This is a genomic window from Vibrio sp. T3Y01 (genome assembly GCF_013114525.1).
Taxonomy (GTDB): Bacteria; Pseudomonadota; Gammaproteobacteria; order Enterobacterales; family Vibrionaceae; genus Vibrio; species Vibrio chagasii_B.
This window is the reverse complement of sequence record NZ_VTXJ01000004.1, coordinates 1-115,343: the sequence shown is the minus strand read 5'-3', so window position 1 is coordinate 115,343 and position 115,343 is coordinate 1. Positions and strand designations below refer to the sequence as shown.

114 protein-coding genes, 1 tRNA gene and 1 other RNA gene (1 of these 116 running past the window's edge) are annotated in these 115,343 nt (G+C 44.4%); 53 read left to right on the top strand and 63 right to left on the bottom strand.

Annotation, left to right across the window (positions count from 1 at the left end; genetic code table 11):
* Both F0232_RS06070 and F0232_RS06065 read right to left on the bottom strand, forming a co-directional pair.
* Nucleotides 1-1,401, bottom strand: partial view of an MATE family efflux transporter gene (locus tag F0232_RS06070; protein ID WP_008221673.1) — the 5' portion only. It extends 63 nt beyond the left edge of the window; 1,401 of the gene's 1,464 nt are visible here — the first part of the coding sequence; its start codon is at nt 1,399-1,401; its stop codon lies beyond the left edge, outside the window.
* 144 nt (nt 1,402-1,545) lie between these two features.
* Complete coding sequence (locus tag F0232_RS06065; RefSeq protein WP_008221675.1) at nt 1,546-1,962, bottom strand: CBS domain-containing protein; 417 nt, start codon at nt 1,960-1,962, stop codon at nt 1,546-1,548.
* 304 nt (nt 1,963-2,266) lie between these two features.
* Here F0232_RS06065 and F0232_RS06060 point away from each other — a divergent pair, with 304 nt between their 5' ends.
* Together F0232_RS06060 and F0232_RS06055 are read left to right on the top strand one after the other, a co-directional pair.
* Complete coding sequence (locus tag F0232_RS06060; protein WP_061031800.1) at nt 2,267-2,500, top strand: hypothetical protein; 234 nt, start codon at nt 2,267-2,269, stop codon at nt 2,498-2,500.
* 128 nt (nt 2,501-2,628) lie between these two features.
* Nucleotides 2,629-2,901 carry a hypothetical protein gene (locus tag F0232_RS06055; RefSeq protein WP_061031801.1) on the top strand — a complete coding sequence of 91 codons (273 nt, stop codon included), beginning with the start codon at nt 2,629-2,631 and terminating at the stop codon, nt 2,899-2,901.
* Between the two features lie 90 nt (nt 2,902-2,991).
* On the opposite strand, the gene F0232_RS06050 is transcribed toward F0232_RS06055, so the two are convergent.
* Nucleotides 2,992-3,948 (bottom strand): glycosyl transferase family protein, encoded by a 957-nt coding sequence (locus F0232_RS06050; protein WP_061031802.1) that lies wholly within the window; start codon nt 3,946-3,948, stop codon nt 2,992-2,994.
* Nucleotides 3,949-4,144: 196 nt separating this feature from the next.
* Here F0232_RS06050 and F0232_RS06045 point away from each other — a divergent pair, with 196 nt between their 5' ends.
* The 6 genes from F0232_RS06045 (at nt 4,145) to F0232_RS25015 (ending at nt 7,974) form a co-directional block, all read left to right on the top strand.
* Nucleotides 4,145-4,756: a TetR/AcrR family transcriptional regulator gene (locus F0232_RS06045; RefSeq protein ID WP_061031803.1), complete on the top strand. Its 612-nt coding sequence runs from the start codon at nt 4,145-4,147 to the stop codon at nt 4,754-4,756.
* A 148-nt stretch (nt 4,757-4,904) separates the two neighbouring features.
* Nucleotides 4,905-5,237 carry a hypothetical protein gene (locus F0232_RS06040; RefSeq protein WP_061031914.1) on the top strand — a complete coding sequence of 111 codons (333 nt, stop codon included), beginning with the start codon at nt 4,905-4,907 and terminating at the stop codon, nt 5,235-5,237.
* Between the two features lie 86 nt (nt 5,238-5,323).
* Nucleotides 5,324-5,923 carry a thiol:disulfide interchange protein DsbA/DsbL gene (locus tag F0232_RS06035; protein ID WP_061031804.1) on the top strand — a complete coding sequence of 200 codons (600 nt, stop codon included), beginning with the start codon at nt 5,324-5,326 and terminating at the stop codon, nt 5,921-5,923.
* 210 nt (nt 5,924-6,133) lie between these two features.
* A complete protein-coding gene (locus tag F0232_RS06030; protein ID WP_061031805.1) occupies nt 6,134-6,628 on the top strand; it encodes a peptidylprolyl isomerase in 495 nt (164 codons plus the stop codon).
* A 204-nt stretch (nt 6,629-6,832) separates the two neighbouring features.
* Nucleotides 6,833-7,444: a hypothetical protein gene (locus F0232_RS25020; protein ID WP_244268243.1), complete on the top strand. Its 612-nt coding sequence runs from the start codon at nt 6,833-6,835 to the stop codon at nt 7,442-7,444.
* On the top strand, nt 7,387-7,974 hold the full coding sequence (locus F0232_RS25015) for a BamA/TamA family outer membrane protein (protein ID WP_244268244.1): 588 nt from the start codon (nt 7,387-7,389) through the stop codon (nt 7,972-7,974). The genes F0232_RS25020 and F0232_RS25015 overlap by 58 nt, the downstream gene beginning before the upstream one ends.
* 107 nt (nt 7,975-8,081) lie before the next feature.
* On the opposite strand, the gene F0232_RS06020 is transcribed toward F0232_RS25015, so the two are convergent.
* Entirely contained in the window at nt 8,082-8,504 is a 423-nt protein-coding gene (locus F0232_RS06020) for a cytochrome c (protein WP_061031806.1), read from the bottom strand.
* A gap of 149 nt (nt 8,505-8,653) precedes the next feature.
* Between F0232_RS06020 and F0232_RS06015 the strand changes: the two genes are divergently transcribed.
* Complete coding sequence (locus F0232_RS06015) at nt 8,654-9,295, top strand: cytochrome b/b6 domain-containing protein (RefSeq protein WP_061031807.1); 642 nt, start codon at nt 8,654-8,656, stop codon at nt 9,293-9,295.
* A gap of 18 nt (nt 9,296-9,313) precedes the next feature.
* Nucleotides 9,314-9,742, top strand: coding sequence for a MarR family winged helix-turn-helix transcriptional regulator (locus F0232_RS06010; RefSeq protein WP_004741927.1), 429 nt, complete (start codon nt 9,314-9,316; stop codon nt 9,740-9,742).
* 71 nt (nt 9,743-9,813) lie between these two features.
* On the opposite strand, the gene F0232_RS06005 is transcribed toward F0232_RS06010, so the two are convergent.
* The 4 genes from F0232_RS06005 to F0232_RS05990 all read right to left on the bottom strand — a co-directional run bounded on the left by F0232_RS06005 (nt 9,814) and on the right by F0232_RS05990 (nt 13,394).
* Entirely contained in the window at nt 9,814-10,677 is an 864-nt protein-coding gene (locus F0232_RS06005) for a DMT family transporter (RefSeq protein WP_061031808.1), read from the bottom strand.
* A 110-nt stretch (nt 10,678-10,787) separates the two neighbouring features.
* Nucleotides 10,788-11,885, bottom strand: a complete 1,098-nt coding sequence (locus F0232_RS06000; RefSeq protein WP_171750724.1) for an alkene reductase — start codon at nt 11,883-11,885, stop codon at nt 10,788-10,790.
* Nucleotides 11,886-11,899: 14 nt separating this feature from the next.
* Complete coding sequence (gene gloA, locus F0232_RS05995) at nt 11,900-12,277, bottom strand: lactoylglutathione lyase (protein WP_017084654.1); 378 nt, start codon at nt 12,275-12,277, stop codon at nt 11,900-11,902.
* 181 nt (nt 12,278-12,458) lie between these two features.
* Entirely contained in the window at nt 12,459-13,394 is a 936-nt protein-coding gene (locus tag F0232_RS05990) for a LysR family transcriptional regulator (RefSeq protein ID WP_105059248.1), read from the bottom strand.
* 780 nt (nt 13,395-14,174) lie between these two features.
* Here F0232_RS05990 and F0232_RS05985 point away from each other — a divergent pair.
* The 5 genes from F0232_RS05985 (at nt 14,175) to lepB (ending at nt 18,509) form a co-directional block, all read left to right on the top strand.
* Nucleotides 14,175-14,708, top strand: a complete 534-nt coding sequence (locus tag F0232_RS05985; protein WP_105059247.1) for a magnesium transporter — start codon at nt 14,175-14,177, stop codon at nt 14,706-14,708.
* Nucleotides 14,708-15,697, top strand: coding sequence for an efflux RND transporter periplasmic adaptor subunit (locus F0232_RS05980; RefSeq protein ID WP_105059246.1), 990 nt, complete (start codon nt 14,708-14,710; stop codon nt 15,695-15,697). The genes F0232_RS05985 and F0232_RS05980 overlap by 1 nt, the downstream gene beginning before the upstream one ends.
* Before the next feature lie 466 nt (nt 15,698-16,163).
* Nucleotides 16,164-17,237 carry a YafY family protein gene (locus F0232_RS05975; RefSeq protein ID WP_105059245.1) on the top strand — a complete coding sequence of 358 codons (1,074 nt, stop codon included), beginning with the start codon at nt 16,164-16,166 and terminating at the stop codon, nt 17,235-17,237.
* A 395-nt stretch (nt 17,238-17,632) separates the two neighbouring features.
* The gene (locus tag F0232_RS05970; protein ID WP_102278326.1) at nt 17,633-17,875 is read left to right on the top strand and encodes a hypothetical protein; all 243 of its coding nucleotides are present in this window, start codon (nt 17,633-17,635) and stop codon (nt 17,873-17,875) included.
* Nucleotides 17,862-18,509, top strand: a complete 648-nt coding sequence (gene lepB / locus F0232_RS05965) for a signal peptidase I (RefSeq protein ID WP_105059244.1) — start codon at nt 17,862-17,864, stop codon at nt 18,507-18,509. The genes F0232_RS05970 and lepB overlap by 14 nt, the downstream gene beginning before the upstream one ends.
* A 125-nt stretch (nt 18,510-18,634) precedes the next feature.
* On the opposite strand, the gene cyoE is transcribed toward lepB, so the two are convergent.
* From cyoE to F0232_RS05930, 7 genes are all read right to left on the bottom strand, one after another.
* Entirely contained in the window at nt 18,635-19,504 is an 870-nt protein-coding gene (gene cyoE, locus F0232_RS05960) for a heme o synthase (RefSeq protein ID WP_105059243.1), read from the bottom strand.
* A gap of 8 nt (nt 19,505-19,512) precedes the next feature.
* Nucleotides 19,513-19,824, bottom strand: a complete 312-nt coding sequence (cyoD, locus tag F0232_RS05955) for a cytochrome o ubiquinol oxidase subunit IV (protein ID WP_004740018.1) — start codon at nt 19,822-19,824, stop codon at nt 19,513-19,515.
* On the bottom strand, nt 19,824-20,441 hold the full coding sequence (gene cyoC, locus F0232_RS05950; protein WP_105059242.1) for a cytochrome o ubiquinol oxidase subunit III: 618 nt from the start codon (nt 20,439-20,441) through the stop codon (nt 19,824-19,826). Before cyoC ends, cyoD begins: the two co-directional genes overlap by 1 nt.
* Nucleotides 20,431-22,488, bottom strand: coding sequence for a cytochrome o ubiquinol oxidase subunit I (gene cyoB / locus F0232_RS05945; protein WP_061031818.1), 2,058 nt, complete (start codon nt 22,486-22,488; stop codon nt 20,431-20,433). The genes cyoC and cyoB overlap by 11 nt, the downstream gene beginning before the upstream one ends.
* A 5-nt stretch (nt 22,489-22,493) precedes the next feature.
* A complete protein-coding gene (gene cyoA, locus F0232_RS05940; protein ID WP_008221709.1) occupies nt 22,494-23,390 on the bottom strand; it encodes a ubiquinol oxidase subunit II in 897 nt (298 codons plus the stop codon).
* Between the two features lie 693 nt (nt 23,391-24,083).
* On the bottom strand, nt 24,084-27,182 hold the full coding sequence (locus F0232_RS05935) for an efflux RND transporter permease subunit (RefSeq protein ID WP_105059241.1): 3,099 nt from the start codon (nt 27,180-27,182) through the stop codon (nt 24,084-24,086).
* An 8-nt stretch (nt 27,183-27,190) separates the two neighbouring features.
* A complete protein-coding gene (locus F0232_RS05930) occupies nt 27,191-28,312 on the bottom strand; it encodes an efflux RND transporter periplasmic adaptor subunit (protein WP_105059240.1) in 1,122 nt (373 codons plus the stop codon).
* Nucleotides 28,313-28,548: 236 nt separating this feature from the next.
* Here F0232_RS05930 and F0232_RS05925 point away from each other — a divergent pair, with 236 nt between their 5' ends.
* The gene (locus tag F0232_RS05925; RefSeq protein WP_061031821.1) at nt 28,549-29,163 is read left to right on the top strand and encodes a TetR/AcrR family transcriptional regulator; all 615 of its coding nucleotides are present in this window, start codon (nt 28,549-28,551) and stop codon (nt 29,161-29,163) included.
* A gap of 42 nt (nt 29,164-29,205) precedes the next feature.
* Here the strand turns inward: F0232_RS05925 and F0232_RS05920 are convergent, their stop codons facing one another.
* Nucleotides 29,206-30,117, bottom strand: a complete 912-nt coding sequence (locus F0232_RS05920) for a LysR family transcriptional regulator (RefSeq protein WP_105059239.1) — start codon at nt 30,115-30,117, stop codon at nt 29,206-29,208.
* Between the two features lie 161 nt (nt 30,118-30,278).
* Between F0232_RS05920 and F0232_RS05915 the strand changes: the two genes are divergently transcribed.
* Together F0232_RS05915 and F0232_RS05910 are read left to right on the top strand one after the other, a co-directional pair.
* On the top strand, nt 30,279-30,584 hold the full coding sequence (locus tag F0232_RS05915; RefSeq protein WP_105059238.1) for a monooxygenase: 306 nt from the start codon (nt 30,279-30,281) through the stop codon (nt 30,582-30,584).
* 48 nt (nt 30,585-30,632) lie between these two features.
* Nucleotides 30,633-31,007 carry a hypothetical protein gene (locus F0232_RS05910; RefSeq protein WP_105059237.1) on the top strand — a complete coding sequence of 125 codons (375 nt, stop codon included), beginning with the start codon at nt 30,633-30,635 and terminating at the stop codon, nt 31,005-31,007.
* Nucleotides 31,008-31,136: 129 nt separating this feature from the next.
* Here F0232_RS05910 and F0232_RS05905 read toward each other — a convergent pair whose 3' ends face one another.
* The 3 genes from F0232_RS05905 to F0232_RS05895 all read right to left on the bottom strand — a co-directional run bounded on the left by F0232_RS05905 (nt 31,137) and on the right by F0232_RS05895 (nt 33,417).
* A complete protein-coding gene (locus F0232_RS05905; RefSeq protein WP_105059236.1) occupies nt 31,137-31,679 on the bottom strand; it encodes a cytochrome b in 543 nt (180 codons plus the stop codon).
* Nucleotides 31,680-31,788: 109 nt separating this feature from the next.
* Entirely contained in the window at nt 31,789-32,307 is a 519-nt protein-coding gene (locus F0232_RS05900; protein WP_032498609.1) for a lipocalin family protein, read from the bottom strand.
* A 147-nt stretch (nt 32,308-32,454) separates the two neighbouring features.
* On the bottom strand, nt 32,455-33,417 hold the full coding sequence (locus F0232_RS05895; RefSeq protein WP_061031826.1) for an AraC family transcriptional regulator: 963 nt from the start codon (nt 33,415-33,417) through the stop codon (nt 32,455-32,457).
* Between the two features lie 354 nt (nt 33,418-33,771).
* Between F0232_RS05895 and F0232_RS05890 the strand changes: the two genes are divergently transcribed.
* Nucleotides 33,772-35,490: an amidohydrolase gene (locus F0232_RS05890; RefSeq protein WP_105059235.1), complete on the top strand. Its 1,719-nt coding sequence runs from the start codon at nt 33,772-33,774 to the stop codon at nt 35,488-35,490.
* A gap of 153 nt (nt 35,491-35,643) precedes the next feature.
* Here F0232_RS05890 and F0232_RS05885 read toward each other — a convergent pair whose 3' ends face one another.
* Nucleotides 35,644-36,300 carry a hypothetical protein gene (locus F0232_RS05885; RefSeq protein ID WP_061031828.1) on the bottom strand — a complete coding sequence of 219 codons (657 nt, stop codon included), beginning with the start codon at nt 36,298-36,300 and terminating at the stop codon, nt 35,644-35,646.
* 472 nt (nt 36,301-36,772) lie between these two features.
* Here F0232_RS05885 and F0232_RS05880 point away from each other — a divergent pair, with 472 nt between their 5' ends.
* Nucleotides 36,773-37,138: a YgiW/YdeI family stress tolerance OB fold protein gene (locus tag F0232_RS05880; RefSeq protein ID WP_061031829.1), complete on the top strand. Its 366-nt coding sequence runs from the start codon at nt 36,773-36,775 to the stop codon at nt 37,136-37,138.
* A gap of 112 nt (nt 37,139-37,250) precedes the next feature.
* On the opposite strand, the gene F0232_RS05875 is transcribed toward F0232_RS05880, so the two are convergent.
* Nucleotides 37,251-38,741: a serine protease gene (locus tag F0232_RS05875; RefSeq protein ID WP_105059234.1), complete on the bottom strand. Its 1,491-nt coding sequence runs from the start codon at nt 38,739-38,741 to the stop codon at nt 37,251-37,253.
* Between the two features lie 438 nt (nt 38,742-39,179).
* On the bottom strand, nt 39,180-39,659 hold the full coding sequence (locus tag F0232_RS05870) for a hypothetical protein (RefSeq protein ID WP_061031915.1): 480 nt from the start codon (nt 39,657-39,659) through the stop codon (nt 39,180-39,182).
* A gap of 301 nt (nt 39,660-39,960) precedes the next feature.
* On the opposite strand from F0232_RS05870, the gene F0232_RS05865 reads away from it, so the two are divergent.
* From F0232_RS05865 to F0232_RS05840, 6 genes are all read left to right on the top strand, one after another.
* Entirely contained in the window at nt 39,961-41,223 is a 1,263-nt protein-coding gene (locus tag F0232_RS05865; RefSeq protein WP_105059233.1) for an amidohydrolase family protein, read from the top strand.
* Nucleotides 41,224-41,382: 159 nt separating this feature from the next.
* Nucleotides 41,383-42,627: an alpha/beta fold hydrolase gene (locus F0232_RS05860; RefSeq protein ID WP_105059232.1), complete on the top strand. Its 1,245-nt coding sequence runs from the start codon at nt 41,383-41,385 to the stop codon at nt 42,625-42,627.
* Nucleotides 42,628-42,813: 186 nt separating this feature from the next.
* Nucleotides 42,814-44,385, top strand: a complete 1,572-nt coding sequence (locus F0232_RS05855) for an amidase (RefSeq protein WP_105059231.1) — start codon at nt 42,814-42,816, stop codon at nt 44,383-44,385.
* Nucleotides 44,386-44,444: 59 nt separating this feature from the next.
* Nucleotides 44,445-45,443, top strand: a complete 999-nt coding sequence (locus F0232_RS05850; RefSeq protein ID WP_105059230.1) for a DUF2860 family protein — start codon at nt 44,445-44,447, stop codon at nt 45,441-45,443.
* A gap of 104 nt (nt 45,444-45,547) precedes the next feature.
* A complete protein-coding gene (locus F0232_RS05845) occupies nt 45,548-46,567 on the top strand; it encodes an AraC family transcriptional regulator (protein WP_105059229.1) in 1,020 nt (339 codons plus the stop codon).
* A 137-nt stretch (nt 46,568-46,704) separates the two neighbouring features.
* A complete protein-coding gene (locus F0232_RS05840) occupies nt 46,705-47,598 on the top strand; it encodes a DMT family transporter (protein ID WP_050652322.1) in 894 nt (297 codons plus the stop codon).
* Nucleotides 47,599-47,705: 107 nt separating this feature from the next.
* On the opposite strand, the gene F0232_RS05835 is transcribed toward F0232_RS05840, so the two are convergent.
* Nucleotides 47,706-48,590 carry an SMP-30/gluconolactonase/LRE family protein gene (locus F0232_RS05835; RefSeq protein WP_105059228.1) on the bottom strand — a complete coding sequence of 295 codons (885 nt, stop codon included), beginning with the start codon at nt 48,588-48,590 and terminating at the stop codon, nt 47,706-47,708.
* Nucleotides 48,591-48,689: 99 nt separating this feature from the next.
* On the opposite strand from F0232_RS05835, the gene F0232_RS05830 reads away from it, so the two are divergent.
* On the top strand, nt 48,690-49,586 hold the full coding sequence (locus F0232_RS05830) for a LysR family transcriptional regulator (protein ID WP_171750733.1): 897 nt from the start codon (nt 48,690-48,692) through the stop codon (nt 49,584-49,586).
* Between the two features lie 224 nt (nt 49,587-49,810).
* Nucleotides 49,811-51,601 carry an ATP-dependent endonuclease gene (locus F0232_RS05825; protein ID WP_082242994.1) on the top strand — a complete coding sequence of 597 codons (1,791 nt, stop codon included), beginning with the start codon at nt 49,811-49,813 and terminating at the stop codon, nt 51,599-51,601.
* A 120-nt stretch (nt 51,602-51,721) separates the two neighbouring features.
* On the opposite strand, the gene F0232_RS05820 is transcribed toward F0232_RS05825, so the two are convergent.
* The 6 genes from F0232_RS05820 to F0232_RS05795 form a co-directional block, all read right to left on the bottom strand.
* Nucleotides 51,722-52,735, bottom strand: a complete 1,014-nt coding sequence (locus F0232_RS05820) for a manganese-dependent inorganic pyrophosphatase (protein ID WP_105059227.1) — start codon at nt 52,733-52,735, stop codon at nt 51,722-51,724.
* A 435-nt stretch (nt 52,736-53,170) separates the two neighbouring features.
* Nucleotides 53,171-53,623 carry a septal ring lytic transglycosylase RlpA family protein gene (locus tag F0232_RS05815; RefSeq protein ID WP_105059378.1) on the bottom strand — a complete coding sequence of 151 codons (453 nt, stop codon included), beginning with the start codon at nt 53,621-53,623 and terminating at the stop codon, nt 53,171-53,173.
* Nucleotides 53,624-53,932: 309 nt separating this feature from the next.
* Complete coding sequence (locus tag F0232_RS05810; protein ID WP_105059226.1) at nt 53,933-54,424, bottom strand: VOC family protein; 492 nt, start codon at nt 54,422-54,424, stop codon at nt 53,933-53,935.
* A gap of 239 nt (nt 54,425-54,663) precedes the next feature.
* A complete protein-coding gene (locus F0232_RS05805) occupies nt 54,664-56,568 on the bottom strand; it encodes a bifunctional UDP-sugar hydrolase/5'-nucleotidase (protein ID WP_105059377.1) in 1,905 nt (634 codons plus the stop codon).
* Nucleotides 56,569-56,810: 242 nt separating this feature from the next.
* Complete coding sequence (locus tag F0232_RS05800) at nt 56,811-58,187, bottom strand: uracil-xanthine permease family protein (RefSeq protein ID WP_105059225.1); 1,377 nt, start codon at nt 58,185-58,187, stop codon at nt 56,811-56,813.
* A gap of 307 nt (nt 58,188-58,494) precedes the next feature.
* A complete protein-coding gene (locus F0232_RS05795) occupies nt 58,495-58,986 on the bottom strand; it encodes a VOC family protein (RefSeq protein ID WP_059021055.1) in 492 nt (163 codons plus the stop codon).
* Between the two features lie 460 nt (nt 58,987-59,446).
* Between F0232_RS05795 and ahpC the strand changes: the two genes are divergently transcribed.
* Nucleotides 59,447-60,004 (top strand): alkyl hydroperoxide reductase subunit C, encoded by a 558-nt coding sequence (ahpC, locus tag F0232_RS05790; RefSeq protein ID WP_008220943.1) that lies wholly within the window; start codon nt 59,447-59,449, stop codon nt 60,002-60,004.
* A 212-nt stretch (nt 60,005-60,216) separates the two neighbouring features.
* A complete protein-coding gene (gene ahpF / locus F0232_RS05785) occupies nt 60,217-61,809 on the top strand; it encodes an alkyl hydroperoxide reductase subunit F (RefSeq protein WP_105059224.1) in 1,593 nt (530 codons plus the stop codon).
* A gap of 154 nt (nt 61,810-61,963) precedes the next feature.
* On the opposite strand, the gene F0232_RS05780 is transcribed toward ahpF, so the two are convergent.
* The gene (locus F0232_RS05780; protein WP_017629766.1) at nt 61,964-62,563 is read right to left on the bottom strand and encodes a LysE family translocator; all 600 of its coding nucleotides are present in this window, start codon (nt 62,561-62,563) and stop codon (nt 61,964-61,966) included.
* A gap of 122 nt (nt 62,564-62,685) precedes the next feature.
* Here F0232_RS05780 and F0232_RS05775 point away from each other — a divergent pair, with 122 nt between their 5' ends.
* Nucleotides 62,686-63,171, top strand: a complete 486-nt coding sequence (locus tag F0232_RS05775; RefSeq protein WP_019825927.1) for an Lrp/AsnC family transcriptional regulator — start codon at nt 62,686-62,688, stop codon at nt 63,169-63,171.
* Nucleotides 63,172-63,284: 113 nt separating this feature from the next.
* Here the strand turns inward: F0232_RS05775 and F0232_RS05770 are convergent, their stop codons facing one another.
* Nucleotides 63,285-64,655 (bottom strand): L-serine ammonia-lyase, encoded by a 1,371-nt coding sequence (locus F0232_RS05770; RefSeq protein ID WP_105059223.1) that lies wholly within the window; start codon nt 64,653-64,655, stop codon nt 63,285-63,287.
* A 26-nt stretch (nt 64,656-64,681) separates the two neighbouring features.
* A complete protein-coding gene (locus tag F0232_RS05765) occupies nt 64,682-66,223 on the bottom strand; it encodes a sodium/solute symporter (protein ID WP_105059222.1) in 1,542 nt (513 codons plus the stop codon).
* 347 nt (nt 66,224-66,570) lie between these two features.
* Here F0232_RS05765 and F0232_RS05760 point away from each other — a divergent pair, with 347 nt between their 5' ends.
* The 4 genes from F0232_RS05760 (at nt 66,571) to F0232_RS05745 (ending at nt 71,566) form a co-directional block, all read left to right on the top strand.
* Entirely contained in the window at nt 66,571-67,866 is a 1,296-nt protein-coding gene (locus tag F0232_RS05760) for an MFS transporter (protein WP_105059221.1), read from the top strand.
* 125 nt (nt 67,867-67,991) lie between these two features.
* Nucleotides 67,992-69,008 (top strand): nuclear transport factor 2 family protein, encoded by a 1,017-nt coding sequence (locus tag F0232_RS05755; protein ID WP_061031847.1) that lies wholly within the window; start codon nt 67,992-67,994, stop codon nt 69,006-69,008.
* A 248-nt stretch (nt 69,009-69,256) separates the two neighbouring features.
* Nucleotides 69,257-70,342, top strand: coding sequence for a porin (locus tag F0232_RS05750; protein WP_105059220.1), 1,086 nt, complete (start codon nt 69,257-69,259; stop codon nt 70,340-70,342).
* 198 nt (nt 70,343-70,540) lie between these two features.
* Complete coding sequence (locus F0232_RS05745; protein ID WP_048609306.1) at nt 70,541-71,566, top strand: LacI family DNA-binding transcriptional regulator; 1,026 nt, start codon at nt 70,541-70,543, stop codon at nt 71,564-71,566.
* Between the two features lie 68 nt (nt 71,567-71,634).
* Here F0232_RS05745 and F0232_RS05740 read toward each other — a convergent pair whose 3' ends face one another.
* Entirely contained in the window at nt 71,635-73,137 is a 1,503-nt protein-coding gene (locus tag F0232_RS05740) for an arylsulfatase (RefSeq protein ID WP_105059219.1), read from the bottom strand.
* Nucleotides 73,138-73,146: 9 nt separating this feature from the next.
* Nucleotides 73,147-73,536 (bottom strand): DUF4345 domain-containing protein, encoded by a 390-nt coding sequence (locus F0232_RS05735; RefSeq protein ID WP_017631181.1) that lies wholly within the window; start codon nt 73,534-73,536, stop codon nt 73,147-73,149.
* Nucleotides 73,537-73,675: 139 nt separating this feature from the next.
* Between F0232_RS05735 and F0232_RS05730 the strand changes: the two genes are divergently transcribed.
* Nucleotides 73,676-74,446, top strand: coding sequence for a hypothetical protein (locus F0232_RS05730; protein WP_061031851.1), 771 nt, complete (start codon nt 73,676-73,678; stop codon nt 74,444-74,446).
* 95 nt (nt 74,447-74,541) lie between these two features.
* Here the strand turns inward: F0232_RS05730 and F0232_RS05725 are convergent, their stop codons facing one another.
* From F0232_RS05725 to F0232_RS05715, 3 genes are all read right to left on the bottom strand, one after another.
* Complete coding sequence (locus tag F0232_RS05725; protein ID WP_105059218.1) at nt 74,542-74,961, bottom strand: globin; 420 nt, start codon at nt 74,959-74,961, stop codon at nt 74,542-74,544.
* A gap of 119 nt (nt 74,962-75,080) precedes the next feature.
* Entirely contained in the window at nt 75,081-75,461 is a 381-nt protein-coding gene (locus F0232_RS05720; RefSeq protein ID WP_105059217.1) for a VOC family protein, read from the bottom strand.
* Nucleotides 75,462-75,537: 76 nt separating this feature from the next.
* On the bottom strand, nt 75,538-76,422 hold the full coding sequence (locus tag F0232_RS05715) for a LysR substrate-binding domain-containing protein (protein ID WP_105059216.1): 885 nt from the start codon (nt 76,420-76,422) through the stop codon (nt 75,538-75,540).
* A gap of 104 nt (nt 76,423-76,526) precedes the next feature.
* Between F0232_RS05715 and F0232_RS05710 the strand changes: the two genes are divergently transcribed.
* Together F0232_RS05710 and F0232_RS05705 are read left to right on the top strand one after the other, a co-directional pair.
* Complete coding sequence (locus F0232_RS05710) at nt 76,527-77,855, top strand: 6-phospho-beta-glucosidase (protein ID WP_105059215.1); 1,329 nt, start codon at nt 76,527-76,529, stop codon at nt 77,853-77,855.
* A gap of 130 nt (nt 77,856-77,985) precedes the next feature.
* A complete protein-coding gene (locus F0232_RS05705; RefSeq protein WP_105059214.1) occupies nt 77,986-78,750 on the top strand; it encodes a carbohydrate deacetylase in 765 nt (254 codons plus the stop codon).
* Nucleotides 78,751-78,767: 17 nt separating this feature from the next.
* Here F0232_RS05705 and soxR read toward each other — a convergent pair whose 3' ends face one another.
* Both soxR and F0232_RS05695 read right to left on the bottom strand, forming a co-directional pair.
* The gene (gene soxR / locus F0232_RS05700; RefSeq protein ID WP_105059213.1) at nt 78,768-79,208 is read right to left on the bottom strand and encodes a redox-sensitive transcriptional activator SoxR; all 441 of its coding nucleotides are present in this window, start codon (nt 79,206-79,208) and stop codon (nt 78,768-78,770) included.
* Between the two features lie 152 nt (nt 79,209-79,360).
* Nucleotides 79,361-80,320: a LysR family transcriptional regulator gene (locus tag F0232_RS05695; RefSeq protein ID WP_105059212.1), complete on the bottom strand. Its 960-nt coding sequence runs from the start codon at nt 80,318-80,320 to the stop codon at nt 79,361-79,363.
* Nucleotides 80,321-80,450: 130 nt separating this feature from the next.
* Between F0232_RS05695 and F0232_RS05690 the strand changes: the two genes are divergently transcribed.
* The gene (locus F0232_RS05690) at nt 80,451-81,263 is read left to right on the top strand and encodes an enoyl-CoA hydratase/isomerase family protein (RefSeq protein WP_105059211.1); all 813 of its coding nucleotides are present in this window, start codon (nt 80,451-80,453) and stop codon (nt 81,261-81,263) included.
* 110 nt (nt 81,264-81,373) lie between these two features.
* Here F0232_RS05690 and F0232_RS05685 read toward each other — a convergent pair whose 3' ends face one another.
* The 4 genes from F0232_RS05685 to F0232_RS05670 all read right to left on the bottom strand — a co-directional run bounded on the left by F0232_RS05685 (nt 81,374) and on the right by F0232_RS05670 (nt 85,327).
* Nucleotides 81,374-81,895 carry an NADPH-dependent FMN reductase gene (locus F0232_RS05685; protein WP_105059210.1) on the bottom strand — a complete coding sequence of 174 codons (522 nt, stop codon included), beginning with the start codon at nt 81,893-81,895 and terminating at the stop codon, nt 81,374-81,376.
* A gap of 19 nt (nt 81,896-81,914) precedes the next feature.
* Nucleotides 81,915-82,706 (bottom strand): arylamine N-acetyltransferase, encoded by a 792-nt coding sequence (locus F0232_RS05680; protein WP_105059209.1) that lies wholly within the window; start codon nt 82,704-82,706, stop codon nt 81,915-81,917.
* Between the two features lie 274 nt (nt 82,707-82,980).
* Entirely contained in the window at nt 82,981-84,543 is a 1,563-nt protein-coding gene (locus F0232_RS05675; protein WP_105059208.1) for a glutamate synthase-related protein, read from the bottom strand.
* Nucleotides 84,544-84,769: 226 nt separating this feature from the next.
* Complete coding sequence (locus F0232_RS05670) at nt 84,770-85,327, bottom strand: DUF1439 domain-containing protein (protein ID WP_105059207.1); 558 nt, start codon at nt 85,325-85,327, stop codon at nt 84,770-84,772.
* Nucleotides 85,328-85,489: 162 nt separating this feature from the next.
* Between F0232_RS05670 and F0232_RS05665 the strand changes: the two genes are divergently transcribed.
* From F0232_RS05665 to F0232_RS05650, 4 genes are all read left to right on the top strand, one after another.
* On the top strand, nt 85,490-85,876 hold the full coding sequence (locus F0232_RS05665; protein ID WP_105059206.1) for a thiol-disulfide oxidoreductase DCC family protein: 387 nt from the start codon (nt 85,490-85,492) through the stop codon (nt 85,874-85,876).
* A 221-nt stretch (nt 85,877-86,097) separates the two neighbouring features.
* Nucleotides 86,098-87,441 (top strand): AarF/ABC1/UbiB kinase family protein, encoded by a 1,344-nt coding sequence (locus tag F0232_RS05660; protein WP_105059205.1) that lies wholly within the window; start codon nt 86,098-86,100, stop codon nt 87,439-87,441.
* An 84-nt stretch (nt 87,442-87,525) separates the two neighbouring features.
* Entirely contained in the window at nt 87,526-88,071 is a 546-nt protein-coding gene (locus F0232_RS05655) for a glutathione peroxidase (RefSeq protein WP_017065245.1), read from the top strand.
* Entirely contained in the window at nt 88,068-88,535 is a 468-nt protein-coding gene (locus tag F0232_RS05650) for a DUF3429 domain-containing protein (RefSeq protein ID WP_105059204.1), read from the top strand. Before F0232_RS05655 ends, F0232_RS05650 begins: the two co-directional genes overlap by 4 nt.
* Before the next feature lie 56 nt (nt 88,536-88,591).
* Here F0232_RS05650 and F0232_RS05645 read toward each other — a convergent pair whose 3' ends face one another.
* The 7 genes from F0232_RS05645 to F0232_RS05615 all read right to left on the bottom strand — a co-directional run bounded on the left by F0232_RS05645 (nt 88,592) and on the right by F0232_RS05615 (nt 94,387).
* Nucleotides 88,592-89,026 (bottom strand): N-acetyltransferase, encoded by a 435-nt coding sequence (locus F0232_RS05645; protein ID WP_061031867.1) that lies wholly within the window; start codon nt 89,024-89,026, stop codon nt 88,592-88,594.
* 33 nt (nt 89,027-89,059) lie between these two features.
* Nucleotides 89,060-89,836, bottom strand: a complete 777-nt coding sequence (locus F0232_RS05640) for a phosphotransferase family protein (protein WP_105059203.1) — start codon at nt 89,834-89,836, stop codon at nt 89,060-89,062.
* 36 nt (nt 89,837-89,872) lie between these two features.
* Nucleotides 89,873-90,853, bottom strand: a complete 981-nt coding sequence (locus F0232_RS05635; RefSeq protein ID WP_105059202.1) for a phosphotransferase enzyme family protein — start codon at nt 90,851-90,853, stop codon at nt 89,873-89,875.
* 21 nt (nt 90,854-90,874) lie between these two features.
* Entirely contained in the window at nt 90,875-91,489 is a 615-nt protein-coding gene (locus F0232_RS05630) for a LysE family translocator (RefSeq protein WP_105059201.1), read from the bottom strand.
* Nucleotides 91,490-91,615: 126 nt separating this feature from the next.
* Nucleotides 91,616-91,933, bottom strand: a complete 318-nt coding sequence (locus F0232_RS05625) for a hypothetical protein (RefSeq protein ID WP_105059200.1) — start codon at nt 91,931-91,933, stop codon at nt 91,616-91,618.
* Between the two features lie 74 nt (nt 91,934-92,007).
* Nucleotides 92,008-93,444, bottom strand: coding sequence for a lipopolysaccharide biosynthesis protein (locus F0232_RS05620; RefSeq protein WP_105059199.1), 1,437 nt, complete (start codon nt 93,442-93,444; stop codon nt 92,008-92,010).
* Nucleotides 93,445-93,460: 16 nt separating this feature from the next.
* Entirely contained in the window at nt 93,461-94,387 is a 927-nt protein-coding gene (locus F0232_RS05615) for a glycosyltransferase (protein ID WP_061031873.1), read from the bottom strand.
* Between the two features lie 287 nt (nt 94,388-94,674).
* Between F0232_RS05615 and F0232_RS05610 the strand changes: the two genes are divergently transcribed.
* Nucleotides 94,675-95,820: a glycosyltransferase family 4 protein gene (locus F0232_RS05610; protein ID WP_105059198.1), complete on the top strand. Its 1,146-nt coding sequence runs from the start codon at nt 94,675-94,677 to the stop codon at nt 95,818-95,820.
* Between the two features lie 102 nt (nt 95,821-95,922).
* On the opposite strand, the gene F0232_RS05605 is transcribed toward F0232_RS05610, so the two are convergent.
* The 5 genes from F0232_RS05605 to F0232_RS05585 all read right to left on the bottom strand — a co-directional run bounded on the left by F0232_RS05605 (nt 95,923) and on the right by F0232_RS05585 (nt 99,136).
* Nucleotides 95,923-96,705 carry a viroplasmin family protein gene (locus tag F0232_RS05605; protein WP_105059197.1) on the bottom strand — a complete coding sequence of 261 codons (783 nt, stop codon included), beginning with the start codon at nt 96,703-96,705 and terminating at the stop codon, nt 95,923-95,925.
* Nucleotides 96,706-96,785: 80 nt separating this feature from the next.
* Entirely contained in the window at nt 96,786-97,091 is a 306-nt protein-coding gene (locus tag F0232_RS05600; protein WP_061031876.1) for an NIPSNAP family protein, read from the bottom strand.
* Nucleotides 97,092-97,137: 46 nt separating this feature from the next.
* Entirely contained in the window at nt 97,138-97,467 is a 330-nt protein-coding gene (locus tag F0232_RS05595) for an AzlD domain-containing protein (RefSeq protein WP_061031877.1), read from the bottom strand.
* Nucleotides 97,468-97,469: 2 nt separating this feature from the next.
* A complete protein-coding gene (locus F0232_RS05590; protein WP_061031878.1) occupies nt 97,470-98,198 on the bottom strand; it encodes an AzlC family ABC transporter permease in 729 nt (242 codons plus the stop codon).
* Between the two features lie 104 nt (nt 98,199-98,302).
* On the bottom strand, nt 98,303-99,136 hold the full coding sequence (locus F0232_RS05585) for an AraC family transcriptional regulator (protein ID WP_004739967.1): 834 nt from the start codon (nt 99,134-99,136) through the stop codon (nt 98,303-98,305).
* Nucleotides 99,137-99,383: 247 nt separating this feature from the next.
* On the opposite strand from F0232_RS05585, the gene F0232_RS05580 reads away from it, so the two are divergent.
* The 4 genes from F0232_RS05580 (at nt 99,384) to F0232_RS05565 (ending at nt 103,592) form a co-directional block, all read left to right on the top strand.
* Nucleotides 99,384-99,722, top strand: coding sequence for a hypothetical protein (locus F0232_RS05580; protein ID WP_017065233.1), 339 nt, complete (start codon nt 99,384-99,386; stop codon nt 99,720-99,722).
* A gap of 328 nt (nt 99,723-100,050) precedes the next feature.
* Complete coding sequence (locus F0232_RS05575) at nt 100,051-101,445, top strand: glutamate decarboxylase (RefSeq protein ID WP_061031879.1); 1,395 nt, start codon at nt 100,051-100,053, stop codon at nt 101,443-101,445.
* Between the two features lie 74 nt (nt 101,446-101,519).
* Entirely contained in the window at nt 101,520-103,247 is a 1,728-nt protein-coding gene (locus F0232_RS05570) for an aspartate:alanine exchanger family transporter (protein ID WP_061031917.1), read from the top strand.
* Between the two features lie 93 nt (nt 103,248-103,340).
* Nucleotides 103,341-103,592: a GlsB/YeaQ/YmgE family stress response membrane protein gene (locus F0232_RS05565; RefSeq protein WP_017105442.1), complete on the top strand. Its 252-nt coding sequence runs from the start codon at nt 103,341-103,343 to the stop codon at nt 103,590-103,592.
* An 88-nt stretch (nt 103,593-103,680) separates the two neighbouring features.
* Here the strand turns inward: F0232_RS05565 and ffs are convergent.
* Together ffs and F0232_RS05555 are read right to left on the bottom strand one after the other, a co-directional pair.
* Nucleotides 103,681-103,777, bottom strand: an RNA gene (gene ffs / locus F0232_RS05560) — signal recognition particle sRNA small type.
* Nucleotides 103,778-103,988: 211 nt separating this feature from the next.
* Nucleotides 103,989-104,732, bottom strand: coding sequence for a hypothetical protein (locus F0232_RS05555; RefSeq protein ID WP_105059196.1), 744 nt, complete (start codon nt 104,730-104,732; stop codon nt 103,989-103,991).
* 51 nt (nt 104,733-104,783) lie between these two features.
* Between F0232_RS05555 and F0232_RS05550 the strand changes: the two genes are divergently transcribed.
* The gene (locus F0232_RS05550; RefSeq protein ID WP_061031881.1) at nt 104,784-105,086 is read left to right on the top strand and encodes an MGMT family protein; all 303 of its coding nucleotides are present in this window, start codon (nt 104,784-104,786) and stop codon (nt 105,084-105,086) included.
* 75 nt (nt 105,087-105,161) lie between these two features.
* Here the strand turns inward: F0232_RS05550 and F0232_RS05545 are convergent, their stop codons facing one another.
* Nucleotides 105,162-105,602 (bottom strand): YbaY family lipoprotein, encoded by a 441-nt coding sequence (locus F0232_RS05545; RefSeq protein ID WP_061031882.1) that lies wholly within the window; start codon nt 105,600-105,602, stop codon nt 105,162-105,164.
* A gap of 168 nt (nt 105,603-105,770) precedes the next feature.
* On the opposite strand from F0232_RS05545, the gene tesB reads away from it, so the two are divergent.
* The gene (gene tesB / locus F0232_RS05540; RefSeq protein WP_061031918.1) at nt 105,771-106,631 is read left to right on the top strand and encodes an acyl-CoA thioesterase II; all 861 of its coding nucleotides are present in this window, start codon (nt 105,771-105,773) and stop codon (nt 106,629-106,631) included.
* A 120-nt stretch (nt 106,632-106,751) separates the two neighbouring features.
* Here tesB and F0232_RS05535 read toward each other — a convergent pair whose 3' ends face one another.
* Nucleotides 106,752-107,417 carry a hypothetical protein gene (locus F0232_RS05535; RefSeq protein ID WP_061031883.1) on the bottom strand — a complete coding sequence of 222 codons (666 nt, stop codon included), beginning with the start codon at nt 107,415-107,417 and terminating at the stop codon, nt 106,752-106,754.
* Nucleotides 107,418-107,479: 62 nt separating this feature from the next.
* Nucleotides 107,480-107,935 carry an Lrp/AsnC family transcriptional regulator gene (locus F0232_RS05530; RefSeq protein WP_004739953.1) on the bottom strand — a complete coding sequence of 152 codons (456 nt, stop codon included), beginning with the start codon at nt 107,933-107,935 and terminating at the stop codon, nt 107,480-107,482.
* A gap of 147 nt (nt 107,936-108,082) precedes the next feature.
* Between F0232_RS05530 and F0232_RS05525 the strand changes: the two genes are divergently transcribed.
* Entirely contained in the window at nt 108,083-109,150 is a 1,068-nt protein-coding gene (locus tag F0232_RS05525) for a PLP-dependent cysteine synthase family protein (RefSeq protein ID WP_061031884.1), read from the top strand.
* An 85-nt stretch (nt 109,151-109,235) separates the two neighbouring features.
* Here F0232_RS05525 and F0232_RS05520 read toward each other — a convergent pair whose 3' ends face one another.
* Nucleotides 109,236-109,556 (bottom strand): DUF1244 domain-containing protein, encoded by a 321-nt coding sequence (locus tag F0232_RS05520; protein ID WP_004736423.1) that lies wholly within the window; start codon nt 109,554-109,556, stop codon nt 109,236-109,238.
* A gap of 127 nt (nt 109,557-109,683) precedes the next feature.
* Here F0232_RS05520 and F0232_RS05515 point away from each other — a divergent pair, with 127 nt between their 5' ends.
* Nucleotides 109,684-110,277 (top strand): thioredoxin domain-containing protein, encoded by a 594-nt coding sequence (locus tag F0232_RS05515; protein ID WP_105059195.1) that lies wholly within the window; start codon nt 109,684-109,686, stop codon nt 110,275-110,277.
* Nucleotides 110,278-110,377: 100 nt separating this feature from the next.
* Here the strand turns inward: F0232_RS05515 and vexH are convergent, their stop codons facing one another.
* Together vexH and F0232_RS05505 are read right to left on the bottom strand one after the other, a co-directional pair.
* Complete coding sequence (gene vexH / locus F0232_RS05510) at nt 110,378-113,491, bottom strand: vibriobactin export RND transporter permease subunit VexH (protein WP_061031886.1); 3,114 nt, start codon at nt 113,489-113,491, stop codon at nt 110,378-110,380.
* Entirely contained in the window at nt 113,491-114,567 is a 1,077-nt protein-coding gene (locus F0232_RS05505; protein WP_105059194.1) for an efflux RND transporter periplasmic adaptor subunit, read from the bottom strand. The genes vexH and F0232_RS05505 overlap by 1 nt, the downstream gene beginning before the upstream one ends.
* Nucleotides 114,568-115,132: 565 nt before the next feature.
* Between F0232_RS05505 and F0232_RS05500 the strand changes: the two genes are divergently transcribed.
* Nucleotides 115,133-115,217: transfer RNA gene (locus F0232_RS05500), tRNA-Tyr, on the top strand.
* The last annotated feature ends 126 nt before the right edge of the window (nt 115,218-115,343 follow it).

The following is a 115,343-nucleotide window of genomic DNA, read 5'->3' as shown; positions in this document are numbered from 1 at the left end:
ATCATGAGAACAGAAAGGCTGTGTATTCAAACTTACGATAGACACGTCATCTTCAACTGGCTCGACATTAGATCCCTGCATCAATTCAGAGATGTGGTAACGAAGTACTAAAACACCCAACAAGCCAAACAGAATATTACCCAGCGCTTGTCCGTAAAGAACGCCTAACGCGCCATACCATTGAGAACCTAAATATACGAAAGGCAAGGTACCAAGTGTCGCCTTACCTAAATTCAGAGCGGTCGAATACAGCGGCTTACCTAGGTTATTAAACGAGGTGTTCGCGACAAACAGTGCGCCGTTAAAGATGAAAGTAATGGCCACATAGGTACAGAAAGCAGCAACAATGATCGCCGCGTCCCCTTGCAGACTAAAGCCATGAATCACGAGATCTTGTAGGAAGTACAACAGGACACAAACCACAATGGTGTACACAGTGGTTACAAATAGAGAGTTATTGAGCGTCTCTTTTACTCTGTCCATTCTCTCGGCACCAAAGTTCTGACCAATAATTGGCCCTACCGCGCCAGACAAGGCAAAAATTACCGCAAAACACACCGGCGTTAAACGACCAATCACCGCAAAACCCGCAACGAAGTCTTCACCATATTGTGCAATACCTGTCGTGACAATGGCATTGCCGATAGGTGTCGCGGTGTTAGTAATGATCGCAGGGATTGCGATTGCTAAGATTGGACGGATATTGATGCGCCACTGCACAAATGATGGTGGAGCCACCAGCTCGTGACTGCGAATCAAAGGATAAAGTGAGAAGAACAGAACCGAAAAACGCGCCACCACAGAGGCGATAGCCGCCCCTTCAATGTTCCAACCAAAGCCAAAAATAAACAGAGGATCTAAGATCGCATTTACGATCCCTCCCGATAATGTCGCCCACATAGAGCGTTTGGCATCACCCGCAGCTCTTAGGCCAGCACCGGCCGCCATCGCAAGCGCTAAAAACGGGCCACTCGGTAACAAAATCTGCAAATACGCTTGTGCGCGCTCAGCGGCTAAGCCTTTCGCACCAATGGCTGCCAATAACTCTGGGATATAAGCGTACATAACAGCAGTGACGGTTGAGCTAATGACAAACGCGGTTAGCATAATGCTAGTGCTGAGGTTTCTAGCTTGGTCTCTATTTTTTGAGCCTATCGCTTTTGAAACCAACGCCCCCATAGCAATGGAAGTACCAATCGACACAGAAGTAGAAAAGAAAGTGAGTGTGCCAGCAAAACCAACCGCAGCAGCCAGTTCAACCTGACCTAGCATACTGATAAACAGCATATCGAGCAGGTCGACCACAAACAATGCCATCAAGCCGACTGAGCCTGCTCCCGACATCACCAAGATGTGGCGCATCGTTGAGCCTTCTACAAACTTTGCAGTTTGGTTTGACATGAAACCTCCAAAAGCTGAAACACCACAGGCTAAACCTATAGACCGACAAACAGGTCTAATTAGAAAAACTCCACGAAGAAAAAGGCGCTAGTGCGCCTTTTTTATTTCAGGGTGTTGAGAAAAATAATCGTTCTTAACACGCTACTATACAGGATGTTGGAAACATTCATCTAAGTTCTTGCCGATTGCTCTTAAAACATCGGTTCGAGTGATAATGCCGACCAGTTTCTGATTGTCGATGACAGGGTAAGCTTTCGGTTTGCCTACTTGCATCATATCTGCCAATTCGATAATGGATAAGTCTGGTGCGACTGATAGCACCTCTTGGTACATACAATCACCAACAATATGTGTGTCTTGGCAGAAATAGCTAACCTTAACTAGCTTCTCTAATAAATCTTGCTCAGAAAGGAAACCAATCACTTGTTCATTGTCATCAATAACTGGTCCACCCATGTGATGACTGCTCATCACTTTGTCTAACGCTAGACTTAACGGCATATCAGGAGTGAATGTCACAACCTGCTGCGTCATGTAATCTTTCACTTTAATTGAATGCATAGCGTTCTCCCTAAATACTTTGCGTCATGTTTTTATCTGCTTCTTTCATTTAATTGTTGTCTAAAATCTTGATTTTACTAAATGGATTTCAGCAATTTTATTGATAGGCAAAACCTAACAAGACAAAAAAGCAAGGCAGATAAAGGGTTGAGCGCACTTTCAAACATCCAAAAAAAGTAAAAAAAGAGCCCTTACAAAGTCTTACTTTCTCTTGCTTAACCTTACTCAGCCATAGTGGCTTGAATAGATAAACCCTGTAACCTTCATCACACTAATAATTAGAAAAGCCCGATTTAGGACGTTTATGCAACACGACAACACCATGTACGCGTATGTTTATACTCATCACGACGGTACAGAAACCACACTGATTGCAACGGTTGATAACCAACAGAAGCCACTCATTTCTCGCTGTGTACAAGAGATAAAAAGCATGTCGAGCTTAGCGATTGATATGGCGGCGCAACACAACTTGAGAGTGAAGCTCGTCAAATACCAAAAAGAGCAAGAAATCGATTTCGGCATGTTCCTCAAGTAACAACTCACACACTACCCCTTCGCTATACGGCAGCCATGTTCGAGTGGTTGCCGAATTCAGACTGACAAGCTTTAGCAACAAACGGTATACTTGATAAACAACACGTTCTCCTCTTTATTCGGTCTCGTATGTCTTTATCCACCGCCACCTCCAAGATCAAAACTTACTTCAGTGCATTGCTGGATTTTCAGTCCCGCATTTGGGTGGTTCATATCTTTGAAAATTCGATTACTGACCAATCATTTGTCATAAATGAGGATGGCTTTAAAGAGCCACTAGAGTGGATGAAAAAACGCGACTATCAAACCAAGATGCTCGATCGTGTTGATAAAATGAAGATATCGCAAGTTATCGAGATTCAATTCGAAGACAAAATGCACCGGCTGATGCGAGTTAAGTAGTCGTTCTGTCCTGAGCATTTAACCGAAACACCCGATACAAAAAAGGCCAACAATCGCTGACCTTCTCTTACAAGCTCTATAGTCTTTCAACTAACGTGCACAGTACTCATGCCATAGGCGTACGGCTTTTTGGTAGGCCTCAGTTTTGTCATGCGTCTCCGCAAACAAAATTGCTGTCATACTATCGACCACTGTGTTTGCCATCAACGTCATCTCTTCAGCCGGCGTCCCGAGTACACATTCACTCGGCAGTGGCAGATCTGAGTTCATCATCTCTTCCCAATAAAAAGACTCAACTTTATCAGGAGAGCTCATCCATACCGTTTGACTCACTTTAGGATTGTATTCCGACTCACCGTTCATTCCTTTGAAAGAGATAACCGAATGAGATTTGTTGCCAATCACATGCTCAACTTCAGCATGAAGCTGTGGGAAGCCAGGGTGGAAGCTACCACGTAAGCCTAAACGGCCACCACCAGGGTTCAGTGCTCGAACCACCGTATTGATCGGCGTTCTCAATCCATAACGATGCTTCCAACCAATCATGGTTTGCGCTTCAGGAGCAAAATTAGCCAACGGCAAATAAGCAATGCCATCTTGCTCAAGGATCGACTTAGCATGTTCAGGGTTATCAGCACATTGCACACCGACATCTTGCAAATGGCTTTCTACGTGCGTTCTACCGCTCGGCTTGTCCATGTAACCGTGCATTAATACCTTGTAGCCGTTATCCGCCAAGATCTTAGCCGCCAGCAAGTTCCAAGGCTTACCACTAGCGCTTTCATTACGCTTACCGGCATAACACGGCCAATCAATATCTGCCCCTAAATCGGGCACTCGAGATTGAAACGCTTTAACAAAGCCAGCAATTTCTTCATTGGTTTCGTTCTGCACACGAATTAGCATCAGTAGCATAGCCATCTGGTCGTCGCCGACCTGTCCGCTTAAATACTCATCCATGATGCGGTAGGCTTGTTCGAACGATAAAGGCTTACGCCCTCTTTCACCTCGTCCAACTGTACGAATACACTCTAAAATACTACTCATTGATTATTTATTCTCTTCCGTTGATATCAATAAAATTCGAATACGTCTTGATTCTATGATACCCACGTTACATTGCATAGCGATTCAGTTGCTAACACTCCAATTACCAAAACCATAGTGGGAGTTCTAAAAGTAAACTTCGTGGTGTAAAATTAACGTATGCAATGCTAACCGCGACATATTGAGTAGTACCCAAATGACTGTAAAGAAAACACTGAGCCAAAGAAAACGAGAATCGATCGTTGCCGCTGCTATCGCAGAATTTACTGAGCACGGTTATAAGGCCACCAGTATGGATAAAATATCGAGCCGAGCAGAAGTATCTAAACGCACCGTCTACAACCACTTTGCCAGTAAAGAGCTGCTTCTCGAGGAGATTCTAGACAGTATTTGGAGTAAAACGCTCGCCGCCACGCACTTCCCTTATCAAGCTGAGCTGCCTCTTGAACAACAACTCGCATCAATCGCGAATCAAGAACTAGAGCTGTTAGAGTCTGAAGGCTTTATCGACTTATCTCGCGTGCTCTTCTCTGAGTACTTCCATAATGCGGAACTTGCGAGCCAAGCAATGGAGAAATACTCTCAAGCAGAGAGTGGACTGACGACTTGGATAAAAGCTGCGCAGGCCGATGGTCGCTTAGTCGAGCTCGACCCTCTGTTTGCTTCAACTCAATTCATTGCACTCATTAAGTCGTTCGCTTTTTGGCCGCAGATCATTGGTCATGCCCCTTCTCCCGACACACAGCACAAGCACATCATCGTGAACTCAACGGTTGAGATGTTTCTCAAACAGTATCAGGCCAAATAAAAGTTGAGCCCTGCTAAGTTTTGCCGGGTTTTAATTAGAGATAGACAAACGAGTGAGGTATGATTTGCTCGTTTTGTGGCTGAGCGGTTTGCCAGTTGCAGAATCTGATTTATTTCAGCCGTTGTTCAGATACAAAGACCACTATTTCATGCCAAAGTTGATAAGCAAAATTTGGGTACACGTTTTTATGCTGCTTGCGATGTTAATGGCCACCATCAGTGTGGATAGCATTGCGGGTAACAATATCGTGGCATCTCAACATCTATCAACGCCGTCAAACAGTATCTCGCATTCACAGCCAATCGCCCAAGCTAACATTGAACATCATTGTTGTCGCTCAGTCTGCTTGTTGAAAATGCCACCATTGATTGTGTCTGAGTCCTTCGATACTCAAATTGCCTCTTTGGCTCTCATTGAAAAAGAGCCTTCACACAAAGCGATTATTGCGCCTCAAGCACCTTATCGCCCCCCTATTTCTTAATCGTTTGTCCCAAATTGGCAATCCATGCCACCCAAAAACAGCAGTTTTGCTGTGCTTAACGACACCCAAATTTAGGAAATAAACACATGAAAAAACTATTTAGCCTTTTTGCTGCTCTAATTATGAGCGCTTCAATCAACGCCGCTCAGTTTGAAGAAGGCACTCACTACAAGATCCTTGATGTAGCAAAAGCAGAAAAGCCAGTTGTGACTGAATTTTTCTCTTTCTACTGCCCACACTGTTACAAATTCGAAGGGGTAATTAAGTACCTAAAAGAAGACCTACCGGAAACAGCAAACTTCCAAAAAGTTCACGTCGCTTTTATGGGTAACAATATGGCTGTGCCGATGGCCAAAGCTTACGCAACAATGATTGCGCTGGATGCTGAAGAGAGCATGGTTCCTGCTATGTTCGCTCAGATCCATGAGAAACAAAAGACACCACGCGACGAGGCTGAACTACGCCAAGTATTCATTGATAACGGTGTCGATGCTAAGAAGTTTGACGCGGCATACAACAGCTTTGCGGTTAACTCGATGCAGAAACGCTTTGATCAGCAATTTGATGCGAGCACGCTAACCGGCGTTCCTGGTGTACTGGTCAATAACAAGTACATCGTAAAGCCGGACCAAATCAAAAGCTACGAAGAGTACAACCAGCTCGTTAACTATCTGCTAACGCTCTAAGTCACGTTTCATCTCCAAGCCAGTGAACTCATCACTGGCTTTTTTATCTCTATCGGCTCTCAGAGCGCATGTAAATTAAAGACTCGCGCTATTGTTCACTGGCATCCGCAGCAATTTTTCATATACTGCACTTTATTAAGTCATCGACTATGTTGTTGTACTGAAAATACTCGTACTCCAAACCCTTAGCACTCAAATATTGGGACCTTTATGATCACTCTGACTACCAACTTTGGCGACATTGAAATTGAACTGAACCTTGAAAAAGCACCAGTAACGTCGAAAAACTTCCTTAAATACTGCCAAGACGGTTTCTACGAAGGCACGACATTTCACCGTGTTATTGAAGGTTTCATGATTCAAGGTGGTGGTCACACTATCGACATGACAGAAAAACCAACACGTGCGCCTATCGTAAATGAAGCAAACCGTGGCCTAAAGAACGTGATTGGTTCTGTGGCGATGGCACGTACTGATGCACCACATTCTGCTACGGCACAGTTCTTTATCAACCTTGATGACAACGACTTCCTGGATCACACCTCGACTACGAACGCAGGTTGGGGTTACGCAGTATTCGGTAAAGTATCGGCAGGTATGGATGTAGTAAATAAGATTGCAGCTGAACCAACGACAATTCGCTGGGGTCACGAAGATGTACCTTGTGAAGATATTGTGATTACAAAAGTCACGATCAACGAATAAATCGCACCGAAAATTGCAGCAAATGGTGAGACTCAGTCTCGCCATTTATAACTATCAATATTATCAACTGTACTTATTGGTGTACGGTATATTTATATAACCAACCCTATCCTCGCTATTCATCAGTCTCAATGACGTGTTATGCTCCTGATCTGCAAGCTTCTCCAGCATTGCGATCAACTTACATTGGACGTAACTCTAACCATGACTCAACTCTCTTTGTGGACAACAGCGCTCTTATCTTCTGTTGCCAGTTTCTCAAGTTCAGCTTTCGAGGTTGATACTCGAGAATCACAAGAACCTGAACTGGATGACCAATTTCGTGTCATTGCTATTCCCTTTTACGATCCAAGTGTAGATACAGGCATTTCCGTCGTTCCTATCTATAACTTCTACGCTGACGGCGAATCAAAGAACGCATCAACGTTATCTGCGACGCTGACTTATACGCAGAATGATAGCTATTACATCAAAGGCAATGCTGAACTCTTATTGCAAGGGGATTCAATTCGATTTAGCGGTGAAATGGGCTTCTCTAGTACCAACATTACCTTGGTCGATTTGGTCGATACTAACCACCAAGAGTACACGTTCGATGGTGATTTCTATTTCAAAGTCTACGACAGCATCTATCTTGGGATGGGTTTAGACTACTCCACCGCCGCTATCTTGCCGATACACCGCGTGACAAACTTTTACTCAAACTCACCGGGTTTAGTGAAGAGTACCAAGCCGACACAGGAGCAAAGTTCTCTTTCTTGTGGGATGAGCGAGAGCACTACTACTACCCTTATCATGGCTTTCTATTCGAGCTGACCTATGAAGACCATGGCGAGTGGCTTGGTAATGACAAAGATGCGGCCTACTCTTCGCTCTTTTCTGATTACCGACTGTTCTACAGCTTAACGCACGATGACAATCACATCATCGCAAGTCGCTGGGTGACTCGCTATCTACTGGATGCTGAAAATGCTCCAAGCAGTGCGTACAGCACCTATGGCCGACAAGGGCGAAATGTTCAACGTGGTTTCGTCGCGGGTGATCATATTGCTTCGCACATGACCAATCTTGAAATGGAATATCGCTACTCGATTTCCGGCTCGTCCATTAACTTTTTGAACAACGTTGCGGTGGTAGGTTTAACGGGTGTAGGCAAGGTATTTGGTGAAAGGCTGAATCCAACCGACCCTTATCATAGCTTTGACGATGGTGACCTGCTTACTATGGTTGGTCTCGGGCTACGCTATCGTTTAATGCGCCAAGAGCGTATCAATGTGCGAATGGATTTCACCTATAACAACGAAAATGAAGTACTAGCCTACTTTAGCTTAGGTGAAAATATCTAGCCCAAGCTGTGGCCTTTTTAAAGCCATTATATCTAACCGATGATTCCCCCAAGCCTGTCACGACTCGATCCGTACAGGCTTTCTGTTTATAGAACCTCAAGAAAAAACTACCAACGAGAGCGATAAGTACGGTGACAAGCTCGGCATGTATTATTGGCCGAGTCTAAACCCCGCTCAGCGTTGCTTTTGTCCTGCTCAAGACTGGCTTGCTGTAACTCAATAAAACCTTGATTCATCTGTAACATCAGTTGGTTAAATTTCTCAGGCTTGCTCCATACCGCGTCTTTCGCTTTACCGCCCTTATCACTCACAGCAAAACTGTTGGTGAGTACGAGTCCATGCTCTAGCAAGTTATCACTTAGTCCCTCAACCTTTTGCCAATCTGTATTTCGATTCCCTAATTCTGAAGACACTTGCTTATTGAGTTTTTCTATTGAGCTAAAAGCCTGTTGGCGATTGTCGACCGCTTCAGTGGCGGCAATAGTGCTCATTGGCACTGCGATAAGTAAAGCGATAGTCAGTTTTTTCATAGTGTCACTCCTGTTTATTGGTTGATTGATTGGCTGATCTTTCAATTCGAATCGATGAGATGTATTTAATTTACACAACAACAGTTGCGATCGCAACTGTTGTTGTGTAAATTAATCTCACTTCGTAAACGACAACTGGGAAATGAACTATGAAAATTTGGGATCTACCAACTCGACTGTATCACTGGTTACAAGCACTACTATTCATTGGCTTAGCCGCATCAGGTTTTAGTGGCAATGGCCCACATATTTATCTTGGGCTCGCACTGTTTAGCCTAATTTTATGGCGATTGGTTTGGGGATTCATTGGAAGTGACACTAGCCGATTCTCACAATTTGTTAGCTCTCCTCGCTCTGCTTTCCAATATTTACGAGGGAAAATCCAGCCAAAGCCAGGGCATAACCCATTAGGTGCTTGGATGGTCATCGGTATGATCACCACCTTGTTCATCCAATGTATTACAGGCCTTGTTATTGCAGGTTTCTTTGATGCGACCCCGGGCTCGGAACTCGTTCTTACCGATGGCGTATTTGAGGTTTCAGGCGTGGTGCACGGCATTGCAGCGCGTATGTTAGTGGTCTGCGTCGTTCTGCACCTATTGGCAATCATGACTTACAAGTTACGTTCAAAACCACTGGTGTTAGCCATGATCACAGGCAAGCAAAACCACAACCCGTCAGTGGAAAGTTTCGAAAGTGGCACTCAATTAGCTTTTTCATCAAATAGCAAAGCATTGTTGGTGCTAATTGCATCGGTATTAGTTACGATGACAATAGTTGTTATGTCATAAAGAGTTAGGTAACAAGCAATGCCAGAAGAATTTGACAGACCAAATAGCTTTGGTTGGTTAGTAAATGTCGTCGCTAATAAGGCGAGCAAAGATTTCGATGTAGAATTGAAAAAGTATGGACTAACCATCGCATTATGGCCGACCTTGATGTGCCTTTGGGAAGAAGAAGGGCTGACACAACGTGATATCGCCGCGAAATCAAAAGTAGAAAATTCAACAACGACACGCACATTAGATAAATTGGAAAAGCTTGATCTTGTCGAACGCAGAGCGGATCCAAACAGCCGTCGTTCTTTCCGAATTTATCTTACAGAAAAGGGCAAGGAGCTCGAAAAAGATATCATTCCAGTACCCGCTCGCGTAAACAAAGAGTTGATGAGCGCATTAGATGCTGATGAGCAGCAACAGATGATCGGCTTGCTTAAGAAAATGGTCGCGGCTATTTAGCTTAACGCCAACTCAGCAGCTACCGCTGAATAACGCAGTCCAATAGACCCTCGCCCTAGACGAGGGTTTTCTTATTTTCGTGACCACTTAATGTAGCAAAACAGGGAAGCAATGATCACCGCTCCACCTAATAGCTTTTGCATCTCAACGGTTTCACCCAACATACTCACGCTGAGTAATAGTGTCCAAACCGGCTCTAGAATCATGATCAGCGCCGCCACTTCCATGTTCACTGAATGCTGCCCTACTGTTTGCAATAAGTAACGAATAGAAGTCGCCACAACCGCTGAAACTATAAACCAGAAAGCCAAGGTTTTAGTAATCTCGAACTCAGGTTGAGCCGTCATTGAAGCGAACGCTAAACCGCTCACACCCACAATAAATAGCTGCACACAGATTGACGCGATAGGCTTAATATTGGTGATCACACGCTTATTCATTACAAAGTGAATGGACAGCAGCATAGAAGCCAATAAGAAATAGAGCTGACTTTGTTCGACGTGCCAACCGTTGGTCAAGGTGAGCAATAACATACCAATTATCGCAATCGGAAATGACATCCAAAAGGCGCGATTAGGTTTGACTCGAAACAGCACCCAAGAGACAAATGGCGCAATGATCATCGCGAGGCTCATGATAAATGCCCCTTCAGATAAAGTCTCTGTCACCGAAACCGCAAATACCCACACCTGTAATGAAGCCGATAGCAGCAAACCCACTCCGCAAAGAGATAGAATCTGCTTAAAAGAGAGCTTGCGAATATGGTGAATACAAAACGGAAGTAGAATCAGGCTTGCCACAACAAACCGCACACCAATGAACACTGGTCCTGGCATTTCTAATACCACCAGCTTAGATGCAATCCATCCGACCCCGGCTAACAGGGTGGCAAATAGGAGATACAATTCCCCACGCATCGCTTTCACGTTCATCATTTTATTCGGTCCAATAAAGAAAAAAGCAACCCGACTCTGCCAGGTTGCTTTTTATAAACATTCAACAGGATCAAGATACTATCTCAATACTCTGCTTCAAGCAGCTGTTTTTAGCCTGCGTATGCTGGGTAGTCTGTTAAGCCTTTTTCAGCACCACCAAACAGTGTATTTGGATCGTGCGCCGCTAGCGGGTAACCATTTTGAATACGAGCTGGTAAATCAGGGTTAGCAACGAATGGACGACCAAAACCAACCATGTCCGTTACACCTTCAGCCACCGCTTTTTCACCGCGCTCGCTGTCATATTTACCTGCGTAAATCAGTACACCATCATAAGCTTCACGAACAGCTGCTTTAAACGCTTTTGGCGTTTCTGGTGCACCGTCCCAGTCAACTTCTGCAATGTGTAGGTAAACAATCTTGTATAGGTTAAGTAGCGCTGCTGCCGCTGTGTACGTTTCAACTGGCGTTGCATCAACCGTACCGTTCAATGAAGTAAACGGCGCAAGACGAACACCAACACGGTCAGCACCAATCGCTTCAACCATAGCTTCAACCACTTCACCTAAGAAGCGTAGGCGGTTCTCGATAGAGCCACCGTATTCGTCAGTACGGTTGTTTGCTTCTGAGTCGATGAACTGGTTAATCAGGTAGCCATTTGCCGCGTGAAGTTCAATGCCATCAAAGCCTGCTTCGATCGCATTAAGTGCAGCTTGGCGATACTGTTCAACCACTTCTTTGATGTCTTCTTTGGTCATCTCACGAGGTTCAACAACGTCTACAAAACCCGGTTCATCAGTACCGTTATCGATGAATACTTTTACATTTTCTGCTTTTAGTGCAGAAGATGAAATAGGTTGCTCACCGCCAATGTTATCTGGATGCGTAACGCGACCTACGTGCCAAAGCTGAGCGAAGATTACGCCGTCTTTTTCATGTACAGCGTCCGTTACCTTTTTCCAGCCAGCGATCTGCTCGTCAGAATAGATACCAGGTGTCCAAGCATAGCCCTGACCCATTGGTGAGATTTGTGTACCTTCAGCAATAATCAGACCTGCAGTAGCGCGTTGAGCGTAGTAAGTCGCCATCATATCGTTAGCTGAGTTACCAGGTTGCGTTGCACGAGAACGTGTCATCGGAGGCATAACAATACGGTTTTTAAGCTCGATATTACCAAGTTGAATTGGTTGAAATAGTGCATTTGTCATTGTCATTTCCTCGATTAACCTAGTTGAATCAGTTCGATTTGGTAGCCATCTGGGTCAGTAATAAATGCGATGTGCGTTGAACCACCTTTTACTGGGCCCGCTTCGCGAGTGACGTTGCCACCTAGCGATTTGATCTTGTCACATGCTGCGTAAATATCTTCTACACCCAATGCCAGATGACCAAACGCGCTGCCCATCTCGTACTCGTTAGTATCCCAGTTGTATGTTAGCTCGATAGTCGTGCCGCCTTGCTCGTAGCCAACAAAAACCAATGTGTAGCGGTAGTCTTTGTTTTCATGACGTTCAAGTTCCTTCATTCCCAATACCTTGGTGTAGAACTCGATAGACTTGTCTAAATCAGTAACTCGGATCATTGTGTGTAGGAATTTCATATTTCGCCCTTTTTAGCCCAGTGACGCAGGCCGATATAATTGAAGTGGAGACCATCCACTTACCTGATGGGGTCAATATACGAGTTGGCTACAAATAAAGGAAATTATCATAAATTCTCAATATGATAATTTTTTGTTATAAAGGATTAATCTGAAGAAAATATCAAAGTTGCAAGTAACGCTAGTATGAAGCCTTCCAGCTGTTCAACTCCTTTGACATCTCATCTACCGTATTAATAACCTGTTCTCGGAGCCACTTATGCGCGGGATCATTATTCTGTTTTTTTAGCCAGATCAGGTGATGAGGAATAGGCTCACAATCAAAAGGAGGCTTGAAAATTTGTAAATCGAGGCGCTCTTTGAACTGAATCGCCATAGAAAGGGGGGCTACTGTAATGCAATCGGATTGACTGCACAGTAATAAATTGCTGAACAGAGAACTGCCATGGATCATGATCTTCCGCTGAGACAAATCCAGTGATGTGTAGTGATTGAGGCTTCTCACTTGTCGGCGCGTTCGATCAAGCACGGCATGCTTCTCACTCAAGTATTGATCAAGCGTGAGCTCACCTTTGATTCTAGGGTGACCGTTTCGGCAGATGATCACTACCTCACTCTCGTATAGCTTCTCACTCACCGTGCTCGGGTGTTCTGGCAATACGATATCGATCATCGCATCAAACTTTTGCGTCAGCAGATCTTCATGTACTTGATCGTCCGAATCCGCTTGATCATACACCTCTAACGAAAGGCCTTGGTTTGGTAATTCCAAGAACCGATTCAACAGTAACCATTGTAAGTGCTCTGGAATCGACACCGCGAACTTGCGCTCCGCCGTCATTTCGTCAAACGATGCCATGCCTTGGAAAACGCCGTTGAGTTCTTGTATCGGTGCTTTGATCTTCTCGTACAGGCTTTGCGAATAAGCAGTTGGGACCACTCCCCGTCCCTTGCGCACAAACAACTCTTGATCAACTTCCTTCTTCAACCGCGCCAAGGAGGTACTTATTGTCGATTGGTTGGTATTCAAGTGATCGGCTGCTTTGCTCAAACTGCCCTGCTCCATCACCGCAGAAAATACAGCTAACAAGTTAAAGTTCGGAATGTCATTACTCATGATTCTTTACTCAATAGGCGATAGATTGAATTATCTTATCGTAAAACCGATAGAATGGAACGGTCAATTATCGCTCGTTAGTCCAAACTGAGAATGGAGCAGCATGTGGTAAAGAGCAGAAATATAAGAACAACTCACTGTGACGAATAGCTGCCACATTCGTCAGATTGGGAATCCAACGCTATTCGTAGTGCCAGAATAGCTTAATCTACTCAAACCCCACCCTAGACTATTCGGAGTATCCAATATTTTTTTTCAGACTTATTGATACTTTTATAACCGATTCTATGATCCAGGCTAATTTAGTAGACATATTTTATAAGCCGAGTTTGAGCCCGTTCAAATAAATCCACTTACCGTTCTAATACCCTTTAAACCTATCGTAATTACGATAGTTCAATATCGCCATACTGGGTAGATAGCGCCCTTCACACTTCCTATTATTTCCCCTACAAATCAATTCTTGACCGACATAGAAAACCTAAAAATGTGTAGATAACAGTGTTGCAAGCACCATGGACGACGGCGCAAAAAGCTACTGTAACAACCGAACTTCGCAATGGTTGACTCTAGTTTAAGAATGATTTCGCTCGGTGTTTTTAGCACTGTTTTCGCGAGAATGCGTTGTCTCTTTGGGCAAAGCGATTTTTAATTGTCATCCAATACTTTTGATTTCAGTCGGCGGTATCGCTCACTGGTATTCAACACCTCTTGCAGATGTCATCTAAAAGTCTTGTACCAAGACTGCACTTTCTCTCTCCTTATTATTTAGGTTGAGATATGAAAATTCTTAAAATTGTTCTGCAGAAAGTTGGGGCCGTCGTGATGGTTCTCGTCAAATTCTGCCTATTTATGGCCCTGATGTTTGCTGGTGCTTGGGCGCTTGCTCCTATGGGTACAATTCACTCCAAAGACATCGACCTTTCTCAGTTCAATAACCACCCGAACGAAATGATGATGAACTTCTTCCAAAGCGAGTACTTCTCCGGTTACTTGTTCTCCGTAACTCTCGCGGTTGTATTCGCTGCTATCTACGGTATGTGGCAAATCCATGAGCTCGGTGTGCACAAGGCGAAAGAGCACAAAAGTGCCCATGTACAGATTGTATTTGCACTCTCGCTTTGTGGCTTATTCATTAACAAGACGTTCTGGGTTATCGCTCTAGTCATTGCTCTCGCTAACTGGAAACACATCGGTCAATCGATCAGTGATGTCATTCGCCGTGGTATTCAACCGAAGCTTCAAAAGTCCGATAGTGAACAAGCAGAAGAAACTAAGTCTGAGCAGACAGCAACTGGAAAAGAGGCCGCATAATGAAAGAGATGATGATCCCATACATTCTGATTGTATGGTCCCTGTTTGCGACTGGCGCACTAAAGAAAACAATTAAGAACTACACTTGGGCCGCGATTGGTGGCGTGGTGATTCTAGGCCTATTGGCGATTGTTTCTCGTCTCTGGGCTCCGGTAGATATGACCAACTCATCAACGGTAAAAGCGCCGCATGCAGTAATGTCACCGATCTTCGGCCAGCAAATTGATGAAGTGTTCGTTGACCACAACCAATTGGTAAAGAAAGGCGACGTGATCTACACACTTGTCGATATCGACTCAGCAGCAGACAAAGCGAAGATCGAATCTTCAATCGTTCAGAAAGAAGAGCAGATCAAACAGATGACGCGTGATTTAGAGCGTGCAGAAACGTCGCCTGAGATCTTCAATGCTCGTGATGTTGAAAAGTACCACTCAGATCTTCGCGTGATGCACGCAGAACTGGCTTCACTGAAAGCCGATTTACAGAAAGTGAATTGGGCGCAAGAGAAGAAAACAGTGCGAGCAGAGTTTGATGGGCAAGTATCGATTGTGAACATTGCTGAAGGCTCTGTCATGGGCAACATGCACCTGTACAACACCAGCAAAAAGTTCTTAGAGATGCGTATCTCAGACCAGACTTACGGTTACGTGCAAGTGGGCGATTTTGCGGAATTCTTTGTCGATGCATATCCGGGTCATGTGTTCCGTGCCAAAGTACACAGCTTTACGGCAGGTACTGGTGAATCAAGTATTTCACCACTGCAAGGCCCACAAAGTGTTGGTCAGCACGTCGCTCAAAACAGCAATGGTTTAGGTCGTACGGTAGTGCTAGAAATCTTTGAACCAGAAGGCTACAACATTCCTATCGGTGCCGCTGGCGCGGCTTGGATTTCAGCGGAGAAGCCGCATCCTTTCTGGGGCTTCATTGACGTGATTGGCGCAGCAACAGTTCGCCTACAATCTTACAAGTCTTACCTAGGTGCTTGGTAAACAAGCTATGCGTAAGAGTTGAATAGAAGACAAACAAAAATACCCCGCTCGTCGGGGTATTTTTATTGCAGCAGCGCATGACTCTCAAAATTCAACAAACTAAGAAACAGCATATCTCTCCTTTAAAAATACACAGTTAATCGACTCCTTCCTCTAAAAATGCACTCTTAATCAAGTTGTTCTCGCACCCGACTTCAATAGCCACAAAAAACAAATCACAATTATTAAAAAGTGGCAATCCAACCAACCATTTATTTATGGGAGCAATGATTCAATTTTACCGATAACCTTGTAATTTCCGTTCAAAAAACACACTCATTACAAACAGTTACAAAATACGCGATAAAACTGACGTAAAAATGAACTGTTTCATCTAATCCCACATGAAAAGTGTGATTTTCTGCCATTCTGTGAAATAAATTTGTGATTAAATACGATAAATATCAATTAGAGATGGAGGAATAACGTGTCAGCAAAAGCGTTCGGTGATTTTTATTGTTACTTACATTGCCTCAATTTACTTTCAACCAAAGAGCAAGGAATAACGTCAAAAGAGTACCTAGATGATGTGCGAAAAGAGCCTTTTTACTACCGTGGAGGTACCTCTAAAGAAGCCCAACAAAAGTGGGCAGAACGCATCTTAGATTCGATATACAAGTATCATGGGGCTCAGGGTGACGGACCAAACGGACACAATGATCTTCTGGTTCGAGAAGGAATCGCATCAAAGGCTCGCTATAAAGTAAAAGAGGGCGCAGAGTTCAATGTGAACCCAGGGTTGAATGAATCTATCTCAATCCTAGGTATCATAGGTAGCCAAGTACTTGAACGTATACTGCCGTCCGCAGGAACGAAACTAAGTGAAGCGTTAACACTGCTTTCCAGAGCAAATAACGTATCAAACTCGGCACCTTTTAAAATACAGGTCAGCAGTTACGATGTTGTTGCTCCCAAGGCCGATTACACAGTGCTAAGTAAGCTCGAGAGTGCGCTAGAAAATCGTAAAGTGGTCTCATTTGAATATGAAGGAAGCCGTTGCGAAGTCGACCCTTATGCCTCTTTCGTTTACCAAAAAGCCTTTTACCTCGTTGGATTAGAGCGTTATAAAAAAAATGCTGAGAGCAGTTCGATGCCCGGTAAATATCGCACCTACACTGTGCATAACATTAGCCATGTTGAGCTTCACTCAGGTCAGAACTTCTCTATGGGTAATCAAGAGAATTTTTGCCTCACAACTTACCTCTCAACAAACAATGGTAAAAAGGTCAACGGTGGTGAAACCTGTGAAGTGCTTTTAAAAATGACAAGAGATACTTATGGCAAAAACCGATTTGTCGACGAGTACAAACTCAGTGAATGTCAAAATATAGAAGAGACAGCTCAAAACCACTACATCGTAAAAGCCCAAGCTCAGGATAGCGTCGATTTCAAAAGATGGCTTATTAACAATGCCGATTGCGTTGAAATTCTAAAGCCAAAGCAGCTACGTACTGATGTAATACAAGATATTAAACACGCAATGAACGTTTATGCACATTAAGTTCAAACACCACCACATATGAAGTTCAATATTGGATCCTCCAATATTAAAACACCATTATAAATACAACATCAGCAAGTTATAAGAAACACAAATACATAACAACGAACAATAGCGTTCTAAATACTACTCGATAACATTAAATTTAGTAATTTTTTTTGTTTTAGACAGAAAATGTCAGATTTTGTTGCCACAATACTATTCCAAATAAAAATACAATTAGGCTTAACCGTGATAGACACTATAAAAAGATCATTTATTGATGAGCTTTATCACCTTAATTATAAATCAAACAGCTTAGTACATCGTCTTCCTTTTTATTGGTATCGACCTTTAAAAATATTTAGCCGACTGCTTGCGTTACCTGTTATTTTATTCTTTATGGTGTAAAATTAATGAACCGTAATTTATCAAAGGTAGAATGGATTCTGCTGGCAATAGCTGCGATTTTTCTAAGCTTAAGCTTATTCCTCTATTACTCACTCTGTAAAAACCTATTCAATGGTGGCTTCAATGACATCATTGAAATCATTGTCGTTTTAGGGCTATTTTACTGCTCATTTGTTGCCGCAAACTACAGTATTACCATGCTTGCCGAGAAGTACTGCAGCAGGAGAAACCGTTATGAAGAGCTTTAAGTTACTTCTATCAATATCAACTTCACTTGCGTTATGGATATTCGTGCTATTTTACTTTTTCTCTAGCTCAATCAATACTAATACAGGATTAAGTATGGCGCCAACCTTTGAAGGTAAATACTGGACAACGGTAAGTGGCGTTCGACCGGGGCGATATACACCAGAGTATGGCGATGTCATTCGTTTTCGACACCCTCCTAAACATCGAAGTGAAAATATAACCTTCAGAAAGAGAGTGATTGGAATACCTGGAGATACTGTCACATTAGACAATGGTGATCTTTATATCAATGATAATAAATTATCCCATGGTATAACTAAAAAAGAAAATGGGTTTGTTTATATAAAAGAACAAATAGGTAATAGCCAATATAATGTTAGGTATCTCAAAGAAGATTCAAACATACTTGAAAACAATATTACTTGGCATGTACCAGAAGGAAAGCTATTTGTTCTTGGCGACAATCGAGACTACTCATACGACTCAACCTATGAGAGCTTTGGTTATGTCGATATAAATAGCGTTAATGGTGTCTATAACAAAGTTCTACTCAATGTTGCCAATGGAAATCGCAAGTTCAATTGCTCCTTAACCATGGTCGATAGCTACTCACCTTTCCATAGAACATGTTAGAAATTACAGATATTAAGTGCTCGCCAAACGATTAGCGCTGATCAATAAGCAATAAGCAATAAGCTAAAAAAAGAAAAACCGAGCTATTCAATATAGCTCGGCTTTTGTCATACTCGCGATTTATCTTACGAAAAAGGTAACGGAATCAACTCCAGCCCCAACACACCACTGATGCTCATCACCACCAGCAGAGAGACTTTAAAGACCGTCTTTGACCATTGGATGTAGTTGGCGCAATCCACCTTACGGAATGTCACCTTGGTCCACATAAAGCATACTGCCGCCGACACCGCTAGGTATTCGTAACCCGCTTCTCCGAGCAAGAACAGCCCAAGAGCAACCGCGCCAAAAGCAACCACGTACGCTTTCATGTGTTTGTGGGCCTTATCGACACCCTCTTTTACCGGTAGCACAGGGATACCCGCATCTCGGTAATCTTGAATGCGGAACATCGCAATCGCATAAGAGTGTGGCATCTGCCATAAGCAGAACATGATAAACAGCAGCACCGCTTCGATACTCAAGTAGTTTGTCACGCCAAGGTAACCAACTAATGGTGGTACCGCACCAGAGATACTGCCTACGAGCGTGCCATACACCGAATTACGCTTGTACCACATGGTGTAGAAAAAGACGTAAAACACGTAGCCTAGCAACACCACTACCGCAGACATCGGATTAACGTATTGGAACAGTAGCGCCGTACCACCTAGCAACATGACCAACGCATAGATGAATGCGACATCAGTATTGATGTTGCCCTGAACCAACTCTCGGTTCTGAGTGCGTTTCATTTTTTGATCAATATCGCGATCAAAAATGTTATTCACCACACAACCTGATGCAATCACAAGCCCCACACCCGCCAATGTTGTCAGTAACAACATCGCACTGGCTGGTTCTGTCTTTGCGGCAAGGAAGAACCCCGCCGCAACAGAAATCAGGTTGCCGAAAATGATGCCCGGTTTGGTAATAGACAAATAACTTTTCAGCATACCCTAGCCTACAACTTCATGTTGACGTTCATGTTGTAGATGATCCACACCGAGCCAGCGATCAGGATCAATACAACAATGGCTGTAAACATCAGTGATACTAAGTTCCACTGACCATCGGTTGTTTTCACTTCCATATGTAGGAAGTACTTAAAGTGTACGAAGATCTGCACTAGCGCACAGCCAAACAGAACTACGTAAGTCTCAGTACTTGGAAGCGCATGCGCCCACACAACATAGAACGGAATAATGGTCAGAATCAGTGATGCAACAAAGCCAATCACGTAATCTTTTGCGCCACTGTCTAGATGCTGTTCCATTACATCACCCCCATTAAGTACACGATGGTAAATACACAAATCCAAACGATATCTAGAAAGTGCCAGAACAAGCTCAAGCACTGAAAGCGCATCGACATGTTGTCGTTCAAGCCTTTGGTTGAAAGCTGGTGATACGCTACTGCCATCCAAATAAGACCAAACGTTACGTGCAAGCCGTGTGTACCTACCAAGGTAAAGAACGCAGATAGGAACGCACTCTCTTGAGGGCCATAACCTTCAGCAATCAAATGATGGAACTCATACACTTCCATACAGATAAAGGCTAAACCCAGCATAAACGTTACTTTTAGCCACTTTTTCAGACCAGCAACGTCTTGGCGTTTCATTGCGATCATGCCAAAACCGAAGGTGATACTACTGAACAGCAGCATCATAGTTTCCACAAACACGAACGGAAGTTCGAAGATGTCTTTACCCGTTGGTCCTGCAATAGAGCCACTTTCTAACACGGCATAAGTCGCGAAAAGCGTGGCAAACAGCACACAGTCACTCATCAAGTAAACCCAGAAGCCAAACAGCTTGTTGCCCGCTGAGTCATGGTGATGATCATGCGAGTGTGCAAGATCGTAAGTGTGCGACGGAGTATTAGCTTGCATACGTCGTCTCCAAATCATCTTTATTTGTGTTGTTATCACCGTCAGCGCTGTTCTCACCCACCGACTGTTTTTTCGCTTCTGCTAACTGTGCACGTCGAGCCGCTTCAATCGCTTTGATCTCTTCCACTTCTACGTAGTAGTCAACATCGTCGTTGTAGCTGTGTTGAATACACGTCACAACAATACCAACCAGGCTTGCCGCCGCTAGCCACCAGATGTACCAGATCATTGCGAAACCAAATACCAACGACCATGCAGATACATAAATACCTGTCGGTGTGTTCTTCGGCATGTGGATACGTTCGTATTCTTCTTCCTGAGTTGGATCGAACTCACCACTTTGCTTTTGATACCAGAACGCATCTAGCTCATCGCCCTTAGGCAGTTTTGCAAAGTTGTAGAACGGCGGTGGTGAAGACGTTGCCCATTCAAAAGTACGTCCATCCCATGGGTCACCAGTAAGGTCGCGGTTTTGGTCACGGTCACGAACACTCACGAAGAACTGAACAAACTGACACACAACACCCATCGCAATCACACCAGTACCTGCAGCCGCAACCGCCAGTAGAGGTAAGAATTCAGGGTTAATATCTTGGCTCAAACGACGCGTCATGCCCATGAAACCAAGAGCGTAAAGCGGTAAGAACGCCATCAAGAAACCGATGATCCAGCAGTAAAACGCACGTTTACCCCAAACTTCGTTCAGAGTGAAACCTGTCGCTTTCGGGAACCAGTAGCCAATCGCCGCAAAACAACCGAATACTACGCCACCAATGATCACGTTGTGGAAGTGAGCAATCAGGAATACTGAGTTATGCAGAATGAAGTCTGCACCCGGTACTGCCATTAGTACGCCCGTCATACCACCAACGGTGAAAGTGATAAGGAAACCAACAGTCCACAGCATAGGTGTTGTGAAACGGATGCGGCCTTTGTACATGGTGAACAGCCAGTTGAAAATCTTAACCCCGGTCGGGATAGAGATAATCATGGTTGCGATACCAAAGAAGGCATTCACATTCGCGCCAGAACCCATAGTGAAGAAGTGGTGCAGCCAAACGACAAACGCAAGGATAGTGATTGCAACCGTTGCCCAAACCAGTGAGGTGTAACCAAATAGCTTTTTACGTGCGAACGTTGCTGTCACTTCAGAGAACACACCGAAGATAGGCAAGATTAGGATGTACACCTCTGGGTGTCCCCATGCCCAAATCAGGTTCACATACATCATCACGTTGCCACCAAGATCATTGGTGAAGAAGTGCGTGCCGATGTATCTATCCAGCGTCAGTAGCGCGATGGTTACCGTTAGGATCGGGAAAGAGATGATGATCAGAATGTTGGCACACAGAGACGCCCACGTGAACACAGGCATCTTCATCATTGGCATAGACGGAGTACGCATGCGCAGAATGGTCGCGAAGAAGTTCACGCCCGTTAGCGTTGTACCGACACCAGATATTTGCAGCGCCCATATCCAATAGTCCACCCCGACTCCAGGGCTTGCCTCAATACCTGATAGTGGCGGATAAGCCAGCCAACCTGTACGGCCAAATTCACCAAGGCCTAGTGACATATTGGTTAGGATCACGCCCACAACAAACAACCAGAAACTCAGGTTGTTTAGATAAGGGAACGCGACATCACGAGCACCGATTTGCAGCGGTACGATGATGTTCATCAAACCAATAACCAGCGGCATCGCTACAAAGAAAATCATGATCACACCGTGAGCGGTAAAGATCTGATCATAGTGATGCGGTGGTAAGTAACCGCTCTCGCCAGCAGCGGATAGCAACTGCTGACTACGCATCATTACCGCATCGGCAAAACCACGAATCAACATGATCATTGCAACAGCAATGTACATGAAGCCCAGTTTTTTGTGGTCTACTGAAGTAAACCATTCATTCCATAAGTATTGCCATTTCCCTGCTTTCGTTACCGCAGCAACAACAGCCAAACCAACCAGCGCAATCACCGCAAGTGTCACGACGATAATAGGTTCGTGGTAGGGAATGGACTCTAGAGTTAATCTTCCAAACATTACGATTATCCTTGGTTTTCCGGCAAACAGTTCATTGAACCAGGGTGCTGGGTCACAACATCAGTGAACAAAAATGGTGGGACACTAGAAAACAGCGTCACAGGTTCAGCGACACTTGGCGCTGCCAGTGAACGGAACTGCTCCCAATCTTCAATGCGATCAGGGCTTGCCTTCACCGTCTCCACCCAGTTTAAAAATGCCACTTGATCAGGCAGTGCTGATGCGGTGAATTTCATCTGAGAGAAACCTTCGCCACTGTAGTTCGACGCAAAACCTTTGAAGTCACCTTCGTGGTTTGCAATCAAGTTCAACTTGGTCACCATTCCCGGCATCGCGTAGATCTGCGAACCAAGACGCGGGATAAAGAACGCGTTCATGATGTTGTCTGAAGTCAGCCTAAACGTAACAGGTACATCTTTCGGGAACGCCACGTAGTTAACCGTTGCAATGTGTTGTTCCGGGTAGATGAACAGCCATTTCCAGTCCAGCGATACCACTTCAATCACCATTGGCTGTACATCACTCTCTAGAGGCTTAGATGGCTCTAGTTCGTGTGTTGAACGCCAAGTGATGGTCGCAAGAATCGCAATAATGATGATTGGAATCGTCCATACTACGATTTCAATCTTGGTCGAGTGCGCCCAGTCAGGTGCATACTCTTCCGTGGTATTGGTTTCGCGGTATCTATAAGCAAAGTAGACCGTCATTAGGATCACAGGGATAACGACAATCAGCATCAGAAGCAAAGCAGTAATAATCAGCTCTTTTTCCTGAACGCCAACACTACCTTTAGGGTCGAGCAATGCGGAGTTGCATCCTTCGAGCATCAGGGCAGTTGCCACCAAACCAATCCTCGACAGGTTTGCTCTCGATAAAATGCGTTTATATCTTGAAGCTTCCATTAACTTTCTCGATGGTTATCCAGTCTCAAATCGAACGTCCGAGTACTGGTTATCATGGTCATTAGAATATTTATGTGTTGAGCATGTGAAACGCTGCATCTCAAAGGGAAGCCGAATTGAGCCTGATTTTGCTTGGTGAAAACATTACCGCACGGTTAAAACCACACAAAAATTATGACTTAATTGTTACACTTTGAAATACATTGTTACATTTGGCGCATTATGGGGAGTTGGGATTGAAAGCTCACCCAGCAAACTTGGAAACTAACCTTCCAGTTATGAAAGTTAAATGGCTGAAATGAGTCGAGAAACAGATGCGCAAGATAAACGTGCTACATCAGCGAAGCTAATTGTGGAAAGGAATGGTAATGAAACAATTGACGAAGGGAGAGGTAGCCAACGACGACCACAGCGATGAACTACATTAGAAATCGCGAATTAAACAAAGTGTGATCTGGTTCAAATTTATGATTTCACATACAAGTTTAATGGTATTCATAAATAAAATTGTTAGCACGAGGCATTCATTATCAATATGAATAATAAGCTTCATTTCATCACGATGATGGGTATCGAAATAGAAGGCCAATGAAGCCAAAGCCGAGTAAAAGGAGTCGTTTTGCCGTCAAAATACAGAGACAAGCACGCCCTTACTCTCCCACTTCGAGGAAAATAAGGGCGCTGATTTGTCAATTATGCCGCTTGTGGTGCCACGGTTTTGCGCTGTTTTTTAGTCATCAGATGATAAACCACAGGCACGAAATAGAATGAGATAAGTGTGGTTAATACCGTACCGCCAACAATCGCGACCGCGAACGGAGGCCAAAAGCCACCACCAGCGATGATCAATGGCATAAAACCGCCAACGGTTGTAATCGTGGTCGAGCTGATATGACGAGTACACGACATCACCGCCTCTACGACCGCATCAATATTGCCTGATGAGGCTTGTTCATCCAGTTTCAACTCAGTCAAAATAACGATGGCTGCATTAATCGCTAGCCCCGCAATTCCGAGCATCGCTATGATCACCGTAAAGCCAAATGGATAGCCGAAGATCCACACCGATAACAACCCTAGCCCACCAGCCAATGCCGCTACCATAAAGATGATGCTACTTAGCCTAAACGAGTTAAAAGACATCACGACAACCAACACCATCAACACAACCACAACGGCGACATTCGAGATAAGACTATTTACCGAGTGATCGCGCTCTGCGGATTCGCCGCCAAAATCGATGCTGTAACCCGATGGAATTACGTAACTTTCCAATCGTTTTTGGAACTCATTGAGCACGGTTTGCGGCAAGATGCCCGCTTCAATGTAGCCCTCTATGGTGTTGACACGCTGTCCGTTGCGACGAGTAATCGCACCGCGACTGGTGGTCAGTTCGAGCTCAGCCAGAGTCGAAACATTAATCCCCGTTGAGTACACCTCAGAGCTGATTGGCAAACGAATATTACTTAAATGCGCAAGGTTTTCACGGGCTTCATCCGCAACACGAACACGGATTGGTACTGACTCACTGCCCTCAATCACAGAGCCACTTTCGCGACCAGTCAGTGTAGTTTGCAACATGCCAGCAAACTGATTCAGTGAAATACCGTTGAGTTTTGCCGTGTCTTCATCGACCTTCAGCCACACCTTAGGTGTACCCGGCTGCAAGGTTTCTCGCGTGTGAGTCACATGAGGAACACCCGCTAAGATCAAGCGAACATCTTCACCAATCGCTTTCAAGGTATCGAGGTTTTCACCATAAACACGTAGCTCAACTGGCGCAGTAAATGGAGGGCCTTGGTTAAGCTTGCGTACCAAGATTTGTGCTTCCGGTACCTCTTCATCCAACACCTTTTGCAACTCAGGAATCAGCGCGTTGGCTTGAGCAAAGTTTTCCGTTTTCACCATGGCTTGCGAGAAGTACGGCGCGTTATTTTGTCTTGCTTGTAAGTTGTAATAGAAAGACGGGAAGTTTGCGCCCACCAACCAATCAATGCGCTCAACTTCTGGATAGCGATGGATGATGTCGTCTATTTTTTCCGAGGTATTCTTGGTCGCATAAATGCTCGCTTGAGGCGGCATGTACACCTGAATCTCAAACATGTCTCTGTCTGATGGCGGGAAGAACTGCTCAGTCAGCTGAGACATGCTCCAGTAGCCAGTAAACGGCACCAACAATACCAAAGCAATTGTGATGATTGGATGTGTGACACCAAAACGGACTGAAGATGAGAACCAACGTGTTAGAGCAGGAATTCTTAAGCCCGTCATGTACCAGTGATGTTGCCCCTTCTTGTCCACATCACTCAATTGTTTCGGCAGTAACCTTGTCGCTAAGCCAGCAATTAAGGTGTGCGAGATAATGTAAGAACCGATCAATGAGAAAGAAACGGTAATCGCAATACCACCGACAAATTCACCGGATGCACCTGGCATCAAAATGATCGGCGCAAACGCCAATACCGTGGTCAAGGTTGAGCCCAACAAAGGCACCCACAAGTGCTTCAGCGCATTCATGGTTGCTTCTGCTCTGTGCTGCCCTTTCAATCGATAGGCCTGAATGGTATCAACCATCACCACCGCGTTATCGACCATGATCCCGAGCGCAACAATCAAGCCCGTTACCGACATCTGGTTGATTGGCACACCGGTCATTTTCATGATCGATAGCGTAAGCAGCGAAGTGAGTGGCAGCGAAATAGCCACCAATATTGCCGCACGGACACCCAAGGTCACGAACAATACAATCAAGATCAAGCCAAAACCGATCATCAAGCTTTTGCCTAAATCATCTAGGCGAGTTTCGGTATAGCCCTGCTGATTGAACAGCACGGTGACATCGATATTGCTTGGCAGCTCTTGTTGAAACTTCTCAATCAGAGCATTCGCACGTGACGTCCAGTTATCAACCCGCAGGTCAGGGTGCATTCGCGCCGCGACGATCACACCCGGTTCACCATCAATAATGGCAATCTGATCTTGTGGGGTTTTCTCACCACGCCTTACCGAAGCGATGTCTTCCATGCGGATGATGTGACCATTGCTATCCGTCGCGATAGGGACTTGCTTAATACGTTCAATCGAATCAAGTTCCGATTCAATCTCTAAACCAAATCGAGAATAAGCACTGACCAGTTCGCCTGCTGAGTTCTTAGCATCTGCCCCTTCTAGAGACTCTGCGATGTTTGAACTAGAGCGACCAAGCGCAGCGGCATCAGCAGTTCGTAAACTTATCTGGATTTCTTCTTGAGGCATCCCGTATTCATCAACAAACTCAGTGCCTGAAAGGGTTCTCAACCGCTTAGCCAGTTCTTTGGCATAACGCCCCAGAGTTAAGCGATCAGGCTCACCCGCACCAGACCAAGTCAAAGAAGCAATGGTAGTGAAAGCATAGGTATGGTCACTGTCGAGATCGGGAGAATGGGCACCCGCTGGTAAAATGGATTCGATATCAGACAGTTTGTCACGTGCTTGCGACCAAACGGGTTCGGGCTCAGTGATAGTGTCATCAAGCTCAAGCGTTACAATAGACACGCTCGGCCTTGAGGTTGAGCTCACCAGTTTAACTTCACTCAGCTCACGTAGCTTGTTCTCAATCACCTCAGTAACCAAGGTTTCTACACGTTCGGCACTTGCACCGGGAAAGCTGGTTGTGATGTTTGCATAACGGTTGATGATCACCGGATCTTCTGCGCGCGGCAGCGTCATGAAGGCTGAAATGCCACTCACCATCAGCAGCGCGGTCATTAAGATCAGTAATCGGGTATTGGAAATAGTCTCTATGATTTTCATACTATTCCCTATTCCGCAGCAGTGGTTACTGGCTTCACGGTTTGGCCCGGAACCAAGCGATGCAAACCACTCGCGATAACCTGCTCGCCATCTTCAATCGCACCACTCACATACGCTTGTTGATTGTTCGCAAACAACACCTGAACACTTCTACGTTCAACCTTGCTGCCATCACCAATCACAAAGATGTTCCAAACACCGCGCAAACCATCAATCAAACCAGTTAAAGGCACCCAATAACCTTGGTCGTCGATTTGCTCGTCAAACTTAAGGTAGGCCAGTTGACCTTCTAAAACAGTGGCTTGCTCAGGGAAAAGATAGCGTAAACCAACACTGCGGGATTGCGTGTCGACCATGGCACCCGGATTCAACAACGTTACATCATAATCATCTCGCCCAACACGAATGCTTGGCGAAGAGAGTGAGGTTACCTTTGTCATCTGATGGGCAGGAATACCGATAAACGCTTCTTTGCCTTCCGATGCCAGTAATGTAAGAGTTGGATTGCCAACATTGACCACATCACCTAACGAAACAAAACGCGTTGCGATAGTGCCTGAATAAGGAGCAAGAATCGTCGATTTAACCAATTTGAGGTCGTTACCTTTTACCGAGGCGTCAATGCGCAGTAAGTTCGCTTGTAATACACGCTGCTCACTGGTTAACGAATCGATTTCTGCTTCGGCACTAAAGCCTTTTGCTTTCAGTGAACGTTGACGTTTTAAGTTCGCAGCAACAAGGCTCAACTGGGCTTTCACTTCTTCAGCTTGTGCTTTTAGTTGGCTCGATTCGGTCTTCAACAGCTGAGTATCTAACTTGATTAACGGCTGACCTTCTGTGACTGTGTCACCGACATCCACCAGAATTTCGTTAACTTTCCCCGCCAATTCAAAGCCGAGATTCGCCTGTTGACCCGCTTTGACCACACCGACATATTCACGTTGTACTTCGTATGATGAAGAGCGTTCTAGGGCAACAGTTTCTACCGTTAACACTGTCGATTCGGTACTGTTCGATTCAGCAGTGACCGCTGCATCGGAAGGTGTCTCGGCTTGTGTGTTTTCACCACACCCAACAAGAAGAGTCGACAACGCCACGGCTACTGCGCTTCCCTTCATCAATTCATACATACTCACTGTTCCTATGCGGTACTCAATTATGTTCTTTTTTTAGACTAACCAAACCAAACTAGACTGTCTAGTTTGATTATGTTAAAAATAAATTTCATCGTTAGTGATTGATAAAACCATCACAAAAAGCATAATGCTTAGCGCCAAATGAGATACCTATTACTGAATATCAATAGACATTAAGCAAAGAGACAAGCTAGGTAGCGACCCAACACCAAGTAACGAGAAGCAAGCACGTGACGAAAATCATCAAGAGTGAACAGAAGAGATCGCAGATCTTAACCGCAGCAAGTAAACTTTTCTCTGAACATGGCTTCAAGATCAATATGGATCAGATAGCCAAAGCAGCGAACGTTTCCAAGCAAACGGTCTACTCTCACTTTAAAAGCAAAGACGTTCTTTTTGAAACCTGCATGCAAACCAAATGTGCCGAGCGTGAGCTGAGCCATTCAGCCTTTGACATGGGCGCCACTTTGGAAGAAGAATTGGTGAAGTTTGGTGTCAAGTTTCAGGACTTATTGCTAGATGAACAGTCACGACAAACCTTTCAGAACGCGGTCAGTCAATCCAACACGCACCCAGAGATCGCCTCTATCTATTTAGAGACCGGCCCTCAAAAAACCACCAAGTTACTCGCCGATTACCTGCAATCGAAAATAGATTCTGGAGACCTTACTCTGTCGACGTCTAGCTCACCGATCATTGCAGCTCGTCAACTGCTGCTGATGTTTCATGGCAAGTCAGCGTATTGGTCGTTCTTCGGCCATGATAGCGGCGAATCTGATGAGGAAAGGCTCAACTACACGCGCGAATGCGTTGCACTTTTTTTGAATGGAAACCAGCCTCGTTAATCGCTCATAGCTCATAGCTCATAGCTCAGTTTCTCATATCACTTAGTCCGCATTCCGGGCTGATTCAAGAAGCAGTTCATAGAAATGTTTCGCGGCGGGGCCCGTCTTCGCACCTTTCGGCAGAGTCAGATGCAATGGAACCTGATAACCACTGCCCTTTTCTACATTCAACACGGTAAGCTTGTCACTGCCTCGGCTATCAACAATATGTTTTGGTAGCCTGCAATAACCTACGCCCTGCTCTACTGCACCAAAGGCATGATCGAAATTATCGACCGTAATACGCTGGCTCGACTTCAACCAGCCGACATCTTTTTTCTCGCCTAGCTTTTTATTGCCTTGACTACCTTGAGCACCTAAATCTCTCACCACAATTTGTGGCAGCGACGACAGTTGGTTGAGCGATATAGATGACACGTTAGCCAAAGAGTGCGAACTTGCGACAACGGGCTCCATCATAGTGAACCCAAAGGCTTCGGCCGAATAGTTGGTAATTGGAAGGTTAATGATAGCAACATCGGCTCGTTCTTGAGTGACCATTTCAGTAGTCTTCGACAATGACGTTTCAACCACTTGGATTGAGGTGGTGTTGTTCTCGGCCATAAACGCAGCCATCGGCTTATAAAGGCGCTCAAGGCAGCACAAATGGTCAACGGCGACCACAATTTCAGACTCCACACCCTTTCCTAACTGTTCACTGATCAACTCCAATTCCCGAGCTTGTTCCAGCATACTGCTCGCCCTGCGCAATAACGCTTTGCCGTCTTCCGATAACACTGCCCTTCGACCTTCAACCTGAACCAAAGATACACCCAACTGGTCTTCCAATTTTCTCAATGCATAGATCAGCGTGGTATGACTCTTGTTGAGCTGCAATGCCGCCGCCTGAATGCTGCCAGCGCGGTCTATCTCATAGAGTGTTTGCCATTGGTCGAGGGTAGTCTTTAATCTCATCGGTCTAAAATCCTGACAGTTAGTGGCAACATTATGAACTTTTCTGTCTGTTTTTTACAGGTAATATAAATCTCAACAACAAACGAGAATGGCTTGTTTGTCTTAAACCCCTATTTTTAAGCGGATTTTGTTAAACGGAATTTGCTAAACGGAGAAACACCATGAAACTACTACAAGTTGATTTTGAATTTTCAGGCCCTTTCGGTGAAGAGATGTCGAACGCACTCGTAGACCTAGCTAAGTCCATCAACAACGAGCCGGGTATGATCTGGAAAATCTGGACAGAAAACCAAGCCGAAAAGCTAGGCGGTGGTGTCTACCTTTTTGAAGACCAACTCAGCGCAGAAAATTACCTAACAATGCATGCCGCTCGCTTAAAAGAGATGGGCGTTGATGAAGTTCGCGGCGTGATTTTTGACGTCAATCAACCATTAACTACCATTAACAAAGGCCCAATCAACGGCTAATAAAATGAATAGAGAATGAGTGAAAGGCACGAGATAGAGAGATAACAAATGAACAATAAAACGTTTTTAAGCCTACACGGCATCATTTACGCAGGTTTTGCCTTCGCGTTGTTTTTTCTACCAACGGTCATGTGGCCTATGTACGGCGTGGAAATTAATGATAAGTACGCTTATTTTCTCTCTCAACACACCTGTATCTTCCTTGGTGGTATTGCAGCGATAACGTGGTTACTGCGAGATATTGAAGCGGGAGTCAGTGCCAAGAAACTCATCGAAGGCTTGGTTGTCACCAATATGCTGGGTGCAATCATCACACTGTATGCCGCTTTCACGGGCATCTTTGTTGGCTTTGGTTGGAGCGACCCAGCGTTCTTCCTTTCGCTATCAGTACTGAGCGTGTTGCAGGTGCGTAAGCAAGCTTAGTGAGTATGATTCTCAGGTAACATAAACAAAAAAACACTCGGTACATGCCGAGTGTTTTTATATTAATTTTTCCTATCAAGACCAACGCTAGACTCGCTAAATAAGACATAATCTTGATGTCTGATTTTGTTATCTGCTAGCAGACGACGAACGACCAAGCATGCGGCTTAGTGTGCCATCTTTATCGACAAACTGGTGTTTCAATGCGCCTAAGACATGCAGAGCAAGTATCACCATGATCAAGTTAACTGAGTTAACGTGAACGAAAGAAGCTGCAGATTGTAACCATTCCGTTTTCTCACCGGCGGCAATTAGCTCTATCCCGAATAAATCTAATCCTCGGCCCCCCGCCACACTCATCACAGCGCCAGAAATTGGCATCGCCAACGTCACAAGCAGTAATAAATGATGAACGCCTTTCGCCGCTATCTCTTGTGCTCTAGATAGTACCGCCACGCTGCTAATTGCGCCCTCTTTAAGGCGCCATAAAAAGCGCAACAGTGCTGCAGCTAAAACAATCAAACCCAATGATTTGTGCAGCCCCATTAACTCGCCTTTTTCGGGACCTCTAGGCATGCCTTCGAATTGAAGTCCAATAACAAACACAGCGATAAACAAAATGCCTGTAAGCCAATGGAAAATAACCGTCTGTTTAGATAATGATTTATTCATAATGACCACTCTATGTCTCTGACCTAGGTGTTATTTTGACTCATTATCATTACACTTAACATGGTCTTTGCGTAAGGTTACGTAAAGACCAAGAAACCGCTACATACCGTTATTTTGAGTGTTCGACGTAAATCAATTCATCGGTATTAAAACCACGCTCTTTCGACATGGCTTTAAACTTCTCCATCACTTCTGGTGCGACTTCAGGAGTTCTTGCGAGTAGCCATAAGTAATCAGTGTCGGGCCCAGAAACGAACGCGTATTGGTATCCTTCCTCTTCCAATTCAAACACCACGTAGGCGCCATAAAACGGACCGAAGAACGACACCTTTAAGTAACCTTGGTCGCTACCTTCAACAAAATACGCTTTGCCTTCTGCCTCATTCCATTCGCCCTCTTCAGCCGAATAGCCGCGGTTAATCACTTTCACGCCGCCATCATCGCGTAGGCTGTATTCAGCGCTCACATTACTTAAGCCGCGCTCAAACGAGTGGTCTAAACGAGCAACTTCGTACCATTTCCCTAAATATCTATCCAATTCAAACTGCTGAACTGGCTTGACGGTTTCTGGCATGCCAACGCATCCACCCAATAAAATCACGCTCAGCAGCAAAAGTATTTTCTTCATCCTAACCTCGACTTGTTTTAATCGTAATACGAGTAAGTCATTTGAGTCTTAACTTACGTCCTTGTTAATACGTGAACCCCATTAGCATGGTTCATATAACATTAAATTATTCAGACGTTTATGGAAATCGTTTCGTTGGTGAATCAATCAAAGTCGCTTCATTGACTCTCGATATTGAGTCGGCGTCACCTGCTTATAAGATTTGAACTGGCGATTGAAGTTAGCTTGGTTGTCATAACCGACTTTTTCCATAATCAAATTCACAGGCAGAGATGTATTGAGCAGTAAGTCACACGCCACATTTAATCTAATTTTCTTCAACCGCTGACTGAAGCTCTCGTTGTAGTGCTTTTGAAACAGACGCCTGACGCTGCTTTCACTAACATACAAATGACTAGCTAAGTCATTTATTGAAATATCGTGGATAAAATGATTCATCAGAAAGGCTTCGACCTTATCTAGTTTGTCGCTGACTTCGTCTTCTTCAACCGAGTTAAAGGTTGGGTTAATTAACTGCACGACTTCTTGGTCATCAATCAGCAGAGCAAACAGAGAGAATAGAGTCAGTAGCTGTTGATGAGGAGGCTGTTCCATCACCTTATCTAGCAGTTGTGTTGCCCTCTCAGCGGTATTAGGAGAAAATTGCAACCCTTTCTTTGAGTCTTCTAACAGCACACGTAACGGTTCAAGTTCACGACAGCACGCCATCAACGGCTCAATCCAATCTTTACGAAACCAAATCACATGAGTTTCGCAAACACGTGAGTCATCACTGCTCTCTTCCGAATAAATGGCATGAGGCAAATCTGGGCCAACCAAAATCATATGGTTATGGAACACATCGCTTTGGTGGTGGCCGACAAAGCTATGCCCCGAGAAGTGACGATGAATAGCAATCTCATATTCTTCATGTCGATGCCAACCATAACTCTTGCTGCCTTCAACGATTTTCTTGTAGCGCCATGACGCACCAATCCTTTGCGGCACCTTTTCTAAGTAACCTTTCATTACGATACTCTGTGACCCTCTAATACTGAAAGTATACCCGTCAAACCATTTAAGTGAGCACTTTGACTGAAAAGTATTGGATATTGCGCTAACGGTACTCATCCAACTTTCTCCGCTAAATATACTGCAGGTGAACTTAATCAGGAGAGCAACTATGGACACTTTATTATTAAAAATACGCGATATGATTCATGCCACACGTCAGCAGTGGATCGGAGAAATCACCTACAGCCACAATATTAAAGGTGATCACACGTGGAAACTTTATGGCTATCACTCGTACGCCGAGTACAAGAATGATTTGCTTAAAAGTTTGAAACAATAACCATCATGAAAGGCATACCAAAGCCACAATACGCGGGGTAATCCCGGCTTTTGTTCGTCATTCATGTAAAGTTTCACACTGACCACTCGCTTTCTATACTTATTAAACAGTGGAACATGGAAGACACAATAATGAGCAACAAGCTTACTCTGCCACGCACTGCATTAGCCGCTTTAGTCACAATGTTAGGTGCTGTATCACCAGCTCTCGCACAAGCTGAATCAGCAGTGCAAAGCCAAGCGGCTGACCAAATTTTCACTAATGCCGATATATACGGGCATCGAGAGTCCGATTCTATCGTTACCCATGACGGCAAGATCATTTTTATTGGCGACCTCGAACAAACAAAAACGTTTCAAGGGCAGAATACCGACGTTATCGACTTAGGGAATGCTTTTGTTCTGCCGGGTTTCATAGATAACCACAACCATGTTTTTGAAGCCGCCTCTGAGCTGGGTGGCGCTTGCGAGCTAGATTCAGAAGCAACACTCGAAGAACAAATCCCCTACTTAGAAGCCTGCAAAATCAATGCTGATTCAAACGGCAGAGGATGGTTAATGGGGTATGGATTTTCATTAGAATCGACACTCAATAGCGATTCCGAATACACGCCACTTGAGATCATCGATAGTGTCTTCCCCAATCGACCAGTCGTGATCATGGAGCAGACTTCACATTCAATGTGGGTTAACTCCAAAGCACTAAAAATCGCCCGAATTAGTCCGCAATCACCAGCCCCACAAGGCGGAGCCTATTTAAAAGATCCTGCAAGCGGTAAGCTCAATGGCATCTTACTAGACAACGCCGGTGACCAAATCATGGAAATGGCGTGGAACAGTCAAAGCGAACTCTTCGAACAAAGTTACCAAGGCTTAATGTACGGTCTTGAGGAAGCGGCCGCGCACGGTATCACCACCATAGGTGACGGTAGAATGTATTGGAAACGCGGTTGGTACGATGTTTGGCTAGAAGCCGAGCAAAACCAAGACCTCACAGCACGCGTCTCATTGCGCCCCTGGGTTTACCCTTCTATGGCGATGCCTTCTCAATTAGAAGTGTTTGAGAAGATGTACTCAGATAACAAAAGCCGTCTATTGCTAGTCGATCAGGTGAAAATGTACAGCGATGGTATTTTTATCAATGGCACGGCAAAAACGCTCGCTCCTTACTTAGATACTTACTTACCAAATTCTCCTAATGGCTTGAACTACATTCCACCAGCACAGATGAAACAGTGGTTAACGGCCCTAGAAAAAATCGGCTTTAGTGCCCACATACATGCTATTGGTGACGGCGCAGTTCGAGAATCTTTAGATGCCATCGAGAGCGTACGTAAGCAAGGTTCGCAAAAGCCATACACACTAACCCACGTTGAATTGATCAATGATGTGGATGTTCCACGATTTAAACAACTCGGCGTAACCGCGGATTTCCAAGTTGGATCAGACTACGTCGCGCAACATGATCACGAATGGGCTAATGCCTTCTTAGGTGCAAGACGCGCGAAAGCCATGATGAACCTCGACGCAATCCTCAAAACCGACGCCAATATCACGTTAAGCAGTGACTGGAACGTTCACGACATCAACCCACTGGTTGGCATCGCGAATAGCTTAATCATGGGAAAGACCGGTCTAACCGATATCTATACCGCCATCGACGCTTACACCCTCAACGCAGCTAAAAGCCTAGGAATTGATGATATTACGGGGACGATTGAAGTTGGGAAGTCTGCAGACTTCGCCATTCTTGACAAAGATATCACCACCTTATCAGCAAGAGGCATCGCCAAGACTCAAGTGCTGATGACGGTACTGCGTGGCGATGTGGTTTACGATGCATCCCACTAAAAAAGCAATGTAAAAGGCTAAAAATTTAATGGGAATTATCCAAAAGGGTTGGTATTTATTACCAACCCTTTTTTATTTAATACTAATTTAGAGTAATCAAATAAATATGGAGTAAGATTGTTAATATAAAAACCCACTCAAATCTTTACATGATTAAATAGCATTAAATTTAACAAGTCGTTCACTATAACCAAAGTTGGCCGGTGTGTGATTAACTTCCACTGTAATACTACCAGACAGTTTTCCATCTGTTTTATACACTGGACATGATGCAATATCGGATAAGTATGACTCTTCTGTTGGAGCGCTGAAGTAATAAATCTTTTGTAGATTACATTCACCAACCTTCATTCCCAACGCTTCAACTTCAGAACGCTGACGGTAGTAATGTGGACCGATATCAAGAAGATACTCAGGACTATGTGTATAAATCTCGCTAGTGTAGCGCTCGGTAAACTCACTCTCCGCAATAAAGTGTTCATTTGCCATGCTGTAAAGCACATTCAGATGCCAGTAGATCAACTCAGACTTCTCACTGGTTGATGCGCCAGGCTTAGAGTAGACACACTGGATCTGACTATGAGGAACTTCTAGGCTCTGAGTCGCTTGGATGTTATTACGAAGAGCCTTGATTCCACAGCGATGCATCGTGAAACCCTCATTCTTCATCGACTCGGTAACTTGGTTAATCGACTGATATTGAACGTAAACCCCTTCCGGTGACTCGCCAGTGATAACGTTAGTATTATCAGCATAAGCAAACGAACTAAAAGAAGAGATTACAGACACTAAAGCTATTGTTTTTTTCATTGTTATTTGTCCTTTGTGATTGGCGGCAGGAAAATAACTCAGAAACCCAATATGCAACACAATACATATCAATATTTGTGATCTTGGTGGAAGCAATGATTGGTTTTGTGAATATTTCAATTTTTGGTTTTTATATGGAAGAACAAGAATCCCATAAATTAGCCATACTAATATAAAGGCCTTATAGTTAACAAAGACTAAACTATTGAGTATTCTTTTTAAATGGACATGTAGAACCAATTAACGAGAAGGGTACCCACTTACAAAGAGATATGTATGTATGGATTAATTAATAGATCAATTTTACAATCCTGGATTACTCTAATGAGGAATATCGTGTACGTGGGTGGTATTTACCTATAAGTGTTCAGTAAATAGAATTGATAATATACCTCCTTTATACTAATTTAATATATCACCGATAACACAGTGTTATCGGTATCTAAAAGACAAAATGAGCTGGGAAAATACAATGAAAAAAATCGTATTAGTAAGTGCCTTGATATTGTCATCAACAAGTGCGTTCGCAGATCAAAAGACTCAGAACGATAAAGGTGGCTTTACCGGTCCAAGTGCAGTGAAAGTAAAGACTGTTGAAATGGCTTTAGAAGCAAAAGACGATACACCAGTAATATTAACGGGTCATATTGTCTCTTCATTAGGTGATGAAGAGTACCAATTTAAAGACTCAACCGGTGAGATTGTTGTTGAGATTGATCACCGTGATTGGAATGGTATTGAAGCAACACCTGAAACAAAACTTGTAATTCAAGGTGAAGTGGATAAAGAGTGGAAACACACTGCTATTGATGTAAACACGATTCAACTAGCAAAGTAATCTTTCGATCCTGCTAAAAAGAAAAAGGTCAGAAATAATTGTCTGACCTTTTTTGTATCAACTAGGAGTCAAAGCCTACATGACTCGCCTTTTGATTATCAACCCGCTTAGCTCAATTTTCCGATAGAGATTTCGATAAAGAAAGCGACACACCAGAGAAACTTCGGAACGCATTGATCATAATGTAGAGATCTTCATCAGCCCTAGGCACCTCGCAAGTTTCAAAGTTGCCAGAGCGATAAGGTCGGCAATCGTAAGTACTTTTCGTTGGTTGCGCGCCAGAACGAATGTAGAGATCGGCGTCCCCCACTCCTTGCTTGATAGTTGCAGTTACATCACTGGTACGGTTTGCTGCTTTGAGCACAAACACTTTTTGTTGGCCGGACGTCGCGGCGAGATCGGTTATTAGGCTTCCTAAAGTCACCTCGGGAATATCATTGTTCGGCTCGCCGACTGAGCCATCAGGTAACGTATCACCAAAGTATGAAGACACAAGTGGCCAAATCTTACTGATTTTCACACCTTGGTTTTCACAACCTCCAAAATGATGCAGCGCAATCGCTTTGTTGTTGTCAGTACGCAAAACAGGTGAACCAGATGAGCCGCCAATGGTGTCACAGAAATAGCCAGTGTCGGTATTGGCACCTCGGCCACCTGTTGAAGCTACATCAATCTGACACATGCCGGAGCCATTTTGGTCACTTTCAATTGCCAGTTCTTTCGGCTTACCAGCTCCGTGTTGAGGAATGTAAATACCATCGCCAAAGATTGGTTCTTGAGCATCTAAGCCTAGGTAACCAAACGACTCAATTTTTGAAAAATCATCAACGGTGAAAAGTGTGTAATCCAAATCATAATCAGTGCTGAGTATCTTACTCCCCATGACTTTTACCGTGGTGGCCATTGAGCCGTCACAAGTACGGCGCTGATAGTTAAACCATACCTCTGTATTTCTCAGTTCTGATTCTGATGCGACACAGTGGTTGTTGGTGAACATATGGTTATCTGGCCCCACCCGCCAAGCGGTACATAGACTACGCCCATTAATGAGTAGCCTTGCTACGGGGGTTGTCCAAGCCACCTTATCTGGATGAGACTCTTCCCAACAGGCTACGTCTCTGCGCTCATTAACACCACATGTCGATAACGTTGCCAATGCCTCTTCGTCAGCACTCTTGCCCGCCATGTAGTAATCTATCTCGAACTCAGCGTATTGGCCCTTTGAGTTTGGAATAACCTCAAGCAGCATGCGCTCGCTTGAGATAGACTGAGCAAACCAATCTGCCTGGCTGTCACGATACTCAACTACCTCATCATTGGTGCTCGAACTCAAGCGCAATAGACTGCCTTTCGGCACAACAAGCGACTTGAAGTGAAGCTTAATGAACGATGCCCCCACATGCTCAATTTGCTGTTTGCGCACGTTGCCCGATGTCTCAATCAACGCTTGGTGCGACAATGGGTACTCAACTTCATTGGCAATAACGGGTAAGTGTGGCTGAACAGTAAGATTGAGCTGAACTAGGGATTGTGGCTGCGCATTTACGAACGAAGAAAATAGACATGTTGTCGCTAACCCAAGGTTAGATAAGATTACTTTCATTGGATTTCCTATATCGATTTGTAGTGTTCCCTCCACAAACATATGCGCTAATAAACAATATGACACAAAATGCATATTATGTTTTCAGTAAAGAAATATTCACACCAACGACAATTGCTTACATTCAATAACATAGCTCTCAACTGGACTTATTCGTACCTCTCTCGCTGTACAAATTGGTGTGCGACTTGAACACAAAAAGAATCATGGGTAAGCAGCGTATTTTGCTATTCTGAAGATAATTTCGGCAGAGCTATACTCTTCATATAGTCAATATAGAAAGCCTTGAACTGCCACACTTAAAACTGCGTGGATTAAATAAGTAAGAAGTCGTTAAATGGAATGCAGGTAAACAGAAACTAAAAAGGGCTAGCAAAACTGCTAACCCTTCTAAGTTGAGAGTTCGTTTCAAACTCCCGATTTCTATTCAGCTTTCGCTTACGCTGTCTTTTCATCCAAGTTTGCGTCTTGCTTGTCATCAAGAGCAAAGTAGATCTTCGATACAATCACTTCAGCAACCAGAATCGTAAATACCACAGCGAAGAAAGCGACCACACCGCCCCAAGGGCCTGTAAAACTCACCTTATCTCCGAACAGAAGGTTAATCGCTTCTAGCATCACGAATTTTGAGCCCACCAAGATAATGTAAGTGGTGATTGCTCGGTAAACCTTAGGTGCAGTACCCGGCTTGCTTTTAAAGTGCTCGGCAATCTTATGTTCTAAGCCAATAGAAAGCTTCAATAGTAGCTGAAGCAACAATGCCGCTATCAAAGAGATAGTGAAAGACTCGATATTCACAAAGTCCCAGTACTCATCAAAGAAGTTAAGAACCACAAGGTCCACCAGCACAGCTAACGTGTAACCTACGAATAGACGTTGTGGTGTATTGAATCCGTAAACTTTGTCTGAATTAGTCATGTTGTCTCTCTTTAATTTGATAAGTAGCCTCGATTTGAAATACATCTTAGCGTTCGAATCAGAACAAAACTTACCATTTGGTGACATCATCCCCTTTCCATTCAAAATATTAATCTTTATTGGTTGATCATGTTCTGTACCAATAATTCTCTTTCCTCTATACAGCAAAACTCAAAAATATAGAAAAGTGCGAAAAGATAAGTCTCGTCACTGCTTGTCACCAAATGGCAATTTTAAAAATACTGCACCGCCTATGATGGCTCCATCAGCGACACACACTCATTTCCAAAAGGTGCAGACTATGAAAAAGCTAATCACTAACGCGAACGTATTTAACGGTGTTGATAACAACCTAATCGAGAACGTATCTATTCTTATTGAAGACAACTTGATCACTCAAATTGGTGAGGTTGACGCTACGTTAGCCGATGAAATTATTGATGCTCAAGGTGGCACAGTAATGCCTGGCTTGATTGATGCCCACGTTCATATCACGCTATCTGCGCCTTTCAATGTGATTGATACTATGACACGTGAAGAAGTAGCGATTCGCTCAGCAAAGATTTCAGAAGAGATGCTGATGCGCGGCTTTACCACCATTCGTGACGTAGCAGGTAACACGCTTGGTCTTAAGAAAAGTATCGATAACGGCTACGCAACTGGCCCACGAATTCTCCCTTCAATGGCGGCAATTTCACAAACCAGCGGTCACTCAGATTACCGCCAAAACCAAGCTCAAGAACGTTTGGCTAATGGGCACGAAGACTCGCCAATGATGAAGCTTGGCGCAATGAAAGTGGCAGATGGCCGTTCAGAAGTATTGAAAGCGGTACGTGAACAACTGTTTATGGGCGCGTCACAAATCAAGATCATGGCTGGTGGCGGTGCATCATCAACTTTTGACCCGCTAGACACATTGCAATTTACGTCTGACGAGATGAAAGCTGCGGTACAAGCCGCTTCAGATTACGGTACTTATGTTGCTGCGCATATTCACACTTCCGATGCAATGCGCCGAGCGGCAGAAGCGGGCGTGATGTCTTTCGAACATGCGACCATCATGGACGACGGTATTGCAGAGATCATTAAAGAGAAAGGCATTTGGGTGATTCCTTCTTACTTTACCTCTTCATTGATTGCAGAGCGTAAGATCCCGTTACCAAACGAAGAGACATACCGCAAGACAGAACGCGTAGGCAAAGCCATGTTCAAATCAGCAGAACTGATTAAGAAATACGATATTCAGAACATAGCTTTTGGTACTGACTGTGTGGGTGAAACCAACGTTCATGCGACACAATTGAATGAACTGGGTGCGATCGAGCAAGTATTCGATACCATCACTGCACTTCGCATGGCGACATCAAACTGTGGACGTTTATTCGAGATGTCGACTTACCAACACCCTTACCAGCAAGGCAAGCTAGGCCAAATCGTTGAAGGCGCGTATGCCGACCTATTGATCATCGACGGTAACCCACTAGAAGGCGTGGCATGTGTTGCTAACACCGATACACAGAAACTGATCATGAAAGACGGCAAAGTGTATAAAAACACGCTGTAGCGTTCAATACTCACTCACTGAGTACCTAAAACTCAAAGGCAGGCAAGCGAACTTTTTCGTCGCTTGCCTGCCTTTTTGTTAAGCGTTGTTTTATTGCTACTATTAAGCACAGACTATTGATTCAATGATGGAACGAGTTTATTTAAGGATGAAATTAGAATGAAGCTATTACTTACTGCACGCCTAATCAGCACAGTGCTATTACTCAGTTCACTGCTGTCAGGGTGCGGTAACTTTAGAAACCTATCTAATGAGATAGAAGCTATCGACTCCATTACCAATCAATACATGATTACCTTGAATCAACCAGCCTCCGGTTCTGCCGTGGTGATTGAACAAATCAAAGACATCAACAAAAGCGAGGTTGATGGCTACGATGGCATCATCGACAGTGACAGTATTCACTTACATGTATCAAATAACATCCACTATCTACTTATCTTTGAAGATAAGAATCAAGATCTTACCCTACAAGCCGATGAAGCTTTCAGTGTAATCAACCTACGTGATCACGAAGACAGGTCGACAATAGAAGTATCATTAACCGTTAATGAGAGCGAAGCCCCAAGAGCGTTTGTTGATCGTTCGCTATCCTCACTATTGAAAATTGAATTAGACCTCGTCGACATAGGCACCGTGGTAGATTTATCGAATCCCCCTTTTGAGAAAGGGAATGCAAAACTCGGTATGTGGCAGCCACTCACATTCTTACTTGAGGACAACGCCGGGCTCTATTTTCTATCTGAATATGACCCAAATAAAATCCCAATCTTATTTGTGCACGGGATCAATGCAACCGCTTTAGATTTCGCCCCTCTCATTCAAAAAATCGACCAATCTAAATACCAGATATGGGTGTTTAACTACCCTTCTGGCTTATCTTTATCTTTAAATTCGAAAGGCTTGAACAATCTATTACATACAGTTGTAAGTGAATATAAGAACCAGCAACTACATGTTGTTGCCCACAGCATGGGCGGGCTTATCGTCACCAACAGCATTCGTCAGTGCCGAATTGGACAGTTATGCGACTTTGTAAGCAGCGTAACCACCATCTCTTCGCCGTTTGGTGGTGTCGAGTCTGCTAAACAAGGGGTCGAGTACTCTCCCGTAGTAATGCCTGCATGGGTTGATTTAAATCCAGACGGGAAATTTATCGCTGACTTATTCATTGACAGCAGTAAGATTCACATTCCCCACTTTTTAGCCTTTGGTTATAACTCGGGCGACCTATTTAATACCAACAGCAACGATGGTGTGATCAATTTATCAAGCCAGTTATCACGACCTGCCCAATTGAAGGCGGACCAAATTCGTGGTTACAACGAAAACCATCTGAGTATTTTAGATAATGATCATCTGTTTGAAGATCTGTCCGAGTTTTGGCTAACAGCAGAGCAATAACCCCTCCCTATACATCACCCGACAAACCCGTTGGCGTAAATGGTATGAAGATTGGCGGTATTTGCACTGCGAGCCAACACGCCAATCTTTATTCTAATCCCATAAACCAGCACATGGAGTGACGCTAAGCCTAGCGAGCTAGGTTTCTCAACAAGGATAGTGACTTTCTAACTTGGGATAGAAACGATGACTATCAATGAATTAAAACGCAGAGATTTTTTCAAAGTTATGGGGAAAGGTGCAGTTTCTGCTGCGGCTATTTCTCTGCCTACCTTAGCCAGTGCAACGCCAACTTCGCCAACCAATTTGCCTTCAGATCACCAAAGCGTTGACTCGCCACTCGATGCAACCGAGATGGCGAACCTGATAAGAGACAAAAAAGCCTCGCCAAAAGAATTCGTACAAGAAGCCATCTATAAAATACGCCAGACCAATGATCAGGTTAATGCCGTTGTTTCTGAGTGCTTTGACTTAGCGCTAGAGCGTGCAAACTCATTTAACCCGAACTCACCCTTTGCCGGCGTCCCTTTCTTGGTAAAAGACTGCGTTGATGTTGCTGGGCTTGAATGCACCCAGGGTTCGAAGCTAAACCAAGGCAGAAAACCCAACACGACCTCTTGGTTTATTCGTGCGACTCAAAATGCAGGGCTGAACACCATTGGCATGACGAATATCCCTGAAATGATGACACTAGGCTGCACACAGAATTCCCTTTACGGCGCTACACGTAACCCATGGGATCTAAGCCGAGGTGTTCACTCATCGACTGGCGGTGGCGCAGCAGCGATTGCAGCTGGTTATGTACCCTTAGTGCATTCTACAGATGGCGGCGGTTCTTCTCGCATGCCTGCTTCAGCAACTGGTATTTTTGGCTTTAAACCCAGTCGAGAATCTTTGATCTCAGGGCTAACTGATGGCTCAACAAACGAAGGTTTTACCCATCAATCGTTTATGTCGAGAACCGTTCGTGACGCTGCTTTGGCAGTTTCAGTCACAGAGCATCATACAAAAAATAACTTTGAGACGCCTTTTCCTCGAACTCCAATAGGAATGGTTAATGCTTCTCTTAACCGTCAGATAAAGATTGGCGTCACCCTTAAAGATATCCACGGCAGGCTTCCTGATGAAGATACGCTCGCAGCCATTCGTTCTACGGTCTCTTTGCTCGAAAGCCTTGGGCATATCGTTATCGAAGTTGAGCAGCCAATCCAAGATGGCGATGTGTTCATGCGTAACTATATGGGCGTATTTGGCAACAAGATGGCAAGCTTTGCTGAGCAATTCGACCGCTTAGGTATGCCGCTAGAATCGATGCCAAACAAAGTGAGCGACAACGTCGTCTATTTAGCTCGTACGATGCAAGCGCGCTTAAAAGCCACTCCTAGCTTGTATATCGACTCTCAACAGCGATGCCGAAACTTCGCGACCAATCACAACCGAGAGTTCTTTAAAAACATCGACATATGGCTCACCCCTTGTGCAAACCATGTTCCTTTGGACATCGAATATTTCGACCAGAAAGCGCACTCTGGCAAAGAGATATGGGCACGTTCAGAGAAACTAATGTCCTACACGCCAATCGAAAACGTGGCAGGCAATCCGGCAATGTCGGTTCCCTTGTATTGGAACAAACAGAACCTTCCAGTTGGTAGCCACTTTTCCGCAGCAAGAGGCAACGACCGCCTGTTATTTGAATTGGCCTATCAACTAGAACATGCGAAGCCTTGGGCAAACAGAAAAGCCCCGATTGCGCTTTAAAAAGCAATTCACTTTCAAAACAGTTCAATTTAGAAAATTATTTAAGTACGAGTCTATTGATGAAACATCTTATTTTCCTATTTTTGGCAAGCCTGACGCTTGCGCCATATTCATTCGCAGCTCTAGCACCAAGTGAAGGCATCAGTGGCAATATGACCTTCCTAACAGGCTTCACCGCCAACTCAAGTAACCTCGATGTTGGTCAAAGCAATCATCAATCTCAAGCCGATTTAATGTCGTCGGGTAATACAGAAGCTGAGGGAATGGTCGCTGTTTTGGGTTCAGTGCAATACACCTTTGGCGCTTTGAATCATAAACAGTTTTTCTTAGGTACCTCAAGAGACGACATCATCACAGGTACGCTGGCATTTGAAATTGGATATAGACAGCAAGTGGAAAATGGCATGGTAGTCGACTTTTCTATCTTGCCGACTCTAATATCTGGCGAAGTATGGGATGACCCTTATGCTGTAGACTCGAAAAGAGAAGAGACCGATGTCACTGGTACTGTCGTTCGAATGCAACTTTCAAGAATAATGGGCTCGAATTTTAATCTCGATGTCGCTTCTGGTGAGTCAGACGTTAAAAAAGAAAACACCGGTCTAAAGGGGCTTGGTTTAACCGAAGAAGAACGCGCACTGATGATTCGAGAGCGAAAGTACTTTTACCTAAAATCTGGTTACCAGTACTTATTAAAAGATGGTTCTGGCATTTTCACACCCTCGATGAATGTTGTCTCATCAGACTCAGAGGGAGACGCACTATCGTTCTTGAGCCTTGGCGCGGAAATTAACCTAGCGAAAATGTATGGAAATCATGGTTTAGCTTTAACACTTAATGCAGCAAAGCGTAGCTATGATAAAGAGAACCCAATTTTTAATAAGACGCGAGAAGACAAAGACTTTGGAGCATTCATCGCCTATGAATATACCAATATCTTTAATGCTAAAAACTGGTCTTTGGTGTCACTATTCGGCGCCAAGACCACGAATTCAAACATTGAGTATTACCAATCATCGCAATACGTGGTTTCCTTAGGTGTTGATTACAAATTCTAAGGCTGAACTGAGGTTTTCATTGCTTGTAACCCGTAAACAAATCCTTTAATTTGGGTATATTACCGAGAAGAACACTCTTCAATCGCCAGTAATAACAGGGAGTTATGGTGGAAAGTTTTAGTACTCAATTGCCCATTTTTTGGTTTAAAACTTTAGATTCTGCTATTCAGGCTAGAATTGGAGACAGCAGCGATATCTGGTCGGGAGCAGAGGTCTACAAACAACTTTGCTCCGCCGAATCGATCTCGGCTTATCAGCTTCAATCCGCCATCACCAATATCTACCAACGCTTTGATCATGAACTGATCGACCTGTTTGATGAATCTGCTCGCTACTTCGATGAGCTTGAAATGGGCGCGCCGGTAATGGCCATGCTCACCGCGCCAGATCTCTCCAGCTTTTGCCAACTGCTGAGTCGATACTCAACTCACATACATCCACTACTGAAAATATTCAGTCGCGAAACAGAGTGTGGTGACATAGAGCTTTGGACAGTAACCCCAGAGTACATCGACGAAACTACCCTAATGACACACATCAGCTTAGGGCTCTATTTCAGTATTATCCTCAAGCTCGTTCGAAAATACCTGAATACACCAAAACAAAAAGTCGCCATCCATATCCATAAGAACACCATCGGTGATGAGTTTTTAAGCATATATGAGCGCGTATTTAATGTAGAAATGAAGGAAGGCTTCCCCGCCCGATATATACTGTTCCCTAACGATCTTGTTCAGGCGAAACCTCGCCAATTCCAAGCTGACTTTCATGCAGAGTTAGTACGAATAGCCGACCAGCAGATGGAAAAAACATTAAAAACCAACCTGATCTACAAAGTGAATGAAACGTTCAAAGTGCTTGCGGTAAAAGACACCAACCTAGATAGCGTGGCGAGTAACCTTCACATCAGCCCTCGAACCCTGAATCGTAAACTTAAACAACAAGGGGTGAGTTTTCGTCGTTTATTCGATAAATACCGTCTTGAACTGAGCATGACGCTACTGAATCAGAACGACGGCAATATTACCTATGTGGCTCACGAACTCGGCTTTTCAGACTCGAGCGCATTCAGCCGAGCATTCAAAAACTGGACTGGGCACTCTCCTACTGAACTCAGGTCGTAACAACAGATCTCGCCCCCCCCATACCACTAAGCATCGAACGACATTCTTCTTACTTGGTTTTTGTTCTTACATATTTTCGATTCTCATGTATTATGTGCGCCCATAATTGTATGACAAATGTGTAGCGCTGTTTCTGTATGACCAAAGCCACCAACCACGCGATTTTGCTCTTAGTATTCGCAAACCTGCTCGCCTCGTTTTCAGACGTCTCACTCAAAGTGCTGAACGGTGAAGTGCCCACGTTCCAATATGTGTTTATCCGCCAGCTACTGAGCGTGATGTTGCTGCTTCCTTTTTGGCTAAAGCTCCCCAAAGAGACACGCATGCAAGGTGGTTGTCGCATCAACTTCTTGCGGGCTCAATTCATCCTGGTGGGAAGTGGCTGCGCAATGATTGCCATCACACACCTCACCTTGGCGACCGCAAACGCGATGTTCTATGTTGGGCCCATTCTTATGCTTCCGCTTTCTATTGTTTTATTGAAAGAGAAGCCGACATCATCAAAAGTGGTCGCGACATTGATTGGCTTCGTGGGTGTGTTAATCGTGTTGCGTCCAGAGCAATTTCACTGGGCTGCTATTGCAGGGTTAGGCAGTGCGCTCGCGATGGGTGTCGGCAATATTTTGATTAAACGTCTTCACGCAGAACAACACATTATCTCGACACTATTTTGGACCAGTGTAATGACTCTGCCGCTGGCGTTGGCTCTTGCTCTGCCTGCATGGGCGGCGATTGAATGGCGTCATGTTGGGTGGATTATGGCAATCAACCTATTCGTTCTTGGGTACCATGCCCTTGTGGTGGTGGCTTATAAAAAAGCGCCAGCAAACCAAATTGCTCTCGCAGAATACTCAGGGTTGGTGTTTGTGACCCTATTTGGCGTGATGTGGTTTGACGAGATTCCAGACATGTTGACCCTTGTCGGCATCAGCCTAATCGTCATTCCTATGATGCCAATAAAATGGAAGAAGTATTTCGGCAGGCCAAATCAAACGGCCCTAGATATAGAAGCCAATCAACCTAAGCCTTAATCATCGGCTACATCATTGCATTGAGCTAACCCACTTTCGACATGTTCATATTAGAAAAGAGACCGGTATTTCTACCCGTCCCTTTTTGTTTTCGCTTGTGTAAGGCGTTACTTAAGTTTGAACACCAACACTTTGTTGTATGCCGTTACCATCAGTAAGTCTTGCTGTTTCCCGCCAATTTCTAGGTTGCTGATATGGCCCGCATCGATAGCAATGAAGTCTATTTGCTTACCGTCTTTATCGAACACACCCACGCCACCGTGCGCTGCAACAAATAGGTTGTCATCGACATCAACAGCGACGCCATCAACCATAGGTTCAGAACCAGACTCCGCCTTCACTTGGGCAAACTGTGTCTTATTGCTGAGTGACTGTCCATCAACATCAAATCGGTATACCCAGCCATCAGATGTGTCGGCAACGTATAACGAAGATTCATCAGAAGAAAAAGCGATGCCGTTTGGTAGCTTGAACTCTCCAGTGATCAGCTTTAGATCACCATCTAAATAACGATAAACGCCATTAACCGGTTGCTCTGGTTCTGCCTTTTCTGGGCCGTAACCTTGAATACCAAACGGAGGATCGGTAAACCACACGCTGCCATCACTGTTAACGGTTAAATCGTTCGGGCTATTGAGCCGCTTGCCGTTATACGTTGCAGCGACAATCACTTTCTCTCCGTTGCCCTGACGGTACGACAGCTTTCTATCATGGCGAGCAGCCCAAAGGTTGCCTTTCGCATCGATATCGAGACCATTGGCATAGCCAGAATTGTCATCAAAAACGCTCAACTTGCCGTCAAGATCGTAAGAATAGGTTGTGTTATTTGGAATGTCGCTAAACAAGAAACGTTGATGTTTCACATCCCATGTTGGGCCTTCAACAAAGCCGAATGAGTCTCCAACTAGTGTTGGGTTGCTTTCTACAACAGAGGCAGCTGAAACATTCATAGAGGCAGCCATTGCAGCGGTAATAAGTAGTAATTTGTTCATTGTTCTTCTCCTTTCTGTTTACGTTTTGAATCTTAGTTTCTTGAAGGAGTGAGAAAAACAGTACAAAATGACTTCACTGTTTACTAAATGGTGTTAATGATGAATTTGATTTATATGCAGACCTTCTTGACTGTCGCCGAAGAGCAAAGCTTCACCAAGGCCGCTGAAGTATTGGATGTGTCGAAAGGTTTGGTATCTCGGCATGTACAACGACTCGAAGAAACATTGAATTCTAAGCTGTTTCACAGAACGACTCGTTCTATCAGCCTCACAGAAGTGGGTGAAGAGTTGTATTCGAAAGCGAAGCAAATTCAACTATTAGCAATCGAAGCGGAAATGCGTGTCTTAGACATGACGCAGGAAGTGGCAGGCGATTTAAAAATTACCGCACCGATAGAGTTTGGGCGTGCGCTTTGTCGTCATATCATCCCTACTTTCAAGCAAGAGTATCCAAAAGTAGATTTGATTCTCGACTTTGGGCCGATGAAAAAGAAGATAGAATCTGGCGACTTTGACATTGCTTTTAGAGCCTACGATGAACTGCCTAATGATGTGATTGCCAACGATCTTGGGCATATCCGCAATGTTCTCGTTTGCAGTGCGGATTACGTATCAACTAACCCACTCGCCACCACCAAAGACATCCATAAATGCAGCTTCATTCTTAACAGTCAAAATGAACGCTGGAATCAGCTGGAGCTGATCAATGGTGATCAAACCTACCATGTTGAAGTAACTGGAAGCGTTAGCTCAAATACCTACAGTTCAATTTTAGAGTTAGCGATGCAAGGAATAGGTGTCGCCAGCTTGCCGTTCTATCAAGTTGAAGAGCAGCTCAAACAAGGTGAGCTTATTCACGTGTTCCCAGAATGGTCGATAAAAGCCCAAAAGCTAAGCCTTATCTATGCTCAAAGAAGGGTCACACCGCAGAAGTTGGTCACTTTTAACCGAGCGGTTAAAGAGTGGTTGGAATCGAATAACGCATATACGCTGTGAGCTTTAGAACGCCGAATCTTTCAATTGGAACGTATGTGCGTTCCAATTTTTGTTTGAGTAAAGTGAAATGATATTCTGAATGGGGATAATTGATAGCGAGTGTATTCGAGCTAATTTGAAAGCGCCATCTATCTTAGTCAAAACAAAAACATAAATTTACCTTATACAATTGCATAACTTACAATATCATAGCCACATCATGCATATTGGGTACGGGTAAATAAATGCAATTGAATAACCTCAGAATTCGTAATTTTCGCACGATCGGCTCGGAGCAAGTAATTGACTTGACTAACGGATTGACCATCGTAGGCCCTAACAGCACAGGAAAAACCAACATATTGAAAGCCATTGAGATGGTTTTTACTGGCCCCAGTAATGTGCTAGGTTATGATTTGAAACGTGATTTTACCTTTGATGCGAAAGGACAAACTACCTTATCAGCTAACTTTTCATGTGACTCTGTCGATGCAGATTCTGAATTTTTTCGGCTATACAGCGAATTAAATAGTTTGTTAGAAGAGCCACGTGACCTTTCAAATGATTTTCAATTATATATCTCATTTGCCACTAACACTGGTAACCCTTCTTATAGGTTTTTCTCTAACCAAAAAATCAAGAAAGATCAAAATACAAATTTTTCACGAAAACAAGCTCAAGCAGTAAATTTATTGCTCGATAGCTTCGTTTGTCACTATGTACCATCGTCAAAAAGTACAGGAGATTTATACCAAAGCCTATTACTCCCATTTATCAAACGCTCTGTAACTCGAACACTTGCAGATAAAGTTGCTGATATCAACTCAACGCTAGCTCAGATTTCAAAGCAGTTAGATGCGCAACTCGCGATAGCTAATCTAGGTCATATTACTTCTCACTTTTCTCTACCTAACGACTCATTAGAAGAGTTAATTGATAAATTTGAATTCAATCTATCCGACCCAAATAAGACATCCATTGAGCGAAAAGGTATGGGGATTCAAGCTTCTGCAATTCTTGCTTCATTTTTATGGATTACAAACGAAGAATCTAAGTTAGGTAAGCAAACTATTTGGTTAATAGAAGAACCTGAATCGTATTTGCACCCTCAATTAGCTGAAGCTTGTCATAAAATGCTTGAGAAACTCCGAGATTCAGCTTTACTCGTCACAACAACTCACTCTCTTGGGTTTGTGAACCGAGACCCTCGAAAACTAGTTGGCACAGAATTAGATAATGGATTCACAAAAGTTGTCAATTATGACTCCTACCTAAAGGCAACGTCATCTATTCGTAGCGCTTTGGGTGTCCGCTTCAGTGACTACTATAATTTAAACGTTATGAATGTTTTTGTTGAAGGTAAATCCGAGAGAGAAGTATTCAGCTGGATACTCGATTCGGTATCTCCAAACTATGAAACAGGCGAGTTCATATGGCCTCACCTGAGAAATGCTAGTTTTATTGATTTTACGGGTGTAAGTGGTATGGAAGGCTTCATGAAAGCCACTTATGAGTTTATTCACAAAGAGAGAGCCGTTGTGACAGTGTTAGACGGAGATCAAGCGGGTAGCAATTGCAGACGAAACCTTCAGCAGTTTCTTGGTAATAAAGATATATCTTTTGAACCAAATATCGACTTCGTTAGCTTACACAATGGATTTGCATTAGAGGGGTTATTTCCTGACAATTGGATTATTGAACTTCATAGCTTACATCCTAATTGGTTTAAGAGCTTTTCACTCGATTTTGAAGGCAACCTTCAGCCATTTGATATGAAAACTCAGACAAATAAGGTTCAATTGCGAAATAATTTACAACTAAGAGCGAAAGAAGAACATCCTTCAGCTTGGAGCTCTCGTTTTGTTAAGCTTTTTGACATGCTAGACAATATGCTCGAAAAACAACACCAAAAAGTTTATGGTGGATCATTTGAGGATGAACAAACGATTCTATACCGCTCAGCTAAAAAAGGGTTAGGATCAACTAAAATTCAAGAAAACTCATCTGAGCTAGAGGAGAACCAAGAAGTTTTCTAGCCCAATACTAACGATTTAGTTCTATACGCCTAAATTGATAAAGCTCAGATAATATTAATGCTTAACAAAACAAAAAGGGATTGGTATCTCCACCAACCCCTTCCAAGATTATCTTTCTACTTACAAGCTCTCAATTGCCTTTTGAACTGCAGGGCCAATCTGGCGCTTACGAGAAGTAACGCCTTCCAAAGTTAGCATGTCGCTGGTTGGTTCAGCGTTGAAAGCCGATTTGATAACTTGATAGTCGCTTTCATCAACCCAAAGTAAGTTTGCTTCTTTGTTTTTAGTGTCTGTGATTGAGAAGAACAGATGGTCTAAGTCGTTCTCTTCTTTATAAGACTTCATCGCTGCCAAAAGCTCGTCTTTGCGGTCAATCAGTTGTTGAGCCGTTAGCGTTTCAGCCACACCGATGCCCACCTGTTTGCCACCGTACTTAAAGTTCTTGTAGTCCAGAGTCAGAATGGTTTCAGAAGAAAGGTGACTGAGATCCGACTTAGCAATCAGCATCTGTTGGCCGAAATCTTCGATATCTGAAATGCCTGCAACTCTTGCAAGTTTCTCTGCGTACTCACGATCATGCTCAGTCGTGGTCGATGATTGGAATACCACGGTATCAGAAAGGATTGCGCCTAAACCGACACAAGCAAGATGCTTAGGTAGGGTCACATCCAGCTTTTCAGCATTGTCAGCCAAAATTGTCGCAGCCGATCCCCAACCACGAATATCCATCTCAACCATTTGTGGTGTGTTAATCGGTGAGCCACCAATTGCGTGATGATCAACCACAGCCACAATGGATGCTTGGTCAATAGTTGGCGCTAGCTGAGTAACCTGATTGAAGTCCACCAGCCCTACTCGATATGAAGAGTAATCTGTCTCTACACGTGGTGATTCCGCATTACAGTAATTCAAGATAAACGTCGATTCAGGGTTGATAGGCTCAGGTACTGTAGCCGTACCGCCATAGATATGAGCCGCGAGCATCGCAGACATTACCGTGTCGCTATCTGGGCTAAGGTGCCCCGTCCATACGAGATCTTCACTGTTTTCATTGGCTGATTGTTGCAAGCTAAAAGCAAAACTTGCTGAGCTGAAAGACATGATTACGGCGGCAACGACAGGTGTTAGCTTCACGGGTATTTCCTTATTTGGATTCGTTTTAGAACCCCATAAGCTAGCCATCAAAAATTTCAGAACCGTTTCAGCGATGTTTCAGATTTACTTCAATGAGTAACGAAATGTAATTCGCCCTTCTTTTCCCATTGTTAACCAAGTTACACATCATTTGGGATTTGGTCAGCTTTTCATTATTTCACAATGAATTTTAATGAAGCTTGGTGAACCGACATATAAGCCACTAAATTAACGAGATACAAAAGACCCAATTCAAATTATAAGAATTAAATAATCTAACTAAAAAATGATATTAGAAAGGATCAATAAAGGCTGCGAAAGCAGCCTAATCAAGTAAGCATAAATGTACTGTACATTCATCAAGGTCGACGGTCAGCTCTTTCCATTGCAGGTAAGGGATCGGAGATGTAAACCAAGGGGAGCTAGAAAGGGATTCTAGTGCTTGTACCTAAAGGTATTGCTGTCATCAACAATCTCGATTCTGACAGGAACTGTGCCTTGCTTAAGGTTGCCAATTTTTGCAAATGCTTTGTGCGAAAGGTCGATCACTCGGCCTTTTACGTACGGGCCTCGATCGTTAATTTTCACATCAACAGACTTGTTATTGTCTGTATTAGTCACTCTCACGATAGTGCCGAAGGGTAAGGTTTTATGCGCTGCCGTGTAAGCATTCATATTATACGTCTCACCACTTGCTGTGAGCTTGCCATGGAACTTATCACCATACCAAGAGGCTTGACCAGTCAAAGCATGTGACTTGGCATATTCCTTTGTTTTAGAACTGCCGACCGCCGACGTTGAGGTACATCCGGCTAATATCATAAGAATGAGAGCGGTAAAGATGATATGTAGTTTTTTCATGTAACTTGGGTGCGCTAATCTGTGCATTTTCTCTGTTTTCGTTGTGTTTTGGTTCACCATACAATGCTGAGTATAGTCACTGCTCAGCAAAGGCTACCATCCGGTATGAATGCACAATGTTTTCATGAAGTACGCTTTCTTCCGTCATATCCATGAAAGGTTTTATCTTAGAAACGTCAAATTTAACAACACCTTAAATCTGTATCTTTCTTGAACACTTGATGTAGATAAGTCACCCAGCCAATCATCCAAACACAAAAGAGGATTGGTATCTCTACCAATCCTCTTTAGGGAGTGTTTCGGTTTTTCTACCTTACGACAGGTAGATGGCGTCTATTACTCGTAATCTGTCGCGTACGTATCTTCGTATGAGTGAGAGTAGAATTCGAATAGGTTGCCAAACGGGTCTTCTAGGTAAACCATTTGTGCTTGTTTTAGCTCGTCTTCTGGGTGGTAACGGTGAATATCCATACGTACTTTACCGCCAAACTCTTCAACGCGCTTGATAGCTGAATGAAACTGCTCTTTTGGAAGCTGTAGACAGAAGTGGAAGATACCTAGACGAGAGAAATCAACGTTATGGCGCTCTTCACGGTCAACCATTTCGAATAGCTCAACACCGATACCGTCTGAAGTTACTAGGTGAGCAATGTTGAAGCCTTTGAAGCCTTCACCAAATACAGCGATACACATACGACCGATTGCGGATTCGCGCTCTTCCATCACTTTAGTGTTGTTCATTACAACTCTTAGACCTAGAGCTTTAGTGTAAAACTCTACAGCTTGGTCCATATCGCCAACCATGATACCTACGTGATTCATTTTCATAACTTTCTCCAATTCTTTTTTAATTCTGTATTTTCGAAGCTCAGCTTCTGTATTTCGTTTCGATGGAGAGAGTATATGGAGATAAGTGGATTAAATGAAATTATCATAATTTATATTAATAATAATTTTATGTTATCATTTATTTCTTGAGGTCTATATTAACGAACATGTGCCCCAAGAGCTTTTGCTCTTGGGGCACATAGATCATATGAACGATTGTTAATGGTATCTATAAGACGTTAATTTAGTGCTTCAATGAGTGTGATCTCACGTTTGATCTGCATTCCTTCTTGCTCGGTCGCTTGCGTCAGTTTGTTTTTACGTGCTGTTATGGCTGCTTGTTTAGCCTCATCGGTGTCGAACATCAGACCTTGTACATTGATTGAAGCGATATTCGTATAGCGGCCATCGTTGCTTATTGGGATTGAGATAACTTCATCATTTATCAATGATTTCACGATCTCACGTTGTTCGCTGTAACGGCTATCCAAACCAGAGAGTGTCCAACGTTGTTGAGGCTTCCCTTCATACTGACCATTCTTTTCTTCTGTTAGATACTTGATGGTCATATTACGAATTGTGCCCGCTTCCTCACCATACTCTGCCTCTGTATCAAACAATACAGGGAATGATTCACCTTCTAGAACACCACCTTTTTTAGTGAGGTGACCCATTCGATAGCTATTCATACCAATTCGGATTTCAGTTTCATCGGTAACAGGTGTGCCATCAGCGAACTCAAGGTTAGTAATACGTTTACCTGCAGGCTGAGTTAGATCAATGGTATAAGTCACGCCCGCAAAGAAATCATTAGTCGAATATTTAGATGCTCTGCGTTCTGGATTAAAACTATAAGTGACATCACCAGGCTGTACCGAGTTGAAATAGCCAGCAGACCATTCCATGTAGGTTTTAAGTTCTTTACCTGTCATCTGGTAAACCGTGATTTCTCCACCAGCATATTGATAGTTATAAGCGATGTCTTTGGCTTTAATCGGACCAACATCCAGCTCTGCATTGTCATTATCAATTTGGAGTGCGATGACATTAGCTTTTGGTGCATAGAAGAAGCTCGCTTCTTGGTATAACGCACTAATACCGGTGTCTTGAATATGAACTTGAGGGATACCGCGGATTTCATTTTCAGGAACTAAGTCAACGCCAGTTAGCTGAGCCACAGGTCGGTTCGCCATTTCTCGAAGTTGTTTGTGATACGGCTGGTATAGCGCGTCCATATCTTCATCGGAATCAACGCCATTAATCTTGTAAGTGAAGCTGTCTTTGTTCACTAGTGTGAATTTGCCATCGCGCTCTTCAAATTGGAGGTCGATACGAGACAGAGCTCGGCCATACTTGTCTGGTTCGGTAATAATCACCCCATTCACAACCGCCTTATCAATACGAGTATGCATGTGACCCGCAACAATGGCATCAAGCTCTGGGTTAGCATTCGCAATGTCGGTGACACCTGTATTCGCGATGTCATTTTCGTTTTCAATACCCATGTGTGCAACCAATACGATCGCATCGACTTGGTCATCGATCTCTTTGATTATTTTCTTCACTTCCAGTGTCGGGTTAGTGAAAGTGACGCCTTCTAAACGGTTGGTACCTTGTGCAAAGACCTCTGTCATTGGGGTGTCCATCCCAATCACACCGATCTTAACTCCACCGCGTTCTAGAATGGTGTAACCCGGTAGGAATGGGTTTCCGTTTTTGTTCTTGATGTTGCCGCCTAAAGACTGGCCCTTAAATTGAGTAACAGCTCTGTTGAGCGTTTTAAGGCCGAAGTCGAATTCATGATTGCCTAAAACCCACACATCATATTTCATGTGGTTGAAGCCAAGCATCATTGGGTCAACGGGATCATCTTTAAATGTTTCTACGAAGTTACCTTGAATGGTATCACCAGCATCAACGAGGATAATGTTCGACTGCTCTTCGCGGATATCACCCACTTTCGTTGCTATTTGGCTTAAGCTGCCACGAGTGTTGAGTTTATCGGACGCGTAGTCCCACGCCATAAAATGACCATGGATATCTGAAGTGCCAAGTATCGTGACGTCGTGTATGTCACCGTCAGCGGCAAAGGTAGGAAAAGTAAGAGAAAGTAGGATTGCACTGGATAATAGTTGTCTTTTCATCTGCATGTTCACATGGTGGATATAGTATGACGCCACCATATAGAATTGCGTCTACCTTATGAGTGACTAGTGTCATATTTTCAGTGATACAAGCTCTTGATATTTCAAATAAACGTGACTGCTGACAACCTTAAAACAGCTTATGTAACTATGCGAGCCACACTAACAGGTAAATAGAAAGAGCCACATATCAAGTAATGTGGCTCTGTTTAAACGTGCCAATTTAAACTCTAGTCAAACCACTACGCTTTACTGGTTTGTACCGAATTCGTCATCGGCTTAGTTTTGTTTTCAGGTACCAGAGACATCAGCCCAGTAATCACAAGGGCAGCGATGCCCGACATCGTTACTGGTGAGCCAAATATACTTTGCGCTAGCTTGGGGGCTTCTTTCAACAAGTCAGGCACTAGCATTACTCCAAGCCCCAAGCCTAATGAGATAGCGATCGTCATGATTCTTCGGCGATCCAACTTTTCATTGGCAATAATTTTGATACCCGCAGCGGCAACCGTACCGAACATCACCAAGGTTGCCCCGCCTAATACTGGTTTTGGAATCGTCATTAATACCGCGCCTAAGATGGGAAATAGACCCAATAGAAAAAGAATCGCCGCAATGAAGTAGCCAATGTAGCGACTTGCGATTCCGGTAAAATGAATCACACCATTGTTCTGGCTGAAAGTCGTGTTTGGAAAGGTATTAAATACTGCTGCGATAAGCGAGTTCACACCATCACCTAGCACGCCAGCCTTGAGTCGATTGATGTATTTTGGCCCCTTAACTGGTTGCCCTGAGAACATGCTGTTAGCGGTAAGGTCACCCGTCGTTTCAATCACGGTAATCAAGTAGATAAAAGCAATAGGTAAGAAGGCTTGCCAATCAAAAGCAAAACCATATTTAAATGGGATAGGAATACTCAATAACGGTTGAGATGCAAAAGAAACCATGGGCGCTTTGCCCATCAAAATAGCAACGCCCCATCCTACAACCAAACCGACCAAAATAGACGACAGCCTAACCATGGTGTTGTTGCTTAGGTTAAGTGCCACTATGGTTCCGAGCACAATCGCACCCAGAAGCAGGTTACTTCCAGAGCCAAAGTCTTCCGCGCCAACACCACCCGCAATATCAGTAACACCTACTTTAATCAAAGAGATACCTATCGTCGTGATAACGATTCCGGTGACAACGGGCGTGATAACGACCTTGAGTTTTTCGATAAAGCGCGATAGGACGATTTCAACAAATGCACCAAAGAAGCAGACGCCGAAAATGGTGGCGAGCATTTCATCCGGCCCGCCTCCATTCGCTTTAACCAGAAAACCCGCGCCTAATACTGAACCTAAAAACGCAAAGCTGGTTCCTTGAACACAGATCATGCCTGCACCAACTGGGCCTACTTTTCTGGCTTGGATGAAGGTACCGACGCCAGACACCATGAGTGCCATGCTGATCAGGTAGGGAATGTGCTCACCCAATCCAAGGACACCACCAATAATGAGCGTGGGTGTGATAATGCCAACAAAGCTGGCTAATACATGCTGCAGCGCCGCGTAGCTGGCTGCTCTGACTGATGGTCGATCGTCTAATCCGTAGATCAATTCACTGTTCTGTTCCATGTGACTTCCTTTATGTATTTTTTATTGTATACAATTTATATAAGGGCAATAAAGCAACATATATGCCAATGGTTTAACATCATGTTTATCAATCAGTTAAGTTTATTCTTAAGCCAATGCTGCACTGTAGAGCAACATTGTCGGCTCGTTTTAGTGCAAACAGAGAACACAAAGCAATCCTTTGACCTGGTTTATCTGTAACCTCTACCCGAATATCGCAGGCACAAAAAAAGGATTGGTATCTCTACCAATCCTCTTTAGGGGGGTGTTTCGGTTTTTCTACCTTACGACAGGTAGATGGCGTCTATTACTCGTAATCTGTCGCGTACGTATCTTCGTATGAGTGAGAGTAGAATTCGAACAGGTTGCCAAACGGGTCTTCTAGGTAAACCATTTGTGCTTGTTTTAGCTCGTCTTCTGGGTGGTAACGGTGAATGTCCATACGTACTTTACCGCCAAACTCTTCAACGCGTTTAATAGCTGAATGAAATTGCTCTTTTGGAAGCTGCAGACAGAAATGGAAGATACCTAGACGAGAGAAATCAACCTTATGACGCTCTTCACGGTCAACCATTTCGAACATCTCAACACCGATGCCATCAGATGTGACTAGGTGAGCAATGTTGAAACCTTTGAAGCCTTCACCAAATACAGCGATACACATACGGCCAATTGCTGATTCGCGTTCTTCCATCACTTTGGTGTTGTTCATTACAACTCTTAGACCTAGAGCCTTAGTGTAAAACTCTACTGCCTGGTCCATATCGCCAACCATGATGCCTACGTGATTCATTTTCATAACTTTCTCCAATTCGTTTTTTATTCTGTGCTTTTCGAAGTCTAACTTCAGTATCTCGTTTCGATGAAAAGAGTATAGGGAGAGATTGCGATTAACTGAAATTATCATAATTTATATTAATGATAATTTTTTGTTATTCCTAGATTAAAATAGGATCTCAGCTCACTTAAAGAAACGCTATCTACATACATGCTCACACTATAAATAGACGCTCACATTAGCAGGAGGTCAGCCCAATATAGAGAACAACCTAAAGAGCATAGCCACTCAAATCGAGTATTGCTGATGTTTGATGGCTTTTGTTAATCGTTTTTGTTGATAGCTTTCTCCTTTCGAAGATAGGAATCACCTATTGAATCTATAGAAATGTCCGATTTCACTAATTTTCGGTGCCAATGCAATATATCTCCATCGACGCGGGATAGCGTTAAACACTACAAATTAGAAAGAGAGTCCAAACATGATCAACACAGAAATCAAACCATTCAACGCAACAGCATTCAAAAACGGCGAGTTCGTAGAAATCACTGAGCAAGACGTTAAAGGCAAGTGGGCAGTGTTCTTCTTCTACCCAGCAGACTTCACTTTCGTATGTCCAACTGAGCTAGTTGACCTACAAGAAAAATACGCAGAGCTTCAATCTCGCGGTGTAGAAGTTTACTCAGTATCAACTGACACTCACTTCTCTCACAAAGCATGGCACGATACTTCTGACAAAATCGGCACTATCGAATACTTCATGGTAGGTGACCAAACAGGCACTATCACAAACAACTTCAACGTAATGCGTGAAGGTCAAGGCCTAGCAGACCGTGCTACGTTCCTAATCGACCCAGAAGGCGTTATCCAAGCAATGGAAATCACTGCTGAAGGTATCGGTCGTGACGCTGAAGACCTACTACGCAAGGTTAAAGCAGCACAATACGTAGCGGCTAACCCAGGTGAAGTTTGCCCAGCTAAATGGAAAGAAGGCGAAGAGACACTAGCACCATCTCTAGACCTAGTAGGTAAGATTTAATCTAAGCCTAGCTAACAAGAATAGCTAAAAAGAACATATAAAACGGTTCTACAGGCGCGCTTCGGCCTCCCTCCTAAAGGGCAGTTGCGCGCCACCCTTTCAAACCATCAAAACCACAATATTTGCCGACTTGCGCCCCCTTTTTATTTTCCTTTTTCAGCAAGAAGGTATTGGTCAATACCAAGACACAGAATTTAAGAGCAGGCACGATTATGTTAGATCAAGCAATGAAGCAGCAGCTAAAAGCATACCTAGAAAACCTAAAAACCAATGTTCAGTTAGTGCTGAGCCTAGATGACAGCGATACCGCAAACAAACTCCAAAACCTAGCAAACGACATCGCGTCTTTAACGGACAAAATTGAAGTAACACGCGATGATAGCGCAAGCACGCGCAGCCCTATCATGCAGGTAGTGAACCAAGAAAAAGGCACAGCGATCGGTTTCGCCGGTTTACCAATGGGTCACGAGTTCACGTCTCTTGTACTGGCACTGCTTCACAGTGGCGGTCACCCAATCAAGCTTGAAGCTGACGTAATCGAGCAAATTAAAGAATTAGATCAAGAGCTGAATGTAGAAATTTTCATCTCACTATCGTGCCAGAACTGTCCAGAAGTGGTTCAGGCATTCAACATGATGTCAGCGATTAACCCGTTGATTAAGACCACCATGATTGATGGCGCAGCATTCCAAGAGGAAGTGAAATCTCGCGATATCATGGCAGTACCAAGCGTGTTCATTAATGGTGAACTATTCGGTCAAGGCCGTATGTCACTGGCTGAGATCCTTAATAAAGTAGACTCAGGTGCAGCGGAAAAGAAAGCAGCAAACCTAAATCAACAAGCACCATTTGACGTGTTAGTTGTGGGTGGTGGCCCAGCAGGTTCTTCAGCAGCAATTTATGCAGCACGTAAAGGCATTCGTACAGGTGTGGTTGCTGACCGATTTGGTGGTCAGGTAATGGATACCATGGCAATTGAGAACTTTATCTCAGTGAAAGCGACAACAGGTCCTAAGCTAGTGGCTAGCTTAGAAGAGCACGTAAAAGAGTACGGTGTTGAAGTAATGACTGAGCAGCGCGCTGCAAACATCATTGCTGCAGAAGACACAAAAGACGGCTACATCCACGTTGAATTAGAGAGTGGCGCAACACTACGAGCTCGCTCTGTTATCACAAGTACAGGTGCACGCTGGCGTGAAATGAACGTTCCGGGTGAACAAGAATACCGTAACAAAGGCGTGGCTTACTGCCCACACTGTGACGGCCCACTGTTCAAAGGCAAGAAAACAGCCGTTATCGGCGGTGGTAACTCAGGTATTGAAGCCGCTATTGACCTAGCAGGCATTGTGGAACACGTAACCGTACTTGAATTTGCAGACACGCTACGCGCTGACCAAGTACTTATTGATAAAGCGAACGCAACACCAAACATCGAAATCATCAAAATGGCTCAAACCACACAAGTGTTGGGTGATGGAAACCGCGTAACAGGTCTGGAATACAAAGACCGCAACACTGAAGAGCTTAAACAGATTGAGCTTGCGGGTATCTTCGTTCAAATCGGTCTAATGCCGAACAGCGAATGGTTGAAAGGTTCGAAGGTTGAGCTTTCACCACGCGGTGAGATTGAGATTAACGCTCATGGCGCAACATCGATGAAAGGTGTGTTCGCAGCAGGCGATGTAACAACAGTACCTTACAAGCAGATCATCATTGCGATGGGTGAAGGTGCGAAAGCAAGTCTAGGCGCATTTGACCACCTAATTCGTAACCCAGCTCCAGTTAAAGAGGCTGAAACCGCTTAATCTTGTAATCAAATTTTCCTTAAGTGTCCTTGTTAACGTATCAGTTATGATTAACTTATTAGTGATGATTAACTGACTGTTTATCGTTAACGACTTTGTCAATATTTAGACACCACTCCTATGGATTTAGGAGTGGTTTTTTTCGTTGTAATTTTTATGCTGGTTGATAAAGCATAAAGGCAACCACTAGTGCGAGGCTTCCGCCCAAACAACGGTTTACCACCATCATCTGTTTTGGTGATTGAAGCAGCTTTTTAAGCATCGTACCGCAATACGCCCACACCAACATGCACGGTACGCCCGTGATCACCATGCCTGCAATAATGGTCACCACTTGAATCAGATAGTCAGCATTCGGAGTGATGAACTGAGAAAACACAGTTAACGAAGCAATCCAACCTTTAGGGTTTAACACCTGAACCAACACACCCGACACAAAGCCCGAACGATTATCGGTGGTGCTCTCTTCGATTTGCATATTGGCAATCGACCACGCCATGAACAACAAATAAGCCGCGCCCGCGTACTTCAAAATATTGTATAGCTCTGGGTAAAGAGTGAATAGACTCACCAAGCCGACACTGGACCCTGCCAGTACGATGATGATGCCAAAAGCGTTCCCAGAGATAAAAGGTAAAGTTGCAGCAAACCCATAACGACTTGAAATCCCAAGTAATGCGATATTCCCTGCCCCAGGTGTAATTGCAATCGATGTTGAAAATAGCAAGAACGCCAGCATTAATTGAGAGCTCATTCCCTCTCACTCCTAATAAGTAAAATATTGATAGGGAGAGAGTTTACAGATTCGATTAGGAATTAAATTGCTATATAGGCTAATATTAATGCAAATTTGAGCAAGATTTTTCTAAAATCACCATGAAGCAGAAAGAATCCACCAAAGAAGTATTAGATGACACAGATATCGCCATCTTAGGACATATCCAACAAGACGGTCGCATGAGCAACAGTAAGCTCGCCGAGAAGGTAAACCTCAGCGAAACCCCATGTTGGCGCCGTTGGAAACGCATGGAAGAAACAGGCTATATCGACGGTTATGCCGCCAAGCTCAATCGCAAGAAATTAGGCTTTCATGTGGCAGGTTTTACCTTGGTCACGCTAGGCAACCACGAAGTTGAAAACACAGAACCATTCGAAGAGTTTGTTGCAGTCACGGATTGGATTCCGATGTGTCACTGTATCGCAGGTGGCGCCGACTACATGGTGCAAGTGTTAGCAAAAGATTTAGAAGAGTACTTTGAGCGTATTAGCTCAATAAGACGAGTAAAAGGCGTGAGCGCGATTCAATCCAACATCTCAGTGAAAGAACTGAAAAACAGCTATCAACTTCCTCTTGAGGACTAGTTCACTTCTCCTGGTAGCCCTTTTCTTTCAGCAAAACAAAAGCCCAGCTCCCTAGGTTTCTGAAACTTAGGGGCTGGGCTTTGTTTGAAACGAATATCGTTTAATTACGCTTTCTATTCACAAGGGTGAGCTAGATGGATCAAAGCTAAACCACCGAGTGACGTTTCACGATATTTCTTGTTCATGTCTTTACCCGTTTGATACATGGTCGCGATGACCTTATCCAACGATATCAAAGATTTGCTATTGCGTTTCAATGCCATGCGAGACGCATTAATCGCCTTCATCGCACCCATAGCATTTCGTTCAATACACGGTACTTGTACTAAGCCACCAATTGGGTCACATGTCATACCGAGTGAATGTTCCATCGCAATCTCTGCAGCAATACAAATCTGCTCATTACTACCACCGCGCAGGGCAGTTAAACCTGCAGCCGCCATAGAAGATGAAACGCCCACCTCTCCTTGGCACCCTACTTCGGCACCCGAAATCGAAGCGTTGGCTTTGTACAAAATACCAATCGCACCCGATACAGCTAAGAAGTCTTTGAGCTGCTTGGTATCCAACTCTTTAATAAAGCGATGGTAATACATCAATACCGCAGGAATCACGCCCGCCGCGCCATTGGTTGGAGATGTAACTACTTGACCACCAGCCGCGTTTTCTTCACTCACGGCAAAGGCAAACAAGTTAATCCAATCCATGATTTCCATCGGGTCGTTTTCAACGGCTGCATTCGCTTCTAGCTTTTTCAATAGGTTTGGCGCACGGCGAGTGACGTTCAAACCGCCATCTAGAATACCTTCAGTCTCAAAACCACGTTCCATACAACGCGACATCACGCGCCAGATCTGGTCTGCCTTTTCTGCAATCGCATCAGAATCTTGGAAGGCCGACTCATTTTTCAGAATCATTCCACCTAGGCTCATGCCGTTGTCTTCAGCTTGTTTAAGCATTTCATCGGCATTCTTGAAAGGGTAAGCCACCTCGACTGATTGAGTTTTGGTGCCGTTTTGCAGCTCATCTGCAGTTGCGATAAAACCACCACCAATCGAGTAGTAGGTTTCATCGACAATTACCTTTCCAGCTTGATCAAACGCGGTAATCATCATGCCGTTTTCATGCAGGGGCAGATTGTCTTCGTGAAAGAGCATGTCGGTTTGGTAGTTAAAGCCAATCGCGTGGCTGCCACTCAATTGCATTTCACCACTGTCGATAGCGCGTCGCATCGCTTCATTAGCGCTAGTGATCTTAATCGTGTCTGGCTTATTACCAAGCAAACCCAAAATGGTCGCTCTATCGGTATGGTGACCTATTCCGGTTAACGATAACGAACCATAAAGATCGACCTGAACACGAACCACCTCTGTGATTCTGTCTGCGATTAAGTGAGTGAAATGGAAACCCGCAATCATTGGGCCGTTAGTGTGTGAGCTCGATGGCCCCACACCAATTTTGTAGATATCAAAGATCGATAACATAGTTATACCAGTAAAGAATCGGTCAATTAAGAAAGAGCGGCATAAAGCCAATCAGGGATAACAATACAAGCAGCGATCGTCACAACAGCAAAGACCAACAAGCCGTAATGACTCGCGGTAGGCTTAGCGAACAAGTGCTTTTGCTTGGCGATAAATTCGTTTTGCTGTTGTGTCACCTCTCCCCAGAAATGGCTCACAACAACACCTAACACTAAGAAAACCACCGTGCCAATCAAGGCAAACCAAGGCCAAGAGATGCCACTGTATTTGGCAATAAATACCACTACGACACTACCGATACTGCCTGCAATCACCCCTTTTTCATTCGCTCGCTTGAAGAACAAACCTAGGATGAAAGAGCCAAGGCGAATACCGACAAAAATCGAAGTTAAGCTAGCAATCGTTTTGAGTACAGATTCATTCGAGACCGCCAGTAATGCAGGCACAACAACCGAAGCCGCAGCGACCAGGCTCATTTTTCTTGCTACCGATTCGTAATGTGTATCGGAAGCTGATTTACGGAAAAAGCGCTTATAAAAATCGAACGTTGCCACGGTTGCCATTGAGTTATACGTCGAATCCAGTGTCGACATTGCCGCAGCAGAAAGAGCCGAAATCACCAAACCAACAATGATTGGGTTGGTGTGGTTGAAAACAAAATCGAGGATCACTTCGTTGCTGTTCTCAAAACTGCTGTCTTGATAAAAAACGCTCAGTAACACGCCCATCACAGCAAAGAACAGATAAACAAAGAACGCGCCATAGCCGCAAAGCAGCATGGATTTTTGTGCGGTTTTAACACACTTAGTCGCGAGTGTTCTTTGAATAATCAATTGGTTAGTACCATATACACTCAGGTGTAAGAAGCTCACAGCAACTAAACCTGCCCACAATGTGGTATCAACACCCAAGTCGAAATCAAGGTTGATGATCTCTAGATGCTCTGGAGACAGCGCCTCACCCGCATCAATCTTCATCAGCAATAAACCAAAAATCGCAATGCTGCCAATAATCAGCACTGCTGACTGAAGCATGTCAGTCCATATTACTGTCGAGATACCACCGGCATAGGTGTATAACGCGGTGAACAAACTGATGTAGATAATCGCCTCTGAGATACCTATCGGTAGCACTTGCACCAAGATCAGGGCAACCGCATACAGAATCACTCCAGCCGAAATGCACTGAACCACAATAAACACAATCGAATTGATCGTGCGAGCAACAACGCCAAAGCGGTGCTCTAGGTATTCATAGATAGAGGTCAAGCCGAGCTTGTAAAACACAGGAACAAAGAAAACCACAGCGAAAAAGATCACTATTGGGTAATTAAGATGAACACTCATCGCTTCCATGCCTGAGCTATAAACCCAGCCCGGCATACCGACGAACGTCATTGCACTGATGTAGGTTGCAAGAATCGACACACCCGCCGTAAACCAACCAAATTGTTTTCCACCAGTTGAAAAATCGCCACCAACGCTATAGCGCTTGTTTACTAAGTAGCTGATAAATAAAGTAGTTAATACATAAAGAGCAATAACCACAAAGCTTGAGTACGTAACCATTTTTAGATTCCGTTTATTGTCTGTCGCAAATCATTCGCCGCCAATATTACTCAAAATTGGATATTTTCCCTCAAAAACCCACAGTAAGTGTGAGTATTATCACTAACATAGACGAATAAACGCTCAAAATGTCCCAAAAACTCAAAAACATGTTCTAACGGGATCCAGATCACTAAAAAACACAAAGTGGGTACGCACTCATTTCAAAATTGACTTTGATCACGGATCTAATAACCATAAAAATTCTATTATCTCTCCCGAAATGAAAACGGTGTGATGAAGATTAATAATCACCACACAATAATCAAAACTACAAACACCCTATAAAAAATAAAGGTTTATCGGTCATGACTACTAAAAAACACATGAGCGAAGTTCCTATGATTCAAAGGGTAGCCGCATATCTAGCAATTCTAGTGGGTTACTTTTTCTATTGTTATAACTTTGTAATTATTGACTACGTACGCCCATACATCGTTGATGCGTATGATGGTATTAACTTAGCGGATACTGCCCAGTTCTATACATGGCAGTCGGTTGGTGCACTTATTGGTGCTCTAAGCTGTGCATGGGTGGCATCAAACTTTGGTAAGAAATCGACTCTTATTGTCATCACCGCACTGAACGGCGGCGCAACCATCATCAACATGATGTTTACTGACTACGCTATGTGGGCAGCGATGCGTTTCATTATCGGTATTTCTTTAGGTGGTTACTTCACAGTAGCGGTAAGCCTGATGATTGGCCTATTTACGCCAACGGTTCGCGGCAAGTTAACCGCATTTGCTTCTTCGATGTTCTCTGTTGCTCTGATGGCAATGGGTGCGTACGCAGCATTCATTTCTAGCATTGACGCACCTTGGCAGAGCCTAATGTGGGTAGGTGGTATTCCTCCTCTAGTTGCAGCAGCACTGATGATCTTCATCCTGCCTAGCGACAAGAAAGTGATCGCTTACGGTGAAGAAGAGCAAGCAGAAGCTGAAGGGGCAAATACGCCTGCGAAGAAAGGCTCTTGGGGTGAAATGCTAAGCGCACCTTACCGTAAGCTAACCATCACTTGTCTATTACTGGCTGGCCTTAACTTCTACGGCTACCAATTCTTTTCAGGCTTCGTGACAACGTACCTAAAAGAAGTTCGCCAGTTTGATGGTGCAACTATCGGCATCATCTTCTCTATCTCGGCATTCGGTTCTCTATTCGGTGCTTGGGTATGGGGTGCAATCGCGGATAAGTACGGTCGTAAAGTAAACGCGTTTGGTTTCATTCTTGCTGGTGTAATGGCTTCAGTATTCTTCGTGGCACCAAGCGATGTGATGATCGGCAGCTTAAACATGCTGGCTATCCTAGGTCTTATCTACAACTTCGGCCTGTCTTCTTCAGCAGTATGGGGTGGTTACTTCTCTGAACTGTTCCCAGCACACCTACGTAGCTACGGCGCAGCGCTGTTCCACGGTGGTCGTATCCTGGGTATGTGGGCGCCAATGGTACTTATCTTCATTCAAGAGCGTACCGACCTACAAACTGCGATGTGGGGTTCTCCAATCGTATGGATCCTTGCTGGTCTTCTATGGCTAACACTGCCAGAAACACTGAAAGGCGGCATCTTCGATAAAAGCAAAAAAGCGGAAGCTGCAAAAGCTTAATTCGAAACTCGTAAACTGAATTTCAAATACGAAAAATTTAAAGCCGGCTGATCAGTCAGCCGGCATCAAAATCCGAATCGAGTCCTGTTCCGAATGTTGACTCGACAACACAAAGAGAAATTATTATGTCTAAATATCAAGAAGCTAAACGCATTGTTCGCGAATACTTTGATGCAATGGAAAACGCAACTCACGAAAACGTTGCTGACGTTTTAAAAGCACACACTTCTGAAGATTACTTGTGGCGCGGTGTTTACCCATTTCGTGAGCAAGAAGGCGCACAAGCAGCAGCTGACGTTTTCTGGGCGCCAATGATGAAGTCGATGACTCGCATGCAGCGTCGTCAAGACATCTTCATCGGCGGTAACAACGAAGTTAACCCAGATGAGATTTGGGTAATGAGCATGGGTCACTTCATGGGTCTGTTCGACGCTGAGTACCTAGGCATGCGCCCTACTGGCAAGATCATGAACGTTCGTTACGCAGAATTTAACTGTGTTGTTGACGGCAAAATCACGAAAACAGGCTTGTTCCTAGACCTACTAGGCATGATGGACCAAGCGGGTTGCTACCCACTACCACCATCAACAGGTAAGCACTTCGTATACCCTGGCCCACGCAACCACGACGGTCTGTTGTTTGAAGATGCAGCTCCAGAAGAAGGCGTTGCGACTCTTGCTCTAGTAAACAAAATGGTTGATGACCTATCTGCTCTTAACGACAGCGGCGCGATGGGCTGCCCACCAGAAGTACTAGAGAAAAGCTGGTCAAAAGACATGATTTGGTACGGCCCATGTGGTATCGGCGCGTCTTACACAATTCCTCGCTACCAACAGCAGCACCAACTTCCTTTCCGTAACAACCTGAAAGACAAGAAGTTCAACGGCCACGTTTGTCGTTTCGCTGAAGGTAACTTCTCTTGTTTCTTCGGTTGGCCAAACCTATCAAACACACCAACAGGCGGCTTCCTAGGTATGACTGGCGGTGAAGTACGCGCAAACATGCAAGTGGTTGACGTTTACTACCGTGACGGTGACAAACTGTCTGAAAACTGGGTTCTTATCGACCTTCCTTACTGGCTACAACAGCAAGGTCTAGATGTGTTCGAACGCACTTCAACCATCATGAACCCAACGCTGTAAATGAAAGGCTTTAATCCCAAAGATTGAAACGAAATAGTGGCAACCTAAATGGACATCTAGTTTAAGTTGCTACGCTTACTAGGAGACCCTTATCGCTCCTAGTAAGTGCTCCACACCATTCATTATTGCTCCACTAATAATTGAATCAACTCGTGCCTCATGGATGGGGTACACCCTGCCAAACCATTACTAATATAACGGGCTTGAAAGCACGGTGGCTTTCTGCGGCCTGAATAAAGAGAATAACAATGAACAAGTCGATTCTTTCTGCAGTGATTCTGACAGCACTTACATCGGGTTCTGCTTTTGCTGCACACACTTTTACCAATGACGCGGGCGATAGCCTTACTTTAGACGGTCGTTTTGACGTTCGTTACCAAGATAAGGGCGGCGACCACAACGGTGAATGGAACAGCGGTAGTTCTCGTTTCGGCCTTAAAGGTCAAATGGGTCTAGACAACGGTTGGACTGGCTTTGGCCATGCCGAATGGGGTTACAACTCTGGTGCGAACGGCGACAATATTTACGACCGACTTCTATACGCTGGCGTAGAGCACGACAAGTACGGCAAGATTGCTGCGGGTACTAAGCAGTGGTCTACTTTTTATGACGTAGCATGGTACACCGACTTAGGTCGTGTCTTCGGTACTCGCGGCTCAGGTGTTTACAACCTTTCTGACTGGGGTATTGCATCTGGTACAGGTCGAGCAGAAAACTCCATAACTTACCGTAACTCAATCAACGACCAAGTAAGCTACGGCTTCACTTACCAAACCACACGTGAAGATGTTGCACTAGCGAGTAATGCGACAGTTTCATTGAAAAACGGTATGGGTGCGTCGATCACTTACAAACCTGCTGACGGTGTAACACTTGGGGCGGCTTATCATCAAAATGAAGTTACCGACTTAGGTGCAGGCGTAATCGGCGTAGAAGACGGCGACAACATGCGTATTATGTTGTTGGGTGCGAACTACAGCAACGGTGGCTTCTACGCAGGTGCCACTTTCCATGTTGGCGAAAACTGGGAAGCAGTAAGCCAAGGCGGTACGGATGTAATGTTCGATACCCTAGGTGGTGAAATCTACACGTACTACCACTTCGACAATGGCCTACGCCCTACGTTGAACTACAACTACATGGAAGATCGTGATGACCAAACAGATGGCTATGAGCGTAACCTGCTTATTCCTGGTGTTGAATACCACTTCCAGAAGAACAAATTCCTAGTTTGGACTGAATACCAATTCGACCTAGGTAAAGATCAGCTCGTTGGCAATAAATTCGAAAACAGAGACGACCAGTTCGCTGCAGGTATTCGTTACTACTTCTAACGCCCAGTTAGTCGATTCATAAATTCTTTAAACAAAGCTCTGCTGTTAACGCAGAGCTTTTTTGGGTCATACCCAGAATAATATTCAACACTCTCTATTAACCCTTATTTCTCATCCAATCATGGCATATTGTATTTTTGAGTACGTACCTAATTATGTTACTCTATGCACAATCAATTTGGTTCAAAAGTATGGTCTATGAGCTCTCCAAAACACTCCACGGCGTCAAAGCCAACCGTCACCTCTAAAGATGTCGCTAAGCTTGCTGGCGTTTCTCAATCAACTGTATCTCGTGTATTTGTCCCGGGCAGTTCAGTGTCTGAAAAGACCAAGCAGAAAGTGTTCGATGCAGCAAAATCGTTGAATTATCGTCCCAATGCCTTTGCCCGCAGTCTGACGACAAATGAGTCCAAATTGATTGGCTTAGTTTTCCCAGATGCCGACTACCCTATCCACATGAAAACTCTGCAGCTTATCTCTACTGAGCTACAAAAGCAGGGTTACTCTGCGGTATTGATTCCTTGGCAAGTTGATGGAAACGACAACCACTCGATCCCTAATATCTTCCAATACCGAGTTGATGGCGTAATTGCTGCTTCTGCGACCTTTAATAAGTCACTTTATGAAGAGTGTGAAGAGTTCGACATCCCTATCGTCCAGTTTGCACGTGTTGTTGAAGGGACTAAGAGTAGCCATGTGGTGAGTGACAACTACGCCGCAGGCCAAGTCGCCGCTCAGCATTTACATAGCGTAGGAACAAAGTCAGCGGTTTACCTGACAGGTAACGTACCAACCTACACCAACGGCGAGCGTGAATCGGGCTTTTGCTCAGAATTCGAAGATCTCACGGGCAAGCAAGCTCGTGTTATTGAAGCTGATTATGACTACCTTGATGCTCTAGATACCATTCGGACTCTGTTTTCAGAACCCACACATCCTCAAGCGATTTTCTGTGCGACAGATAACCTGGCGATGGCGGTAATGGATGTGGCGCGCTTAGAGTTCAACCTGCGTATTCCAGAAGATCTTCAAGTGATTGGTTTTGATGATATTCCACAGACTCAATGGTTGAACTACCAACTCACTACCTTCAAGCAAGATTTCAGACGCCTTGCACGTGAATCCGTGAAAATTGTCGTTAGCCAGATTCAAGAGCAAGACACTAGCTTGGTTAAGCTGATGGTGCCAGTGAAGTTCATTGAACGAAACACGACACTAAAATAGAACCAACGTTAAGACGCATTCAAATAAAAATCCCGCTCAGTGTGAGCGGGATTTTTTATGATGTTTAACTAGTTACCCACACCACCGGTATTGTCTGGCTGAGTTTCTGGCGTCTTAGGTGGCCACTCTTTGAAGGTCGCTAGGTGTTGCTGTACCGCCGCTTGAGCCGGGCCAAATGCCCACATTTTTTGTCCCATCCACTTCAAGTACATGCCCGATTCTTCTGCCGCTCGCTCATATGGGTCACGGCGCAAGTTAAACAGTAATGGGGCGTTTAGCTCTTCTTTAGGACCACTCCAACCGTGATTTTGCACGATGAAGTGCGCCTTCCAATCTCCTACTCGAACCGCTTGTAGCTTATCTCGTTCGTAGTAGTAAATCTCTTTACGATTCGACTCACCTTTTTCCGTCAACATATCGACCTGGTTATAACCATCGAGGTGTGCTTTAAAGCCATCGTGACCTTTTAGCATTTTCTCTTTCAGATCGGCAGGGCCCCCCGCAGCTGCAACAAGTGTCGGTAGCCAGTCCATACCATCAAAGATGCCGTTACCCACACTACCCGCTGGAATCTTACCTGGCCAACTAACGAGAGCTGGAGCACGAACGCCACCTTCCCAAGTCGTGCCTTTCTCACCGTGGTATGGTGTCATACCACCATCAGGCCAAGTCATGATTTCGGGGCCATTATCAGCCGTGAAAATAATGATGGTGTTATCAGCAATGCCGAGCTCCTCCATCTTCGCCATCATCTCGCCAACATGATCATCAAGATCTTTCATCACCACTTCTTGAAGTCCCCACCCATTCTGACCAAGCATGGCTTCGTATTCAGGTGAAAGGTGCGTCCAAACGTGACCACGTGATGGACAGTACCAAGTGAAGAATGGCTTATCCGCTTCAACCGCCCTTTCGATGAAGTTGATCGCGTGTTTATTTACTTCATCATCTAGTGTGCGCATACGCTCGATAGTTAGCGCGCCATCGTCTTCAATGGTTTGTCCGCCTTTGCCATCGGATTTCGCGTAAATCACATTGCGAGGCGCAAAAGCATCTAACGAACCGTCTTTTGGCCAGTCTGGATCTTCGGTGTATTCCATCGCATTCAGGTGATACAACCAGCCCCAATACTCATCGAAGCCGTGCATTGTTGGTAAGAACTCATCACGGTCACCTAAGTGGTTTTTACCAAACTGACCTGTCACGTAACCCATGGTTTTGAGGATTTCTGGTAGTGTTGGCGTATCCGCATGCAGCCCAACAGGCCCACCCGGTAAGCCCACCGTATGCATACCCGTTCGCACTGGTAACTGCCCCGTTAAGAATGCAGAGCGCCCAGCCGTACACGATGGCTGCGCATAATAATCTGTCAGTAGCATTCCCTTCTCGGCAATGCTGTCGATGTTCGGTGTTTCACTACTCATCACTCCGTTGTGGTAAGCACTGAGGTTTGAAATACCAATGTCATCAGTAAAAATTACAAAAATGTTAGGCTGCTCTTGAGCTGACCATGTTGATAGCGAAACGCTACTCAACACACTCAGAATAAGAAGATGGAAAATCCTTTTCATAGAATGTCCTTATACTGTTTCAGATTGCTCGTTATGAATCATTTTTAAACCGACTAAGCCAAAGCCCAGTTCCAAGATCAGATAGACGAAAAGTAGCCAATGCGGCATGCCATCCACCACCAAACTGATGACTCGTCCGGCAGCCAAACCCAACATGAATACCACCAAACTATAGAGCGCTGGCAGTCGATACTTTTTGAACAGTGCGCCAAACACCCAAAACAACGCCAGAGCCAAATAAAGCCCCATCACTGCACGAAAGATATGAGTCACATTAATGGGGCTAGCATCGATCCCAAAAAGGTAATCAAGAGAGACAACTGGCGCATAGCCATAAGACAGCGCAATAGGTGTTAGTCCCACAACAGCAACTAACAAGAAAATACTTTGTGGCTTCATACCCTTACTCTCAAAATTTGGCTCTTTAAAAAAAACATAGTCTACAATCAGGGATATACAAGTTGCATATAAGCAAAGTAAATCAAAGATCCACTCATTCACTAAGGCGCAGTTTCACATCGAATATAGGGATATCAATATGGCTAAATGGCGTTACCTACTCGCATCAGCATTGGCTGCCAGTTCAACCGTAAATGCTCAGGAAGCAAACGAACAAGCGGATACAAAAAAGTGGCAACATAGCTTCGAAATTTACGCGCTCGCACTCAATATCCGCGGAGACAGTACCATTGGTGATTTGTCTGCTGATGTCGATGTGGATCCTGCATTCATCATGGATCATCTTGATATGACCGCAATGGTGCGTTTAGAGGGTATCTATGACAATCAGTGGGGCTATTACATTGACTACAGCTTCATGAAGTTAAGCGGAAAAACGAACTCAGTTTTAGGTAGCAACCTAGAGGTATTGAAAGGCAATCTTGATATCCGACAAGGTGTTTTAGATGTGAAGGGGTTTAAGCGCTACCAATACGATTTTGGCTCGATTGATTATCTGTTTGGGCTTCGTTGGTGGGATAACGACATTGATGCCAAGCTTTACGGTTCAGGTGGTAAGCTAAGTACAGACCGATCACTCGATGAAGATTGGGTTGACTACCAAATAGGTGTGAGATGGATAACGCAGATCAATAAGGATTGGAAGTATCACGCAACTATTGATGCAGGGCTTGGCAGTGACACCAACTTTACTTCATCTCTGCTAACTGGCGTGCGATACCAAATAAACAGTTGGTCTGACTTAAATGTTGCCTACAAATCGACCTGGGTTGATTACGAAAACAAGGGCACCTTTGAATACGATACCGCATCGCAAGGGTTCCTGATTGGTTGGGCTGCTCATTTTTAATGAGGAGTCAAAAGGTTGAGAATTGAGGTAAGCCTGATTCATGGCTTACCTCTCAAACGAAGTCTACCTTTCAAGAAAAGCTGCTGGTGACTTACCTATTGATTCACAGGACCTGGCACAACACACTCTTTCTTCATGATAGTTAAGCCTGCTTCGAGAGTTTCTGTCCAAGCTTGTTCGACGCTTTCATCATAGTGAGGGTCGTATTTTTTAACCGTATTGAGTAACGAATTGAACCACTCGTTGAGCTCAGTTTCGGAAATATCCATTCCTAAATCTTTATGTCGCTTCCCAAGCTTTTTCACCGAGTTTCGTACGCTCGGTAGACCAGCAGAGTTATAGATAAGGATGATCGAAGCTTTAAGCATCTTGGTTTGCTGCTCTAACCCTATCTTTTCAAAACGTTCTGAAAATCTTGGGTTATGCTCGCAAAAATCCGCCAGAAAGCTCTCCAAAAATTCTTGGTCAATCCGGCAGCGCTCAAAGCTTTCATAAAACAGTTCATTCGGTTTCATCTAGCCAGTCCTTTGCAAAATATTGAGTCTTCGGGAAGCTAACAAGTTCAGAGCCGCAACTTCGCCAACTCCGAACCATCAATATGATCTAAGCATACGCCACTATGGCATAACATATACTACGGCATAAAGTGAGTTGCACAGATCTTGTTTCCATCAGGATCTCGCAAATAAGCCATGTACAAACGACGCTCGTCAGAACCTCTCGCTCCGGGGCCGTTTTCAATACTGGTGCCGCCATTTTCGACGCCAACTCGATGCCATTCGTCCACCAGTTCAGGAGAAGACGCTAGGAAGCCGATCGTCATACCATTGCCGTGCGTTGCAGGCTGACCATCAATCGGTTTGGTTAAACCTAATACACCAGTTTGGCTAACGTAAACACAGCGCCCTTTAGGGTCAACGGAACCTTCACTGTAACCAAGCACTTTCATGATTGGGTCATAAAAAGCCTTCGCGCGTTCAATATCTTCGGTACCGAGAAAAACATGGCTGAACATAACTAACCTCTTCTTTTATTGAAAGAACCACCTACACTAGACCTATAGTTTGTGTTTGTCTAGGCACGCAATTCGGTCACAACTGTTGCTTAACCCATTGAGCAAACACCTGAAACTTAGTTCGTTGCTCCATGCCTTTCGGACACACTAAATCATATCCTTTGCCCGATTCAATGCTCATAAGAGGTGCGACCAACAAGCCTTGTTCAATCTGCGGTGCCATGAACTCTAACCGCCCTAGTGCCAACCCCATCGATAATATCGCCGCATCCATCGCCAAGCGGTTATCGCTGTAATAGTCACACTGAAGTGCGCAATTGGTATCACTTTGAGCTTCATACAACCAACGTTGCCACGCAGTGATATCGCCACTGTGAATGAAACGAACATCGTCTAAGTGTTGAATGCCTTGGTCTAGTTTGAAGCGTTTCGCGTATTCAGGGCTGCACACTGGGGTTCTTACTCCACTGAATAATCGCTCACTGTAATGGTTTGGGTAATGACCTTCGCTATAGAAGATTGCCACGTCATAAGGTTCAAACTGGAAGTCTGACTGGCTCTGTTTGGTTTGCAGTTTGATGCTTAGATTCGGATACAAGCGTCTGAATTCTGGCAAGCGCGGCATTAACCACGAGGAAGCAAAATAAGGCGATGTCGCGATGTACAACTCCCCACTAAGCTCACCCGTTTGAATATCCATGAGTTCGGAAAAGATAGACTCAAACGACACGTTCAACATGGATAACACGCGCTGACCTTCTGGCGTCAGTTCGAGCTTTCTTGTCTTGCGCACAAACAGATTGAACTTCAGTTGTTGTTCGAGTTTTTTGATGCGATGGCTGACCCCTCCCTGAGTTAAGAAGAGCTCATCGGCGGCAAGTGTAAAACTTAGATGTTTAGCCGCAACACTAAAGGTGTGCAACAGTGACAGCGTTTGTTGGCGATTTTCGAATAGCCCCATGCATTAACCTCACTAATTCATAAGTCATCACAACTGGTTTGTCGGTGTATGTAACCATCATATAAATTAAACCAAGTAATCTACAACATTAAATGGTGAACAGCATGCAACAGAATCAAATACTCAAAGTAACCGTGATTGGTGGTGGCTCAAGTTACACCCCAGAGCTCGTTGAAGGACTGCTCAAGCGCCATCACGAATTACCTATCTCTGATCTGTGGTTAGTCGATATCGAACAAGGCATGGAAAAAGCAGAAATAATCGCGGCGCTCACCAAGCGAATGATAAACAAATCGGGCTGTGTGATTAATGTTCACCTCACCACAGATCGAAAAGCAGCCCTGAAAGACGCGGATTTTGTCTGCTCTCAATTTCGCGCCGGAAGAATGGAAGCCAGACTACGCGACGAGAGGATTGCTCTGAAATATCGTATGATCGGCCAAGAGACCAATGGCTTGGGTGGCTTCTCTAATGCTTGCCGAACCATTCCGATTGCACTCGAGATAGCGAAAGAGATGGAAGAACTGTGTCCGAATGCATGGTTACTCAACTTCACCAACCCATCAGGCATGGTAACGGAAGCACTGATTAAGCACTCAACCATTAAAACCGTTGGTCTATGTAACGTTCCCGTCAACATGGAGCTAGGCGCGGCGAAAATGCTTGGTGCAGAACGTAAAGATATGACGATGCAAATCGCCGGATTAAACCACCTAGTTTGGGCTCGTAAGGTGCTTCATAAAGGAGAAGATAAATTAGGAGAACTCATCGAGCAACTCCTTGGTGGTAACGATCAAATGATGCCAAAGAACATCCCACCCTTTGAATGGGATGCTGAACTGATTCGTTCTCTGAACATCGTTCCTTGTGCTTACCTACGTTACTACTACCAATCCAGAGACATCTTAGACAAAGAGTTTGCTGCATCTGAAAACAGCACCAATCGCGCAGACTTAGTTGCCAAGGTTGAACAGCAGTTATTGGAGATCTACAAAGATCCCATGCTCGATACCAAGCCTAAATTGTTAGAAGAACGTGGTGGCGCTTACTACTCTGAAGCGGCCTGTGAGCTGATGAGCAGTATTCACAACAACAAACGTTCTATCATGCACGTCAACACTCGCAACAATGGTGCGATTCAAGGATTACCCGATGACTGTGCTGTAGAAGTAAGTTCGGTAATCACTAGCAGTGCGATCCTGCCACTCAACGTTGAACCTTTTGATAGCGACACGCTGCGCTTAATTCAACAGATGAAAGAGTTTGAAACCCTGACCGTTCAAGCAGCCATGACAGGAGACATCGCGATAGCAAAGCGCGCTCTGATCTTAAACCCTATCGTTGATAGTGGTTCGCATATCGACGAGGCTTTGCAAGAAACCATTCGCGAGAACTTAGACTTCATGCCTGCGTTCGCTCATCGACTCGCTTAATGTGGCCTTTGTTAGCAACTAATAAGCTCGGTTATAACAGCTAATAAGCTCAGTGATAACAGCAAATGAGCTCAGCCACAGCAGAGTTCATTCAAGATATTGAATCCAAATCTTTTAATAAGAGGTCATGATGAAATTGATACTCAACGCCGATGATTTCGGCCTCACTGAAAGCGTGAACCACGGCATCGTCGACTGCTTTAAGGAGGGTTTGGTTAAGTCGACCACCATCATGATGAATCAACCGGGTACACAAAATGCGATTGAGCTCTATCATCAAGGTTTAGTCCCTGAAATTGGCTTGCACTTTACGGTCACCGCAGGCAAACCATTGACGTCACCAGAGTTAGTTCCGAGCTTAGTCGACGAATACGGCCACTTCTTTAGCAATGTTACTCTGTTCGATAAATCAGATGTGAATGAAGATGAGGTGGTGCTTGAACTCAACGCGCAATATCAAGCCGCCCTCGATGCCGGTTTAGAGATCAACCATATCGACAGTCATCACTTTGGTGGTGTGTTTAAACCTCTAAAAGCAGCGTTTACCCGCACAGTGAATCGCATTGGTCTGCCAGTTAGACGAATCGATAACATCTTGAGTGGCCAAGATACACTGCGAGTGCCAACGCCAGATGCTTTCGACATGCGTTTCTTTGACCAAGGCGTATCGCTGAATGGCCTGAAAGATTTATTACTGAGTTACCAAGCTATGATGCCTAACGGTGTACTTGAGTTAATGTGCCACCCTTCATCAGTGGCAAGTGAACAGCTTAAGTCCCTATCAAGCTACAGTGATAAACGCGTCGAAGAGCATCAACTTCTCACTAGCCCAAAGCTAAAACAGTGGCTAGCTGACCATCAGATTGAGTGCATTGGATTCGACGATCTCAGATAAGATACATTAATTCAGGGCTACTCAACGATCCGTTGTGCGCCCTGCCCTTGGTCATGCAAGATATCATCAGGATTTAACAAGTTGCACTTTTGCATACTCAAGCATCCACAACCGATGCAGCCTGTTAAGTTCTCTTGTAGCGATTTAATCTGCGCCATTTTACTGTCGAGTTGCCCCTGCCACTTCTTAGCAACGCGCTCCCAATCTCGCTTAGTCGCGGTATGGTTCATCGGCAATGTCGATAATTCTTCGGTGATCTGTTCCAGCGTAAAGCCTATCGACTGCGCGACTTGGATCAACGCAATTCGTCTCAACATCGCCGATTGATAACGACGTTGATTTCCGTTCGTACGAATCGAAGCAATCAACCCCTTGGTTTCGTAAAAACGTAAGGCCGAAGGAGCCACGCCACTGCGCTCTGCCAACTGGCCTATGCTGAGATATACAATGTTTCTCATGATCTTTCACTTCCTGTTTGAATAGCCGTTTCATCCTGATAATGACCAGTATAATAGAGTTCACTTTAACTTGAAGTTTTGGTTCAAATTTAGGTCTGGACTAGGTTACAAAATACGAACGACAAAGCAACCTAACGTATTGATTCTCATGGCTATGATTTTGTTCGCTGATTACCATACATGTCGTCAAACCCGGGAATGCCTTGCTCCCACACGGGTTTATCTTCACCGACAATGGTTTTCAATGTATCAATAAAGAGCTTGGTTTTTATGGGGGCATCTCGATGTGGGTACACCGCATAGAAAGTACCAAAGTCATCCAAGTTTAAGTGAGTCATTATAGGCACCAACTCACCACTGAGTACTTCATCTTCAATCATCTGCGCCGTGACGACCGCGAGAGTACTACCGGTTAACGCACTCTTGGAAATCATCTCAACGTCATTCACTTTATAAGCGGCATTAAGCTGAAAATGCTGTGCTTGCCCCTCTTGATCGACATAAGAAAACTTATCGATCAACAAACCCGGAGCGGCATAGATAGTCGCAGGTAATGACTCCAGCTTTTCGATGGTGTTGATCTCACCATGCTGAGCAATGAACTCAGGTGAAGCAACAATCAATAATCGACTTCTGGCTATCTTACGGCTGATTAGGCTAGAGTTTTTGGGCTTACCAATACGGAAACCAATATCAAACCCCTCTTTAACCATATCGACGATTCGATCTTCGAGTCTCAATTCAAAATCAACATCTGGATACTGCTTCTGGAAAACCGCAATCGCCTGCTGAACATATTGTCGACCGAACATGGTCGAGCTGGTGATTCTTAATAATCCTCGAGGCTCTGCATGATAATTTTGCGCCAAGCGTCGAGTATCGTTCAATAGTGCACGAAGCTGATGCGCTTGATTGACCATCTCATTGCCTGCGGCTGTCAGAGATAACGAACGAGTGGTGCGATTTAATAGCCGAACATCCAGATCTTCTTCAAGACGGCTGATCTGTTTAGAGATAACGGAACGGTCGACGTTTCTTTGCTCCGCCACTTTGACAAACGAACCCAGCTCAACCACTTCAAGTAACAATAATAAACGACTAGATATATCCATAACGTCCTTTGTTGCATTTAGAGCACCAATTAAGTGCCAATATGACTATTTTTCTCATCTTATTACAAATCTATAGTAGCTGCACATAACGGAGACAACATTCAGTCCCGACCTAATAGAGGAACATCCCATGACACTACTATCTGTGACTAACCAAAATGGCATCGCAACGGTATCAATCAACAACCCACCAGTGAACGTACTGACTTTCGACTTGATCAACGAGATCAATGCCTTTGTACTTTCATTGAAAGATGATCGTGATACTAAGGTTGTTGTATTTAAATCATTACATGAGAGCTTCTTTCTGGCTCACCTAGATCTCAATGTGATCAACGGTACACAAGGCGGACAAGCCGGTTCGATTGAATTCAACCATATGATTGAGAACATTAAAGCGATGAAACAAGTCTCTGTCGCGGTAGTTGATGGCGTAGCTCGTGGGGGCGGTAATGAATTTGTGATGGCGTGTGACCTTGCTTACGGCACTGAAAACTCAGCGTTCGCACAACCTGAAATTCATGTAAACATCCCAACCGGTGGCCAAGGCGCGGTGCAGTTTGCAAGACGCATGGGTAAAAACAAAGCACTACAAGCTTTACTGCTTGGTAACGACTTTACGGCTCAGCAGGCAGAAGACCGTAACATCATTACGCAGTTCGTACCGAAGGCTGAGGTAGAGGATTTCTTAGCAGCGACACTCGGTGTGATCAGTCAATTAGAAGTACGTGATATCGTGATGTACAAAGAGATCATCGCAGCCTCAATCAAAGATGAGCAAGCGGGCGCTGAGCTAGAACTGCGTTACTTCTTAGAGCGCGCAAAAGAGCAAAAAACCGCAGCAATTATCGGTGCGTTTCTAAAACATGGCGGACAAACCGAGCGTGAAGCGAAAGACATTCAAGGTATCTTCGTTGACACCGCAGCAGAGTTATCACAATAGACAATGACGCAATTAAATGGCCATCGCTTGATGGCCATTTATGTATCTATTTATCTATGTATTTATCTATCTGCGCACCGATGTAATAATTCTCTCACTCACTGAAGCAGTTAGATCTGACTCATGATCGATTTCAGGCTCTCGGCCATTTCGGCATTGATGATCTCCCCCGTTTCTACATTAAAGTTGTCGTAGAAACTTGGCACCGACATCGACCCCTTCACATCAGCATCAAAATAAGGTGCGGAATTTACCGCAGACGACAACACAGAGCTTGCGCCGCCAGGGCCTGGTGATGTGGAGAGCATCACAACAGGTTTGCCTTGGTACACTTTCATGTCGATGCGTGATGCCCAATCGAACACGTTTTTAAAGGCCGCGGTGTATGAACCGTTGTATTCTGCAAAAGAGATGACCACAGCATCTGCCTCACCAATCTTGCTAAAAAAGCGCTGCGCGTGTTGATGAACGCCAGACTCTTTTTCTCTGTCTTCACTGTAAATAGGCATCTCGAAATCATTAAGATCGAGCACCTCTACTTGCGCGCCCTCAACTAAGCTTGCGGTGTACGCTGCCAATTGTTGGTTAATCGATGCTTTACTGTTGGTTGCGCCAATTGCTAATACTTTCATTGTTGATCCTCGAGTTTGGTTAGAAACATTTCTCTAAAGTTTGAAAAGGCACATTTGGCGCTAAACCAAAGTACGTTTGTAATGCAGCAAGATACGTAGGCTCGTCTTCAAGTAACCACTCTTCTGGTAAGCCGTTTTTGCTAATTTTGATTTTCTGGTTAAGCAACGTGACAATCCCACCTTCGATAGGCAGCGCTGCAATACAGTTGGATGTAAAAATGGATTTCGGGCTGTTTGAAGTGAAGAAGTTGCTCGACTCTAGGTCGTTGGCGCCCACATACGTCATGTCTAAGCTGTACACGCTCATCCACTCTTCACCCTGCTTTATCTGCAATAAAAAGCCATATCGTTCGTCTTTGATAAAACGAAAAGTTTGTAAGTCATTAGACTGCTCAATACTGGTTTCAATCAGCAATGGAGCACGAGGGGTAAAGGTGCCAAAGCCCGCATCCACTAACCACTGTTTGCCTTCAATCGTCACCAATGTCACTCGATGGCTACGCCCTGTCGGCTCTCCCGCTAGATGTACTCGCCCCAGTAAAGCTCTCGCTTCAAAGCCCATATGAGTTAACATATTCAACAACAACCCATTAAGTTCTTGGCAATAACCCCCTCGCTGATTAACCACCAGCTTTTCATGCAATGCCTCTTGAGACAGTTGAATAGGCAACCCCTGAACCACATCAAAATTCTCGAACGGAATGGTTCGGTGTTGATGTTGATGGATCGCCTTTAGGCTTTCGATTGTGGTATCGCTTGGTTGAGATAAACCAATTCTTGAAAAATATTCGGTGACTTGACGCTGTTCCATACCTAACCCCTGATTTGTTTTCATCACCTAATGACTGACGTCTTCCAAGCTGACAACGCTCAAAAATGACAAGGTGATTGTTTATGTTTTTAGATTGGGGATGATGATAAAACCTCAAGTTAACTTTAGGTAAAGCGATATTTTCAAAAAACAGGAAATATTTTAAAAATACTTATAAAGCAGTTAATTACGAAAGGTTAAATATAGATTTTCTTTGCACAGACAAAAATAAGCACACTCAAAATACAGTGAGTGTGCTTTTTCGAAATATTATTTACTTGAGTTGGTTTAATGGACTGACCCCAGAGTAAGCGACCCCGGATAGCTCGGCCATTTCGCGATTCCACGTTGCCAAATCGTGAGGATTAAACTGATTCAAATGATCATGACCACACGCTCTCGCCATCACTTGCATCAACTCCGTCGAGGCTTCGAAGAAGTTCTTCAATTGATTCGATGCCTTCTCGACATTTAATCGTTGGCGTAAATCGGCTTTTTGAGTCGCGATGCCTGCCGGGCAATTATTGGTGTTACACATTCGGGCAGCAACACAACCTATCGACTGCATGGCACTGTTCGAGATAGCGACTCCATCAGCGCCAAGCGCCATCGCTTTTACGAAGTCCATCGGAACACGAAGCCCACCAGTAATGATTAAGGTGACTCTGTCACTTACGCCTTGCTTGTCTAGATAGGCTCTGGCACGAGCAAGCGCTGGAATGGTCGGCACACTAATATGGTCACGGAACATTTCTGGCGCCGCCCCAGTACCACCGCCTCGACCATCCAAAATGATGTAATCGGCACTGGCATCAAGCGCAAACTGAATATCCTCTTCAATATGATTGGCACTCAACTTGAAGCCAATTGGGATCCCGCCTGTCACTTCTCGAACTCGATCGGCGAACTTTTTGAAATCCTCGACCGTTTTAAGGTCGACAAAAGTGGGTGGAGAAATCGCTGCAGTACCCGCTTCAATACCGCGCACCTCAGCTATCTTGCCGATGTTTTTCGCCCCCGGAAGGTGGCCGCCTGTTCCGGTTTTGGCACCCTGCCCACCTTTAAAATGGAAGGCTTGGACATTTTTGAGCTTAGCTTCGTCATAACCAAATTGTGCGCTGGCTAATTCATAAAAGTAACGTGAGTTCGCAGCTTGCTCTTCGGGCAACATACCGCCCTCACCCGAGCAAATTCCCGTACCCGCAAGCTCCGCGCCTGTCGCTAAAGAGATTTTTGCTTCTTCAGACAAAGACCCAAAACTCATATCAGAAACAAACAAGGAGATGTTCAATTTGAGCGGCTTTTTCGCTTTTGGCCCAATAATAAGCTCAGTACCAACTGGCACATTTTCTAGCAACGGTTTGGTGGCCATCTGCGCGACCATCACTTGAATATCATCCCAGTGAGGTAATAGATACCTTGGGACGCCCATTGAAGTCATTGGCCCATGGTGACCCACTTTGGACAAGCCATCTCGTGCTAATTGATGAATGAATTCGACCGTGGGCTCTTCTTTGGTTGCAGAAGCCGCAGGTGAGAGATCGGGCGTTGCCGCTTGGATATGAACATCAGGGCCTTCTTGACCCACTTGCTCAGCCGTAAACTGTTTATGGGTACCGTCACAAAATGGGAGATTGTTTGAATACTTACAGCGGCACAGGTAAGCATCGCCGTTTTCCTCGGCCACGAAACTCTTCGGTTTGAAGCCAGTTCCGGCATGAGAACCATCACAAAACGGTTGGCTTTTCGATTTACCACAGGTACAGAAGTAATACTCCTCGCCTTCGGTTAGCTCGACCTTAACGGGCTTGTTATCCGCTATTACTGGATTCTTCATAGTTCGTTCACCTTTTCTTTCTTATGATTTGATGACTGAAGCGATGACTTGCTCACAAGAGTAAAGTAAAGGTGAGATACGCGGCGAATTCAATAAATGAGCCAGAGAAAACAAGCATAATAGACAGCCTAAAAACAGAAGTATTGCTTGTTCAACACAAACAAAAATGGCCACCAAATCGGCAGCCATTGTGTTTTAAATCTGAGTCCAAACTAAACGGGAAGGGTTAATCAAATAACTCGATGACCAGCTTGTTGTCTTTAATCACTAAATTAGGTTCCGATGACTTGATCAATGACTCTTGAACCTTATTGCTGTCGAGTTTGTAGACCGGTGACTGAGACAAAGCAAAGCCAATCATAGAAACGGCAGGCTTAAGTAACTTCTCTATTTCAGGAGAAAGCTGCTTTCCCTTCTCCTCAAAGCGTTCCAGGCGCAGAGACTTTAAGTAAACCTCACCACTCTCTTTGTCGTATTCGGGAATTGCGCTGAATTCGATATCCAGATCTAGCCCCATGTTTGGCATGTTAAACACTTGAACCTTTGCATTGGTATTCGCCAGAACAGACACACGCTCGGCATCAGCTCGACCAATTTGTACCGCTAAGTCATCAACTGCCACTTGTGCGTACATCACACTTTGTACACCAACCTCTTGTTCGAGCATGACTGAGTCAGCAAGATATTCTGTCATCTCTTGCTCGGTAATGCTGTAGCTGACACAGCCACTCAGAATGAGTGCTGTACAGGTGAGGATCAAACGGTTGATTAACTTTGTTGTCATGTAAATTCGACTCTTAATTTCTAATTGCATGGAACGGATGTTACCTCGAGATGATATCGTAAAACAGTCGTCACACTGACAGTGTCGGATATGTAGGCAGAATGATCCACCTAATCAACATTCGCGTATAGTTTGAAAATGGCAAAAATAGTAAAGAAATCAATGACTGAATTAACGATATTTTATGACGGAACGTGTCCACTGTGTGCCAAAGAGATGGCTGCGCTCGCCAAGTACGACACTGAGGGGAAGATCCAGACTATCGATATCTACAGCGAAGCGTTTGCCAACTATCCTCAGATTGATGCGGATGCGGCCAACACAGTGCTGCATGCTCTTGATGAGAACGGAAAGCTACTACTTGGGTTAGATGTGACCTACCAAGCATGGAACCTAGTAGGAAAAGGTTGGCTTTATGCGCCATTACGTTGGGCAATATTTAAGCCGTTTGCAGACTGGTGCTACCTGAGGTTCGCCAAGAATCGATATAAAATTTCATTCTGGCTAACTGGAAAATCACGTTGCAACGGAAACAGCTGTACGAAATAGTATTGAGTTAAGACATACCACTGGCGACTTTGTAGTAAACGATGCCAAACAGTGCAGCAAATACTAGTACGGTAAGAACGACTTTCAACCAAATAAACTTCATGCTTTGTCCTTTTCAATCGAGTTACTGATTCAGGCGACAAGTTATCACAACAAGACATAAGGTTGTGTAATGATTGATAGAACTTTGTAGTGAATCCTGATTCCCAGAGAGAGACTTTATGTCGGCAAAAGAGAGAAACCTTCCCACTCATAGACTTTCTAGATTCAGCAAGTTCGCCTCGCTGGCGACAAGAGTCGCAGGTAACGTGCTAACAGAAGGCACCAAGCAAATTGCACGAGGCAACAGGCCCAAGGCAAAAGATTTACTGTTAACGCCACAGAACATAGCTCGCCTGACCGACCAGCTCGCGCACCTGCGTGGAGCTGCGATGAAATTGGGGCAGATGCTTTCAATGGATGCGGGGGATGTCTTAGAGCCAGAGTTGGCCGACATTCTTTCTCGCCTGCGCTCAGACGCTGACCCATTGCCAACAAAGCAGCTCAATCAAGTCTTAGAAAGCTCACTCGGAAACCATTGGAAAACCGAATTCCTTTCCTTCAACTTTAAACCGATTGCCAGTGCGTCCATTGGACAAGTTCATCAAGCATACAGCGATGCTGGAGACAAGCTCGCCGTCAAAGTCCAATATCCAGGCATTCGAAAAAGCATCGACAGTGATGTAGATAACGTCGGCACACTACTCAACATCGTTGGCTTTATACCCAAATCGGTCGACTACAAAGGTTTGTTAGAGGAAGCAAAAAAACAGCTCCATGATGAAGCAGACTATGCTCGCGAGGCTGACTACGCGACTCGTTACCATGACGCATTAAAAGAGCATTCGCACTTCGTCGTACCTAAGATTCATCCGCAAGTCTCTTCAGAATCCGTGCTCGCCATGGACTTCATTGAGGGCGTCTCAATAGAACAGATAGAAAGCTACGACCAAAGCACCCGTGACTTTGTGATGCACAGCCTGCTTGAGCTCCTATTCAGAGAGTTGTTCGACTTTAAGATGGTGCAAACCGACCCTAATTTCGCCAACTACCTTTATGTTGAAAACACCCGACAAATCGGCTTGTTAGATTTTGGAGCAACCCGTGAATACAGTGACCGCTTTAGCGAGGGTTATCGCTTGGCTTTTTCCTCTGTCATTAACAACGATGAGCAAGGGCTCAATCAAGCGTTAGAGCAGATTGGATTCTTTAGCGAGACAATTCTCCCTGATCAACGCCAAGCGATTCTAAACCTAGTGAAGATGGCTTGCGAGCCGATGTTGGTAGACGAAGACTACGACTTCAAAGCAAGTGGATTAGCACAAAGGCTTCGTGAAGCTGGCACCATTCTGAGCATGGAACAAGAGTATTGGCACACCCCACCCGCCGATGCGCTGTTCCTACATCGAAAAATTGGGGGTATGTATCTATTAGCAGCTCGCCTTGGTGCAAAAGTGAATATCAGTCGTTTGGTCACTCCATATCTAATCTTAGAGAACAAATGTACAACTAAAAACGCGAGTTAAAGAGACAATAAATAATACGCAAAGTGATCATTTCATCGTGCTCAAGAGTAATAACCATTACGCCAACTAAAATGAGCCAACCCCATGAAATGTTCACTACTTTGCTCAACCGTACTGATTACAAGCCTAACGAGTTCCATCGCCTTTGCAGCGAGCTGCCCAGAGATACTCAACGGCAAACAGCGCTTATTAAATTCAACCGAAGAAATTGCGCTGTGCGATGAGTTTAAAGGCAAAACTCTATTGGTGGTAAACACCGCTAGCCAATGTGGCTTCACTCCGCAGTTTGAGCAGCTCGAACAACTTCATCAGACCTACAAAGATCAAGACTTCACCGTTATCGGTTTCCCAAGTAATGATTTTCGCCAAGACAAAGGAAGTGAAGAGAAGACGGCAAAAGTCTGTTACCTCGACTACGGCGTGACCTTCCCTATGATGGCACGAGCTTCACTGTCGGGTAGTAACGCCAATCCCGTATTTGCGGAGATACAACAGCAAGCGGGCGTAACGCCTAAATGGAACTTTTACAAATTCTTGATCAGTAAAGAAGGCAAAGTCGTCGCCACCTTCCCTAGCTCCACATCACCAGTGAGCGCTACGCTCAAAAACGCGATCGAGCAACAGCTATGAAGGCAGATTACATGGCAACAACTCAAACCCGTAACACCATGGCCAAACTGGGGTACATGGGGTTAATCCCGTTTCTATTTGGTCTACTCCTCTCGCTCACCGACAGCCAATTTGTGGGGATAAGCGGTGAAACGCTGTTCATCACCTACAGCGTAGCCATTTTGAGCTTTCTTTCAGGAATCTTGTGGGCAAATGGCATCGAAAACTTTGAAAGCCAATCAAGCAACAAAGCGCTATTACTAAGTAACGCGATTGTGCTCGTTGCTTGGCTGGCAATATTGCTTGGCGAACAAAATGAGCTGGTGACGACTCTGATTCTTATCCTTGGTTATATTGCGGTTTGGCGAGCTGAAAGGACGATAAGAGAAGAGAACCAGAGCCAAGGTCCCGATGGCTACTTTGATATGAGAACTCGGCTCACCTCTAGCGTAGTATTAATGCACGGTATCGTGATGCTGACCTAGAGCTACGAGACTGTCTTTGAACTGTGAGCCTTCGATTAAAAACCGTTAGCAACAATCTAGATGATGAGCTGCATCACTAACCTCGGCTCATCATCACCAAAGTAGTTTTCTTCTTGTTTGATCGTAGAAAACCCCATCGACGCGTAGAGCGCGCAAGCGGATGTGTTATTTGGATCTACAGTGAGCAAAAGCCTAGCGTCTCGCGGCAACTGCTCAACCGCATGTTGCATCAATTTCCGGCCAATTCCCATACCACGATAATTCGGGTCTACCGCTAATGATAGGACCCAAAACTCATTCTGCGTGTCCGTGGTTGTCGTTAAGGCATAGCCCGCAATCTTTGAGTCTTGCTTAGCAACTAATAAGCCTTTTCCCCAACAATCAAATGCCTGACGAATGAAAAATTGCGGATAGGCATGGTCACCAAACAAAGCATGTTCAAGCTGGTAAATTTCAGCCAGTTCCTGTTTTTCCGCACAGACAATATTCATAGGTAGACCTTTATAGATTTGACTCCAACCTTGTTACAGCAGACCTTCCACAGTAGCTAGCCAAGTTGGTAATTGCTCCCTAAACCAGTGGATGTATTTCGAAGCTTGGGGGTTGTTGCGCGTGACTAATATATTCGTGACTTCGATTACGATCCAGCTTTTCGCTATGATCAATTGTTTTATTAAATCTTCTCGGTAAATCAGATTGTTATGAGGTAAGTACTGGTCAACAATAAACTCATAGTCAGACAAAGTCCCCATACGAGAAACGAGCGGTGCCAAATCGATAGCTGGGCTGCCATAACCAAAACGCTCCCAATCAAATAACACCAGCTGACCGTTATCTCTTCTTCCCCAATTTCCCTCGTTCGCATCGCCAGAGACCAAGGTGTTATGGTCGAATAAAGCACCACTCAATTGCTGGATACGCAGTAAACTGTCTTGAGTAACTTGAGGTAATTTCAGAGACGAGAGAGCAGCTTCAGTGGCACTGGTACTCCATCCATGCTCTTTCACAGCAAAACTCGGCGAGTATTGAGACTGATGAATACGAGATAGTTGCTGATACACCTCTGAAGTCGTTTGAAGCTCATTTAGTGTTAAAGAGTGAGGAATGTGCTCGATGAAGAGAGTATCTCCCTCCACCGCCAACAATGTAGGGCTATGAACACCAGATAAATGTTGCGCGGCATATTGATAGAAAGAAGCCTCAACCTCACCCGCACCTTGCTTTCGAATACAAGGTACGCCATTACGATTTACAAGAGTTACCTTAGCCGACCCCATTTTAGATAGATCTTTGTTACTCATTAGAGATCCCTGAGAATACAATGAAACACCTTACCGTTATCGCTTATTTACCAAGCGCGACTCTATCAATAACCATTGCTGAGCAAAAGGCAAAAAGTTCTTATGAGGTATGAATTTACGTGCGGCTAAGTTCTGCTTTAAATATACCTCTTCCAACGCCCAAATATGGTGGTCAGCAAAAATGCCCCAAGCACAGGCTCCATCAATAATACTCTCTTCTGAAAGTTCATTAGTGGACAAGTAACCGCTCACAAATTCGACCGACTTCTTCACATCCATGTCAAACATGTACATGCAAGCCCGGGCTATTTCGTAGGCAGGTGGCATGTATTGAACTAAGTCCCAATCGATAATACCACTCACCTTAGAATGATTATCAAAGAGGAGATTATAGTGATGAAAGTCGCCGTGAATCAGTACTCGCTCAGTTTTGGTCTTATAAGAGTGAACACTTTGATCACTTGCTAAAAAACAACGTTGCTGCATAGACCTTCGTCGCGCCCAGGCATCCTCCACGTTTTGCTCCCCTTTTGCTTCGATAGCAGCAATGATCTTATCAAGACGCTGTAGCCATTGCTCTCTATCCCATGACAGTTGGATAACTGGAAACATCTCGTTTTGCATTCCATTTCTAGGGTAGAGACTCAACTGACGATGAAGCTTTGCAAGGGTAATACCGGCTTCGAATGCATGCTTGTCTGTCAAAGCATGCTTCTCAATCAAGGAACCATGAGCCTCTGGAAACAACGCATAGTATTCACCATTGACCTCAACAAAACTTTGGCCATGTGAAGTGAGGCAGGGCGAAACAACAGTGGGTACTTTTTGAGATATAAAGAACAGCAGTTTATGCTCATTAATTATACGGCTGACATCATGAGTCCTGTACTTCCTCAAAAAGAAAGCTGGTGTGGATTCAACCTTATACACTGAATTGTTTGCCCCAAGAGTAACTTCAGCTAGCGACATGTGGGGTTTAGTATCTAGCCAATGAGAAAGGATATCTGTGCTTACCATATTGCTTTCAGCCCTAATTCGTTACTGACGACTCACCAACAGATTAGCACCGGATAGAGCAAGAAAAACCGAGCACGCTTTGTTGAAACGCTTAGCCATTTGCGGCTTGGAGAACCAGTTTCTGAGGTATAAACCAAAGGCAGCGTAGATAGATATCGCGAGTAGCTCTAACACTAGGAATATGCCACCTAGAATGAAGAACTGTGTGTTTACATTGGCTGAAACATCAACGAATTGAGGCAGAAATGCGGTAAAGATAAGTATCGCTTTGGGATTACCAGCTGCAAGGGCGAACTCTTGTTGAACTAGACCAAACCAGTTTTTATTGCGCTCGATGTCCGCGACAGGGCTGGCTTGTGAACGCCATAAGTTGAACGCAATCCAAAGCAAATACATGGCACCAAACAACTTGATAAGAAAGAACAAGGTCTCAGAAGTATAAAGCACCACGGCCAAGCCAGACGCCGCCAACGCAATCATTCCTGAGAAAGCAACGATTCTACCTAACCCTGCTATAAATGCGGCTTTAAAGCCATAGCAACGGGCATTATTCATCGACAAAAGATTGTTTGGGCCAGGCGTCATGTTCAGCGCAAAGCACGCTGGAATAAACAGCAGCAACTTCCATATTTCCATCGGGGTGTCCTAGTCGTCATGTATTACGTAATTGAATCATAAAATGTGATAGAAGCTTTTATAACAGTATTTTATGTACTTTGTAATAGGACAAAAAAGCGCCTCTCGGTATATATAACCTCTCAGCTAGTTCTCAAAGAATTTTTCATATTCTGGAGTCGATAGGTTTTCAGCAACGCCCATTTCACCCAAGAAGTAGATTGCGCTGGTTATCGTATCTATCGTTGGGTTCGATTCGCGTTCAGGAAAATCCCCCGCAGAAGAAACTAATTGTGGTTCGGATATCGAATTGCAGACAAGGCTGCTACAAACGCTGTGTTGTGTTTCCAGAGATGTGAGCTCTGGGGCATCAAAATGGTGAGACAATAAATCTTGGCTGACAAGCTCAGCAGAAGCATACGATAGAGTTGAGCAAAACGCTGAAAGTACAATCCACTTATTCATATATCTTTCCATAGTTAGCATTCATTGAATTTATAAATACTATCTAACTCAGCCAATAATGAACAGTGTTTTATTTAGTTTGCGTGCGAATGCTTTCCCGGTGTGAGCTTATCAAGTAGAGCCTGGGGGATAACGATCACCGAGTATTTCACAAAGACCACCAGCGTGATTAAACCGACAGCAGTACCCAGAATAAAGTCATGAACATCAACCAAAACCAACCCCAAAAGTTGATCACTAACTATCGCCACGAATGCGATACTGACTGCCATGACCCACTTGCTATGCTCGTAAGGCAACGGTTCCATCATTTGGCTTACAATATACAAAAGCATGAGTCGCACAATATAAGTGACGCAAAGAACAGTGATAACACCCCACACTCCATAAATAGGCGCTACCGCAAAATAGCCTATGGCAGCCAATACCGCACAACTACTTTGTATCCACATCTGTGATTGACTTGAGTCTCCACTGAAACAGCCTAAGTTGAGGTAGTCTCCCGCACTTTTAATAACCGTAATCGCTAGCAGTGCGACCACAATAACCCCAGCCTGATGATAGCTGCTTGGTAGAATAAGAGAAATGAAGCCCGGAACAGTTAAGATCATCAAGCCCCCTAACACTATGGCTAGGTTAACTCCGACTAAGGCTCTGTCTGCACACATTTTGCTGCCGCCGGGTTGCTGAAGCATGGCGACTCGGTTTGGAAACCACCAAAGCGCATAAGGTTGCAGCAGCAAGCCTAGAATTAGTGCAAACTTACCACTAACCGCATAAACGGCTAACTCCTCAACCCCAACAAAACTTGCCATCACCCAGCGATCTAGCCCGGTGATCATGTAAATAGAGGCACCGCCAACCAAGGTTGGTAACCCAAATTTCAAGATCTTTGCTGAATATTGAAAACAACCTAAGCTGCCCATCTGCTGCCATTGATAGCTAACGAGACACAGCATCAATAGTACACTGGAAGCAGCAGCAGAAATCAGCACGCCATCAATGCCATAACCCGCTTCAAGCAGCACAAACGTCATAATCGCCTGAACACCGGCTTTCAATACGTTAAGTTGGCAAAAACGCTTTGCCATTGCGTTCATGCGCATCAAAGTAAGCGGGATGGATATTGCCCCGTCGAGCATCGTAGGAATGAGTAGAAGAACGATCTGATAAGGTTTGAATTCAACAGGCAACGTCAGCAGCAACAGAGGCATGCTGAGCGCAATAAGCACGCCACCAAGTAAACACACCACTAAGCTAAGCGTGAAGCAGTTAGATATCAGCTTTCGCTTTTCATCGCCTTGGGCGACGCCAACGTAACGATACATCGATTCAACAATACCGAAACTAAACAGGATCGTACCGATGTCCGCCAGTAAGACAATCGCTTCTAATGATCCATATTCTGCCAAGGTCATTTTATGAGTAATGTAGGGGATCATCACCAACGAGATCCCTTTCATCATCAGTATGCCAATAGCGTAATAGGCTGACTGTTTTAATGAACCCATACGAGTCACCGATTCCTTACCATGCAGGCTTTAGGAAACTCTTACAGTCACCTATCAAATGTCGCAATGTACGTTTTTGAGGAGCCATCACCAAAGAGCGGAAACTGTAGACAATAGCCTGTCTATTCTGTTGTAAACCTCGATAATAGTCTGCATAGCCCTCTAATATTCTGGCCTTTGCAACTTTAAAACTAGACTGAGATAAATTCCATCGCTGGCTGTTGTTTTGATAACGCTGAAGAATGGTCTCTATAGAAGCTAGGTTTCTGAGCTTGAGCTCTTCAGTTTGAGTCACAGATGTTGCTCTCATTAAGTAACCCACCTCAACAGAGTTCAACACACCAATCTGATGGTTTTCGCTCATTCGAAGCCACAACTCCCAATCTTCACCATACTTGATGTCTGCATTAAAGCTATCGGTTTGCGAAAACACATCGGCTTTCACCATAACGGTTGAAGTACCAATCACATTGTTTTCAATGATGAACTCTAGTGGGTTATCGATGTTGATGAACTGCTCTTGTCGATTTTGAAATTGCGACCAATAGCTAAAGCAATCAACGATGACTTCATAGTCTTCTGTTAGGTGCTCGTAGTTAGTGAAACTCATTGCCATTTCAGGGTATCGTTGGTGGAACTCGAGTTGGCGATCAATTTTTTCAGGGAACCAAAAATCATCTGCGTCTAAAAAGGCGATAAACTCCCCTGTTGCTTTCTCTATACCCAGGTTTCTTGCTTGTGGTGCCCCTACTCCCAAGGTTGATAACTTAACGATCCGGTGATCTTGAATCGACGCGAGATAAGTCGACGTTCCATCATTGCTATTGTCATCAATAATGATCAATTCGATATCTTTATGGGTCTGCTTAAGCACGCTACCAATGGCCTTTGGTAGATAGTCCAAACAGTTGTAGGTAGGGATAACAACACTTACTTTAGCCATAATGACGCTCTCACATTTGTACGTTGTACAGCTTGTAGTGCATGTTCTGTGCCGTATTCCATGACCTACTGGATCGCTTTCATATCAGCCACCTATGTGCCCTTTTGCAAAATGACAAATAGCATTGAAGCATGCTCAATTCGAAATTGATTTCCATTTTGAGAAAAACAGGGTTAACCGTCGCATAAGATCAAGAAAAGCATCAAAAAGCCTCTCCCAAAAGAGCTTTAATCTTGGTTCGCATCTTGCTTAGTTAGCTGTAGTGACCTTCGTCAAGGGAGAGAAAAATGAAGAAAGTAGCGTTCGTTGCGCCGACATACCCGGTACTTAGCGAAACTTTTATCCAAACGGAAGTGGAATCCGTAAAAGCTTGTGGACACGACGTCTGCGTAATGACATTCAAAATTGAAAGCAGTGAAAAATCGTTCGACTACGACATTGTTAAAATCGGCCAAGATGTTCGTATGGGCAAAATAACCCACATTAATTGGCTAGGATTTGTCAAAGCACTGTCATTTGTCTCAAGACAAAACAGCATGCCCAAGAAGTCTCTTTTCGGGTATGGGTTTAAGCTAGCTTTACAACTGGCAGAAAAAGACATTGACCACGTACATGCGCACTTCTGCCAACACACTACTGCACATGCCATTGTCGCCGCCAAGCTGCTTAACATTACCTGCTCGTTTGTCGCTCATGGGCATGATGTTTACGAGTTTGCTTATGACATTGAACACAAAATATCTTCAAGTGATTTCGTGATTGCTGTGTGCAAAGACATGCTTAACGACTTCAACAACATGGCGAAAGGGAACATTAAATTGTTGCACTGTGGTGTGAACACCAAGCAGTTTAAGCTACAACCTAAAAACGACACCAAGCTCCTACGCCTAATCTTTCTCGGTCGACTGGTTGAACAAAAAGGCGTTCATCACTTAATCGACGCACTCGAGCCTATTGCTGGGCCACTCAACATCCATTTAGATATCGTCGGCACGGGGGATTTAGAGGCGCAATTGAGAATGCAGGTCAATCATCAAAATCTGACTCGCAACGTTACTTTCCACGGGGCTCAAACACACGAATGGGTGAAAAAGAATTTGCCCAAGTACGACACTTTAGTAGCGCCGTTCTGTTTTTCAGAAACAGGCTGCGTCGATACCGGCCCCTTAGTTCTGAAAGAGGCCATGGCGGTTGGCGTACCCGTGGTCACCACAAACATCATGGGCTGCAAAGAGATTGTCACTCCAGAGACAGGCTTTTTAGTCAATGAGAAAAGCGTAGAGGAATTAAGAGAAACCATCGAGCGACTGGCTCAGCTAAGCAGTGACGAGAGAGCAGAAATGGGGATGAGAGCCAGAGCACGAGTTGAAACTATGTTTAACTCTCTCAAGCAAGCCCAGCAGTTGTCTAACTGGATAGAGAACCCCGCTTAGTGCCAGCTAAGGCTGTCGAGTAGAATAGAAAATAAAACAAAGCGTTACATTGCTCAAAGCGGTAACGCTCTAGATAATTCGAACTCTCACGAGCAGTGCTTGTTAACCCGCGCGCAATGCTAAAATCTCTGCAAGATCGTCCGTTTCGGTATAACGGCTCAAACCTTGCTCTTTCGAAGAGATCGCCACAATAGACATTCGGTCAGCAAGCTCATTGCCCTCAATACCGACGTGACCGTTCACATGGTAGATAGTGATTTGAGAAGCGAGCTCTTGATAAAGTGCGTAAGCGGCTTTAATGATATCGAGGTTTTTTATCTCACCACCAGATTTAGTCCAACCCTTTTTCTCCCAGCCTGATGCCCACTTAGTAATGCAGTCTATCGAATATTTTGAGTCGCTATAAATCGCCACCGACAGCCCAGCTTTCAGCTTCTCTTTCGCGAGAATAAAGGCCTGTTCTAAACCTTGTAGCTCAGCAGTATTATTAGTCCCCATCGGTTGGTACAAGCCATACCATAGCTCAGTGAGATCATTATTCAAATAAACCGCTAAACCCGTTCCCGCTTCGCCTGGGTTAGGCTCGCATGCACCATCAGTAAAGATTTTAATATCAAATGGCATGTCAGTAATCTGCTGCTGAGAAAGAGGTGGAGTCTTTGACTTGTTTGCACCACTGGACTTCGGAAATGCAGGCTTAGAACCTGAGGTAGACTTAGTCGCAAAAGACGAGCTACCACCAAAGGCTGATTCAGCTTCTCCCAGTGTTGGAAACGATTTATATCTCGCGCCCGCAAAACCATCAACTTGCGCTTTACACTCATTCCAAGTGGTAAAGATACCTGGTTTACGACCTTTCCAAACCACATAATATTTCTTAGCCAAATTAACTCCTTACCAAACCTAACGACACAAACTGTGAATCAATACATTAGAAGTCACCGAGCCACGTGTTGCAAGGTCAATCACTCAAAAACGGGGCGAAAGAAGCTGCGCTCATAACTGACAATACAATCAACTTCATCCGCATATTCAAAGGCTCGAATACACTCCGGGTCTTTCAAAGATAAGGTTCGATACTCTTCATAAGCCGCTAAACTATCAAATGAAAACAGTGCCATCGCAATATTGTTCGCGCCTTCAGAGGGTAGAAAATAGCCATTGTGCTGACCGCCAAATTTAGCCACCAAAGGAATCCACATTTTTGCGTAGGTCTCAAACTCCTTAATATTTTTAGGATCAATTACATATCGAACATAACAAGTAATCATATACCACCCTCAAATACTGAATAACACACCAAATTTAGATTAGCCATCAAGAGAATAAGAAATCAATCGCCACAAGGTTGTAGAACAAAAACACAGCCATACTGACACCAATGGTTAGCAGCACGTTGCCTGTTTTCCATATCAGCAAACCTGTCACAAGCGCCCCGATTAAATACGGGTTTTCAAAACTTGGCCAAAATGTCTTCTCTGGAGCAAACACAATCGGCCCCCAGATCGCAGTAAGCACCGCTGGGCTTGAATAGCGTAATAAACGTCGCGCCGTTTGGTTAAGTCGAAGAGGAATAGCAGGTTCAAGAAATAAGTATCGGCTAAAAAATACAATCGCTGTCATGAGGAATATCGTTAACCAGATCATCTCTATTTCCCTTCCATGATTGGCTTTTTGCCGTTATTGCGCTCTTGGAACGATTCGCTGAAAAAGCCCGCTAACATACCAGCGATCGCTGCAATCATTAGCCCACCCTCAATATTGTTAACCGACATGGCAACCGAAGTGACCAGTGAAACCACCACACACACAACAACAGGCAATGTTCGTATTAAGGGAAAAACCAACGCGATAAACGTCGCGGCTACCGCGAAATCGAGACCGATTTCATTGAGTGACGGGATTTGGCTTCCAGCGACAATGCCAACGAAGCTCGCGATATTCCAAACCAGATAAAAACCGCCGCCAACACCCGCGGCATACCAACGATTAAACTCTTGCTGAGACTGCCCACTACAAATCGCAAACAGTTCGTCCGTTAACCAAAAGCCAAGCAATAAGCGCCAACGTGCTGGAAGGTGACTGATTTTGTCGCGCATCGACACACTGTATAAAAAGTGTCTTGAGGTGATGAACAGTGTGGTCAGTAGCATAGTGCCAAGGCCAATGCCCGCTTTGAACATGCCTGCCGCGACCAGCTGCGCGGAGCCAGCAAACAAAATCGCCGACATCGCTTGTGCTTGCAGTTGATTCAATCCAGCATCAATCGCGTATGAACCAGCTAAGATTCCCCACGGAATCACGGCGATACTCAGAGGCATGCCCGCTAAAACGCCCTTCCACAGCTGCGTTCGCCTATCCATCTTTTGATTATCCATATTATTCTTTTCTCTCTTCACATTGGCTATTCAATGTAAAAACGCCTGAGTGGATTCGATTGTACAAACTTGCTCGATTAAGCGACCGTATTTTTCACCAACGCTCAAAGCATCTTAATGTATTGCCCCGGCGTGTAGCCATTGGCCTTTTTAAAGTGTCGGTGAAAATGGCTTTGGTCGTGAAAACCACACTCTTGGGCAGTATCTGAAATGGTATGCCCTTGCTTCAGCAGCTTGCGAGAGAGTCTCAAACGAGACTGGATCTGATAAGCATGAGGAGGAAGACCAAACTCTTTTTGAAATGAACGAACTAAATGAAAGGGACTTAAGGCCGCCAATTTCGATAACTCTTCCAAAGAGACATCAGCCTGCGGAAAATCATCTAAAAACTCTTTAACCAGAACAAGTTGACGCTGAGTTTTACTATCCAACTGAGGTTTAAGGCTCGACTTACCATGCCGGCTAATCAACTTAACCAACATCCCATACATTAAGGTTTCACGGAGCAATCGATTATCCGATTCATCAATCGCGTTAAACACTAGCCTCAGTTGATTGGCGAGTTCAGGATCTTCAACGACTGCCCTAGGGAAATAAGGGGCACCATAATTAGGAAGGTTTAGTTCTTGGGTAATTTTGGCCAGTTGCTCTGGGAGCGGATACATGGCGCGATAAGCCCAACCGCCTTCCGTTGCCGAATGACCGCTATGTACCTCATCAGCATTGACCAGAATAATGGCGTCTTGGGGAGCAATATGATGGCCACCCGTGCGATAGAAACGTTGAGCGCCCTGCTCTATAACCCCAAGCGTGTACCCCTCATGGCTATGACGTGAGAAGTTCTGCTTTTCGTACTCAGCATTAAGGATTTCAATGCCTCCGAGCTCCTCAGCGACTTTATATTCGGCCTTTTCTTTAGAACGTTTCTTGTTCTCCATAACAATTCCCAAGCCTGTTAATTATCGAGCGACTTATCAGTCTACTCTATAGGCTCTTTTAGCTTTTGTACAAAATTGCGCTTTTGGCGGTTAATACATTTTTTGACCTAGGAATTAAACGGATCAATAACGTGCTCTAATTGCGAGCAAGATCTTGCTCTTTAAGCAGTTAGCGAAGAATTGATAAATCAACGACTTAATCATGCTCATAATCCCCGCCAATTATTAGTAACTGTTCAGAGATATGATGAAGAAAGCCTTAGCATTGATCTTTTTCTTGAGCCTTACGGGTTGCACGCATAATCAGTCCAAAGCACTAAGCATGAACTCATCGTCGGTTAATACATACCCACAATCGATGTCGAACCTACAACTGTGCGACACCTTGTATTACGGAAGGCCGAGTAATCAAACACTGGCCGCTATTGGCAGCGAGTTTAACCGCAGAGGTCTATCAAAGCGTTGGTGTGATACAGAAACCAATAAGCTTTATTTAACCAAGACAATTGATTGGGTTGCTGAACAAGTAGACGACAAAGAAGATTCAGAAGAAGAAGCGTCGGCAGTGGTGTTGCCTGCGAATTAAGAGGATTAAAAATTCAACATCGTAAAATGACCAAATTATAATCAGTGAACGAAATTATATATCCAAACTTAAAATACGAAAAAATAAGCATCAACGGCATATAAAACTCATCATGGCAACTCCGTTTTTTCACCACACAGTGTACTTTTGAAATATTTGTTTTACCGTGCACAAAAAAAGATAAAACAACGTGAAATAAGCAACAACACGCTTATTTAGGCGGAATTTTTATAAAATCCTGCTATGTTCACTTAGCTGCCCACATTGTTATTTACTGATATACCAATGGTAATAAGTAACATAAATTCAATAAGATAAAGGATTTACCATGCCTCTTCATAAAAAATCGACTGTCCGTGGTTCACTCTTAGATGATGTTTATTCTTCCAAAGATCTTTCTGTTGTTATGCCCAAGTATCGAATTCCAGAGCAAGAGCATGCACCCGATCATGCTTACCAAGTCGTGCATGATGAATTAATGCTAGATGGTAATTCGCGTCAGAATCTTGCGACATTCTGTCAAACATGGGTCGAAGACGAAGTCCATAAATTAATGGATGAATGCATCGACAAAAACATGATCGATAAAGATGAATACCCACAAACGGCAGAAATCGAATCTCGATGTGTACACATGCTTGCAGATCTTTGGCATGCACCTAACGCTGAGAATCCAATGGGGTGCTCAACAACAGGCTCAAGTGAAGCAGCAATGCTTGGCGGTATGGCGCTTAAATGGGCATGGCGTGAAAAAATGAAGAAGCAAGGCAAGCCAACTGACCGCCCTAACCTTATCTGCGGCCCGGTTCAGGTTTGTTGGCATAAATTTGCCCGTTACTGGGACATTGAACTTCGCGAAATCCCAATGCAAGGCGACCGCCTGATCATGACCCCAGAGGAAGTAATCAAACGTTGTGACGAAAATACGATTGGTGTTGTCCCAACTTTAGGCGTGACCTTCACTTGCCAATATGAGCCAGTACAAGCAGTACATGAAGCGTTAGATAAACTACAAGAAGAAACCGGGCTAGATATTCCGATTCACGTTGATGGTGCGAGTGGTGCCTTTCTTGCCCCATTCTGCGATCCAGATTTAGTGTGGGATTTCCGTTTACCACGAGTAAAGTCGATCAATGCCTCTGGACATAAGTTTGGCCTTTCCCCACTTGGCGTTGGTTGGGTTGTTTGGCGAGATGCCGATGCTCTACATGAAGACTTAATCTTTAACGTCAACTACCTCGGTGGAAACATGCCCACCTTTGCACTCAATTTTTCTCGCCCTGGTGGTCAAATCGTTGCTCAATATTATAACTTCTTGCGTCTTGGTAAAGAGGGCTATCGTAAGATCCATGACGCTTGTTATGACACCGCTCGTTACCTTGCCAAAGAAGTCGAAAAAATGGGTATGTTCCACATCATCTATGATGGACATGGTGGTATCCCTGCACTGAGTTGGTCAATAAAAGATGGCGCAAAACCAGGCTTCAATCTCTACGATCTTTCTGATCGCATTCGATCTCGTGGCTGGCAAATTGCGGCTTATGCGATGCCTGCCGAACGCGAAGATCTAGTGATCATGCGTATTTTGGTTCGACATGGATTTAGCCGAGACATGGCGGATCTTTTGATTTCCGATTTACAACACTGCGTAGACTTCTTTGACAAACACCCTGTCGTCAATGGTAGCGACGCTGACGAGTCGAGTAACTTTAATCACGGTTAATCGCCCCATCTCACTGAAAGCAAGGAACCTTCATGGTTCCTTGCCCTTATATCAACAAGTTAGCAGGTGACATTATGTCCTTTCTATTTAGTTACTTGTCAGAAAATCCGTTTGTATTTCTCTTTCTATCACTCGCAATTGGTTACCCGCTTGGTCGACTCACATTCAAGGGAGTGAGCCTAGGAACAACCGCTGGTACTTTAGTTGTTGGGGTTGCTTTAGCACTGACCTCCTTTTCGGTTTATGGGCTAAAAATTGAAGAGCCGGGTCTGGTCTCAGATATCTTCTTAATGATGTTCATGTACGCGATTGGGATGAAAGTGGGGCCACAATTTTTCTCCGGTCTTGCCAGAGGAGGGATCGACTTCGTCGTCATTGGTTTAATTGTCGTGTTCAGCAATTTTGCGATTGTTGTCATCGGCGCCAAGCTAATGGGCCTTGAGCCCGGCTATGCCGCGGGCATCATTTCTGGCAGTTACACAGTGACCGCCGTAATGGGCGTAGCGCAGTCAGCAATTAGCTCAGGCGCATTTACTCCACCTGAAGGGATGAGCATTGATCATGTTAGTGCCAATATCGCAGCGGGCTACGCGATAAGCTATGTCCTGTCGACCGTCCTCATCATCTTGTTCATTAAGTACCTCCCTTCTCTCTTTGGAATTGACCCCGTCAAAGCTGGTAAAGAGGCAGAGGCGGAATTCTCAACTGGCGATGACAACGAGAAACTCCCAAGCACCTTTGGTTTTTCAGACGTGGGCGTCCTACCGATTGATGTTCGTGCCTATAAAGTCACACACCAAGAGTTAGTTGGCCGTTCAGTGCAAGAGTTGTATCAGAAATTCCCTGATGCGGCCGTGCTTAAAGTGGTTCGAGGTGAGCAAGTCATTGATGCTTCCGATAACCCAACGCTTGAGTTAAATGATGTTATTGGCATTCGCGGAGAATATCGCATCTTGATTGCGGAAGGTGAAGCTGATATCGGAAATGAAGTCGATGATCCACGAGCTAGAAATGTCGACATTGAAGTGGCTGATATTCACGTTGGTAAATCTGAGTATGCGGGGAAAACCATGGCGCAATTGCATGCGGAGATCGGCTTTGGTGTCTACTTCAAAGCAGTTTTCAGACAAGGTCACCAGCAACCTTTACTCCCACAAACTAAGGTCGAAGTGGGCGATGTTGTGCGTATTGCAGGCTCCCAATGGTGCGTAGAGCAAACCGCATCCAAACTCAATAGCGTTCCAATTGTAGAGAGTACGGTCACCGAAACCTTCTACCTCTCCCTTTCTTTGTTGATTGGTTATGTCTTTGGACATTTAAGTGTCACCGTTGCAGGTATCCCTTTTGCCCTAGGCACATCAGCTGGTTGCATGTTAACCGGGATTGTTTTCTCATTCTTACGAACTCGTAACCCGAGCTTTGGCGGCCCCATGAGTGAAGGGGCAAGAAGCTTTCTACAAGACATTGGTCTAAACCTATTTGTCGCGGTATTAGCCGCAACGGTCGGCCCCAAAATATTGGCGTCTTTCCAAGGCATCATTGTCATCAAGATAGCGTTACTGGGTGTGACTGCAGCACTCGTACCACCTCTGCTAGCTTGGTTATACGGATTGTACTTCCGCAAAATGAACCCTGCTATTTTAGCGGGAGCCTGTGCCGGAGGGAGAAACAGTACCCCAGCAATGAAAGGAGCCCAAGATGCAAGCCACAGTGATATGCCAGCTATTGGCTACCCCGTGCCATACGCATTAACTTCAGTTTTAGTCCTGATATTAGGTTACATCGCAATGGTGATCAGTTAGTTAAATTGAGTTTTGATGCATGGTCTATGATTTAAACTTAACCATGGATGTGTGACGACATTTACCTAACACAATAATGAGTAAGGAGAAGTTATGGGGTTTATATCTTGGATTATTCTTGGGTTAATTGCAGGAGCGCTAGCTAAGTGGCTAATGCCGGGCAACGATGGTGGTGGATGGATCGCCACCATGGTTCTAGGTATTGCTGGTGCCTTTGTTGGTGGTTTCTTAGGGAGCTTCATCGGCCTCGGCAGTGCTGACGGCATTAACATCGGTAGTATTATAACCGCAACGCTTGGAGCATTTGTGTTGCTATTTGTCTATAACCGTTTCCTCAAAAACTGATATTTTCGCACCTCTAGTCATAAACAAGATAAAATTAAGCTTCAGATAGCAAAAAGCCGCTCGTTAAGAGCGGCTTTTTTAAGGGGTGGGAACCCAGCCACATCCCGGCACACAAGTCACACGCTGCGGCTGCTTCCTTCCGGACCTGACCGAGTTCACGAGCTATTGTTGCGGGAGGACCAGGCCCCCATAGATTCGTTTTCTAAGAGGCTTACCTCAAAGAGTGATTGGATTATTAAGCATCCCGGCAGCCATTGCAAGCCCTTACCCTTTCTTTTTGAGCAATTGTGGTCTAAGTGCTTATCCTTTATTCAAACCACCAGTAAATCGCAGGTAAATTCACCATTTACCTGCGATTTGAAGTTCTCGTACAACATCATCTAGATTGAGCAGACACTAGATATCGATGTCTTCGTTATCTTCCGTGCGAATGATGTAGTCCGTCATCCATGCCGTTCCTAACAAGCATAGCCAAACGACAAATACAGGACTTGGTACTTCAATGCTCGGTGTAATAACCAGTGCTGCGAAGCCTGCAGTTGGTAGCGTCCAACACAATAACTTGTTCCAGCGGAAGGTTTTCAGCTTGGTCATCGCTTCCATTGACGCCATAATGCCCGTCACACACAAGGCCACAAGCGCTGCATAAGGTAAATCGGCAATCCAAAGGGGCAAGATTAACCCTAATGACCACCAGCTGTGTCGACTCGCGGGCTTAAGATGATTAGCAGCCCACCAAATAACCATAATAGACAAGGTCTGCAAGACCGTAATCCATGGCATGCCATCGAGCTTTCCTGCTGATTGCGTGACCATAATCCCGACTTGCAAAGTAGTCACGATCAAACCCGAAATAATCACTACCGACAAACTACTGCGTCTTGAGAAAACCACCATTAACAGTGGGAACAACACCCACGCGCTAACAGAGAGCGTGATTGGCTGTAGAGGAAGGGTTAAGCCATAAGTTGTCATTGCAGCAAGTAGAGCTAAACCTGCGATACCACCCTGCGGTAAGATCCATAACGCAGGAATCACCATCGCCAGTACTGGGATATCTCCCTCACTTAAACTGATTGCTCTCGCACACACAACGGCTAATAATGTTGTAATTAGAAATTGAAACGTTGAAAAGACCATAGCTCTCTCCTTCTACCGATCCGTGGTATTCATGAACTAGGAACATTTAGTATGGACCAATTTTTAGCCCAAATCTTTGCTGTGATTCACCAAATTCCATATGGAAAAGTAACAACTTATGGAGACATAGCACGTTTCTCAGGTTTTCCGGGCTATGCGCGCCATGTGGGAAAGGCATTGGGTAATCTACCTGAAGGCAGCAAACTCCCTTGGTATCGAGTGATCAACAGCAAAGGCGAAATCTCTTTGAAAGGTGATTCGTTTGATCGCCAAAAGAAGCATTTGTTGGAAGAAGGGATTGAAGTGAGTGACACAGGAAAGGTCAAACTCAGAATATACAAATGGCAGCCCTAAAGCTGCCATCATTCGCCGATTCAACTGGCTAGATTAAGCCAATCAAGATGCCTTAACAGTAGCATCCATTTCTAATTAGCGAACACCGACCAAGCGCAGGTCAGCGTACTGTGTGTTTTCTACATCTGTAATCACAGACTTGATGGTATCTGTTGTGAAACGTAGTTTGCCGTCAACATGGATAGTTGCACGCATGTTGTAACGGTGGTTAGGCTGAATCTTGTTGTCGTCGTAGCTTAACTCGAACGCAAACGGTACTTGCTTACCATCGGTTGTGAACTCTTGAGTCGCGATAACCGTTGATGGAGCATCTGCTAGTGAAATATCTTCTAGCGTTACAGTAACCAATGCACTCTCTGGTAATGCAATTCTTTCGCGGTAGCTAACTGTTCCTGAAATCACTTGAGTATTCTCTGCAACCACTTCCTGAGAAGCGTTCGTTTCTGATGTTGTTTGGCAACCGACTAACAGGCCAAACGATACTAAAGACGTTAGAAGAATTAGAGCCTTTTTCATATTCAATTTCTCTCAACATGTTTGCCGGACTCGGCAAATCTACGGACTAATTATAAGAGAGCTTTCATATTCTGTCTTGAAACCCTATGATTTATTGACAGATATCTGACTAAGCTAAATGATTAACACCATAATCTGACACTCATTTTACGAAGAGGAATGCTGGCGATGAGTCAACCTTTAAAAGAATTACTAAGTTTACTTCAGCTAGAGAAGCTGGAAGAAGGTTTATTCCGTGGGCAAAGTGAAAACCTCGGCCTTCCACAAGTTTATGGCGGTCAGGTCTTAGGGCAAGCACTTTCAGCTGCTCGTTATACCGTTGAAGAGGACCGTAGTGTTCACTCGTTCCACAGTTATTTTCTATTCCCTGGCGACCCTGAAAAGCCGATTATTTACGATGTGGAAAATCTCAGAGATGGACGCAGCTTCAGTACCCGCCGTGTGAAAGCGATTCAAAATGGCCGCCCTATTTTCTACCTGACGGCTTCTTATCATGGTGACGCACCGGGCTTTGAACACCAAAACCCGATGCCTGATATTCCAGGCCCGGAAAACTTTGCCTCTGAAACGGAGCTTGCGAGCCATATTGCGGAGTTCCTCCCAGAAAAGCTGCGCAAGACCTTCTGCGGCGAAAAGCCCATTGAGATGCGCCCCGTAACGGTGGTTAACCCACTAAAACCAAAGAAAGCGGATGCGAAACAGTACCTTTGGGTAAGAGCAAATGGCGCGATGCCAGACAACCACTTAATTCACCAATACCTGCTTGCTTACGCATCAGATTGGGGGTTCTTAGTCACGGCACTTCATCCTCATGAAGTTTCTATCATGACGCCAAACTTCCAAGTGGCGACGATTGACCACTCGATCTGGTTCCACCGCCCATTCAAAATGGATGAATGGTTACTTTACGCGATTGAAAGCCCAACGGCGGCGAACACTCGCGGCCTAGTGCGCGGTGAGATTTATAACCAGAAAGGTGACCTAGTCGCGACAGCAGTTCAAGAAGGTGTGATGCGCTTTACTAAGTAGCGAAGAATTATTTCTAAGTTGCGTAAACAAGCTAGATCCAAACAAAAAGAGGCTAGTGTCATACCTAGCCTCTTCTCTTTCTCATCACCATATCAACTCAGTAACCAAAGGAACTAAACGCTAGTTTCCCTGCTCTACTGGCTCAAACTCACCTTGTACTCGTGTTTTAATGCCGTCTCCCGCATCTCTCAGCAGATTAAATGGCGATAACACCACTCCTTTTACTGCACCTTCAGCTGCGCCCTGAGCCAACTCCTTACTCTTATCGGCTAACAAATTAGCCTGCGCTAAAATGCCAGGAACTTCAGCTCTGAGCATTTCAGATTCGGCAATCACCACAGGTATCGTTTGTTCGCGGTAAGACTTACTTTCAGCCAGCATTGGTGGCATCACATCAACACGGTAGCGCTTGAGTTCGGTCAGCGTTGGCGGAATCACATCGGTTCTCACCTGCTCGACTTCAACGCGAACATTTTTCACTTCGTCTAATATAGCTGGAATTTTACTGTCGACTGATGCGACCGTTTTGTTCACCTTCTCTACCGTCTTTCTTACATCTTCAACGGTATTTAGCATCTGTGGCGCCAACTCGTCGACGTGCTCCGCCAGTATCAGAAACTCTTCAACTTTTAGCTCTTTAGTGAGCACAGAAAGGTCCTCAATAACCTGAGGATAGGTATCGACAATTTCACCGACTTTATTGGTGAATGAATAGATAGTGTAGCCAAGGTAAAAAATAGCGATAGCTAACACGAGCTGAATAGCAGTAGAAACTTTTGCAAGCATGAATAATCCTTTTCTTCATCGCAGAGGCGATATCTAAACTCGAAACACAATTTTGAACAAGGTTATAGCGGTAGCGCGGTGGTGTACTTTAATGGTTCCATCGCAAACGTAGAAGTAACGTTTGATATACCATCGACACTGTTAACCAAGCGCTTATAGAACTCATCAAAGCACTTCATGTCTTTAACCTGCACCTTCATCATATAATCGTACTCGCCAGCCATACGATAGAATTCCATGACTTCTGGGAATTCCGACACAGTATTCACAAAACGACCATACCACTCATGAGAGTGATCGCTGGTCTTCACCAATACGAATGCGGTAAAAGAAAGATCTAACTTTTCTGGGTTCAGCAGCGCCACTCTTTTTTCAATGATGCCATTCTCTTCCAGACGCTTTAAGCGTTTCCAGCAAGGCGTTGTGGTGAGGTTGACGGCTTCAGAAATATCGTTCAATGACAGGGTGCTGTCTTCTTGTAATAACGCTAATATTTTTTTATCTACGGCATCTATCACACTTTCACCAAATCGCTTTTAAATAGAATAATTTTCTACATTTTAGTCAAAATAAAGCAAATATGGCAAAGTTTTTCTCTCCAGATCTAGCTAAATTAAAACCATACCAATTACAAAAAATTCCTACACTCGATCAGGAGAACGCTTATGTGCACTGACCATCAATGGATTAACAACGCGATTCGTAAAATTGAAGCGGACTACCAACGCTCTGCGGATACGCACCTTATCAAACTAGACCTTCCAAGCATTGAAGGCATTGATATCTACCTTAAAGATGAAAGTACACACCCAACAGGCTCTTTGAAGCACCGTTTGGCGCGTTCTCTGTTCTTATACGCTATCTGTAATGGTTGGGTTGGCCCAGAAACCACGATCATTGAATCGTCGTCTGGCAGCACGGCAGTATCTGAAGCTTACTTCGCTCGCCTACTTGGTCTTCCGTTTATCGCGGTAATGCCAAAATGCACGGCGAAGAAAAAGATCGAACAGATTGAATTCTACGGCGGCCAAGCACACCTAGTTGACCGCTCTGACCAAATCTATGATGAGTCTCGTCGTTTAGCAGCGGAACTCAATGGCCATTACATGGACCAATTTACTTACGCTGAGCGCGCAACCGACTGGCGTGGTAACAACAACATCGCAAACTCGATTTTCAATCAAATGCAGATGGAAGATCATCCGGTTCCAACTTGGGTTGTAATGAGCCCTGGTACTGGTGGTACTTCAGCAACGATTGGCCGTTTCATTCGTTACCAACAGCATGAAACTAAGCTTTGTGTCGTTGACCCTGAAAACTCAGTTTTCCACGAGTATTACAAGACAGGCAATACAGAAGTAAAAGGCAGCACATTCAGCAAAATTGAAGGTATTGGTCGCCCTCGTGCAGAACCAAGCTTCATTCCAGGTGTGGTTGACGAAATGCGTAAGATCCCAGACGCAGCAAGCATCGCAACGACACATTGGTTGTCTGACATTCTAGGCCGTAAGGTTGGCGCATCTACGGGTACCAACATGTACGGTGTGCTTCAACTGGCTAGCGAGATGAAAGCGCGTGGAGAGAAAGGCTCTATCGTTACTCTACTTTGTGATAGCGGCGAGCGTTACCTAGACACTTACTTCAATGACGAGTGGGTAAACAACAACATTGGTGACCTTCAGCCTTACGCTGCAAAATTAGAAGCTTTCTCTCAAACGGGTGAATTAGCTTAAGCACCAAGCAAAGCACAAGCGTCCAAAATAAAAAGAGCCCTTGATGGGCTCTTTTTATATGTCTTTAGCTAGCGATAAGCCAAGGCTATTCTGGCTTCTGCTTCGCTTCAAAAGCAGCCAGTTGCTCTGGTGTTGCTTTTGGTTGGTGGTTTTGTTTCCACTCGTCGTAAGTCATGCCATAAACACGCTCACGAGCATCATCAATATCAAGGTCTAAACCTTGTTGTTCAGCTTCGGCTTTGTACCACTTACTGAAGCAGTTACGACAGAAGCCAGCCAAGATCATCAGATCAATATTCTGAACATCTTTGTTGTTGTCTAAGTGTGCTAATAGGCGACGAAAGGTTGCTGCATCCAGCTTGTCTTGTTCTTCTTGAGAAAGATCTTTGTATTTAAATTCAGCCACTTTGGTGTCCCTTAATAATTTTCATTTTTTAATGTATTGAGCAGATATTGTTATACAAAAAAAGCCCGCACTGCGCTAGGAGCAAACGCAGGCTTTTCAAAACATTCATAGATAAACCGGAATTCCCATGAAACGATTACTAAACGTATTTATCCTTTTAGTTTCTCTTATTATAAGCGCTACAGCTTTTGCATCTCCATCAGAGGGAAAACAATACACGCTTTTGGAAAAGCCTTATTCAACCGAGTATCAAGTAGAAAAATTCTTTTCATTGACCTGGATGCCTTGTTGGCAGATGACAGAGTTACTCAAAGATAAAGAAGGCTCTGGTGAACTGAAATTGCATCGTACTCACGTGATTTTTAACGACTCGACCTTACAAGCTGCAGGTATTTACTACACCGTGTTGGCTCAAAAGCCTGATCTGTCTCATGAACTTTTGAGTGAGTTATTCTCGCTGGTTCAAACTAAAAACCCGCTGCAAGAAACGGATATCGATGCCTTTTTCAAAGAACACAACCTTTTGAAGCAAAAAGACATGACTCAAGATCAACAACAGCAATGGGCTAAGTTCATGGAAGATGCTGTTACTAAGACCGAGCAAGCATCGATTAGCAGCATTCCGAGCTTTATTATTAATGGACACTATATGGTGAAACTAAGAGGCCACCGCTCTATGGAAGAACTGCTGGAAACCATTCAATACCTGAGCGAGCAATAGAGTCTCACTCTTTTCTGGCACCATTCGGAAAACCAAATAAAAAAGCCCGACAACAAGTAAGTTGTCGGGCTTTCATCAATTACTTATCTATACCACTAAATTAACCGTGGCTAGTTCTACCTATGTTGTCATGGCTTAGCTCTTTGTTGAGCACCGCTTCGACGTGACCCGGAGAGCGTGTTGAGCCAGAAATCAATCGATACATCGCAGGAATTACAAACAGAGTTACCAAAGTCGCGAAGCCCATGCCGAAGAAGATAACCGTACCCACTGCCACTCGGCTTTCATAGCCTGCGCCCGTTGAAGTAATCAATGGGATAGCACCTGCTAGTGTGGTAAACGCCGTCATCATGATTGGACGTAAACGTCGAGCTGAAGCATCAATGATCGCCTTTTCAAACTCAATACCGCGGTCGCGCAGTTGGTTGGCAAACTCAACGATCAAGATACCGTTTTTGGTTACCATGCCGATCAACATGATCATACCAATCTGGCTATATACATTGAGCCCTTGACTCATCAACACCAAGCCTAAGAAGCCACCGAAGATACCCATAGGTACAGTGAACATCACGACTAACGGGTTAATGAAGCTCTCGAACTGCGCCGCCAGAACCAAGTACGCCACCAACATCGCTAATGCAAACACCACCAAGATGCTCGATTGGTTCTCTTTGAAGTCTTTAGACTCACCAGAGTAGCTCACTGAGATATCACCCGGTAATTGTTCAATCGCTTGCTGATCAAGGAAATCTAACGCGTCACCCAGCGTGTAACCTTCCATAAGGTTGGCTTTAATCGTTACCGATTTCTGTTTGTTGTAGTGTGATAAGCGGATCGACGATGCCACTTCTTCAATATGCGTTAGCGTATCTAATGTCACCAACTCACCAGATTGAGTTCGCATGTAGATTTGGCTTAGGTCGTTCGCGTTGTTAAAGCTGTTTTCGTCACCACGAAGGTAAACGTCGTACTCCTCACCGCGCTCAACGAAGGTCGTTTCACTGCGACCGCCCAGCATGATTTCCAAGGTATCTGAGATATCAGAAACACTCACACCTAGCTCTGCAGCACGCTGCTTGTCTACAGTAACCAATAGCTCTGGCGTTTTCTCAGAGTAATCGATATCCGCACCTTCCATCATTGGTGAGTCTTCAGCCGCTTGCTTAAGAATTTCACCCCACTTCTGCAGTTCTGAGTAATCCGAACCACCTAGAACGAATTGTACAGGCTCGCTCGATCCGCCTTTAAAGCCAGGCATAAACGGGAATACACGAACATCGGGAATACCATTCAAAGATTTACGAACTTCGTTCAACGCCTCTTGCGCTGTAACGTCACGTTCATTCCAATCTTCTAGGATCATGATGACGAAACCTGTTTGGTCGCCGGCATTACCGCCGAATGCTGGTGATTGAATACTGAATGACTTCAAGAAGCCTTGACCAAGCAATGGCATTAGACGTTCTTCAACAATGTCCATGTTGGCAGACATGCGGTTGTAACTGGTTGCATCTGCGCCACGAACAAACGCAAAGATAACACCACGGTCTTCTTGCGGAGTAAGCTGCGCTGGCACTTGTTGCATCAAACCATAGCTACCACCCAAACATGCGATAATGATGATTGGAGCAGCCCAACGCCAATTTAACGCGCGGCGTAATACCGAGCGGTATCCAGACTCTAATTTACCAAATACACGTTCAACAAACAGATTAAAGCGGTTTGGTTTCACGTTCGCTTTTAGGATCTTACTGCCTAGCACTGGCGTTAGCGTCAATGCAACTAGCGACGAGAAGATCACCGACATAGCAAGCAATACCGAGAACTCGGTAAACAGCAGACCTACCATGCCGTCCATGAACGAGATTGGTAGGAATACCATTACCAATACAAGCGTTGTTGCGATTACCGCGAAGCCTACTTCACGAGTACCTTTATAGGCAGCAAGCAGCGGTGACTCACCACGTTCAATATGGTGGAAAATGTTCTCAACCACCACGATCGCATCATCGACCACCAAACCAATCGACAAGATAAGTGCCATCAAGGTAATCAGGTTGATAGAGAAACCGAAGTAGTACGCGGCAATAAACGACGAGATCAGAGATACAGGTACGGTTACCGCTGGAATAAGTGTTGCACGTGCTTGACCAATAAAGATGTAAAGCACAAGGATAACCAAGCCGCCCGTGATAAAGAGCGTGCTGTAAACCTCTGAGATAGAACGATCGATGAAGACTGTTGAGTCATAGTCGACAGCCAAACGAGTGCCATCTGGCAAGAACTTTTGAATTGCTTCGACTTCTTTATGTACTAGGTCAGCTACTTCAAGCGGGTTTGCATCTGATTGAGGCACAATACCCATACTGACGTTAACAACACCGTCACTCTTAAAGGTCGAGTTTTCGTTCTCTGCGCCAATGTAAACATCAGCGACATCTTTAAGGTAAATAGGCGTGTTGTCAGAAGCGCGTTTAACGACTAGGTATTCAAAATCTTCCGCTTCAGTGTAAGAACGAGCGGTACGAACCGACATCACAATCGCATCGTTACGTACTTCACCACCTGGGCTTTCGATATTCTCATTGTTTAACGCAGAAGTGATGTCAGATGTGGTAACACCACGACCTGCCATTTGCGCAGGTTTCAGCTTGACGTACATTACTTTGTACAAGCCACCTGAGATATCCACCGAGCTCACACCAGAAATCAAACTAAAGCGGTCGATCAACACACGTTCGGTGTAATCGGTTAGCTGCGTTCGGTCCATCTCAGTAGAACTTAGGTTAATGTAAACCGAAGCCTCACCACTACCATTGTTCTTATAAACAATTGGGTCGTCAGCTTCGTCAGGCAACGAGCGCTGCGCACGAGCAACGGCGTCACGAACGTCACTCACACCAGTATTCAGGTCATAACCCAATTCAAAGGTAATCGTAATACGCGACATACCGTTACGAGTGGTGGATTCGATCTCATCAATACCACTGATACCGGATAATTGGTCTTCAAGATTGGAGGTTATTTGGCTCTCTATGATGGTAGCCGAAGCACCCTCATAACGAGTACTGATCGATACTACTGGGCTTTCAATATCTGGCATCTCACGAACAGCAAGCTTACTGAACGAAACGATACCAAACACAACCAACAGCAAACTCAATACGACAGCGGCTACTGGTCTCTTTACTGAAACGTCAGATAACAACATTAGTTAGCGCCTTCTTGTATTGCTTTCTCGGTTGCTGACTCAGCAGGGCGGTTCACGGTCAGTTCTTGAACTTGAACACCATCACGCATGTTCACGATGCCCTGCACCACTATTTTCTGACCAATTTCGATACCCTTTTCAATCACAACTTCGTTGTCGATACGAGCACCAAGGAAGACTTCAGTTCGCGTCGCTTTGTTATCTTCACCAACCACATAAACAAAACGTTTAGTACCTGAGTACTCTAGAGCTTGAACTGGAATAATTGGTGCTTCAATTGGTGGGAAGTCCATCGCTGCCGACACCAGCATGCCCGGCTTTAGGTAATCATTGTTGTTATCGAAATTAATTCGAACTCGAAGGTTTAATGTCTCTGCGTTGATACGAGAATCAATGCCAACCACTGAACCTGTAAATTCGGTATCTCCCCATGCACTGGTACGAGCCGTCACTTTCATGCCTTTTGATAGCATAGAAAGATAACGTTCAGGGATCTGAAGGTCTAATTGCATGACTGAAAGGTCATCTAGAGTCACCAGCTCAGTACCCGCTGTCACCATTTTGCCGCGGCTAAAATCGATAAAGCCGACTGTGCCTGAGAATGGCGCACTAATGTGAAGATCTTTTAGGTTGGCATTTGCTGCTGCTAAACGAGCATTGGCGATCTCTACATTGGTTTTCTGAGCGTCAATTTCGGTTTGCGTGATCGCGTTACGTTTCACCAAGCGTTGAAATTCCGCTAGTTTACGTTGCTCATCTTTTAGATACGATTGAGCTTCTGCAACTGCAGCTTTTGCCTTATCGTCATCCAACTGAACCAACATCTGGCCTTTAGTCACATCTTGATTAGCTTTAATGTTGATAGAGTCAACGCGTCCAGCCACCTCAGAAGTGATCATCACCGATTGCTCAGCTTCTAGCTTTCCAACGAGAGAAAGAGATTGGCTAACTTGGTGAATATCAACCTGCTCAGTAACAACAGTGACAGAGCTAGGGCCCATACGCTTAGCAAGTACGGCTGGAGACGCCATAAGAATAGACAAGCTCAGCAGGGTTAAAACAGATTTATTTTTCATAATTATGGTCTGCAAGTAAGTTTTATAGCAATCACAGTGAGTAAGTGGTCAGAAATAGCGTAGGAAAATGGCTTGAGAACAAGGCTGCTCTTTTCAACAGGATAGCTTTGATAAGTAGTTATCCTACAATCAAAAATCCTAACGCAGCTGTCGAGCATTTTAATAAGCTAGAACGACAAGTTACTTACTACGATTGGTATTATTCTCTATAAATGAAATTAACCGTATTCTATCAACTGATGAATGCTGTAACGTCAAGAAGTGTAAATCTAGATTAAATTCCATTTACGTTTCATCACGCTTTAGACACATTGAACACAATACAGAAAGCCAATTACCTCAAGGTGTTACCTATCACTACATAAACCTTAGTACAGATGTTCACTTCACGAGCAATATGCATACTTTTCGCCATCTTTGCCCAAAAAGGCAGCATTTAACACAAAACCATAAGAAAAACCCTTTACAGGTTTAACGTGTTTGCTATGATGCGCTCCGCACTTGAGAGATGCGTTGGGAAAAACATCTCTTTAGCCTATCCATTATGAGTTAGGAAAAACACCCTGGAGGGGTTCCCGAGTGGCCAAAGGGAGCAGACTGTAAATCTGCCGGCACTGCCTTCGATGGTTCGAATCCGTCTCCCTCCACCATATTTCTTCTTATCTCTACCTAAGAGTTAAGAGAACAACCTGATTGATGGGCTTATGGGAAAACATCAATTTAGGCTTACTTTGTGAAAAGTAAGACACACCCTGGAGGGGTTCCCGAGTGGCCAA

Coding starts and splice junctions, on each gene's coding strand:
- F0232_RS06065 (WP_008221675.1), bottom strand. CDS start 1,962: ATGCATTCAATTAAAGTGAAAGATTACATGACGCAGCAGGTTGTGACA.
- F0232_RS06060 (WP_061031800.1), top strand. CDS start 2,267: ATGCAACACGACAACACCATGTACGCGTATGTTTATACTCATCACGAC.
- F0232_RS06055 (WP_061031801.1), top strand. CDS start 2,629: ATGTCTTTATCCACCGCCACCTCCAAGATCAAAACTTACTTCAGTGCA.
- F0232_RS06050 (WP_061031802.1), bottom strand. CDS start 3,948: ATGAGTAGTATTTTAGAGTGTATTCGTACAGTTGGACGAGGTGAAAGA.
- F0232_RS06045 (WP_061031803.1), top strand. CDS start 4,145: ATGACTGTAAAGAAAACACTGAGCCAAAGAAAACGAGAATCGATCGTT.
- F0232_RS06040 (WP_061031914.1), top strand. CDS start 4,905: ATGCCAAAGTTGATAAGCAAAATTTGGGTACACGTTTTTATGCTGCTT.
- F0232_RS06035 (WP_061031804.1), top strand. CDS start 5,324: ATGAAAAAACTATTTAGCCTTTTTGCTGCTCTAATTATGAGCGCTTCA.
- F0232_RS06030 (WP_061031805.1), top strand. CDS start 6,134: ATGATCACTCTGACTACCAACTTTGGCGACATTGAAATTGAACTGAAC.
- F0232_RS25020 (WP_244268243.1), top strand. CDS start 6,833: ATGACTCAACTCTCTTTGTGGACAACAGCGCTCTTATCTTCTGTTGCC.
- F0232_RS06020 (WP_061031806.1), bottom strand. CDS start 8,504: ATGAAAAAACTGACTATCGCTTTACTTATCGCAGTGCCAATGAGCACT.
- F0232_RS06015 (WP_061031807.1), top strand. CDS start 8,654: ATGAAAATTTGGGATCTACCAACTCGACTGTATCACTGGTTACAAGCA.
- F0232_RS06010 (WP_004741927.1), top strand. CDS start 9,314: ATGCCAGAAGAATTTGACAGACCAAATAGCTTTGGTTGGTTAGTAAAT.
- F0232_RS06005 (WP_061031808.1), bottom strand. CDS start 10,677: ATGATGAACGTGAAAGCGATGCGTGGGGAATTGTATCTCCTATTTGCC.
- F0232_RS06000 (WP_171750724.1), bottom strand. CDS start 11,885: ATGACAAATGCACTATTTCAACCAATTCAACTTGGTAATATCGAGCTT.
- gloA (WP_017084654.1), bottom strand. CDS start 12,277: ATGAAATTCCTACACACAATGATCCGAGTTACTGATTTAGACAAGTCT.
- F0232_RS05990 (WP_105059248.1), bottom strand. CDS start 13,394: ATGAGTAATGACATTCCGAACTTTAACTTGTTAGCTGTATTTTCTGCG.
- F0232_RS05985 (WP_105059247.1), top strand. CDS start 14,175: ATGAAAATTCTTAAAATTGTTCTGCAGAAAGTTGGGGCCGTCGTGATG.
- F0232_RS05980 (WP_105059246.1), top strand. CDS start 14,708: ATGAAAGAGATGATGATCCCATACATTCTGATTGTATGGTCCCTGTTT.
- F0232_RS05970 (WP_102278326.1), top strand. CDS start 17,633: ATGAACCGTAATTTATCAAAGGTAGAATGGATTCTGCTGGCAATAGCT.
- lepB (WP_105059244.1), top strand. CDS start 17,862: ATGAAGAGCTTTAAGTTACTTCTATCAATATCAACTTCACTTGCGTTA.
- cyoE (WP_105059243.1), bottom strand. CDS start 19,504: ATGCTGAAAAGTTATTTGTCTATTACCAAACCGGGCATCATTTTCGGC.
- cyoD (WP_004740018.1), bottom strand. CDS start 19,824: ATGGAACAGCATCTAGACAGTGGCGCAAAAGATTACGTGATTGGCTTT.
- cyoC (WP_105059242.1), bottom strand. CDS start 20,441: ATGCAAGCTAATACTCCGTCGCACACTTACGATCTTGCACACTCGCAT.
- cyoB (WP_061031818.1), bottom strand. CDS start 22,488: ATGTTTGGAAGATTAACTCTAGAGTCCATTCCCTACCACGAACCTATT.
- cyoA (WP_008221709.1), bottom strand. CDS start 23,390: ATGGAAGCTTCAAGATATAAACGCATTTTATCGAGAGCAAACCTGTCG.
- F0232_RS05935 (WP_105059241.1), bottom strand. CDS start 27,182: ATGAAAATCATAGAGACTATTTCCAATACCCGATTACTGATCTTAATG.
- F0232_RS05930 (WP_105059240.1), bottom strand. CDS start 28,312: ATGTATGAATTGATGAAGGGAAGCGCAGTAGCCGTGGCGTTGTCGACT.
- F0232_RS05920 (WP_105059239.1), bottom strand. CDS start 30,117: ATGAGATTAAAGACTACCCTCGACCAATGGCAAACACTCTATGAGATA.
- F0232_RS05915 (WP_105059238.1), top strand. CDS start 30,279: ATGAAACTACTACAAGTTGATTTTGAATTTTCAGGCCCTTTCGGTGAA.
- F0232_RS05910 (WP_105059237.1), top strand. CDS start 30,633: ATGAACAATAAAACGTTTTTAAGCCTACACGGCATCATTTACGCAGGT.
- F0232_RS05905 (WP_105059236.1), bottom strand. CDS start 31,679: ATGAATAAATCATTATCTAAACAGACGGTTATTTTCCATTGGCTTACA.
- F0232_RS05900 (WP_032498609.1), bottom strand. CDS start 32,307: ATGAAGAAAATACTTTTGCTGCTGAGCGTGATTTTATTGGGTGGATGC.
- F0232_RS05895 (WP_061031826.1), bottom strand. CDS start 33,417: ATGAGTACCGTTAGCGCAATATCCAATACTTTTCAGTCAAAGTGCTCA.
- F0232_RS05890 (WP_105059235.1), top strand. CDS start 33,772: ATGAGCAACAAGCTTACTCTGCCACGCACTGCATTAGCCGCTTTAGTC.
- F0232_RS05885 (WP_061031828.1), bottom strand. CDS start 36,300: ATGAAAAAAACAATAGCTTTAGTGTCTGTAATCTCTTCTTTTAGTTCG.
- F0232_RS05880 (WP_061031829.1), top strand. CDS start 36,773: ATGAAAAAAATCGTATTAGTAAGTGCCTTGATATTGTCATCAACAAGT.
- F0232_RS05875 (WP_105059234.1), bottom strand. CDS start 38,741: ATGAAAGTAATCTTATCTAACCTTGGGTTAGCGACAACATGTCTATTT.
- F0232_RS05870 (WP_061031915.1), bottom strand. CDS start 39,659: ATGACTAATTCAGACAAAGTTTACGGATTCAATACACCACAACGTCTA.
- F0232_RS05865 (WP_105059233.1), top strand. CDS start 39,961: ATGAAAAAGCTAATCACTAACGCGAACGTATTTAACGGTGTTGATAAC.
- F0232_RS05860 (WP_105059232.1), top strand. CDS start 41,383: ATGAAGCTATTACTTACTGCACGCCTAATCAGCACAGTGCTATTACTC.
- F0232_RS05855 (WP_105059231.1), top strand. CDS start 42,814: ATGACTATCAATGAATTAAAACGCAGAGATTTTTTCAAAGTTATGGGG.
- F0232_RS05850 (WP_105059230.1), top strand. CDS start 44,445: ATGAAACATCTTATTTTCCTATTTTTGGCAAGCCTGACGCTTGCGCCA.
- F0232_RS05845 (WP_105059229.1), top strand. CDS start 45,548: ATGGTGGAAAGTTTTAGTACTCAATTGCCCATTTTTTGGTTTAAAACT.
- F0232_RS05840 (WP_050652322.1), top strand. CDS start 46,705: ATGACCAAAGCCACCAACCACGCGATTTTGCTCTTAGTATTCGCAAAC.
- F0232_RS05835 (WP_105059228.1), bottom strand. CDS start 48,590: ATGAACAAATTACTACTTATTACCGCTGCAATGGCTGCCTCTATGAAT.
- F0232_RS05830 (WP_171750733.1), top strand. CDS start 48,690: ATGAATTTGATTTATATGCAGACCTTCTTGACTGTCGCCGAAGAGCAA.
- F0232_RS05825 (WP_082242994.1), top strand. CDS start 49,811: ATGCAATTGAATAACCTCAGAATTCGTAATTTTCGCACGATCGGCTCG.
- F0232_RS05815 (WP_105059378.1), bottom strand. CDS start 53,623: ATGCACAGATTAGCGCACCCAAGTTACATGAAAAAACTACATATCATC.
- F0232_RS05810 (WP_105059226.1), bottom strand. CDS start 54,424: ATGAAAATGAATCACGTAGGTATCATGGTTGGCGATATGGACCAAGCT.
- F0232_RS05805 (WP_105059377.1), bottom strand. CDS start 56,568: ATGAAAAGACAACTATTATCCAGTGCAATCCTACTTTCTCTTACTTTT.
- F0232_RS05800 (WP_105059225.1), bottom strand. CDS start 58,187: ATGGAACAGAACAGTGAATTGATCTACGGATTAGACGATCGACCATCA.
- F0232_RS05795 (WP_059021055.1), bottom strand. CDS start 58,986: ATGAAAATGAATCACGTAGGCATCATGGTTGGCGATATGGACCAGGCA.
- ahpC (WP_008220943.1), top strand. CDS start 59,447: ATGATCAACACAGAAATCAAACCATTCAACGCAACAGCATTCAAAAAC.
- ahpF (WP_105059224.1), top strand. CDS start 60,217: ATGTTAGATCAAGCAATGAAGCAGCAGCTAAAAGCATACCTAGAAAAC.
- F0232_RS05780 (WP_017629766.1), bottom strand. CDS start 62,563: ATGAGCTCTCAATTAATGCTGGCGTTCTTGCTATTTTCAACATCGATT.
- F0232_RS05775 (WP_019825927.1), top strand. CDS start 62,686: ATGAAGCAGAAAGAATCCACCAAAGAAGTATTAGATGACACAGATATC.
- F0232_RS05770 (WP_105059223.1), bottom strand. CDS start 64,655: ATGTTATCGATCTTTGATATCTACAAAATTGGTGTGGGGCCATCGAGC.
- F0232_RS05765 (WP_105059222.1), bottom strand. CDS start 66,223: ATGGTTACGTACTCAAGCTTTGTGGTTATTGCTCTTTATGTATTAACT.
- F0232_RS05760 (WP_105059221.1), top strand. CDS start 66,571: ATGACTACTAAAAAACACATGAGCGAAGTTCCTATGATTCAAAGGGTA.
- F0232_RS05755 (WP_061031847.1), top strand. CDS start 67,992: ATGTCTAAATATCAAGAAGCTAAACGCATTGTTCGCGAATACTTTGAT.
- F0232_RS05750 (WP_105059220.1), top strand. CDS start 69,257: ATGAACAAGTCGATTCTTTCTGCAGTGATTCTGACAGCACTTACATCG.
- F0232_RS05745 (WP_048609306.1), top strand. CDS start 70,541: ATGAGCTCTCCAAAACACTCCACGGCGTCAAAGCCAACCGTCACCTCT.
- F0232_RS05740 (WP_105059219.1), bottom strand. CDS start 73,137: ATGAAAAGGATTTTCCATCTTCTTATTCTGAGTGTGTTGAGTAGCGTT.
- F0232_RS05735 (WP_017631181.1), bottom strand. CDS start 73,536: ATGAAGCCACAAAGTATTTTCTTGTTAGTTGCTGTTGTGGGACTAACA.
- F0232_RS05730 (WP_061031851.1), top strand. CDS start 73,676: ATGGCTAAATGGCGTTACCTACTCGCATCAGCATTGGCTGCCAGTTCA.
- F0232_RS05725 (WP_105059218.1), bottom strand. CDS start 74,961: ATGAAACCGAATGAACTGTTTTATGAAAGCTTTGAGCGCTGCCGGATT.
- F0232_RS05720 (WP_105059217.1), bottom strand. CDS start 75,461: ATGTTCAGCCATGTTTTTCTCGGTACCGAAGATATTGAACGCGCGAAG.
- F0232_RS05715 (WP_105059216.1), bottom strand. CDS start 76,422: ATGGGGCTATTCGAAAATCGCCAACAAACGCTGTCACTGTTGCACACC.
- F0232_RS05710 (WP_105059215.1), top strand. CDS start 76,527: ATGCAACAGAATCAAATACTCAAAGTAACCGTGATTGGTGGTGGCTCA.
- F0232_RS05705 (WP_105059214.1), top strand. CDS start 77,986: ATGAAATTGATACTCAACGCCGATGATTTCGGCCTCACTGAAAGCGTG.
- soxR (WP_105059213.1), bottom strand. CDS start 79,208: ATGAGAAACATTGTATATCTCAGCATAGGCCAGTTGGCAGAGCGCAGT.
- F0232_RS05695 (WP_105059212.1), bottom strand. CDS start 80,320: ATGGATATATCTAGTCGTTTATTATTGTTACTTGAAGTGGTTGAGCTG.
- F0232_RS05690 (WP_105059211.1), top strand. CDS start 80,451: ATGACACTACTATCTGTGACTAACCAAAATGGCATCGCAACGGTATCA.
- F0232_RS05685 (WP_105059210.1), bottom strand. CDS start 81,895: ATGAAAGTATTAGCAATTGGCGCAACCAACAGTAAAGCATCGATTAAC.
- F0232_RS05680 (WP_105059209.1), bottom strand. CDS start 82,706: ATGGAACAGCGTCAAGTCACCGAATATTTTTCAAGAATTGGTTTATCT.
- F0232_RS05675 (WP_105059208.1), bottom strand. CDS start 84,543: ATGAAGAATCCAGTAATAGCGGATAACAAGCCCGTTAAGGTCGAGCTA.
- F0232_RS05670 (WP_105059207.1), bottom strand. CDS start 85,327: ATGACAACAAAGTTAATCAACCGTTTGATCCTCACCTGTACAGCACTC.
- F0232_RS05665 (WP_105059206.1), top strand. CDS start 85,490: ATGACTGAATTAACGATATTTTATGACGGAACGTGTCCACTGTGTGCC.
- F0232_RS05660 (WP_105059205.1), top strand. CDS start 86,098: ATGTCGGCAAAAGAGAGAAACCTTCCCACTCATAGACTTTCTAGATTC.
- F0232_RS05655 (WP_017065245.1), top strand. CDS start 87,526: ATGAAATGTTCACTACTTTGCTCAACCGTACTGATTACAAGCCTAACG.
- F0232_RS05650 (WP_105059204.1), top strand. CDS start 88,068: ATGAAGGCAGATTACATGGCAACAACTCAAACCCGTAACACCATGGCC.
- F0232_RS05645 (WP_061031867.1), bottom strand. CDS start 89,026: ATGAATATTGTCTGTGCGGAAAAACAGGAACTGGCTGAAATTTACCAG.
- F0232_RS05640 (WP_105059203.1), bottom strand. CDS start 89,836: ATGAGTAACAAAGATCTATCTAAAATGGGGTCGGCTAAGGTAACTCTT.
- F0232_RS05635 (WP_105059202.1), bottom strand. CDS start 90,853: ATGGTAAGCACAGATATCCTTTCTCATTGGCTAGATACTAAACCCCAC.
- F0232_RS05630 (WP_105059201.1), bottom strand. CDS start 91,489: ATGGAAATATGGAAGTTGCTGCTGTTTATTCCAGCGTGCTTTGCGCTG.
- F0232_RS05625 (WP_105059200.1), bottom strand. CDS start 91,933: ATGAATAAGTGGATTGTACTTTCAGCGTTTTGCTCAACTCTATCGTAT.
- F0232_RS05620 (WP_105059199.1), bottom strand. CDS start 93,444: ATGGGTTCATTAAAACAGTCAGCCTATTACGCTATTGGCATACTGATG.
- F0232_RS05615 (WP_061031873.1), bottom strand. CDS start 94,387: ATGGCTAAAGTAAGTGTTGTTATCCCTACCTACAACTGTTTGGACTAT.
- F0232_RS05610 (WP_105059198.1), top strand. CDS start 94,675: ATGAAGAAAGTAGCGTTCGTTGCGCCGACATACCCGGTACTTAGCGAA.
- F0232_RS05600 (WP_061031876.1), bottom strand. CDS start 97,091: ATGATTACTTGTTATGTTCGATATGTAATTGATCCTAAAAATATTAAG.
- F0232_RS05595 (WP_061031877.1), bottom strand. CDS start 97,467: ATGATCTGGTTAACGATATTCCTCATGACAGCGATTGTATTTTTTAGC.
- F0232_RS05590 (WP_061031878.1), bottom strand. CDS start 98,198: ATGGATAATCAAAAGATGGATAGGCGAACGCAGCTGTGGAAGGGCGTT.
- F0232_RS05585 (WP_004739967.1), bottom strand. CDS start 99,136: ATGGAGAACAAGAAACGTTCTAAAGAAAAGGCCGAATATAAAGTCGCT.
- F0232_RS05580 (WP_017065233.1), top strand. CDS start 99,384: ATGAAGAAAGCCTTAGCATTGATCTTTTTCTTGAGCCTTACGGGTTGC.
- F0232_RS05575 (WP_061031879.1), top strand. CDS start 100,051: ATGCCTCTTCATAAAAAATCGACTGTCCGTGGTTCACTCTTAGATGAT.
- F0232_RS05570 (WP_061031917.1), top strand. CDS start 101,520: ATGTCCTTTCTATTTAGTTACTTGTCAGAAAATCCGTTTGTATTTCTC.
- F0232_RS05565 (WP_017105442.1), top strand. CDS start 103,341: ATGGGGTTTATATCTTGGATTATTCTTGGGTTAATTGCAGGAGCGCTA.
- F0232_RS05555 (WP_105059196.1), bottom strand. CDS start 104,732: ATGGTCTTTTCAACGTTTCAATTTCTAATTACAACATTATTAGCCGTT.
- F0232_RS05550 (WP_061031881.1), top strand. CDS start 104,784: ATGGACCAATTTTTAGCCCAAATCTTTGCTGTGATTCACCAAATTCCA.
- F0232_RS05545 (WP_061031882.1), bottom strand. CDS start 105,602: ATGAAAAAGGCTCTAATTCTTCTAACGTCTTTAGTATCGTTTGGCCTG.
- tesB (WP_061031918.1), top strand. CDS start 105,771: ATGAGTCAACCTTTAAAAGAATTACTAAGTTTACTTCAGCTAGAGAAG.
- F0232_RS05535 (WP_061031883.1), bottom strand. CDS start 107,417: ATGCTTGCAAAAGTTTCTACTGCTATTCAGCTCGTGTTAGCTATCGCT.
- F0232_RS05525 (WP_061031884.1), top strand. CDS start 108,083: ATGTGCACTGACCATCAATGGATTAACAACGCGATTCGTAAAATTGAA.
- F0232_RS05515 (WP_105059195.1), top strand. CDS start 109,684: ATGAAACGATTACTAAACGTATTTATCCTTTTAGTTTCTCTTATTATA.
- vexH (WP_061031886.1), bottom strand. CDS start 113,491: ATGTTGTTATCTGACGTTTCAGTAAAGAGACCAGTAGCCGCTGTCGTA.
- F0232_RS05505 (WP_105059194.1), bottom strand. CDS start 114,567: ATGAAAAATAAATCTGTTTTAACCCTGCTGAGCTTGTCTATTCTTATG.